We start from the raw sequence: 115,343 nt of genomic DNA, 5'->3' as shown, positions 1-115,343 counted from the left end.
CAAGTCGTTCAGATGAAATTAAATGGCGAGAAGAATGCTGTTGCAATCCATTCTGCTATTGATCCAAATGAACGGTCAGACATATTTAGAAATTTATCGAACTATCAATTTATATTTTGTAGCCCGGAATTCATATATGAAGAACATAATTTTAAACGCTTTAAATCTATTGGTTTTAAATATATTGTCTTAGATGAAGCACATTGTTTAAGTGAATGGGGCTTTGATTTTAGACCGCATTATGCACTGATTTCAAAAGTCACACAATACTTTAATCAAGCACAAGTTATTGCACTATCAGCTACTCTGACAAATAAAATGATGCAAGATATAGAAGTGATTACAAAGCGCCGATTTAAAATACATAAAGAAGGTCTCAATCGTTCAAATATTATGTATCATCATGTTAATTTTGATAGCGAAGAAGAAAAAGATCATTACCTATTAGACACCATAAAAGACTCAGGACCAACCATTATTTATGTGTCATCTAAGAAGAAATGTCATGAATTAGCTGAAACGATTTATAAAGAAGGCTTTTTAACAGGGATTTATCATGGAGATTTAAATTATCAAGAAAGAACAACTGTACAAACTCAGTTTATCAATAACGATATTAAAATCATTGTTGCCACAAGTGCATTTGGTATGGGGATTAATAAACAAGATGTAAGAACCGTTATTCATTATCATTTACCTACGTCACCTTCTAAATATGTTCAAGAAGTGGGACGTGCAGGACGTGATGGCGAACCATCCCAAGCAATTAGTTTATTTACAGCAAGTGATATTCATATTTTAAGCCATTTAGCTAATGAGCATGGAATTGATATAGATATGCTTAATTTATTTGAACAAGGGTATCAACTAAATGAGGAGATATCTAAAAATATCCTATATCTTCTTGAATTATATCCACTTAATCAATTAAAAGAGAAAATTCAAGCTGAGCAGAATCAAAAACAATATGCATTTAGTTTTATGAGAAATTATATTCAAATCGATACATGTAGACGTACGTATTTAATGAACTATTTTAATGAACATGTTACACAAGATAATCATTGTTGTGACAATTGTAAGAATGCAAATTTATTAAAATTACCAAATATAAAAGAAGTCAAATTCAAAACTTCTTATAAAAATAGATTAAATGCAATATTTTAATAGGATTGCTTTACTTGATAAGTTCAACAAGGATATAATAAAGTATAATTCAATATATACAAAAAGATAATGATGAGGTGAGTTTATTGTCTAAAGATAATTTTAAAGACGAATTCGAAAAAAGTCGTCAAAAGATAGAACGACCTGAAGACAAGACACAAGAAGTAGAAAACAACAACGAAGAGGTAAACGATAAAAGTCAGCCAAATCGAAAAGAAACAAACGACAAAAAAGAAGAAAAACAACAAAGTAAACAAGAACAACAATATCCACCAAGAGGCGCATTAAGAAGACAACGTAGAAAAGAAGAAGCTAACAAACAGAAAGCAAAAGAAGAACAACCTAAACAAGAAACACCTAAAGCTTCAGAAACACCAAATAACGAAGATAAGTCGTCTAAAAAGGCTGGAGCAATTGGTGCTGCAGGTGCAGTTGGTGCTGGAGCAGCAGGCGCAAGTGCTGCTAATGCCAATAAAAACACTCAAAATAATAAACCAAAACAAAAAAGATCTTTAACAGACAAACCTGAAACTAAGGATCAGCAACCTAAAGATCAAAATGATTATAAAAAAGCTGCAGGTGCTGCCGCTGCTACTGGTGCAGGCGCTAGTGCCGCAAATAATTCTGCAAATCAGAATAATGCTAAAGATCAAAACAAAAATGAGTCTCAAAAAGACAAGTCAAAAGGTAAAAAAGGTGCAGCAGCCGCTGCCGGAGCTGGCGCAGTTGGTGCTGGTGTAGCAGCATCTGCCGCATCAAATAAAAACAACAAGCAAGAATCTAACAGCAAAGATAACAAAGAAAAGCAATCTAAAAACAAAAAAGGTGCAGCCGCAGCAGCGGGTGCCGGAGCTGTTGGCGCTGGTGCAGCAGGAGCTGCAGGAGGCGGTTCAGACGGTGGAGGTACACCACCAAGTAATGGTAGTGGTGGACAAAACGGCGATGATGGCAACTCAAATAAATTCAAGAAAGCACTTGTTCCTATAATAGCTGCAATTCTTATACTTGGCGCACTTGCCTTATTCTTAGGTATGTACTTAAATGGTGCAAATAAAGATAACGGTAAAGAAATTGCTGAAAAAACAGAGCAAACAAATAGTGACGCTAAGAAAAAAGCTGATGAACAAGCTGAAAAAGATAGAGCTAAAAAAGAAGACGAAGATAAAGCAAATGACAAAGCTAAAGAATCAAATGAAGACTCTGACAAAAACAGTGATTCAAGCGACTCAAATAATTCTTCTGAAAATAGCTCAGACGAAAGTAATTCAGATTCAGACTCAAATGCAAATAGCAATGAAGATAGCCAAAGCAACCAAGATCAAAACAGTGACGATAGCGTAAATCAATATAGTGATAGCGCAAGTAATGAAGATGTACAAAATGCAGCTGATGATGCAGCTAACAACCAAACAAATCAAAATACACAAAGTAATCAAAACCAAAATCAGTCTCAAGAATCACATACTGTAACTGGTAAAGAAAACTTATACCGTATTGCGATTCAATATTATGGTAGTGGATCACCAGAAAATGTAGAAAAAATTAGACAAGCAAATGGTATTTCTGGCAATGAAATATCTCAAGGTCAGAATTTAGTAATACCATAGACATAAACAAAAGGGGATGGCTTTATGTATTTAACGAACATTATGATACCAAAGGAAAAATGTTATATCGCGAATCCGAAAGATACGATTCACTCAGCACTTGATAAATTAGAACATCATGGTATTGATGGGTTACCAGTTGTTGCTGATGGAAAGTATATTGGCATGATCACAAGATATAGTATTTTTAGACATTACTTCTTCAAAAAAGAAAATGTCTCAAGGGATGAATTTATTGAAAGTACTAAAATTGAAGAAATCTTAACGTTAGATTTACATTCATTAAATGCAAACCATGTAGTAGAAGAATCACTACTTAACTTGCAAGACTTTCCAATATTAGCAGTTGTAAATGACGATAAAGATTTTCTTGGTATCGTAACAAGATATGATGTAATGGAACAATTTAAATCAGCATTCGGTATGAAACAAAAAGGAATCCGTATTGCGATTACTTCTGTAGAAGCTGAAGGCAGAATTAAACGATTATCAAGTATCATTGCGAAATTCAAACTCAACACAATATCATTTGTAACATTTGATGAAACAGATAAAATGTATCGCAGAATGATCATCAAAGTTGAGAAAACAAACAACTTAGAAAAATTCATTAAGTATTTAGGAAAAAATGGATTCAAAGTACTTGATGTATCAGAAGAATAAATTAAGAAAGAACCTGAACACGAAATGTGTTCAGGTTCTTTTCATTTTAAGGGTGTTGAATATGGTGTTGTGGCAGCTGTTTTGAACACTTTCGGCCAAACTTGTTCATAACGTGGTTGTTAGTTACAAAACTACTGAGAATTGTAATTACTGGTCTCCTTATTTGCACTTCTCACCAAAACTGCTAATAACACCTAGCCACGCTACAATCCCAATCTTTTCATATATTCAGTTTCATTTTATTTTACTAATCTCGCATTATTGATATAATGATTGAGGATATTATAAGGAGTGAAAGTACATGCAAGAATATGAAAGCTTAATAATCGGTGGTGGCCCTTGTGGATTGAGTGCAGCAATCGAACAGAAGAGAAAAGGTATTAATGCTGTCGTGATTGAAAAAGGTAATGTTGTAGATGCTATTTATCATTATCCTACTCATCAAACATTCTTTTCTTCTAGTGATAAACTTGGTATTGGTGATGTACCATTTATCGTTGAAGATTTAAAACCTAAAAGAAATCAAGCACTCGTTTATTATAGAGAAGTCGTGAAACATCACCAACTTGATGTAAGAACTTTTGAAGAAGTGTTAGCTGTTAAAAAGGTTGATAATAGATTTTTAGTATCAACAACTAAACAAACGTATAAAGTGAGATTCTTAACAATTGCTACTGGTTACTACGGTCAACCAAACGAATTAGAAGTACAAGGTCAAGAGTTAAGTAAAGTGATGCATTATTTCAAAGAAGCACATCCATATTTTAATCAAGATGTTGTGATTATTGGCGGCAAAAATTCAGCTGTCGATGCAGCAATTGAATTAGAAAAAGCTGGCGCAAATGTAACAGTCTTATACCGTGGATCAGAATACTCTAAAAGTATTAAACCATGGATATTGCCTAACTTTGAATCATTAGCAAAACACGAAAAAATCACGATGCATTTTAACAGTGAAGTAGAACGTATCGATGAAGACACTCTTACATTTAATAAAGAAGGTAAGTCATATACAATTAAAAATGACTTTGTCTTTGCAATGATCGGTTATCACCCTGATTACAAATTCCTAGAATCTTGTGGTGTAGAAACAATTACAAATGAATTTGGAACTGCACCTTCATATAATAGAGATACAATGGAATCAAATGTTGAGAATTTATATATCGCTGGTGTTATAGCTGCTGGTAACGATGCTAACACGATATTTATCGAAAATGGTAAATTCCACGGCGGTACAATTGCACAAGATATTGAAAGAAAAAAGCAAACACCTTTAGAATCATAAAAACAACCATGTTATTGGACAATTAGCCAGTAACATGGTTATTTTTTATGCGAAATATTCAACTAAATCTTCTTTAGATAAATGATTACTTAAACCAACAAGTAGTTTAAGACGTGCTTTTTGTCCATTTAATCCGTTTGATAAAATAATGCCCATTTGTTGAAGTTGGTATCCGCCACCTTCATATGCGTAAATACCGCCTACAATGCCATTGAATGAACGCGAAACCATTACAACTGGAATATCAGCATCGAGCAAGTTCTGAATACCTTGTAATGCAGTAGGTGGCATGTTGCCTTGACCAAGGGCTTCTATAATTAGACCATCATATTGTTTTTCTACAAAGAAATCTAATAAATCACTTGATAGGTCCATGTGAGCTTTTACAATACCTATTTTGATATTTGGATTGATGTTTGGATATTTTTTATATGGAAAAGGTTGATGATGGAATATAACATGCGTCTTTGTAACACTGCCAATTGGTCCATAGTTTGGACTTTGGAAAGTACTCGTGTTTGACGTATGTGTTTTTGTTACATTTTTAGCTGTATGAATTTCATCATTGAATACAACCATTACCCCTTTATTTTGCGCATCATCTGTTGATGCTACTTTTAAAGCTGAAACATAATTGTATAAGCCATCCGAACCTATTTCATTTGAAGATCTCATGGCACCTGTTAAAATAATAGGTAACTTCGTATCTATTGTTAAATCTAATAAATACGCCGTTTCTTCTAAAGTATCTGTTCCATGAGTAATCACAAACGCATCATATTCATCTTTATCAATTGATTCTGTAATAATATCTTTCAATTGATTAATATATTGATTATTCATATGTGGGGAAGGTACTTGGAATGGATTTATTTCTGTAATATCACCTAGAGATTGTATAAATGCTTGATGTCTATGCATCGGATGTTCAGCATTTGTTTCTACTTTACCTGTATCTTTATCTTCAGACATACTAATTGTTCCACCAGTATGTATAACTAATATTCTCTTCATTTCTTTCCTCCTATTCATATGATTATAATTTATGATAAAATATATAAGATTAAAGAACAAGAGAGGGTATACAAATGAAAAAAATAAATATAGCAATAGATGGTCCAGCAGCAGCTGGTAAAAGTACAATCGCTAAACTTGTAGCGCAACATTTTAATATGATTTATGTGGATACAGGCGCTATGTATAGAGCGATTACACTTTATTATATTGAGCAAGGCTCAGAAAACTTTGACCATCTTGTTAAAGAAATTGACTTAAAAATCGTATTAGATAACGGGCAACGTGTTATTTTAAACGGTAAAGATGTTTCAGAAAGAATCAGAGAAAATGATGTAACCGAAAAAGTTTCATATGTGGCCTCTAAAGAACCTGTTAGAACATTTTTAGTAGAAGAACAACAAAGATTAGCAGATGAGAAAAATGTCGTAATGGATGGTAGAGATGTCGGTACAACAGTGTTACCGGATGCAGAATTAAAAGTATACATGATAGCATCAGTTGAAGAACGTGCTATTAGAAGATTTAAAGATAATGAATTACGTGGCATCGAATCTGATATCGAATCATTAAAGATTGATATTGAACGTCGTGACCAATATGATATGAATCGTGAAATCTCACCTTTAGTGAAAGCAGAAGATGCTATTAGTATCGATACGACTGGATTGTCAATTGAAGAAGTGACAAATAAGATAGTCGAACTTGCAAAAAGTAAAATGGTCTAAATAGTTCGAATTTCTTGACAATTTAGCCGCTTTATAAGAAGTTATTATTATGATATTTATTTAAAGGAGGCAATTTTGATGACGGAAGAATTCAACGAATCCATGATAAATGAAGTGCAAGAAGGTGACAAAGTTAAGGGTACTGTACAACAAGTAGAAGATAAACACGTAGTTGTGCATATAGTGGGTGGTAAATTTGATGGCATCATTCCAATTAGCCAACTGTCAACTCAACACATCGAAACAGCTAACGAAGTCGTCAATATTGGTGATGAAATCGAAGCATTCGTAACTAAAATCGAACAAAATGATGAAAGCGGACATTATATATTATCGAAACGTAAATTAGATGAAAATCTTTCATACGAAAAGTTACAAAAGATTTTAGAAGATGACGCAACAATCGAAGCTGAAGTAACTGAAGTAGTGAAAGGCGGTTTAGTTGTTGATGCTGGTATTAGAGGCTTTATTCCAGCTTCATTAATCTCTGTAAACTATATTGATGATTTCTCTGACTATTTAGGTAAAGTATTAACACTTAAAGTTGAAGAATTAGATCAAACAAATAACAGAGTCATTTTAAGTCACAAGAAAGTTGAACAAGAAGCATTAAGTTCTAAAAAAGAAGACTTACTCAATAATATTTCACAAGGTGATGTATTAGAAGGTACTGTCGCTAGAATTGCGAACTTTGGTGCATTCATTGACTTAGGTGGCGTAGATGGACTTGTACATGTATCTGAGTTATCTCATGATCATGTTAAATCACCTGACGAAGTTGTAAAAGTTGGCGATACGGTTAAAGTTAAAGTACGTGCTGTTGATAGAGAAGCAGAAAGAATTTCTTTATCAATTAAAGATACGTTACCAAGCCCATTTGAACAAATCGAGTCACAATTCACTGTTGGTGATATCGTACCAGGTAAAGTCGTGCGTTTAGCTCAATTCGGAGCATTTGTAGAAATCGCACCTGGCTTACAAGGTTTAGTTCATATTTCTCAAATCAGCCACGAACACATCGGTAATCCTGAAGAAGTATTAGAAAAAGGACAAGATGTACAAGTGAAAATTCTTGCTGTCGATAAAGATGAAGAAAGAATTTCTTTATCTATTAAAGATACAATTGAACAAGAAACTGATTTTGATGAATCATATTTAAACCAACAAGATACAGATGATGACAATCCTACTTTAGGAGATGTCTTCGGAGATAAATTAAAAGATTTTAAATTATAATATGTGTATATATAAGAGACTGGAACATAATGAAATGTTTCAGTCTTTTTTAGTTTTTTAATTCGATAGGCTAAATAGTCATCATATGTTAAAATAGAAAGGATTATGAAAGAGAGGAAGTAGGTTTATGACGAAACCCATTATAGCAATTGTAGGTAAACCAAATGTAGGGAAATCTACAATTTTTAATAGAATTATAGGCGAGAGGGTATCTATCGTTGAAGATACACCTGGTATAACAAGAGATAGAATATATTCAAGTGGAGAATGGTTAACACATGACTTCAACTTAATAGATACAGGCGGAATAGATTTAGGTGATGAACCTTTCCAACAACAAATAAGAGCACAAGCAGAAGTTGCAATTGATGAAGCGGATGTTATCATCTTTATGGTTAATGGACGTGAAGGTGTAACACAAGCTGATGAAATGGTCGCTAAAATATTATACAAATCAAATAAACCTGTCGTATTAGCAGTTAATAAAATTGATAATCCAGAAATGCGTAGTGAAATTTATGACTTTTATTCATTAGGATTTGGTGAGCCATTCCCAATCTCAGGTTCACATGGTCTAGGTTTAGGTGACTTATTAGATGAAGCGGCTAAACATTTCCCTGAAGATGACGAACCAGATTATGATGATGAAACAATTAGACTATCACTGATTGGTAGACCAAACGTGGGTAAATCAAGTTTAATCAACGCCATTCTTGGAGAAGAACGTGTTATCGTTTCACCAATTGCTGGTACAACAAGAGATGCGATTGATACAATATACACATATGATGATCAAGAATATGTATTAATTGATACTGCAGGTATGAGAAAGAAAGGTAAAGTATACGAAAGTACTGAAAAATATTCAGTATTACGTGCTTTAAAAGCCATCGAACGTTCTAATGTCGTACTTGTTGTGATTGATGCTGAAGAAGGCATTATTGAACAAGACAAAAAAGTTGCTGGATATGCGCATGAAGCCGGTAAAGCAATTGTTATTGTTGTTAACAAGTGGGATACCGTTGAAAAAGATTCGAAAACAATGAAGAAGTTTGAAGAAAAAGTTAGAGATAACTTCCAATTCTTAGACTATGCGCCAATTGCGTTCGTATCAGCATTAGAAAAATCACGCTTAAAAACATTATTCCCATTAATTACGATGGCAGATGAAAACCACCGTAAACGTGTACAAAGTTCTACACTTAATGAAGTTATTACAGATGCTGTAGCGATGAATCCAACGCCTACTGATAATGGTAGAAGATTAAACATTTTCTATGCAACACAAGTAGCGATTCAACCGCCAACATTCGTAATATTTGTTAATGATGTTGAATTAATGCATTTCTCTTACAAACGTTTCTTAGAAAATCGTATAAGAGATGCGTTCGGTTATGAAGGTACACCAGTTCATTTAATCTCAAGAAAAAGAAACTAATATTAAAGGATTGATAACTATGACAAATATAACTGTATTTGGTACAGGTAGTTGGGGAACTGCTTTAGCAAACGTATTAGCAGACAACCAACATAATGTATTAATGTGGGGTAAAACTGAAACAACTATTAACGAAATCAACAAAGAACATAAGAATACAAAATATTTAAAAGAAAATATTTTAAATGAAAATATTAAAGCAACAACTGATTTAAAGGATGCTGTTCATCATGCGTCTATCTTTATTATTGCTGTTCCGACAAAAGCCATTCGCGAAGTATGTGAAAATATTAATGAAATCGCTTATGGTAAAAAAGTATTCATCCATGTGTCTAAAGGTATCGAACCTGGCACTTTCAAACGTATTTCTGAAATGATTGATGAATCAATCGATAGCAAAATCAATGGCGGTATCGCTGTATTATCAGGACCAAGTCATGCAGAAGAAGTTGCGATAAAACATCCAACAACAGTTTCAGTATCATCTGAAAACGAAGAAGTTGCTCGTTTAGCTCAAGATTTATTTATGACGGATTATTTCCGTGTATATACGAACAATGATCTTGTCGGTATTGAAATAGGTGGCGCGTTAAAAAATATCATTGCACTTGCTGCAGGTATTACTGACGGAATTGGATATGGTGACAATGCGAAAGCAGCACTTATGACGAGAGGTTTAGCTGAAATTACACGTTTAGGTGTTAAAATGGGTGCTGATCCTATGACATTCCTAGGTCTTGGTGGTATCGGTGACTTAATCGTTACTTGTACATCTGTACATTCACGAAACTGGAAATGCGGAAATATGCTTGGTAAAGGGGCTACATTAGACGAAGCATTAGAAGAAATGAATATGGTCGTTGAAGGCGTAAGAACAACAGAAGCTGCTTACAACTTAGCAAAAGAATATGATGTTGAAATGCCAATAACTTCAGGTTTGTATAAAGTGTTATTCGAAGATTATCCAGTTTCTGAAGGTGTTAAAGATCTTATGGAACGTGACAAAAAGTCAGAGAATATTTAAGCAAGAGGGGTATTTAAATGTTTGATATATCAAGAATGGATTTAATGTGGGTGTCATTTTATTCTATTGGTTTTATGATTTTGGCAATTATACTCGTATATTTATCAAGATTTAAATTAAAAAATAAAATCATCAGTAGTATAACAATGTTTTTAGCAGTCATTTCTCTTATTATTGCTGGTATCTTTATGATTGTTGTATTAGGTGGATCGAGCCATGCATAATTACAAAAAAATATCGATCTTATTAATATTGAGTACTTTAATTTTGTCAGCATGCGCTTTTCCTAATAAAGAGAAAACAGAAAACCAAGTGCCAGCGAAAGACCAATTAAGTATGGTTCAAACAGCGGTAGATGAATACAAAAAGGCAAGTGGTGGATTATTACCTATCAAAGATAGAGATGATAGTTATTCATTTTACTTAAAACACCCAGTTGACTTTAATAAATTAAAACCAAAGTTCTTATCACAATTACCAGGTAATTCATTTGAGAACGGCGGTATTTATCAATATGTAATCATGGATGTCGACAAAGACCCTAAAGTGCATTTAATCGATTTAAGAACGTCAGAAGTCTTAAAAGATATTCGAATTCGAATAGATGCATCAGGTAAACCATTACAATTAGGTAAAAAAGTTGCACCTAATGTATATGAAATTGAATACAAAAAATATGGTTTCAAGAAACAACCAACTGTACCAAGTCCATATAGTAATGAGCGATTACCTGTTTATATGAACGGCGGAAATGATTTTGTTATTGATTATAGATTAGATTTAGCAAAAGCAATTAAAAAAGAAAAATCACTTCCTAAACCAGGTGAAGATATTCGATATTTATTATACAAAGATTCGCCGATATTACCGGCTTATTCGCCTGAATTTACAATAAATAGTAAAAATGAGCCTGTTTTTAAATCAAAAGTGAAAAAATATTAATAAAAATATTGAAATTATGCATTTATAGCTTGTAAATCGTTGCAGTGGCACAGGTTGTTGTGTTAAAGTCTTATCATAATGGTATTTATACATATCATTAGATAACCTTTTGGGAGGTGAAATTGAAATGAACAAAACAGAATTAATCAACTCAGTAAGTGAAAAAGCTAATTTAACTAAAAAAGAAGCTGGTCTTGCTGTAGATGCAGTGTTCGAATCAATTCAAAAATCTTTATCTGACGGTGAAAAAGTACAATTAATTGGTTTCGGTAACTTTGAAGTACGCGAAAGAGCTGCTCGTAAAGGACGTAACCCACAAACTGGTAAAGAAATTGATATCCCTGCAAGCAAAGTTCCAGCTTTTAAAGCAGGTAAAGCATTAAAAGATGCAGTTAAATAATTGATTGTATCAAAGCCCTTTTTAAGGGCTTTTTTTATTTGTCTTATTTCTTTATATGAAATGAATATATGCATTTTCAATTCATTTAACTTAGTGTTAAGATATATAGGTGATATTGTTGAGGTGATAAGATGGATAAAATTGAAAAAATTTATAAAAAAGATATTTCTAATTTGTTAAAAGGTGTAGAGAATAGTAATGTACCTGTAGTTAATCCAATCATAGCTGACGTACTAGATGAAATGAACATCGATACTAATGCTAAGTTAGCTACATTATCTATTGATGCCTCAATGCGCTTTTTAAATAGAATAGGCGAGCCAAATGTTTCTAATCAAGATATCTTAATAGGTGATCTTGTTAGTGCATATTTTTATAAATGTGCTACATTAAATAAAGACCTCGTATTTTTAGATATTATGACTCAAGCAATTAGTAAACAAAATGAATTAAAACAAACGTTGGCTCATGATAAAATAAATCAAGATACAGCTATTATAAAAGAAATAGAATCAATCTTTATTACAACAGTGATTGATTACTACAAAATTAATATGGATAAAGAAACTTTGAAAGATCAAATTTATGCATATTATTATTAATGAATAACTACATTTTTAAACTTAAAGGAATGAATAACTAGTGGATAATAAATCGAAATCAGAACACGTACATGAAGTTTTCCAAAATATATCAGGTAAATATGATACATTAAATAATATCATCAGCTTCGAGCAACATAAAAGATGGCGTAAATATACAATGAAACAAATGGATGTTAAACCAGGTTCAAAAGCTTTAGATGTTTGCTGCGGAACTGCAGATTGGACAATTCAATTAAGTCACGCTGTGGGACCATATGGTGAAGTAGTTGGTATCGACTTTAGTGAGAATATGTTAGAAGTCGGTAAGAAAAAAACAGATAACATGGCAAATATACATTTAATTCATGGTGATGCTATGAACTTACCATTCGAAGATAATGAATTTGATTATGTAACAATCGGATTCGGCTTACGAAACGTACCCGATTATAAACATGTCTTAAGCGAACTTAAAAGAGTCGTTAAACCAGGCGGCATGGTTGTATGTCTAGAAACAAGTCAGCCAACAATGCCAGTATTCAAACAATTATATAGATTTTATTTCAAAAATATCATGCCACTATTCGGTAAAATTTTTGCGAAATCTTTAAAAGAATACAACTGGTTACAAGAATCTGCTGGAAACTTCCCTGGCAAAAAAGAATTAGCAGAAATGTTTGCTGATGTAGGATACGAAAGAATTAAAGTGAAAAGCTTCACTGGCGGCGTTTCAGCAATGCATTTAGCTTACAAACCTAAATAACAAGGTGATTACATGTATGACAAAACTAAAATTCATATAAATAAAGAAGTAAAAGAAATAGAAAAACAATTGAATAGTTATATAAATAGTGACCAAAACACTATAAACGAAGCTTGCCAATATTTATTAACTTCTGGTGGTAAACGTATACGACCATTATTCACTTTAATTGCAAGTCAATTTGGCGAGCATTATTCAAGAGATGTAATCACTGTAGCAACTACATTAGAACTTATACATATGGCCAGTTTAGTTCATGATGATGTCATTGATAAAAGTGACAAAAGAAGAGGTAAACCAACTATAGCAAAGAAGTGGGATGTGCAAACTGCAGTTATTACGGGTAACTATTTATTATCTCAATCTTTAAATGCAGTTAGCCAAATAGAACATCCAAAGCTTCATGAACAATTAGCAAATGGTATTATCGAAGTATGTCGTGGAGAACTATTCCAATTCGAAGATCAATTCGTATCAAATCAATCGATAACAAATTATCTACGTAGAATTAAACGTAAGACCGCATTGCTTATTTCACTATCTACAGAATTAGGTGCGTACGCGGCACGTGCAGATGATGAAACTGTGAAGAAGTTAACTAAAATTGGATATTACATTGGTATGAGTTATCAAATAGTAGATGACATTTTAGATTTCACAAGTACTGAAAAGAAACTCGGTAAACCAGTTGGATCTGATTTAAGAAACGGACATTTAACTTTACCAGTCTTATTAAGAATGAAAAATTCTAAAGATTTTAAAGCAAGCATCAATGAACTACAACCAGATAGTCCTTCAGAAGTATTTGACGGATTAGTTCAAGAAATTATTACATCACCAGAATTACAAAAATCTAAAGAAGTAAGCAATCATTATTTACAAAAAGCAGAAAATTTAATTGATACATTAAATAATGAATCAGGTAAAAAAATGCTCTTGGAAATAATTGTGAAAATAAGGGATAGAAACCACTAGAAAGCGCTTGCAAGTATGCGTAGTCAATGATAAACTTATCTTGGATTTACATAAAACAAAGGTAGGGATTACGCAATGGAAAGAACTTTTTTAATGATTAAACCTGATGCAGTACAAAGAAACTTAATCGGTGAAGTTGTTTCACGATTAGAAAGAAAAGGCTTAAAATTAGTTGCAGCTAAATTATTCCAAGCTAATGAAGAATTAGCTAAAGAACATTATGCTGAACATGTTGAGAAACCTTTCTTCAACGATTTAGTAAGCTTTATTACATCAGAACCAGTATTTGCAATGGTAGTAGAAGGTAAGAATGTAGTAGAAGTAACAAGAACACTTGTTGGTGAAACAAACCCTACTAAAGCAGCGCCAGGTACGATAAGAGGGGATTATGGTATCGATTTAGGCAGAAACATTATTCATGGATCAGATTCAAACGAATCAGCAGAACGTGAAATTGGTCTCTGGTTTGATCAATCAGAACTAAATGATTATAAATTAAACAATGAAAATTGGGTTTACGAAAAATAAATACAATAGAGAAGTAGTTCAACGATAATTTGTTGAACTACTTTTTTGTTAAGAGGCGGAAGTGGGTATTTTCGGGGGGTTACACGAGTATTCGGGGGTATTCTCAGGTCGTTACGAACACTTTCGCCCAAACTTGTTCGTAACGAGGGTCTTGTGAACACTTCTGGTCAAACTTGTTCATAACGGGGGGCTTGTAAACACTTCTGGCCAAACTTGTTCGTAATGAGGGCGTTAATTACAAAACTCGGCTGAAGTGTTACTATGGACCGCCTTAGTTACAAAACTCGGCCGAAGTGTTACTATGGACTGCCTTAATTACAAAAGTCAGCGAAATTGTTACTATGGATAGCTTTAGTTACAATACTACCGAGAATTGTAATTACTGGTCTCCTTATTTGCACTTCTTGCCAAACTTGCTAATAACGACCCCAGTATTTGCACTTCTTGCCAAACTTGCAAATAACGACCTCAGTATTTGCACTTCTCACCAAAACTGCTAATAACAACCCCAGTATTTGCACTTCTTGCCAAACTTGCTAATAACGGAACCCAATATTTCCACCGAACAACCAACACGCTAATAAAAACACCCTTATTTCCTCTTCACAACCAACACGGCTAATAACAACATATAATTCACACTTATTTAAAATCAAAAAAATCTAAAACTTTGTTAAACTATTCGTCTGTTTTTGTTAATTTAACGCGCTAAATATGATATGATTAATTTTATATTTAATTAACAGTAGGGAGAGATAATATGCGTTACTTAACATCTGGTGAATCACATGGACCACAACTAACTGTCATTATAGAAGGTGTACCAGCAAACTTGAAAATTGACGTAAACGAGATTAATGAAGAAATGTTTAAACGTCAAGGTGGATATGGACGCGGTCGTCGTATGCAAATTGAAAAAGATTCTGTAGAAATCGTTTCAGGTGTGAGACATGGTTATACATTAGGTAGCCCTATTACACTCATCGTTAAGAATGATGATTTTAAACATTGGAGAAAAATTATGGGTGCAGACCCATTAACTGAAGAAGAATTAGAAAATATGAAACGAGTTATCACTAAACCTAGACCTGGCCATGCCGATCTTGTTGGTGGTATGAAATATAATCATAGAGATTTAAGAAATGTACTTGAACGTTCGTCTGCTCGTGAAACAGCTGCAAGAGTTGCTGTTGGTGCAGTTTCTAAAATTTTATTAAAAGCTTTAGACATTGAAATTTATTCAAGAGTTATTGAAATCGGTGGCGTTAAAGACGATTATGAATACACGCTTGAAGAAGTCAAACAAAATATTGACCATAATGACGTACGTTGTATAAATGATGACGTTGCTGAAAAAATGAGAAATCGTATTGATGAAGCTAAAAAAGATGGTGATTCAATCGGTGGTATCGTTGAAGTAGTCGTTGAAAATATGCCTGCTGGAATTGGAAGTTATGTTCATTATGACCGTAAACTTGATGGTCGTTTAGCACAAGCAGTCGTAAGTATTAACGCATTTAAAGGTGTTAGTTTCGGTGAAGGCTTTAAAGCTGCTGAAAAACCAGGTAGTGAAATACAAGACGAGATTGCTTACGATAGCGAAATCGGCTACCATCGTTTATCAAATCACTTAGGTGGTCTTGAAGGCGGTATGTCAAATGGAATGCCAATCGTCATCAATGGTGTTATGAAACCAATACCAACATTATATAAACCATTAAACTCTGTAGATATCGATTCTAAAGATAGCTTTAAAGCGACAATTGAAAGATCAGATAGTTGTGCTGTTCCTGCTGCAAGTGTTGTTTGTGAAAATGTTATCGCATTTGAAGTTGCAAAAGCTTTAACTGAAGAATACCAATCTAATCACATTGACCAATTACAAGAAGCTATTAAGAATCATCGTAATTGGAACTTAAACTTCTAGGTGATGAAATGATTTTTGAAACAGCATATACTAACAACAACTATCCGATAATATTAAAGCAGAACGCACTAGCTGAACTTAATCAATATCTTAAAGCAGATGAACAAAATATTGTGTTAATTGACCAAGATGTTTATAGATTTCATAAAGACTATATTAAGTCACATCTTCAAGACCAAGATATTAAATTTTTAACGGTTATGAGTGGTGAAGCTTGTAAGCAAATGTCATATTTTGAATCACTCAGCGAAAAGCTCTTATCAATGAATATCACAAGACAATCTCAACTCATCGCTATCGGTGGTGGCGCAACTGGAGACTTTGTTGGTTTTCTAGCTGCAACTTTGTTACGTGGCATTGATTTTATACAAGTTCCTACAACACTTTTGGCACACGATTCAGCAATCGGTGGAAAAGTGGGCATTAATGCATCGGTCGGTAAAAATTTAATCGGTGCATTTCATAGACCACGCGCTGTTATATATGATATAAATTTCCTAGAAACATTGCCACATATTGAAATACGTAGTGGTTATGGTGAAATATTTAAACATGCCATTTTAAATAGTGAAGCCGACACACTTCATTTAATGGATGTTTATCCTTCAATTAAAGAATTAGCGCAATTGAAAAATATAGAAGATTATTTAAAAATGGGCATTGAAACTAAATTGAAAATTGTGATTGAAGATGAATTTGAAGGTGGCGTACGTAAACATTTAAATTTAGGACACACTTTTGGACACGGACTTGAATACTTAACAAAAATTGCTCACGGTGAAGCTGTGATGATCGGTATTCTTTTCCAGAAAGTGATAAATAAAAATAGAAATATGTACGATAGCACTTCAAGTGTGCATCTGTTCATTAATTATTTAAAAGAATTAGGTTACCCTTTAAATGTCTTAAATCATGCTGATATTGAACAAATTTTTGAATATATGAAAAAAGACAAAAAGAATATTGGACAAACGATTCAAATGGTTTTACAAAATGGTGAAGCTTCATTTACAATTGAATCCGTTTCTAAAGAAGAAGTATTAGATGCATTTAAAGAACTTAAATCTCTAATAAATGAATAGAAGGAGTCCTTTAACATGGAAGATGTATATAAAGTAATTGACGATATTCACATGAAGAATATCGAACATTTAGATGAGAAAGTAAACAGAGTTCTACAATCTGACGATCACGACGCTTTATTTATGTTAGGCGAAACATTATATAAATACGGTATTGTCGATCAAGGCGTTAAAATATTCGAAGAACTTTATTTACTTTATCCTGATGAAAATGAATTGCTTGTTTATTATATAGAAGGGCTAATTGACCAAAACGACTTAGATAAAGCGCATGAAGTATTGTATAACAGCCCACATTCTACAGAGAAATTAATGCTTGAGGCTGATTTATACCAACAACAAGGCTTATTCGAAGTTGGAATAGAGAAATTAATTGAAGCAAAAGAAATGGAACCAGATGATATTGTGATTACATTCGCTTTAGCTGAAATGTACTATTACGATGGTCAATATTTAAAAGCGATTTCTAACTATGAAACAATCACGCAAACTGGTGAAGATATTATTAATGGTATTTCGATTTATGCACGAATGGCAGACGCAAGTTTACAAAGTGGTGCATACGAAGAAGCAATCAAATATTATGAAAATGTATCAGAAATGGATATGACAGCTGAAGATTATTTCAAACAAGCAATTAGTTACCAAAAAAATGACTTAACAAGAGAAGCAATTAAGCAACTTGAAAAGTTATTACAAAAAGACCCAGACTTTATGCAAGCTTACCATTACTTATTGCAAATTTATGAATCAGAAAAAGATTATGAAAAAGCAATAGAAATCGGTAAAGAAGGGCTACGCTTAAACGCATATTATAAAGAACTTATGACAGATACTGCTAGACTAATGTTAACAACTAACGATGAGCATGGTGCAATTCTGTTACAAGATGCATTAACAGTTGATCCTTCTTATACTGAAGCTGCCATTATACTTGCTGATTATTATCGAGAAAAAGATAACATAACAGGTCTTATTAATTTATTAACGTATGTTGATCATGAAGATATAGACCCAGTAGTAGCTTGGCACGTTGCATATGCATTCGGTGAAGAAGAAAGAGATAAAGAAGCTCAACACTTCTATGAATTAGCATATCCAGATTTAACACAAAATATTGATTTCTTAAACGACTATTACCATTACTTAATTGAAATCGGTCATGTCGATAATGCTAAAAATATATTAGAATCTGTTCGCAAACTTGATCCTGAAAATCCATATTGGGACCAAGAATACGAAAGATTATTATAAGTAGGGTTAATTATGAATCATACATGGTTAAACTATGAAAAACAGCGATTTATTGAATATATTCTATATCAATACGATTTTAAAATTGCTGAAAGTGTATGGATATTAAATTTATTAAAAAGCAGCCCTAAATATTTATCTAACATTTCATTCGTCAATGAATTTTCAGATGAACGCATATTGTCCATAAGTACCGAGCAATCTAAACAACTGCCTTTACTTTATTGTAAAGATCGCTTCTGTATAGAAGATGGTCGACAAATCTTCCACGATATTCGACTAGATAATACACATTTAAATGTACTTTTATATTTGAACAAAAATGATGATCGACTAAATAAGTTACTGTTGTTGCAAATGCTTGTTGATTATTATGGAGATGATAAAGATATTCGTGCTTTAAATAATAACAATACACATGGACTAGGACATTGGCGTAAACTCATCAGTAATGAAATAGATAAATCTTTAGATAATAACGATCAAGACATGTTTATAGAAATGTCTAAAATATTACAATTCATTAATGAGTTGGAGGAACATCGATAATGTTATTTAATCATGTTGACTTAAAAGAATTAAAAAACAACTTAGAATATATCGATACAGCCATCATACCTGTATCTAATATTGATATGAATCATCAATTATTAACATCATGCGATCAAAATGAAACAGTTCAACTTGTTGGCATGTTAGCAGAAAAACAATTTAAAGGTAGATTACTACTTACACCAACATTTTTCACAAGTGGTAATCAATACGATCACGTCGTATCTTTTATACAAAGTTTAAAAGAGTATGGCTTGAACAATATAATTATTTTAAGCAGTGATCAAGTAGAACTGAACGTTGATCACGAATTGTATAAAGTAAACACGATTCCAATGGGTGACTTAGACGATGATATGAAACGCACACTCATCGAAGACGAAGTCAAACAATTTATGAAGTTTATCATAAGAACATGGAATAAATAGTAGGTAGATGCACGATAGATTATAGTGTATTATCCCTATAGAGTAAGTATTTAAAAACTAAAACTCTATAGGGATATTTTTATACATAAAGCTAGACTACCTGTCGAACTTAAACAAGGCAAATTCAATAACTTTAAAAAACTTATTCAGATATAGTGTCTTAATATATTATTTTACATCATGCTACTTTAAAAAATTGGGTGGTAAAGTATACTGAAGGAAAGTAAAATAAATCTTATTTTCCATATCTAGAGGTAGACACTATGAATACTAGAAAAACAACATTTGAAGAGAGAATTGAAATAGCTAAATATTGTATTGAAAATAATAGAGACTTTAATAAGACAGCTGAAAAGTACCAAGTTAACTATTCACAAGTCTATAATTGGATAAAAAAATATGAAAAACATGGTGATATTGGTTTAGTAGATGGTAGAGGTAAAGGAAAACCAGTTGAAGCTTTAACTAGAGAAGAAGAACTTGAATTAAAAATAAAAGCACTTGAACAAAGAAATAAATTTCTCCAAATGGAGAATGAGGTATTAAAAAAGCAGGAAGAAATAGAGAGGCAGTTGATGAATCGAAAGTAAGACAAATAGTAGAATATCAGACAATTGAATCATTAAAAGATAAATATTCAACGAATCAAATGTGTACCATTCTTGGAATATCAAGGGCAAGTTATTATAAATGGAAAAACAGAGAAGAATCACAATCCGAGAGATTCAATAATGAATTAAAAGATGAGATATTCAGAATTTACCATGAACATGATGGCAAATATGGATCTAGAAGAATACATAAGTATTTGAGGGCACATACTAATTTCCAGGTTAATCATAAGCGTGTCTATAGAATCATGAAAAAATATGGATTAATTGCCTCAAACAATTTATGAAGTTTATCATTAGAACATGGAATAAATAGTTGGTAGATGCACGATATCTTTGAGTCTTCGTGCGAAATGGCCAGTTTTAGTACCCTTGCGCACAATATCTCAGAGTCTTCGTGCGATAATAACCAACTTCTAGATAACTTCACATCATAATATCCGTAACAAATCTTAACTAAATAAGATTTGCTGCGTTTTTTTTATTTCCAAAATACAATTGTCCTTTCTATGTGGAAAATAGGCTTATTTTCACAGTTTTTCATCAATATTTTCGCCTTTATAATAAAGCCTTTTCATTTTTTTAAAAATTCCTAGATAAAAGGTTAATAAATAAACATTTAAATTGTGACAAAGCGTTGACCGTCTTGAAATAATAGGCTAAAATTAAGTTGTCCTAGTTATAAAAGAACGATTAATAGAGGGGGGAATCTAAATGAGCCAACGTGTCACACGACGCCAATTTTTAAACTATTCATTGATGGGTGTTGGGTCATTTATGGCTGCTGGTATGATTTTACCTATGGGTAGATTTGCGCTTGATCCTGTATTCAAAGCTGATGCACAAGGCGATATGATTGCTACAGGCGTAAAGGAGTCAGAACTTGGTAAAGAGCCTATTAAAGTGGACTTTAAATTCGAGCAAGAAGATGCTTGGTACACAAGTGAAGTTACAGAATTTGCTTGGGTGTACAAAGATGGAAATGAAATCGTAGCATTATCACCGGTCTGTAAACATTTAGGATGTACAGTACAGTGGAATGGCGATAAATCAAATCCAAATCAATTCTTTTGTCCATGTCATAACGGTCGTTATGAAAAGAACGGTAAGAATATTCCAGGTACGCCGCCATTAGCACCACTTGATCAATACGAAGTAAAAGTTAAAGGTGGCATTATTCAAATCGGTAAAAAGCACGAGAACGAATTAGCTAAATAAGGAGGGATTAACAATGATAGATAAAATCTATGATTGGGTCGATGACAGACTTGATATTACACCAATTTGGCGAGATATTGCTGATCATGAGGTGCCAGAGCATGTTAACCCTGCTTATCACTTTTCAGCTTTCGTTTATTGTTTTGGTGGTCTAACGTTTTTCATTACAGTAATACAAGTTTTATCAGGTATGTTTTTAACGATGTACTATGTTCCAGATATCGTTAATGCATGGAAATCAGTTTACTATCTACAACACGATGTAGCTGCTGGTGTTATCGTACGTGGTATGCACCATTGGGGAGCAAGTTTAGTAGTAGTAATGATGTTTTTACATACACTTCGTGTATTCTTTACAGGATCTTATAAACAACCTAGAGAATTAAACTGGGTTGTCGGTGTATTAATATTCTTCGTAATGCTTGGATTAAGTTTTACTGGTTATTTATTACCATGGGATATGAAAGCACTATTCGCAACAAAAGTAGGTTTACAAATTGCAGAATCTGTTCCTATCATTGGGCCGTGGGTTAAGACATTACTAGCAGGGGATGCAGAGATAGTTGGTGCACAAACTCTAACTCGTTTCTTTGCGATACATGTATTCTTCCTACCAGCTGCACTATTCGCGTTATTAGCAGCACACTTTATAATGATCAGAAAACAAGGTATTTCAGGTCCACTATAAAATTAACGTGAATAAATGAAAAAGGAGGTCATGCGACATGCATCGCGGTAAAGGGATGAAGTTTGTTGGTGATTCAAGAATAAAGTCATACGACAAACCGAAATTAAATCGAGATTATTCAGAATTTCCAGGTCGTACAGAAAGTTTCTGGCCTGACTTTCTACTAAAAGAATGGATGACTGGTGCGGTATTCTTAATCGCGTACTTATGTTTAACAGTCGCTCATCCATCGCCACTTGAACGTGTGGCAGATCCATCTGATACTGGTTATACACCATTACCAGACTGGTATTTCTTATTCTTATATCAAATACTTAAATATTCATTCGCATCTGGTCCTTATAACACATTCGGAGCAATTATCTTACCAGGTATCGCATTCGGTGCTTTATTATTAGCACCTTGGTTAGATAGAGGCCCTGAACGTAAATGGACAAAGAGACCATTTGCTTCTGGATTTATGTTAATCGCAATTGCAATCTTATTCTATACAACATGGGAATCAAGTTATTACCATGATTGGAAGCAACAAGCTAAACAAGGTGAAATCGTCTTCTCTAACTTAGACAAGTCAGACCCAGTTTATACTGACATCATCAAGTCAAACTGTACAAGTTGTCACGGTGGTGAGTTAACAGGTGGACAAGGTCCAAACTTAGTTGAATCGAAACTACCTAAAGATGGCGTTAAAGGATTCGTAGAAAATGGTGCAGGTAAAATGCCTAGCTTCAAAGACACACTTTCTAAAGATGAAATTGACAAAGTTGCTAAATACGTTGCAGATTTACATGAAACAGATGCAAACGGTAAAGAATTGAAAAAATAATTAAATTTGAGCCTGGGGCATATGCGTGCCCTGGGCTCTTTTCAAAGGAGTAATAAAATGGAATTTTGGAGATATGTAATGGGGCAGAAATCTATTCTCATTACGCTATTTATTGCAAATCTTCTCGGCACCATTTATGGATACATATGGTATGGTAGTCAATTACTTGATAGCAAATGGTACTTTTGGCCATTTATACCCGACAGTCCAACAGCAACATTATTCTTAGTGATTGCGATAGCTGCAATCATTTTCAATAAGCATTTAGGTTTGTTTGAATGTTTAGCATTTATTACATTAATTAAATATGGTGTATGGGCGGTTGTTATGAATATATTTGTAATGATTCATTATGATCAACTTGTTCCAATGGCAATTATGCTGATGACTTCACACGGCATTATGGCTATTCAAGCATTGATGTTTTATCCTTTATTCAATATTAAAAAGTGGCACATTGTCGTAACTATGATTTGGGTATTTCACAATGATGTTATTGATTATGTGTATCATCAATATCCTGTTTATAGTATGTTAAGTCAGTATGAGTCACATATAGGATACTTTGCTTTTTGGCTAAGTGTTATCGCTTTTCTGTTATTACTATATTTCCAAAAAAACATCGAATTACGTTCAAAATATTTGACGTAAGAGCCGTCACTCCGTAATATAATAAATAACAGGGATAAAAAGGAGGAAGTTATTTGTTTTCATATATCATATATTTTATTATCATTATGATTGTCCCTATGTACTTCCAATTTAGAGTAAAATCAACATACAATAAATACTCAAGAGTACGTTCAACAAGTGGGAAGACGGGTAAACAAGTTGCAGAAGAAATTTTAGCTGCAAATGGAATTCATGATGTAGAAGTGTTACAAGGTGAAGGATTCTTATCAGATCATTTTGATCCAACTAAGAAACGTGTTGTATTATCACCGGCAAACTATCAACAACCAAGTGTTGCGGGTACAGCAATTGCAGCACATGAAGTAGGACATGCTATTCAACATGCTCAAGGATATGGATTCCTTAAATTTAGATCAGCGCTTTTACCGCTTGCTAATTTAGGAAGTTCGTTATCATACATTATCATTTTAGCTGGTATCGTATTAACAGCAATGAGTAGTACATTCGGTACAACATTATTATGGGTTGGTATCGTATTTATGTCATTCGCTGTATTATTCTCAATCATCACATTACCAGTTGAATTCGATGCAAGTAAACGGGCAATGCGACAAATTGAAAAATTAAATATCGTTAACCAACAAGAATATAGACATGCTAAAAAAGTATTATCTGCAGCTGCTATGACATACGTTGCAGCAACAGCTGTAGCGGTAGCTGAATTAGCAAGATTTATTCTAATGGCACGTAATAATTAATGAAATCATTTTAATACCAATAAAGTCTTTTGACTTTGTTGGTATTTTTTATTTTTAAATATTTATGAGGTTTGTAGATATAAGCTTATTACGTTGTCATTATGCATGATTATCATATATAATTTTATTATGTGAGTTCTTTTATATAGAGATATAAAAGATATGTAGGGAGGAAATTTTATGGACATGAAAGAGATGCAACATGAAGTTGATCAATATATTTCTCAGTTTAAAGCAGGTTATTTTTCGCCCTTAGCAAATTTAGCGAGATTAACAGAAGAAGTTGGAGAACTAGCTAGAGAAATTAATCATAGTCATGGTGAAAAGAAAAAGAAACCAACAGAAGAAGACAATACAATTGAAGCTGAATTAGGCGATAATTTATTCGTCTTAATTTGTTTAGCAAATTCTTTAGACATAGATTTAAATAAAAGTTTCCAAGATACAATGAATAAATTCAATGTAAGAGATAAAGATAGATTTGAACGTAAATAAGTCATAATGGAGGATTAATATGAAAATCGGTATAACTTGTTATCCATCAATGGGGGGCTCAGGTATCGTTGCAACTGAGCTTGGTTTGGAGATGGCGAAAAGAGGGCATGAAATTCACTTTATAACTTCTAATATGCCTTTTAGAATGAGAGAGCCTGTTCCAAACGTAACATTTCATCAAGTTGACGTAAATCAATATTCTGTATTCCAATATCCACCATATGATATTACATTAAGTGCTAAAATTGCAGACGTCATTAACGATTACGACTTGGATATATTACATATGCACTACGCGGTACCGCATGCAATTTGTGGTATTTTAGCGCGTCAAATATCCGGAAAAGATGTCAAAATCATGACGACTTTGCATGGAACAGATATTACAGTATTAGGTTATGATACATCATTACAAAGTGCCATTCGATTCGGAATTGAAAAGAGTGACGTTGTAACAAGTGTCAGTGATAGTCTAAAACAAGAAACATATGACATTATAGAACCTGATAAAGAAATCAAAACTATATACAATTTTGTACAAGAAGAAAGTTTCCCACAAATTTATAATACAGATTTAAGAAGCCGTTATGGCATAGAAGAAGATGAAAAAGTCATCACGTTTGTATCAAATTTTAGAAAAGTTAAGCGCGTGCCTGATGTCGTAGATACGTTTCACAAAATTAACAAACAAATTAAATCTAAACTATTACTGATCGGTGATGGTCCAGAGTTACAAGTGGCCAGAGAACAAATTAAACAGCTTAATATAGAAGACCAAGTTCTATTTTTAGGTAAACAAGATGAAGTGAATATCTTCTATCAAATGTCTGATTTAACGTTGTTATTAAGTGAAAAAGAAAGCTTTGGACTTGTATTACTTGAAGCTATGCTTACAGGTGTTGTGCCGATTGGTACAAATGCAGGTGGCATTAAAGAAGTCATCAAAAACGGTGAAACGGGTTATACGGTTGATGTCGGTGATACAGATAAAGCGAGTGAATATGCGGTCAAATTATTAACAGATTCAGAACTTTATCGCAAAATGCAAAACGCTATGATTCAAGATGTACGTGAAAGATTCTCATCTAAAGTGATTGCTGATCAGTACGAATCTTGCTACAACGATATGTTAGGAGAATAATATGCGTGAATATCAAGTATTTGAAGATGCGAAATGGATAATTGAAACACTTGAACGTAATGGGCATCAAGCATATTTTGTTGGTGGTTCAGTAAGAGACTATTTAATGGAGAAAGAAATTTCAGACGTTGATATTACAACAAGTGCTTTACCTGATGAAGTTGAACAATTATTTGATAAGACTTTACCAATAGGCAAAGAGCACGGCACGATGATTGTGATGGGTGAAAATCAACAGTATGAAGTGACAACATTTAGAAAAGATGGGGATTATGTTGATCATAGAAGACCTACATCTGTTCAGTTTGTAACGGATTTATATGAAGATGTAGCAAGAAGAGATTTCACAATGAATGCTATCGCTATGGATAAGTCGTATCAACTCCATGATTATTTCAACGGGTTAAACGATATACAATCCAAAATTATAAAAGCTGTCGGAACACCTATTGATCGCATGGAAGAAGACGCATTACGTATTATGAGAGGTGTAAGATTCCAAGCTCAGACAGGCTTTGCACTTGATCACGATACTAAAGACGCCATGCATCAAACAGCACATTCTTTAAGTGCCATTGCAATTGAAAGAATTGTTGTTGAACTTAAAAAAATGATTCAAGGTCAATATATTCATGATACAAAAAAGACTGCTCATGAACTAGAAATATTTAAATATATTCCATTTTTCAAAGAAATTAATCAAACTAGTATCTTCATGCCGGAACATGCCCATTTCGATTTATGGGTGGCTGCATTATGTTATTTATACGAATTAGATTTAACAAGCTTGAACAGTTTGAAAATCAGTAATCAAGAAAAGCGTGATATCTCATCTTACGTTCAATCATTGATAACACTTTCTGAAAATAATATTTCAAAGCAAGATATGATTCATCTCGTATATACGTATCATCGTGATAAAATGAAAGAAATCATTCACTTTATTTCTGAGCATAATGCACAACTGAATATCTCTATCCATCCTACAATTATGAATGACCGTGTAATTGATGAAATATATGATAAACTACCTATATATGATAAATCAGAATTACAAATTAACGGTCAAATATTGATGGCTACATTTAATAAAAAAGGTGGACCATGGATCAAAGATATTTTAAATAAAGTTGAACAAGCTGTTATTAACCTTAAAGTGGATAATACAGAAAATGATTTAATAGAATGGGTGCGAGAGAATGTCAAAATATAAACGTGAAATTATTAAATATTTATATCAAAATAATGAATATTTGTCAGGACAACATATAGCTGAAACGTTAAATTGTTCACGTGTAACAGTTAAAAAAGTCATCGATCAATTGAGAAAAGAAGGCTTTGAAATTGAGTCTATTTCAAATAAGGGATATAAAATCTCAGAAATCCCCACAACTTGGCAAGAAGGCATTGTGAATATTACACTTCAAGATCAAAGTATATTGAATCACGCAATTGTTCAAACACAAGTAGATTCAACACAATTGTTAGCCAAGTCTCGTGTTAATGACATTGATCATGACTTTATTGTTTTGAGTGATGAACAAACAAATGGGAGAGGGCGTTTCCAAAGAGAATGGTCATCTCTTAAAAGTAAAGGGCTTTGGATGTCAGTTGTATTACGCCCAGATATTCCAATTCAAAGAATGTCGACATTTAATCTATTTATAAGCCTTGCTATTCAAGAAGTGATTGAACAGCATTATGGCATTCAAAGTAGAATTAAATGGCCTAATGATATTTATATAGGCGATAAAAAAGTTTGTGGCTTTTTAACAGAAATGATTGCAGATACAGATGGCGTTAATGCGATTATTTGTGGCATTGGTATAAATTTAAACCAAACACAAGAAGATTTCGATCGAGCTGGTCAATCACGTGCGACAAGTTTAAAAATAGAGAATGAACAATCTATAGAACCTTATCAATTTTTGAAATTATTAATAGAGGCTATTGAACTGAGATATGATCAATTTTTAGAATTACCATTCAGTGACATTAAAGAGTTATATAAAAGTAAAAGTATGATTTGGGACAAAAAACTAACTTATACAGAGGGTAAAAAGCAAGTATTTGGTCGAGCAATTGATATACAAGATAATGGGTTCTTAACCGTGATATCTGATGATGGTCAATTACACCAATTTATGAGTGCAGATATCGAAATATAGGAGAGATAATATGGCGCAAAGATACGCTGTTGTAGATTTAGAAACAACCGGAAACCAAATTCAATATGATGAAATCATTCAAATTGGGATAACATTTATAGAAAATAACCAAATTACCGATACATATCATTCATATGTCAAAACGGATTTGGAAATTCCATCTTTCATTCAAGCATTAACCAATATCAATGAATTAGACTTAGAAGAAGCTCCATACTTCGAAGAGATCAGTCAATCATTGTTTAACTTGTTGAAAGATTGTGTATTTGTCGCGCATAATGTTCTATTTGATTTAAACTTTCTCAAATCCCATTTCGAAAAGCATCAAATACAATTCGAACCTAAATTAACAATTGATACGATGGAATTGTTTAAAATCGCATTTCCAAACGAAGAAAGTTATCAGTTAAGTGAATTGAGTCAATCGTTAAAAGTTGATTTAAACCAAGCGCATAGTGCTTATGAGGATGCTAAAGCAACTGCATTATTATTTATCAAAGCCATTCAAAAAATAAATGGTCTTCCGATTGATACCATTAAACAACTTTATTATTTATCTAAATCTTTAAAGCATGATTTAAAGGACGTTCTATTTGAAATTGTAAGAACACATCAAGGTGCCGAAACGCATAATCGCAATATTAAAAAGTACCAGAACATCCATTATTTAAAGCAAATGCCAATACGACATTCTAGTGATCGTACATCAATTACACTCGATGAAGCTTATGATAGAATACTTAAAACGTTTAATTTCGATTATCGTAAAGAACAATATCAACTCGTTCAACAATTGTTCGATTCATTAATGCACAATGAGAATGCTTTAATTGAAGCACCGCTTGGTAGTGGGAAATCGATGAGCTTTGTGCTCGCTGCATTGTTGTATTATTTAGAAACTGGTGAACATATTCTCGTTTCAACACATACGAAGTTACTTCAAAATCAACTGCTAGAACAAGAATTTAATAAAGTCTTAAATGCATTAGATTTAGATTTAAAAGCGATGATTATTAAAAGTAAAGATCATTATATTTCGCTTGGTTTAATCTTAAATATATTACAAGATGATACAGACAACTATGAAGCGACTATTTTAAAAATGCAGTTGCTTGTATGGATTCTTGAAACGGAAACAGGTGACATTGAAGAGCTTCATCTTAAAGGTGGTCAAAAAGTCTTCTTTGAACAAAAACGCACGACTTATGTACCGTTTAAAAATGATATACATTACTATCAATTTATTAAAGAGAGTGCGCAGCATGTAGAGATCGGTATAACAAACCACGCGCATTTGTTACAACATAGTACAGAAGATACCGTATATCAATTGTTCAAACATATCATTGTTGATGAAGCACATCGTATTCAAGATTACGCACTTAATCAAGTAACAGATGATTTAAGTTACCAACATATTAAATATCATCTCGGTTTATTAGGTAAAAATGAGCAAGAAAAATTATTTAAGCGATTAGATAAATTAGAAAATAGAAGAGTCATTGAACAATATCCTATTGAACCAATCGATATTTATCAACTGAAACGTGATATTGATTTACTGCACGAACAAAACGAACAATTATTTGATGATTTAATGGCTCAAATTTCAGATAAGCATCATGAATCACATGAAGATGATAAACAAATTCATTACTTCTATGATATTGATGTCGCGAATATATCTGAAATATTTAAACGACAAATTAGTACAATCAATCAAATATTATCTAGATTTAAATCTTACTCACACGCACATGTTAAAGCGTTCAAGAAAGAGTTAATTTATATTTATCATCAATATACTAAAATTTATAACATGATTAAGTCTGGTCAAGTGCCATTCGTATCCATTAAGAAAATATCTCAGAAATCTACACTTTCACTATTTGTTAAAAAAGCAGAAGTTAAAGATTTACTGAATGAAGTGTTTATAGAGCAATTCAATAGCAATATTTTCATTTCTGGGACATTAACCGTTAATCATTCATTTACATCATTTAAATCTATGTTTCCTGAAGACATTCAATTTAACACTTATTATTTAAATGATATTTACGACTTGAAAAATCAAGCAACATGTTTTGTACCGGAAAATATGCCGACTTATCAATATCATCAACAAGATGACTATATAGAAACGATTGTTAGTTATTTATCTACATTTGTAAGTGAAACAAATCAAAAATGTTTAGTACTGTTTACGAACTATGCGATGTTGTATCAAGCATATCGATACATGGAAGAACTTGAAATCTTTGATGATTATGTCGTATTAATGCAGCAACAACATTCACACGTATACAAACTCGTACAACAGTTTAATCAATTTGATAAGACGATTTTACTAGGTACTTTATCATTCTTTGAAGGATTTGATTATCAATCTTCAGGTATTAAATGTGTCATGATGACGAAGTTACCGTTTATACATCAAGATGATCCACGATACCATTTAATGAAAGATGAATTTGACAATCCATTTAAAGACTTTGTCTTGCCAGACGCTGTAACTAAATTTAGACAAGGCATCGGTCGATTAATTCGAAACAAACATGACCAAGGTTTATTAATTTGCTTTGATAGACGAATATTAGATAGTAATTACAGTAAATACTTTATTAATGCATTAGGTGAAATACCTGTTATCGAAGGCGATTTAAATAAATTCCAAGATAAACTAAGAAAATATCCAAACAGATAGCAGTTGTATGCATAATTTGATAAAATAACTATAGGTAATTTATTTGAATAGGAGAAATAATAATGAATATTACGATTAAACAAGCTAAAGATTATGTCAATCAAGAAGTGACAATCGGTGCTTGGATTGCAAACAAGCGATCAAGTGGGAAAATAGCATTTTTACAATTAAGAGATGGAACAGGATTTATGCAAGGTGTCGTTGTAAAAGCTGAAGTATCAGAAGACATCTTCCAATTAGCTAAATCATTAACACAAGAAACATCTGTTTATGTTACGGGTACAATTACAGAAGATGACCGTTCTAAATTTGGCTATGAAATGCAAGTAAGTGGTGTAGAAGTCATTTCAGAATCACATGATTATCCAATCACACCGAAAAATCATGGTACAGAATTCTTAATGGATCACAGACATTTATGGTTACGTTCTAAACGTCAACATGCCGTTATGAAAATTAGAAACGAAATTATTCGTGCGACATATGAATTCTTTAACGAAAGTGGATTCACTAAAATTGATCCACCAATTTTAACAGGTAGTGCACCTGAAGGTACAAGTGAATTGTTCCATACGAAATATTTCGATGAAGATGCATTCTTATCTCAAAGTGGTCAATTATACTTAGAAGCTGCAGCTATGGCGCATAATAGAGTATTTAGTTTCGGTCCAACTTTCAGAGCTGAAAAATCAAAAACAAGAAGACATTTAATTGAATTCTGGATGATCGAAGGCGAAATGGCATTTATGAAACATGACCAAAGCTTAGAAGTTCAAGAAAATTACGTACACCACATCGTTAAAGCTGTGTTGGCAAATTGTAAATTAGAATTAGAACTTCTTGAAAGAGATACTTCTAAGTTAGAACAAGTTTCAACACCATTCCCAAGAATCACTTATGATGATGCCATTAAATTCTTACATCAAGAAGGATTCGATGATATTGAATGGGGCGACGATTTCGGTTCTCCTCATGAAACTGCAATTGCAAACCATTATGATAAACCAGTATTTATCATTAATTATCCAACAAAAATTAAACCATTCTATATGGAACCAAACCCTGAAAATCCAGACACTGTATTATGTGCAGATTTAATCGCACCAGAAGGTTACGGAGAGATCATTGGTGGTTCTGAAAGAATTAGTGATTTAGATTTAATTAATCAAAGAATTAATGAACATGGTTTAGATCCTGAAGCATATAGTTATTACACTGACTTAAGAAAATACGGAAGTGTACCACATAGTGGATTTGGCTTAGGACTTGAAAGAACAGTAGCATGGTTAAGTGGCGTAGAACACGTTAGAGAAACTGCACCATTCCCACGTTTATTAAATCGATTATATCCATAATAATATGCGAGTCTGGGAGCTGAATAGTGATCCCAGACTCTATATTTTTATAATGAAGTAGGTGAAAAAATGTATACAAGTGCTATGTTAAAAGAAAAGCCAGTCGTTGTTCAAAGAGCTTTGTTTGATCATTATGCCAATTTAGGATTAAATGAAAAACAATTCGTTATCCTTATTAAATTGTTGGATCAAGAGAATGATCGTAACTTACAACCTCCATTAGAAGATATCCAACGTGGCACGACATTATCTATACAAGAAGTAAGTCATATCATTAATCAACTTTCTCAATTAAAAATTATAGACATTAAAATTGAAAAAGATGACCAACATAAATATAATGAATTCATATCATTTGATCCTATGTATGAACAACTCGCATTAATCAAAAACGAAGTAATGCAACAAGGTACAGTAGAAGATCAAAACTTACAATTCAAGAAACTATTCCAAGAATTCGAATCCACTTTCGGTCGACCATTAACACCATTAGAAGTGCAAACATTAAACCACTGGATTGATACTGATAAACATTCAAACGAACTCATTATGAGCGCACTTAACGAAGCGCATAGTTTAGATAAACTCAGCATCAAATATATCGACCGTATCTTATTGAACTGGAAGAAGAAGAACATCACGACTGTTGAATCTTCCAAAGAAGAAAGTGAAAAGTTTAATCAAACTAAAAAAGTAAAGCAAAATGTTAATTTAATCCCGACTTTTGATTGGGTAAATGGGGAGAATCCTTATGATAAGTAAAAAGAAAGCATTAGAAATGATGGATGTTATTGATGAAATGTTTCCAGATGCTGAATGTGAACTCGTTCATGATAATCCATTTGAACTAACAATCGCAGTATTACTTTCTGCACAGTGTACAGACGTACTCGTCAACAAAGTGACGAAATCGCTTTTTGAAAAGTATAAAACTCCTGAAGACTATTTAAATGTAAGTTTAGAAGAACTTCAAAATGACATTCGCTCAATCGGTTTATACCGCAATAAAGCTAAAAATATTCAAAAACTTTGTCAGTCATTGTTAGATAATTTTAATGGTGTCGTACCAAGTACACATCAAGAATTAGAATCATTAGCTGGTGTAGGGCGTAAAACAGCGAATGTTGTGATGAGTGTAGCATTCGGGGAACCATCATTAGCAGTAGACACACATGTAGAACGCGTATCTAAACGTCTTGCAATATGTAGAATTAAAGACAATGTGCGCCAAGTTGAAGATCGTTTATGTAGCATCATTCCAAGAGAAAGATGGACAAAAAGTCACCATCAGCTTATATTCTTTGGACGCTATCACTGTGTAGCACGTAAACCGAAATGTGAAGTATGTCCATTATTTGCAGATTGTAGAGAAGGGCAAAAACGATTAAAAGCTGGGTTAGTAAAGGTTGAAGGCGCATGATACAAAAAAATGATTTCATAGAACTTGAACAACAAATAGAACCACTTGTTAAAAATAAAAAGCTTAAAACAAATGAAGCACATCAATTGTTAGATCAATATTATCATTTGATCATTGCTTATATAGAACAAATCAATCAAATAGAAACGTTTGATATAGCGCATATCGAAGAATATCCAGTTATACCAATGAATTTTGAAGAACGCTACCACTATATAAACGAGAGAATATATCACTTTATGGGATATAGACAAATGGTAACATTGAAAGAAGAATTAATTAGAATGAACGCGAGATATCAGATTCAACTTAAAAGAGCCGCACAACGTGAAAGCGGAGAATAGAAAATATTATAATCAAAAAAGCATCACATCCTTTGCGGGATGTGATGCTTTTTCTATATCTTAGTCATCTTTCTCTTCTTTCGCAGCTTGTTTTGCTGCATCTGAGGTTGAACTACTATTGTCAGAGTCTGAATCTGAATCTTCGGATGTTGGTGTTTCTGTCGTTTGTTCTTCAGTTGTTACGTTCTGATTAGTAGATGACTGTTGTTGTGTATTATTTTGTTGTGTTGTAGATGAATTTGAATTCGTCTGTGGTTCATTTGTTGTTACATTATTATTATTATTTGAGAAGTTATAGTTATTTTGCTGATTACTACTATTACCAGAGCTAGGTGCTGAGCTTGATGTTGTATTATTGTCTTCATTACCTGCAACACTTAAGCTTTTACCGCTTCCTGTTACTGAATCTGGTTTTTCGAAGTCTGCACCGTCATAATTAGAGATTTCTGACATAACTTCATTGAATAATATTTGTGGTTTAATTTGTTCATCATGTCCTAAGAATGAGTTCTCACCGTATTCTTTAACTTTGTTGAAGCCCATCCATACTGACATAGTGTATTGTGGTGTATAACCTGTAATCCAAACGTCTTTCGCTGCATTTTCAGGTAATTGATATTCAGTATATACTTCATCACCATAAGTACCAGTACCTGTTTTAGCTGCTACGTTCACACCGTTAATGCCATATCCATAAGCTGAACCGTATGCTTGGAATGTTCCTTTCAGCATTTCAGTTAACATGTATGCTGTGTAATCTTCCATAGCTTTATGGCTTTCGCTTGAGAATTTGATTGTTTCATCATCTTGAGTGACAACTTTTCTAATTGATTTTGCTTCGTTATAAGTACCACCATTACCCATAGTCGCAAATGCTGACGCTAATTGAGTAGGGGAGAATTCTGATTGTGACCCACCCAGTACTTCTGAAGGTCCAATTTCATCTTTATAATTTAAATTCACTTTAGAAGCAAAGTCTTTAACTGCTTTTTCACCAGCGTTTTGGTTTGTTTCTTGCCAAGATTTCAATGCTGGAATGTTATATGATCTTGCTAATGCATCAGCCATTGTAACTGAGCCGTGACCTTGACCATCATAGTTCTTGAAGATACTACCATTGATATTATACTCGCTTTCATCTTGGAACTTATGGTTTGTCGCATATTGCATATTCTCAATTGCTGGACCATAGGCTAATATCGGTTTAAGTGATGAACCTGTAGGATGAACGTCTGTTGCTTGGTTTCTATCAACTACATCTTTGTAATCTTTACCACCACTGATACCGACTAATTTACCAGTCTTCGTATCTACTATAGATGAACCAGTAATTTGGTCTTTATTCTTGTAGAATGTACCGTTATCAACTGACTCTTGTAATGTTTTTTGAACATCTTTATCCATGTTTGTGTAGATTTTAAGACCGCTTGTCATAATATCATTTAATGATTGACCTTTGAACGCTTTGTTCTGAGTAATTTCTTGTTTAACGTAGTTAATATAAGAAGCGTACTCATTGTCAGGCGTATCAGTCATTGCATCGTTTCTTTCTTCAACTGTACGTTTAACTAAGTTCTTATCGATAGGTGTATCTTGTGCTTCTTTCATTTCTTTCTTAGTAATTCTACCGTGTCTTTCCATTAAATAAAGAACAGTGTCTTTACGTTTTTCAGCCGCTTCAGGATTATCATAAATGTTATATTGGTTTGGCACTTGTGGTAAACCTGCTAAGTAAGCTGTTTCAGCTAAGTTTAAATCTTTTAATTTCTTATTGAAGTAATATTTAGCTGCTGTTTGAGAACCGTAAATACCATCTGAGTAATAGATTTTGTTTAAGTACATTTCAAAGATTTCATCTTTTGAATATTCTTGTTCTAATCTATAAGAAAGGTAAGCTTCTTGAGCTTTTCTTTCGATGGATTTCTTATCTGTTAAGAATGAACGTTTTACAACTTGTTGTGTTAATGTAGATGCACCTTGTGAACCAAAGCCACCTGTAAAGTTCTTCATAACTGCTCCAGATAAACGTTTGTAGTCTAATGCACCATGATCGTAGAAGCGATTATCTTCAGTTGCGAGTACAGCATCTTTCATTTGGTCTGGAACATCGTCAAATTTAACATGTTCTCTCTTTTGTCCCATATAGAGGGTCGTGACAAGTTTATTATTTTTGTCATAAATTTTAGTTGGTAATTGGTCTTTAAGCGCACTTTCATTGAAAGCAGGAGCTTTCCAAGCATAATATGCAAATACGAGAACACCTATGATTACCATTGCTAAGAATGCTAGCACGAGAATACCGAACACCTTAATTATCGTCCTTTTGATATTCCTCTTCTTCTTAGGTTGTTCTTTACCATTTTTACTATTAGAAGCTTTTGATTGACTCATTTGAGCGCCTCACTTTCTGTTTTTATCAATTGATCAACTATTGTTATGTAGTTAATTCTTGGTTTAAATTGGATTGGTATTAAGTAACCATCAGTTTCAATCTCTTTAAGCGTGATGGACTTCTTGCCTCCAGATTTATATCTGTCCCAATATACCATAAACTTCCTAAAAGGCAATAAAAATACGCTATCATGATAGCTAAATTTTATCAACAAAAAACATATACCTTTTTGGTTTAATACTTGTTCCATATGTGATACTTGGTGATCGTGGATATTATTTAAAGGGAAACTTGTTTTATTTTTCGTTTCCTTAGCTTCAAAATCAATATAGTATCCATTATAAACACCGTTATAATCTGTTGTTGAAGGCTTTCTAAAATAAGCTTCTTTAATGACAGCTTTTTGTCTTTTAGGGTAGTCAACATCAACAATTTGAATAGGTGTCGGTTTCTTATGAATAACTGCTATATTTTCTAATCTGAAGTATTCATTGGATTTATCAATTTCCTCCTCTAATCTCATACCCCGTTTACCATATTGTATTCTACTATATTTAGGGTCATCTTGGATTGAGACTTTAGAAGTATTTTTTGTTACTTTTTTTCCGTTTGGATAATTCAAATTCATCACCTAGCTTCATATCATAAAACTCTAAATATTATACCTTATTTCATTATAAGTTACAAAAGTTTTTTATGATACATAAATATTCTAGAACTTTTCTAGTTATGTTATCATTTTATCGTGAGCACATTTAAAATACAAACTTCATTAATAGTAGGTGTAGCGATGATACAAGAACTTTTAAATAAATTAAATGACATGCTAGATATTTTCCAACATGCGAAGGACGATCATGAATACGACTTTTATAAAGATGTCGTACCATTTGTAGAACAAGTCGATGTTCTGCTAGACAAACTTGCTGTACATCAAGATGCCGTATTGAAATTACAATATATGAATGAACAGAAATTCCAACTCTTAATTAGTAACTACAAAGAATTGTCTGTAGAATGCCATTATAAACGTACAAGTAAGAAACTCTTCTTTGAAAAGCATAAAGCCGTACAACATGATTTAAATTATATTTATACCCATATAGGTGATTTATCATGACGTCTGTATATTTTACAGGATACAAACCGTTCGAACTGAATATTTTCAAAAATGATCAGGCTGAAGTAAAAGTCATCAAAGCATATCTTAAAGAAATCATTGAGCAAGAAATAGAAGAAGGTATGGAGTGGGTCATCATTTCAGGTCAATTAGGATTTGAGCTTTGGGCAGCAGAAGTGACAATTGAAATGAAAAATAAATTCCCTCAATTGAAACTTGCGATATTGACACCATTTTTAAACCATTATAATAAATGGAACGAAACAAACCAACAAGCTTACCAAAATATTGTTACACATGCAGACTATGTCAATGCGATTCATCAAAGTGAGTATCAAGGTGGGTTCCAATTTCAACAAGCCAATGAATTTATACTCGATAATACGGATAAGACGATATTATTTTATGATGATGAACAAGAAGCATCACCTAAATACTTCAAAAGTAAGTTAGTTGATTTTGCTGAAAAGACAAACTATACTTATAATGTTATTACATTCATGGATTTACAAGACTTTATGGAATTTAATTATAATAATGACAACGAATCATATTAAATGAGGTGTAAAAATGGCTGATGTAACATTAAAGCTATCTGCAAAAGATATTTATGAAAAGGAATTTGAAAGAGGTTTAAGAGGTTTCAAAACTGAAGAAGTAGATGCTTTTTTAGATGACATTATTTCAGACTATCAAAAAATGGCTGAATTAAATAACGAAGTCATCAAATTAACAGAAGAAAATTCTAAACTTAAAAAAGAAATCGAACAGTTAAGAATCCGTGTCGCGTCAGGCAGACCACAAGGTTCTCAACAATACAATTCTAATAATGTAGATATCTTGAAACGAATTTCTAATCTTGAAAAAGCAGTATTTGGCGAATAAATGATAGTTATTTAACGCTGTTTATGCTATAATTCTTTGTTGAGTGGTATTTCGGATAATCGCTACGTTAAGTAGAGGAAAGTCCATGCTCACACATTCTGAGATGAATGTAGTGTTCGTGCTTGGCGAAACAATAAGCCAGGGCAATTAATTGACGGCAACGAAATAACCTAAGTTAGTAATAATATGGTTAAAGTAGTTTGAAAGTGCCACAGTGACGTAGCTTTTACAGAAATGTAAAAGGTGGAACGCGGTAAACCCCTCGAGTGAGCAATCCAAAATTGGTAGGAGCACTTCTTTGACGGAAATGAACGGAATAAGAAGGTATGTAATCATACAGACAGATGATTATCACTGGCGTACGAGTGTAACTAGTACACGTTAGCAGTACTAAAGGACAAAACATGGCTTACAGATTTATCACTTACTAGTGTCGCTCTCCCAAGTAGGAGAGCTTTTTATTTGTAAATAATTATAATTTAAATATAAAGGAGTATATGCATGTATCAATTACTCGCTACTAGTCCAATGGGATTAGAATCAATTGTTGCTAGAGAAGTTCAAGAATTAGGATATGAAACAAAAGTAGAAAACGGTCGCGTACTTTTTGAAGGTGATGAAACAGCAATCGTTAAATCAAATTTATGGTTAAGAACTGCTGACAGAGTCAAAATCGTAGTAGGACGTTTCCATGCAACAACTTTTGACGAATTATTCGAAAAGACGAAATCATTACCATGGGAAGATGTAATTGGCGCTCAAGGTATGTTCCCAGTTCAAGGTAAAAGTGTTAAATCTAAATTATTCAGCGTATCCGACTGTCAAGCAATCGTTAAAAAAGCGATAGTTGAGAGATTGAAACATGCGTATCAAATTAAAGGTTGGATCGATGAAACAGGTAGTAAATACCAAGTTGAAGTATCATTGCTGAAAGACGAAGCTTTATTAACAATCGACACTTCAGGTTCAGGACTTCATAAAAGAGGTTACCGTTTAGCACAAGGTGACGCACCAATGAAAGAAACATTAGCTGCAGCACTTGTAAGATTAACAAACTGGAGCGGTGAAACACCATTTATCGATCCATTCTGTGGTTCAGGTACACTTGCAATAGAAGCAGCACTCATCGCTCAAAATATTGCACCAGGATTTAACCGTGATTTTGCGAGTGAAGATTGGGATATCATACCAGAAGGATTATATGACCAATTAAGACAAGAAGCAGATGATGCGGCATTATATGATAAAGAAATTAATATCATAGCAAGTGATATCGATCCTAAAATGGTTGAAATTGCGAAAGACAACGCAACAGAAGTTGGGTTAGGGGACATCATTCAATTTAAAGTCCAAGATGTTCATAACCTAGAAGTACCAGAAGGACCCGTTTCAATAATCGGGAACCCACCATATGGCGAACGTATCGGTGAACGAAGTGAAGTAGAAGCAATGTACAAACACTTAGGCGAAATCATGAAACAAAACGACCAAGCATCATTATATATGCTTACAAGCTATAAAGAATTTGAACCATTAGTAGGTAAGAAAGCCACAAAAAGAAGAAAACTCTTTAACGGCTATATCGAATGTACGTACTATCAATATTGGGGCAAACGAAATAAATAGATAGTAGGAAAGAGGAAACCACCTGCAGAGCAGGTGGTTTTTTGGTTTGGAGAAAGGTGGGGGATGTATGGTTTGGACTAGATCTAATATCTCTTGGCTTAAGTAGGGAGTTAAGCTATGACTTGGACAATCTCTTGGCTTAATTATGGCGTTAAGCCAAGACTCAGCTAACCTCCATACTTATCCAACATATTAGCCAAGAGATATTCATTACAAACACCACCCCCAAACCCCACAAAAAAAGACTGGCAACGCATCTTCTAAAGATTTGTTGCCAGTCTTCCTATTATTCATCATTGTATGAAGGTTCTAAGTTAAATATATTAATTTAGTTTTACCAAAGCTTGCCTTCTCCTATTCCTTTGGCTCCTGGTGCTGGATCTGTGAACATTTGTCCGATAGGGACTGTATATGCGATTAAGATAAGCAATACTGTCACGATGATTAAGAATCTCCAGTTCTCAACAAATTTAATGACTGGTTGTTCTTCGTCCAATGCTTCTGATACTGGATATTCTTCTTCGCCTTTAGGTGATAAGAAGGCTAAGTGTATAAACACCATTACGACTAATATTATAGAAATAAATAAAATTGTTCCCCCAACTGCTTGTAGTACTTGATATGGTATCCATTCAGCAGCTTGTTTAGCACCGCCATATTCTGAATATGTTGATCTTCTTGGTGCACCTTTTACTAATCCAACATAGTGCATCGCGCCACTCATAATTGTCATACCGATTGCCCAAGTATAACCTTGCATAAGTGCTAATTTATTTGTGAATTTAGTTAGTTTTCTACCTGTACAATGAGGTATTAACCAGTACATAATTCCGAAGAATGTCATGATGACTGCTGAAGCGATTGTTAAATGGAAGTGTCCAGTTACCCAAATTGTATTATGAATTAATCCGTTCATTTGTGCAGATGCGTTTACTAAACCACCTGCGCCACCTGGGATAAAGGCTAACATACCTAAGAATGGTAATACGAATCTTGCGTCATTCCATGGTAAAGATTTAAACCATGTGAATAATCCTTTATAGCCTTTAGAACGTCCGTAATTTTCAAATGTTGCAAACAGACTAAATGCTGTCATCATTGAAGGTATGACAACCATAAATGTTAATACAACTTGTAAGTATTTCCATGTATCATCAATACCTGGTTCAACTAATTGGTGGTGTATCCCAACTGGAATACTGAAGAATAAGAATAGCATAAATGACATTCTTGCTAAGTTGTCAGAGAATGCTTTTGCACCGATAATCTTTGGCACAATTGCATACCAACACATGTAAGCTGGTAACAACCAGAAATAAACAAGTGCATGACCAAAATACCAAAATAATGTTCTACTTAATGTTACGTCTACTCTTTCAACTAAACCTAATGACCAAGGAATTAATTGAAGAAGTACTGTCGCAGCAACACCTAATGAACATACAATCCACATTACCCCGTTAATAGCTACCATGTAGCTTAGTAGGGGAGATTTCTTACCTGGATTCTTCTTCTTAAATTCTACATATTTTAAAATTTGTCCAACTGTAGAAATCCAGCTACCTACAACAACAAGCGCCATACCAATATAGAAAATAGCATGTGCTTTTAATGGTGCATAAAAAGTATATAAAACAGTGGCTTTGTTTAATAGAACCATTGTTGCTGCCATGAGCGTTCCAATAATCATTACCCAAAATCCAACCCAACCGAACTTTCTTTGTACAGACGTTAAATGTCCAGATGTCTTAGCTACTGCAGAAAATTGAAAGCCTAAGATAAAGAAAGTTGTCAGTACTAATGCTAATACGATACCGTGCACTGTTAAGATTTGATAATAAGAAATTTGTTTAGGTAATTGTAAATATCCTGATCTTACTAATGTTTGTAACAAACCTGCTAATCCACCAAGGACTAAACAACCAATAGCTACATACATATGCGCCATCACAAGTCTGCTATCATTCTTATTTAATCGTGTTATCATTTTTTATCCACAACCTTTATCATCGACTTCATATCTGCATGTCCGATACCACAATATTCATTACAGATGATTAAATATTCGCGTTTCTCATTGAATGTCTTGTAATATTCACTAATATGTCCAGGTTCTAACATCATGTTGACGTTTGTGCCTGGTAAACTAAATCCATGCAAAGTATCTTTACTTGTCGCAATGATTTTTACTTTTGAACCTTTAGGAATTTCGACTTTACCCGGCTGATAATTGAAAGCTGAAGCAAGAATAACTAATTCATAGTCGTAATCTTTGCCGCTAACTTTGTGTAAACCTGGTTTGTTGAAAGGTTCGATTTGATCGACTTTATCAGGATTAACATAGTCTCTACCAGAAGCGGCTGGCGTGTGTCCATTATGCAAACCTGTAATCATCAAAATTGTTAAGAAAATGACTAATGAGCTAATGCCGACTTTTAGCCATACTTTTTCGTATTTATGCACAGATTTCACCCCTTAAATTCTTACTAAAAATAAAATAAAACAAATTACCCATAATACTGCAAAGATGCCTCCCAATGTGAAAACTGAATACAGTGTGCCTCTTAAATCCAGATCATCATGAGAGTGGTCATCAGTCTTCTTGTTTAGGTCATTATTTTGGACTGTCATTTTATTCATCCTTTCTTATATTCTCTTCATTATTTATAATAGAATAGAGATTAAATAATTAATGTGATGTAAATCACACTATTTAAATTATTTGTGTAAAAATAAAGGGGAATTAAAATGGATCGTAATCAAGCATCATTAGATTTACTTTATAAATTAAAAAAAGAAATTGAAAAGTCATCTAACCAACCATTAATTAAACAAATCAATGAAATGATTAAAAAAATATATAACGAACAATATACAGTGAGTTTTGTCGGACATTTTTCAGCAGGGAAATCTACATTAATTAATAAAGTTATCGGACAAAATATATTACCAAGTTCTCCTGTCCCTACGACAAGCAACACAGCACAACTGATTTCTTCAGATAAAAACAGCATTTCCGTTAATTTAAACAACAATCAATATACAGTTGTAGATAATCAAGAAGATGTTAAAAGGCTTAACACTGAAGATAGAGAAGTGGAATCTATCGAAATTGAATTTACATCAGATAAATTCAATAAAGGCTTTACTTTTCAAGATACACCTGGTGTCGATTCAATGAGTGACAATCATAGAGAAAGTGCTTTTCAATATTTGCTGACATCTAATTATGTATTTTATACAGTCGACTATAATCATGTGCAGTCGGATATGAATTTTAATTTTATTAAATCGTTAAACAAGCTGGATATTCCGGTTATATTGGTCGTCAACCAAGTCGATAAACATGACGAAGATGAAATCTCATTTGATACATATAAAAATCGCGTTAACAAAGCCGTTACAGATTGGAAACTGAATTTAGAGAAGATATTTTATGTTTCTAAATATGATACGCCGAACAATGAGAAGCAGTTATTTAATCAATATATCCATCAGCTTGATCAACAACGTACGGAACACCAAGTATTTATTGACCGTGTGACGAATTACATTAAACAAGAACAGCTGAAATATATTAATCAACATATGGAAACGATTCTTTCTGATATTGATTCTACTGAAGAAACATTTGATGACGATTATCAAGCATACAAAGAGAAATTCAACGTCCAAAGTGAACAATCATTAATTCAAGATAAAGATCAGTTCACTTCAAATTTAAAAGAAAAGCGCAAAGAAATTTTAGATAACGCTTATTTGATGCCATATGAAATGCGAGAAACGATTCGTCAATATTTAGAAACAACGGCTAAGGACTATAAAGTTAAAGGATTATTTAATAAAGATAAGAAGAAAGCGATGATTCAAGATGAAACGCTTGAACAAGTGAAAGAAGCTTTAGACATCAAAATTCACGATGAAATTACGAAAGTATGGATTAAATCATTAGAGAACTTGAACAAATACATTCAAGATGCGGACTTATTCGAGAAAATCATCAACCAGCAATATACGATTAGTAAAGAAGAATTAAGTGATCATGTACAAGAGCAAACATCGATTACAAATGATTACGTGTTAATTTATTCTAAAGGCATTACAGAAATGATTAATCGAAAAATACGCAATGAAACAAATCAATTAATAGAAGAAATCGTTAATTCGAGTGAAGTGCATAACGAGTCTAATGAAGAAACGAATCAATTGAATGAATATGAAACATATGTTGAATTTAAGAATTTAAAAACATCACTTATCACAAACAATTATCAACATTATTATATTCATCTTGATGAATCTATCGATAAATTAATAGATAGACATTTCATTAATATAAATGAGCTTGACCTAGAAGATAAGAAAGAAGCGAAACAACAATACAAAGAAGTTCAAACGGAACATCAAGAAAATAACTTGCAACAACTTAAAGATCAAATCAATCATTTAAAGAAACTGCCTTTATTTGAAGGTGAAGTGCATAACATTGAAAGCCAAGTTGAAAGAATAGAGAATAACATCACAAAGATTGCTGTATTTGGAACATTTAGTGCAGGTAAGAGTAGTTTAATTAATGCTATTTTACAAAAGCCAGTGCTACTAAGTTCACCGAATCCAACGACAGCAAGTATTACTGAAATTAGCTACGGTACTGAACAAGAAGTGACATTTAAGACTTATGAGCAATTATTAGAAGAGATTAATCATATAACAGAGTTCGCCAATAAACAGTACTCAACAATTGAATCATTCATTGACGATAAAGATATTAAACAACATGCATCATTATCTAGTAATCATTTAGCATTCTTTGAAGCAATCGAGACGAACTTTAATCATTACAAAGATATCTTAAAAGAAGGCAAATCTGTCGCATTCGATATAGAAGAATTAGAAAAGTTAACAGCTGATGATACACATGCTGCATTTGTACACAAAATTAATTTAAGACTTGAAGAAGAATGGTTAAAAGACAAGATTATAATCGATTCACCAGGTCTTAATTCTAATAACCAAAGACATACGAGAGAGACTGAACAAATTATTGCATCAAGTGACTTAATTATTTATGTGAGTTATTATAATCATGCCTTTACTGATAAAGACGGTGAGTTCTTAACTTATATGCGTGATATGAATAATTTACAACAATCACAAGGTTTGAAATTTGTTATTAACGCCATTGATTTAGCAGAATCTGAAGAAGATAAACAAGCTGTTATATCTTACGTAGAATCATCATTAGATGCATTGAACATCAAACCAGAATGTTATCCAGTTTCAAGTAAACAAGCACTGAAATCACATGATGACGAGTTCAAACGACTTATGAACGCGTTAGATCACTTTGTTAAAGTTGAAAGTAAGCAAGTTCTAAAGTCACAAGTAGAATCTAGAATTAAACAACTGACGAATGAATTAGAACAAATGGTGCATACGTATAGACAAGATAAAGTACAACTTGAAAAGAGAAAATCAACTTTACTCAGTTATAAAGATAAACAGAACTTCACAAATCAAATTGTGATTAAATCACATCATCAACTGGAAAAAGAAATTCACGATCAACTGTATTACTTGAAAGACAGATTGAATATACAATTAAATGATATCGTCAAAAAACATTTCAATACATCGACCGTTACGGATCAATTTAAACAATCTCTTCAAATGAGTACGAAATATTATGTAGATGATTTAAATCAGAAATTAAGTTTGGAAAGCTCGCTTATCGTAGAAAGATTAAAGAATTTTTATGCGAGAACATTTGATGATTTATTAACACCAACAATTGTTGAATTAAATGATGCTTCTATTTTAATCTCTAAGTTTAAACATGAGTTTGAAAATGAAATTAATCCAGAACCGATTAGCATTCACGTTCAAGATATTGCGAAACAAACAATCAGTTCGGTGAGTAAGAAAGATTTAATTAAGACATCTAAAGTAAAAGAAACGCAAAATGCAATTTTAAATGATACAATGAAGCTTATCGACCATCCAATCGTGACGTTTAATGAAGCGTTAACTAATAATTTGGCACATTATGATACAATAGGTGAGTCGTACATCGATCAATATAATCAAGAGACGATTCATCTTATTGAAGATTACTTGTCTGTAAATATTGATAATGATGTCATAGAAAAAATCGAAAACGTCTTAAAAGAGATATAAAGGAGCATAATATGAGTAACAAAATATTATTAATAGATGGTATGGCTTTATTATTTAGACATTTTTATGCAACAAGCATTCATAAACAGTTTATGAGAGATTCTAAAGGAATTCCTACGAATGCTGTACAAGGATTTATTAGACATTCTTATACAGTAATCAATGATATTAAACCGACACATGTTGCCGTATGTTGGGATATGGGATCTAAGACTTTCAGAAATGATATGTTTGAAGCATATAAATCAAATAGAGTTGCACCACCTGAAGAAATGATTCCACAATTTGACCGAGCGAAAGAAATCGCTGAGAAATTAGGACTACTCAATTTAGGTATTACGAATTATGAAGCGGATGATGTCATTGGGACAATTAGTAAACGCGCTCAAGAAAAAGGGCATGAAACATATGTCGTGAGTGGTGACCGAGACTTATTACAATGTATAAATACAGATGTTGATATATGGCTGACGAAAAAAGGATTCAATATTTACAATAAATATGATATTCATAAGTTTAGAGAAGAATATGGTTTAGAGCCACATCAATTAGTAGATGTTAAAGCATTTATGGGTGACACAGCTGATGGTTATCCAGGTGTTAAAGGTATCGGTGAGAAAACAGCGATTAAATTGATACAACAATATCAATCTGTTGAAAATGTTCTTGAAAACATTAACGAATTAACAGCAGGACAACAAAAGAAAATCATCACGTATCGAGATGACTTAGCAATGTCGAAACAACTTGCTCAAATTCATACAGATGTACCATTAGAAACAGAAGATTTACTGAATCAAATGACATATCATCATGAAATCGAACAATCTATCGAAATCTGTAATGAACATGAATTATTCGTATCAAGTAAATATTTAACTACGAACTTCTTATAATTAAACGCAAAAAGCATATCACGCGCCGTCGTGATATGCTTTTTATTTATGCTTTAATTGTTTTCTTAAGGCAGTTTGTGCCAATTGATTGGCTTCTTTATTTTGAGCTCGTGGAATCCACTTTACAAATATTAAATCAAATTGACGTTCTAATTCTTTAAATAGCTCGAAATAGGGTTTGAACGTAGGATTTTTGACAAAATCTTTATCAATACTATCTGCAATTAATTTCGAATCTGTATAAATCAACGCATTACCAACTTCTAATTCAATCGCATGTTGTATAGAGAAGATTAACGCTTCCCATTCAGCACGATGATTATCCATTTCACCTATATATGAAGTAAAATGATGTCTCGCATCATCCGTAATAATGACGCATGCACAACAACTCTCTCCAGGATTGCCTTTAGAAGAGGCGTCAAAATATATTTGCGGCATTTCAATCAACTCTTTCAAATTATTTACCTTCTCATCTAATTTACACGAACGATAAACAGACTTCAATAAATGGTCATAATATCTTTAATTCAGACTTAATAATTCTTCATCAAAATTGTACATAATATTACAAGTTGTAAAAATAGTATATATAAATTATAAAGTTATGGATAAATAGTATTTGAAATTGACATTAAAAGTGATATACTAATTCAGAACGAAATATAATTTTGTTCATATCTTATGTGTGGATAATCTTAACGGAAGGAGAGTTAGTTTCGCACGACCATTCACATATTAATAGTGTGCACTTCACTCATATATCTGAGATTCATTAATAGAATATATACTGAACACATTACTAATGAGATAGAGACAAAATAGTAACGGGGGAAACTCAGCCATAAGTAAAGTTGCCTTTTATGAAATTTTATAGTAAAGGGGCTTGCTAATGGATAAGCAACGGAAATTACAGAAGTTTAGTATCCGTAAGTACACGGTAGGAACGTGTTCGATACTAATCGGTACGCTTATATTCTTAGGCTTACCAACTCACGATGCATTTGCATCTGAAAATGTAATTCAAAAACATGCACAAGAAGAAAAAGCAGAAGGCAAATCAACAGATCCAGTTGAAGAAGCATCTGCAATCGAAGAATCATCAAATGTAGAAGAAACTAAAGAAATCGGTACAGCGGAAACACCAGCAGAACAACCACAAGAAGAAGCAACTACCGAAGCACCTGCAGTTGATGAAACAACACAAGATACAACAACTAACGAAGAATCAACTACAGAAGATAAATCAACTACAGAAGAAGCATCAACAGAAGAAGCAACAAAAGTTGATACAGTAGCACCAGAAGCTGCTAAAGTTGAAACTGCTGAAAAAGCAGAACAACCAAAAGCTGAATCAACAGAAGTAGCTAAAGAAGAAACTACTACTGAAGCAGCAACAGAAACTGCAGAACCAGCAGTTAATACTGTAGATGCAGTACAACCAGCAAGTGTTGAAGAAACACCTGCAGTAGATACACCGACAGTAGAAGCAACAGTTACAAATACAATTTCTGATGTAGATACAAGCAGCGTGTCATCTAAATCACTTGAAGACATTGTTAATGATCAAAACAAAGACAAAGTCGAAGCAACAACATTAGAACAACCTTCAAGACAAGCACCAAGATCAGGTGAAAGTTATGGAAGTGTGTTTAGAGCAGCAGAGCTTCAAACACGTAATGTAAGTAACTGGGTTGAGTACTTTAGAGCACTTGAAGACAAAAATGTTGGAACAATCAATTTCACTCAAGATATCTCAATGCCTGCTTCTACAAGAGGACCAGCAGGTGCAAAATATAATCACATTACATTAAGTAACAATCCAAGAGCGATAACTGTTAACTTAAATGGTCACGTATTCGATGCTAAAGATAACTTCATTGAAGTACCTGCAAATGGTAATAACCAACCAGCTTGGAATTTCACATTTAATAATGGTGAAATCAGAACAGCTAGTAGAACAAACAATGCAGCTGGCGGGAAAACAATGGTATTTTCGAGTTCAAAAATGGTTCACACGATCATGTGCTTAATTTAAGAAACATTACACATACTGGTGGAACATTAATTAATGACGATAAATTAGAAGTTAACTTACTAGAATCATTCACAAGTCATAACAATGGTGAAAGTGGTAAAGACAAAAACATTACTATCGGTGCAAATGTTATTAGATCATCTGAAAATAGTACTATCAACATGGATATGAGTACTAAAGGTAAAATCTTTAAAGTTTACGGAAGTAACAATAACCCAACTAATGCAAGAAAATACATCAACGGTAACCTTTCATTTGGTCATCATTCAACAGTTACTTTAAATACTTCATCAGAAAATCCATTTGATGAATATAATGCACATACAATCTTCTCAACTGAAGGAGATGGGGTCCGTATTGTTTTAGGTAACGATAGTACGATTAATTTAACTGGACAAGATATTTTTAGTTATGGTGTTGGCCAAGGATTAGGTAGTGACGGAGAATATGGTATGTTAAATACCGGACAAAGAACTACTATCAATATCAAGCAAAAAGGTAATGGTAACATTATAAACATGCACGGTGGTTCAGTTGTCAATATAGAAAGAGATGCCGTGTTCAATGCTGTATCTGAAAATAAACTAAATGGAGATGCTAGAAAAAATAACCTTATTGGTTTGAACTCTAACTCTACATTTAATGTACATGAAAATGCTGTATTTAAAGTTGATGCTAGAAACCATCAGATTGATGATAAAGGTAAAAAAGGTGGTAACAACCCTGTTATGACTTTACCTGTATCTGGTGCAACAAAATCAGCAGTAATTCTTAAAGAGAATTCAACTTTTGATATTAAATCAGATAATCCAGATTATCATTCTGAATTAATTGGATTTGGTAATGTTGGTGGCGGAAATGGTGAAAGAGGTATCTTCATTGAAGGTACAGTGAAATACTTCAACTTGCAACGTACTGGCATTGTTTCAGGTGGTGACGCAGGAACATACTTCCAACCTACTGGTAATGTGACACTTATATATGGAGATCTTACTAAAGACAATGTGCTTAAATGGTCTGGTAATCATGAGGTAAGAACTTGGGATGCTCGCCAGTTTAGTGGAAAAGGTATGTACGATTCAGATATTGATAGTAATGTTTCGCATATTTGGGAAAACATCTCAAATTTCTCATCAGTTGTAGCTGGTAAACACACAAAATCAGGTTCTACTACTGTAAACGAAGGAAAATCAACGCTTGAAAGTAATAACGGTTTATCAATTAAAGATCTTGATCTCGGTAGTAACCAACGTTTCTTATTGATTGGTAACACGGATGCCAAAGCAAATGATCCGAATTACGGAGAAGAATATAAAGAAACAAGTCCAGGTACTGCTACTGAATTACCTATTACTACACCTGAAAATAAACCATTACCAACTAACACGACATTCAAAATTCCGAAAGATGCTACACTTCCGACTGGATGGAAAATTTCAGTTGATAACGATGGTAAAGTAACTGCTACACCTCCGGTTGATGCTCAAAAAGGTGATACAGTTGATATTCCGGTTGAAATTACTTACCCGGATGGTTCTAAAGATACTGCTACTGCCAAAGTTAAAGTAGTTAAGAAAGATGCTCATGAGTATAATCCAAATTATGATTTTAATCCAAAAGAAACGAAACCTGGTATAGCTGTTAATATTCCGCTTACTACACCTGAAAACAAACCATTACCAGATAATACGACATTCAAAATTCCAAAAAATGTTATTATTCCGGATGGTTGGACATTTTCATTTGATGATAAGGGTAATATAACTATTACACCTTCGGCTGATGCGAAAACTAATCATACTTATGATTTTCCGGTTGAAATTACTTACCCAGACGGTTCTACTGAAATCGTTCCTGTTAAAGTTGTAGTCGAAAAACCTGCTGACAAACCAGCTGGTAAGACTCAAGCTGATGACAATACACCTGGATATGGTTCTAAAGATCAAGGTCCAACTCCAGTTAAACCTGGTACATCAACTCATATCCCACAAACTGGTGATAAAGAGTTACCACCTGGTACGAAGTTTGAAGTACCTTCAGACAAAGTTCCAATTGGATGGACTGTAACTGTAGATCCTAACACTGGTGACATTACAGTTGTTCCACCTAAGAATGTAACACCTGGTACTAAAGTTGATATTCCAGTAACTGTTACTTACCCTGATGGTTCTAAACAAACTGTAACTGTTGGTGTTGTAGTTGAAAAAGCTTCTGATAACACAGATGCTGGTTCTAGCAATATGAATGGTATGGATAGCAAAGCTGCTGATCATGCTGGACATATGGCACAAACTGAACAACAACAAAGCACTAATGGTATGGAAAGTTCTAAAGATAACATGATGAATAAAGATAGCAAAGAACAAGCAAAAGTATTACCAGACACTGGTGAAACACCTGCTGAAAATGCTACTTTATTCGGAAGCTTATTCGCAGGACTTGGCTCATTATTCTTATTCGGTCGTCGTAAAAAAGAAGAAGAAGAACAATAAAATATAATGAGTAATAAGAGTCTGGAACATTAATGTTCCAGACTCTTCATTTTTAATTTTATTTAAAATAAAATGATTATTTTCATTTTTGTCTATACATATTTGAATTCAGATTAAAAAAGATTTATATACATATATTGAAATTGAAAGGAATGAAAGAACGTGAATGCTAAACAGCAAATTAAACAAATTATAAATGACCATTCTGATTGTGAAAGGTTATTTATAAGTATAGGCCATCCTAAAGTTAAAGCCGTTGTTAAAAGCTTTAAATTATCGAACAGTAATCAAATGATTAAATTTATCGAAACATATCATAAGAAGAGTGGTAAAGCGGCTAAATGGATTAAAATTGATATTGTAACATCTGTTGAAGACATCCCATTTGAAGATTTAAAAGAAAACTTAGTTCATACAACTAGAAATCATGTTGAGTATGGTTTTGCATTAGATTCCAATTGGCATCTAGCATTTTTACCAGAAGAAATAAACAGCAATGCTTTTATTAGACCTACAAACGAGAAAGGGATATTCATACTTTCTGAGAAAAATATCAATCATTATTTAAGAAAGTATAAGAAGAATTATAATTTGTATTTACACAAAGATTATGATGGCAAAGTAGTTCAGAGATTCTATACAAAGAGTTTCTTTATTGAAGAAGAACAGGTTATAAATATAGAACAAGAAGGTTACAAGAAAGGGTTAAGACCAATAGATAATCTTCCAGTTGAAATTAATCGTATGATTCATACGAATACAGATTATTTGATGAATCTTATACAAGATAATGGTAAGTATCATTATGGCTATTTTCCACACTTTGATATCAATATCAATACTTATAACAATTTATGTCATAGTTCGACAACATATGCATTTATTAAATCATTATCTTATTTGAAGAAGAATGTAAGTATAGCTAAGAAACCGATAGATTACATTATCAATCATTATTTATATAAACATGACGGTGCAACTTATGTATTTGATGACACACACTATATTAATGAGATTAAATTAGGTCAGAACGCTGCATTTATACTAGCTGTATGTGGTTATATACAATACGGTCGCTCTAATAAGAAGTATTTAAAAGTAGCTCAAAATGTTGCGAAAGGCTTATTAAATATGATTGATGAGAACGGAGAAACAACTCATGTGTTGAATTATCCAGATTTATCAGTTAAAGATTCATTTAGAGTCATTTATTATGAAGGTCAAGCAGCTTTAGCGTTATTAAAATTATATCAACTGGATCAAAATGAAGAATGGTTGAATACTGCCAAATTACTTTATGAAAAATTTATTCAAAAATCATATTGGAAACACCATGACTACTGGTTAAGTTATAGTACAGAAGTATTGATTCAAATAGAACCAGAAGAAAAATATTATCAATTTGCTTTTCAAAATTTAGGAGAACATTTGAAGAATGTACAAAATCGTCAATCTACAGATCCATTATTACTAGGCATGTTAATGGCTACATATAATATAGTAGAAAGTGCGAAACAACATGACCAATCTGAGTTGATTAAACAATATATTGACGTTGATTTATTGGTTGATACGATTCATAGAAGAGCAGATTATATGAGAACAGGTTATTTTTATCCTGAAGTTGCAATGTATTTCCAAAATCCAGAGCGCATATTAGAGGCATTCTATATTAAACATGAAGGTTATCGTGTAGAGATAGATGATATCGAACATTATTTAACAAGTTATGTAGAGTATTTGAAGGTATTCCATCAATAAGAAAATCCTACCTTTTCCATTGAAATGGAGTAGGTAGGATTTTTATTGGATTTGTATGAAATTATTCGCTAATTTTACCATTTCTGTACATTGATTTAGCAATGTAACCAAACGGTACGTTAGATAAAGTTGTGATGAGTTTTAAGAAGTATGTCGTAAAGAATATTTCAAATACAACATTGTTCGGTAAGTTACCATAGAACGCAATCAATACAAAGATCGCTGTATCGACTATTGAACTGACAACTGTACTTCCGTAAGCTCTTATATAGAATGTTCTATCTGAAGAGAATTTCTTCTTAATTAATGTAAATAGTAATACATCTAAATGTTGACCAATGATATATGCAATGATGGATCCAAGTGCAATTCTTGGTACAATATTAAAGATTGTTTCTAGCGCTTCTTGAGAGATATCTTCCTGTGCAGGAATAAACGCTAATGAGCACTGTAATAATATAACCATGACGATTACTGAAGAAAATCCAAGCCAAACTGCTTTTCGTGCTTGTTTTCTACCATAGATATCGTTTAATATATCTGTTGCAAGATATATTGATGCGAACATAACATTTCCAAGTGTTGCACTAACTGAAAAGAGTTCTACTGTTTTAATAACCTGTATATTTGCTATAATAGTACCTATAGCAACCCAAACGAACAGGCCAGTTTTCCCAAAAAATCGGTATAGAACGAGCATCAATATAAACGTAACGAAGAAAGTTCCAATACCTATTAATTCATTATACATAACTTTGTTCCTCCTAAATTTTGATATAGCGGGTGTTTAGAAACCGCGATAATCGAACTTATCTATTATACGGCTCAAAGTTATAAAAATCAATAAGCTTTATCGTAAACAATTTGTATGATGAATGTTATAATAACGGTCTAGTAAGGGAGTGACACTCATTTTAGCTCAAGAAGAGAAACAAGCAATTAAACAAATAGATCAATTGATGGAAACATACTGTAAAGGGTGTTTATTAAAGACACATTATAGGGAAACTAAAGGTAAACACCAAGCACATCAGTATTGTATATCGGAATGTTCTATCGGTATACGCATTAAACAATTAGGTAACAAGTTGCAATAAGGAGGATATTATGGAAATTGTTAGAGTTGAACCGACACCAAGCCCAAATACGATGAAAATCGTTTTATCATTTAAGAAAGAAGATAGGTCTTCAAATACTTATACTGAAGTGAATGATCATAATCCAGAATTCATTAACCGTATTCTTCAATTAGATGGTATTAAATCTGTATTCCATGTTATGGACTTTATCGCTGTAGATAAGCGTCCAAAAGAAAACTGGGATACTTTACTTAAAGACGTTACAGCAGCCATCTCTGGTTCAGATCAAGAAGGGGACTTTGCTGAAAAAAAAGTAAACGAACATTTCGGTGAAGTAAAAGCTGAAGTCTTAAAATTTAAAGGTATACCTTATCAAATTAAATTAACAACTCAAGAAGAAGAAAAACGAAAACAACTTCCTGAAATTTATATTGATAGTATGCTAAAAGCGACAAAAGACTCAGATAATGTTGTCTTTTTAAGAAAATGGGAAGATTTAGGTGTACGTTACGGCGAAGTAGAGGAAGTATTAGCAACCGTTCAAGAAGAAATATTAGCTTTGTACCCTAAAGAGAAATTAGAGGCTTTAGTTGAAGAAGCTTTAACAAGTGACATTACCATTCCTGAAAAGCAATTTGTACATGTTGATAAAGAAACGTTTGAACAAGAAGAGGATTGGAAAGTAAAATTAAGAATGTTAAATGACTTTCCAACACCAACAGAAGACGATTATCCATTATTAGATGTCGCGTTAAATGATGAAAAGCCTCAAGTACGCAGAATGGCAATCGTACTATTAGGTATGATTGAATCAAAAGAAACATTACCTTATTTATACAAAGGTATGAAAGATAAAGTTGTTTCTGTTAGAAGAACAGCTGGTGACTGTTTAAGTGATTTAGGATTTAAAGAAGCATTACCAGTAATGATAGAAGCATTAGAAGACCCTCAGAAAATTGTAAGATGGCGTGCAGCTATGTTTATATTTGATGAAGGTGATGAAACTGCTTTAGAAGCATTGAAGAAAAGACAAGACGATCCAGCGTTCGATGTTAAATTGCAAGTACAAATGGCAATTGAAAGAATCGAAAATGGTGAAGAAGCATTAGGTTCTGTTTGGAAACAAATGGCTAATAGAAAGAAAGAGGGATAAAATATGAATGCATATGAACAATACATGAAAGAACTCGCTCAACCAATGAGAAGTGAATTAACTGGACAAGGCTTTGAAAGTTTAGAATCAGCAGAATCAGTTAAAGAATATATGGAGAACGCACAACCGAATGAAACAACATTTATCGTTGTAAACTCTGTATGTGGATGTGCAGCTGGTTTAGCACGTCCTGCAGCTGTTACAGTAGCTCAACAAAATGATAAAAAACCTTCTAGAATCGCTACAGTATTTGCTGGACAAGATAAAGAAGCAACTGAAACAATGAGAGAATATATCGCACAAGTACCATCAAGCCCATCAATGGCATTATTTAAAGGTAACGAGCTTAAGTACTTTATGCCACGTGAACATATTGAAGGAAGAGATATCCAAGAAATCTGTTTGGATATTAAAGACGCTTTTGATGAATACTGTGACTAATATTCGTATCACAACTGCCGTTAAGACAAATGCATCTCTCTACAAACAAGTAGAGGATGCATTTTCTGTGTTATCTAAATTAGCATCCATTCAGAATGTTCAAATCATTAAACGAAGAAAATTAACGATTAATCAATTATTTCAACGAGAAACGACACCATTAATTGTATTTGAAAGTAGTGGACCTAAACTCTATTTCACACCAGATACACCGATATATTTTCACTTAGATACTGTCAAAGTTAAATTGCATATAATGAAACAACATAAGATGCCAGTACTAATTGAAATGTTAGATGAAATAACATCAGACTTTACAACATTTAATTTCATAGATGGCACAATGGGATTTGGACGAGATACGTATTTAATATTAAAGCATTATCAGCAAGCAAATATATATGCAATAGAACAAAATCCACTTATCCATTATGTCATTTCTGAAGGCATGAAACGCTATTTAACGGAAGACGAATTAAGACGAATCCATTATATAAATGATGATTATCACAATTGGGTCGAACAACATTCAGAATTGGTAGATATCTTATATTTAGATCATATGTTTGAACAAACACTTGATGAAGACGATAGAATGGGGGAACTTTCACGAAATATTGAAATACCTTCAGAAATCAAAAGTCTATCGGGGTTCAAATATTTAATCGTAAAAGCACATTATAAAAGCGAGATTTTCAAAAAGTTTAATACAATACAATGTATAAGGAAAAGCACTAAAACACATTATGGACTGAGAATAAATCGAGGTTATAAATTTGAGTGATGGACGTAATCATTTAAAAATACAAAAACTGGGACAAAAGATTGTCCCAGTTTTTGTATATTACCCCTTATTGATACTATTCTGTAATGCACATACTAATCATATAGCATAATAATAAGAAGAACCCTAAAGTAGCAAAAATTTCATTCATTGAAATAGCCTCCTTCGTTTTGTTAGCACTTTATTAATTTATATCCATTATACCTAATAATCGTGAAATTTTCTATATTATATCAGTAGTAAATTACCGTTATTTTCGTTAATATAGTAACAGGAGAATATGAAAAAGAGGTGCTCAAATGAATAACTTTGATAAAGCGTATCACGATTTATGTAAAAGGGTATTAGAAGAAGGCGAGAATAAGGACGATAGAACGGGTACGGGTACGATTTCTATATTTGGTCACCAAATGAGATTTGATTTATCTGAAGGTTTTCCGTTATTAACAACTAAAAAGGTTTCTTTTAAATTAATTGCAACTGAGCTTTTATGGTTTATTAAAGGCGATACAAATATAAGATATTTATTACAATATAAGAATAACATTTGGAACGAGTGGGCTTTCAAGAAATGGGTTGAAAGTAATGACTATGATGGTCCTGATATGACGGACTTTGGTCGCCGTTCTTTAGTAGATGATGAATTTAATGAACAATATAAAGCGCAACTTGCGATATTCAAAGATAAGATTCTGAATGATGATGATTTTATGATAAAATACGGTGACTTAGGCAATGTTTATGGTAAACAATGGAGAGATTGGAAAGATCAAGATGGTAAACGATTTGACCAACTTAAGACTTTAATTGAAAACATTAAACAAAATCCTAATTCAAGACGCCATATTATTTCTGCTTGGAACCCAACTGAAATAGATACGATGGCATTACCACCATGTCATACATTATTCCAATTTTATGTGAAAGACGGAAAATTAAGCTGTCAATTATATCAACGAAGTGCAGATATTTTCTTAGGTGTACCTTTTAATATTGCGAGTTATAGCTTATTAACTCATTTAATTGCGAAAGAATGTGGTTTAGAAGTAGGCGAGTTTGTCCATACGTTTGGTGACGCGCATATTTATAAAAACCATATAGACGCAATAAATGAACAACTTTCAAGAGATTCTTACGATGCACCTAAACTTAATATCAACACAGATAAATCATTGTTTGATATTGAATACGAAGATTTAGAAATTGACGGTTATGAATCACATCCAAGTATTAAAGCACCTATTGCAGTTTAAAAAGGAGTAATTTAAATGAAATCAATTATAGTTTGTCATGATCAAAATCGCGTAATTGGCTTAGACAACAAAATGCCATGGCATTTACCAAATGACTTAAAAAGAGTTAAAGCATTGACGACTGGAAATACGATCGTGATGGGAAGAAAAACATTTGATTCTTTAGGTAAGCCATTACCGAATAGACGTAATGTTGTATTAACGACAAATCCATCTTTTGAACACGAAGGTGTCGATGTGATTCATTCTTTAGATGAAATCGATCAACTTGATGGACATATCTTTATCTTTGGTGGTCAAGGACTTTATGAACAAATGATGGACCGCGTTGACGATATGTATGTAACAGTAATAGAAGATAAGTTTCAAGGTGATGCCTTTTTCCCTCCATACGACTTCAAAGATTGGACGGTTCTTTCATCTGAATCTGGCGAACTCGATGAAAAAAACACTTTACCACACACTTATATGCATTTGGAAAGGAAAAAATAGTATGTTAAGAACGACGAAAACAATCGGTTATATTATAGGTTATGCAGCACTTGTGTCTTCACAATTAAACAAAGTTAAACATAAGAAGTCATTGATTAATGATGTCCGCAAACAAGATGAAATGATCTTTTTATATGCAAAAAGATGGGCTTCACGCATTCTAGATTCAGCTGGTGTTACAACACACTTGTCTGGCAATACAGAACCATTTGATGAGCCTGTATTATACATTTCAAATCATGAAGGTAATTTTGATATTCCTGTATTAATTACTCATTTACCACAACCATTTGGATTTATTTCAAAGACAGAAGTTCAAAAAATTCCGTTTTTAAGTCCATGGATGGAAGAAATGAATTGTATATATTTAGATCGTTCAAATAGACGCGCAAGTTTACAAATGATAAAAGATGGTATTAACAAATTAAAAGAACAACATTCTTTATTAATTTTTCCTGAAGGTAGTAGAAGTAAAGGCGGAGAAATGCAAGAATTTAAAGCAGGTTCTTTTAAATTAGCTAAATCAGCTAAAGTTAAAATTGTACCTATTGCGATTTATGGGACATCTAAAATCATGGAAGCTCAAGATTCTAAAAAAATGGTCCCTGGTGATGTTTATGTACACATTCTAGACCCAATTGAGCCTTCTATTTTTGAAGATAAGACCATGCAAGAAGTAAGTCAATTTGTACAAGGAAAAATTAGTAATACTGTTCAATCATTAAAGGAGAATCATTATGTCAAAAATTAAAATAGTTGTTGATTCGACGACAGATTTATCAGCAGACTTTTTAGAAGAAAATAACATTACTGTCGTACCCCTAAATATACTAATCGATGGTGTTACGTACGTAGACCAAGAGGATATTAGCTCAACTGAATTTCTAGAAAAAATGAAAGATGCTAAAGAACTACCTAAAACAAGTCAGCCACCAATTGGTAAAATTGTTGAAACATATGACTCATTAGGAGCAGATGGTTCTGAAATTATTAGTATTCACATGACTTCTGAGTTATCAGGTACATTTAGTGCAGCTCAACAGGCAGCACAAATGACAGAAAGTAAAGTTACTGTTGTGGATAGTCAATTCATTTCATTAGCATATGGATTCCAAATTGAAGAAGTCGTGAAGATGATTAACGCTGGTAAAACTGTTGAAGAAATCGTCGAAGAAATTGAAGTGATTAAAAATAATTTAAGACTATTTGTGGTCATTGGTAATATCGACAACTTAATTAAAGGTGGTAGAATCGGTAAAGCGAAAGGCTTACTCGGTTCATTGATGAATATTAAACCAATTGGCGAATTGATTAACGGAAAAATCGAAATGATGCATAACGCAAGAACACAAAATGCAATTGTTAAATATTTAATGAAAGAATTAGATGTCTTCTTAGAGAATAAAGAACTTATTAAAATTGGTATTGCAGATGCGAATGCAGAACAATTGATGACGAAATTGATGAATACAATTAAAGAAAAGAAAAATTTCCACTTGTTTGATACTGCAGTGACGACACCAGTCGTTTCAACACATACTGGTGAAGGTGCTATTGGCGTGTTCTTCTATGGAAAATAAACATTGGATGAATCATAGAGCTTGGTTTTACGCTTTTATTATATTAATTATTCTAATACTTGGTGCTCTAGCTTATGTATGGTCTCAAATTTCAGACGATACAAACCATCCAACCATAAACACAGAACAAACTAAGAAAGATTTCACCATTTCTTTTGATAATGCACAATTAGAATCGTTAATGAATGCTTCTATGAAAGATTATGATATTCAATCACGCATCACTAAGAAATCATTGTCATTTGATACGCGTACTAAAATTTTAGGTAAAGATATTGATATTACACTTCAAACGAAACCTAAAAAATTAAATAACGATACAATCTATTTCAAAATTCAATCGATAGATATTGGTAAATTAAATATTTCAAATCCATTTATTTTATCTCAAATCAAAAAATATAGTGAACTTCCACCATATATTCATGTAAATCCTAAAGATGAATCATTCAATTTATCTTTAGATCAGTTGGATATTGATAATGTTGAGTCTATACAAATTCAAACATTAGATATTTTAGACAAAAAATGGTACTTTGATATTAAGTTAAAGTAACTTAACATCATTAAAGGAGGTACAACTATGGCATATGCAACGTTAGCTGGGGGATGTTTTTGGTGTTTAGTTAAACCTTTCAATGAATTCCCTGGTATTATTGAAGTGACTTCCGGATATAGTGGTGGTCATGTTGAAAATCCAACTTATGAGGAAGTTTGTACAAATCAAACTGGTCATGTTGAAGCAGTTCAAATTGAATACAATGAAGATGAAACAGACTTTGAAGCTATTTTAGATATATACTTTAAGACTTTTGATCCAACAGATAACAAAGGTCAGTTCTTTGATAGAGGCGAAAGTTATGAACCTGTTATTTTCTATCACGACAAAGAACAAGAAGAAATAGCACATAACAAAATCAATCAATTAAATGAACAAAATATTTTTGATAAACCAGTCATTACGCCAGTTAAACCGTACAAGAACTTTTACCCTGCGGAAGAATACCATCAAGATTATTACTTGAAGAATCCTGCACATTATCAAGGGTATCAACAAGGTTCTGGACGTAAAGCATTTATAGAAAAGTATTGGGGGCGTTAAAATGCTTAAAAAAAGTAAAGATGAATTAAATGAAATGGAATATCTCGTAACACAACAAAATGGTACAGAACCACCTTTTCAAAATGAATATTGGAATCACTTTGAAAAAGGTATTTATGTAGATAAATTATCTGGTAAGCCATTATTCACTTCAGAAGAAAAATTTGAATCTGATTGTGGTTGGCCAAGTTTTTCAAAAGCGTTAGATGATGAAGAAATTATCGAACTTGTTGATAAAACACATGGTATGATCAGAACTGAAGTACGCTCTGAAGATTCAGATAGTCATTTAGGTCATGTCTTTAATGACGGTCCTAAAGAATCTGGTGGCTTAAGATATTGTATTAATTCAGCTGCTGTACAATTTATTCCATATGATAAATTAGAAGATTTAGGGTATGGAGAATTAGTAAATCATTTTAAAAATTAGAGGAGTCGATTGTAATGTTTAAAAAATTATTTGGCGGTAACAAATCAAAAGATACAAATGTTGAAGTATTTGCACCAATTTCAGGTGAATATGTAGCAATTGAAGATATTCCAGATCCAGTATTTGCTCAAAAGATGATGGGTGAAGGATTCGGCATTAAACCAACAGAAGGTGTAGTAGTAGCACCATTTGATGGAGAAGTTGTGAATGTATTCAAACCTTCAAATCACGCTGTAGGTATTAAAGCAGCTAACGGATTAGAAGTATTGGTACACGTAGGTTTAGAAACTGTTCAATTAGGTGGAGAAGGCTTTGAAGCACTTGTTAATACTGGTGATACAGTTAAACAAGGCGATGAGTTATTAAAATTCGACATTGAAACAATCGAATCAAAAGTAAAATCAGTAATCAGTCCTGTTATTATTACAAACACAGATGACGCTGAAGAAATTAATATCGAAAAATTAGAAAGTCTAGTTAAAGGTGAAACTAAGGCTATTGATGTGAAAATGAAATAAATGAAACAATATTCTTTCTATCAATACGCACTAACAAAGCGAAGTGAAAAAAGCGAAGTAGGTAAGTTGGCAGATTTAATCTTCCAAGACTTATCATTTCCTAAATTCACAAACGATTACCACACACTTTCAGATTACTTAGAAACAGAAGCCATGTTCACACAACCAATGAGCGTCTTCGATGATTTATTCGAATCATACGAAGAGTGGTTGAAATTCTAAGGTAAAATAAAACACCTCATTTTCAAGTGGAAATGAGGTGTTTTTTCGATTGTAGATTTGGATGATGGGGTGCTAATTATCACAATTCAGAATTGTGGTAGTTAGAACGCTGTAACTTCCATTATTCCGAATTCTGGTAATTAGAAAGGCTCTCACTTACGGACATTTCTCGGAATTCTGTCCCTAACAACATCTCTTATGGACATTTCTCAGAATTCTGTCCCTAACAACACCTCTTACTGACATTTCTCAGGATTCTGTCCCTAACAACACCTCTTACTGACATTTCTCAGGATTCTGTCCCTAACAACGCCTCTTACGGACACTTCTCGGAATTTTGTCCCTAACAGCACCCGTTATACTCACGATATGAACATTTTTCCTTATTAATTCGTTCACTTTGCTGTTTCCCACACCAAAGTGTTTTTATTTATATGATTTAACTGTTAAAATAAATTATATTTGACAAGAAAGTTGTGAGTAAATGAAACCTTTTAAAAAGAAACAAAGTCGGCAAATAACGCTTCCTTTATATAAGTTATTCATTCTATTATTTGTTACGGTCTTATTAACGGCTGTTGTGACGTTTGCTTCGTATAAATTCGGTTTATACTTTGGCAATGATCAACAAAAAGAACTTAACAAAATTGAAGAGGCTTATAAACAAATTAATAATGACTATTACAAAGATGTTGATGACGACAAATTAACACAAGGCGCTATTGATGGTATGATCAAATCTTTAGATGATCCTTACAGTGAATACATATCCGCTAAAGATACAACAAGCTATAACGAAGAAATTTCTGGTGATTTTGTTGGAATTGGTGCAGAGATGGAAATGCACGATGGCTACGTTAGAATTACGAGTCCTATGAAAGATTCTCCTGCTGAAAAAGCTGGCGTAAAATCTTTAGACGTCATTACGAAAGTTGACAATGAATCGATTAAAAATAAATCTTTAAATGAAATTGTTAAAAAAGTAAGAGGTAAAAAGGGTACTACTGTTACGTTAACAATTAAACGAGAAGGTAAAGAACCTTTCGATGTGAAGATTAAGCGTGACAAAATTCATCTTACAAGTGTCGATTATACGAAAAAGAAAGACACTGGCGTCATTGCAATTTCTAAGTTCCAAAATAAAACAACGAAAGAATTACAATCTGCATTGAAACAAGCGAAAAAAGACAAAGTGAAACATGTCGTTTTAGATTTAAGAAACAATCCAGGTGGTCTATTAGATGAAGTTGTGACGAGTGTTAACTTGTTTGTTGATAAAAACAAACCTGTTATATATTTAGAAACGAAAGGTGATAAACCACAAGCAGTTGAAACTGAAAACGACAAAATGTCTGGCATAGATGATATGGATTATACTGTACTGGTTAATAAAGGATCTGCAAGTGCTGCAGAAATATTCGCAGGTGCTTTACAAGATTATAAAATTGCAGATGTCCTAGGTACAACGACTTTTGGTAAAGGAATCGGACAAGTTCATAAAGAATTTAGCGATTCTAGCATTTTGAAATATACAAACATGAGATGGTTAACACCTAACAAATCTTATATTCATAAAAAAGGGATTCAACCAGATAAAACCATTAAAGCACCTAAATATGAAGAAATAGAAATAATCGATCCAAGTAAGACTTACCAAGAAGACGATCAATCTAAAGAAATTAAATCAATTAAGATTGGTTTGAACGCTTTAGGGTATAATATTAACAGTGAAAATGACCAATTTGATGCCCATCTGACATCACAAGTTAAATCATTCCAAAGTGATCATGATTTAACAGCAAATGGTATTTTCACAGATGATACAACTAAGAAATTTATTGAACTTTTACGCAAGAAAATCCGTAGTGAAGATAAACAACTTGATGAAGCAATTCAATATATGCATAAGTAAATGGGGGAAACTAGTTTGAGAAAAGCAACAAGATCAGATATTCAACATATTAATCAACTAACAGAAATGGCTAAATCTATTATGGAGCACGATCAGAACCCTCAATGGGATCATCGTTATCCATTAGAGAAGCATTTCTACGAAGATATAGATAACGGAGACTTATATCTATATGAAGAAAACAATGATATTGCAGGCTATATATGTGTCAATCAAGTACAAGCTGAATGGTATAAACAATTTGACTGGCCAGCTAATACTGACGACGCATATGTCATTCATAGAATGGCTACAAATCCTGAATATAAAGGTGTCGCAATGAAGATGATGCAATTTGCTATTGATATTGCTACTGAAGCAGGAACGCCTATTATCATAACGGATACATTTTCACTTAATAAACGTGCACAAAGACTGTTTGAAAAATTTGATTTTATTAAAATGGGTGAATATGAAACAGATGAATTTCCATTTGATAAGAACGCACCATTTTATGCATATTATAAATTGATAGAGAACGAGGAGAAATAAACATGAAGAAGATAGCATTTACCGGTGGCGGTACGATAGGACATGTTGCAGTAAATTTAGCACTCATTCCTGAAGCACAAAAGCGTGATATAGAAACAATATATATTGGATCTAAAAATGGTATTGAGAAAGAAATGATTACTGACTCTGCCAAAGATACGAAATATATTCCGATATCAAGCGGGAAGTTACGTCGATATTTATCTTTTGAGAATTTAAAAGACGTCTTTAAAGTTTTAAAAGGTATATTAGACGCTAGAAAAGTATTAAAAAAAGAAAAACCAGATTTAGTCTTTTCTAAAGGTGGTTTCGTCAGTGTTCCAGTTATTATCGCTGCCAAATCATTAAAAATTCCTTCAATTGTGCATGAATCAGATGTTACACCTGGTTTAGCAAACAAATTATCAATGAAATTTGCTAATAAAATGTATACAACTTTTGAAGAAACTTTAAAATATGTACCTAAAGAAAAATCAGATTATATTGGTGCGATTATTAGAGAAGATTTAAGAGATGGCTCTAAAGAAGAAGGTTATCAATTAACGGGCTTTAATGATCAATTACCTGTATTACTCGTAATGGGTGGTAGTTTAGGTTCTAAAGCATTAAATAAAGCGATTCGAGATAATCTAGACTTTTTAACAAAGAAATATCAAATTATTCATTTAACTGGTAAAGGTCACATAGATCATAATATTAAAAACGACAATTATGTCCAATATGAATTTGTTTCAAATGAATTAATGCACTTCTATGCGATTACGAACACTGTTATTAGTAGAGCAGGCGCTAATGCTATATACGAATTTGCGACATTGAAGTTACCAATGTTATTAATCCCACTTGGTTTAGATCAATCAAGAGGAGACCAAATTGATAACGCTAAAATTTTCGAGAAAAATGGATATGCTAAAGTATTACAAGAAAAAGATGTGGACCAAGCTAATCTGATCAATCAACTGGATAAATTAGAAAACGAACGAGAAGCTATTATTGACAAAATGTCACATTTCAAAGAAAGTTATACTAAAGAAACACTATTCAACAAAATCGAATCAGACATAAAGTAAAGGGGGCAATCGAATGAGCCAAGCAAACCGTACTTTACTCATACTAATATTTAGTTTGATATTTGGAGTCATTGCATTTTTCCATGAATCAAGACTCGGTAAATGGATTGATAATGAAGTTTATAACTTTATATATTCAACTGAAAGCTTTATAACGACTTCTATAATGCTTGGTTTCACAAAACTAGGAGAAGTTTGGGCAATGATTGCCTTATCACTCATTGTGATTTGTTACTTAAAACTTAAAAAATATAACATTGAAACATTATTTTTTGCAGTTACGATGATTTTATCAGGTACATTAAATCCACTTCTTAAAAATATATTCGACAGAGAAAGACCAACTTTACTTAGACTGATAGATATTTCTGGATTTAGTTTTCCGAGTGGACATGCAATGGGATCCACCGCATTTTTCGGATCACTTATATTCATTATATTTAGAGTAGCGAACAAATCTATACGACCGTATTTGATGGGCTTATGTGTCATTTGTATCGCAATGATATCATCATCACGCGTGTATTTAGGCGTACATTATCCAACTGATATTATCGCTGGTATAATCGGCGGCGTTATTTGCATTATGCTAACACAAAGTATGTTACGAAAGAAATTATAGATGAGTATGGAACAGATGAGCTGTTCCATTCTTTTTTTTGGATTTAGCTGCCGTTATAAACAAGTTTGGCTAGAAGTGTTCACAAGGCACCCGTTACGAACAAGTTTGGTCAGAAGTGTTTATAAGGCACTCGCTATGAACAAGTTTGGCTAGAAGTGTTCATAAAACACTCGTTATTTGCAGTTCTCGCCAAAGATGCTAATACTGATACAGTTATTTACAGTTCTCGCCAGAACTGCTCATAACGCTTATATCCTCAATAAATCCAAACAAAAAAAACAGCCACAGTGATTTGGACAGAATCACTGCGGCTATTTTACTTTTATGGGCATAAAAGGGGGTTATAGAAAATGTTCAATCTATACTTAGAGGGGGAACTCTTTTATTTGATTGATAATCATTTTCAATTACTATTATAACCAATTGATAATGAATGTCAATTAGTTATTTAAAATTTTTACTATTTTAAATGATAAAATAGTAATGCTCATATATAATGAACATGTTAAACTCGAAAATGTTATCTTTTACTAGAGGGGGAACTCTTTCATTGATAATCATTTTCAATTACTATTATAACTAACTGAGAATCATTGTCAATTAAAAATTGAAAACTTTTATAATTTTATTACGAGGTGGCACTATGAAAAAGATACTCATCATAGAAGATGAACAAAATTTAGCGAGATTTATAGAATTAGAACTTAAGCATGAGGACTATGAAGTGGAAATATGTAATGATGGTGAGAGTGGATTAAACCAAGCTTTAGCAGAAGATTACAATTGTATATTATTAGATCTCATGTTACCAAAAATGAATGGTCTTGAAGTATGTAGACGAGTTCGTCGCGAGAAAGATACGCCGATTATTATGATAACGGCTAAGGGCGATACATATGATAAAGTTATTGGTCTTGATTATGGCGCAGATGACTATATTGTTAAACCATTTGATATTGAAGAATTATTAGCGAGAATTCGCGTTATTATTAGAAGAAATGTAACAGTTGAACCAGTAAGTCATACAATTACTGTTAATGATTTAACAATTGATAAAAATGCTTTTTCTGTATCTATCCATGGTGAATCTGTTGATTTAACGAAGACTGAATATGAATTATTATTATTACTAGCTGAAAATCAAAATTTCGTCTTACAAAGAGAGCAGATTTTAAATCATGTATGGGGTTATGAGTCAGAAGTTGAGACAAATGTTGTGGACGTATATATTCGTTATTTACGTAACAAACTTAAACCATTCAAGAAAGAGAATATTATCGAAACTGTTAGAGGAGTGGGATACGTGATTAGATCATGAAACAACAATCATTAAAGACTAAATGGATGATGCTCACCACGACGATTACGTTTATTATATTTGCTTTATTCAGTATGTTTATCATTTATTTCATTAGTTTATATTTGAAAGACCAAGAAACAAGCACAGCAACTAGAAGTACGTATGACACAATTAATTTATTGAAGACGAAGACACTTGGTCAAATTACTTCAACTGATATTAATGCGACAATAACTGATAATCAAAAGCTTGTGCTATATGATAGATTTGGCAAACCTATTTTTGAAGAAACGCATAATAATGATTTAGATTATACGCCTAAATTTGAACGAGTGAATCAACTTAAAATTTATGAAACGAAACAAGATAATAAATCATATATTGTCGTTTATACACCTGTAAATACAAGTTATTTCAGTGGTTATGAAGCTGTCGTCCATCCGCTAGCAAATTATGATGCCATTATTAAATTTATGATTATATTAGCAACTGTATTTGGATTAACGGCATTGTTCTTAATTGCATTAATCAGTTATGTATTTTCATCACAAATCACTAAACCTATTACGATATTATCCGATAAAATGAAACAAATTCGTAGAGACGGTTTCCAAGAAAAACTTGAAGTACCCACAAACTATGAAGAAACAGACGATATGATCCAAACCTTTAATAGAATGATGGAACAATTGGAAAGTTCTTTTGATCAACAGAAACAATTCGTCGAAGATGCTTCACATGAATTGAGAACGCCGCTGCAAATTATACAAGGGCACTTAAACCTCATTCAAAGATGGGGTAAAAACAATCCAGAAGTATTAGAAGAATCTTTAGATATTTCGATTGAAGAAATGACACGTATTACGAAACTCGTCGAAGAACTTCTTTTATTATCAAAAGATGCTAGATCGAGTACAGGTGATGAGATTGATATTGTCGATATCAACTATGAAATAAATTCTAGAATTAAATCATTAAAGAAATTACATCCAGATTATACATTCAATTTCGAATCAAATTACAACGCAATTAGAATGAATATCAATCGATTTCATTTTGAACAAATGTTATTAATCTTTATTGATAACGCTATGAAATATGATAAGAAAAATAAAAATATTGAAATTGTGACGAATTTAAAAAACAGAAATATTACAATTGATATTATTGACCATGGTGTGGGCATACCTCAAAAGGACTTAGAATTCATATTTGACCGCTTTTATAGAGTTGATAAATCACGTTCTAGAAAAGAAGGCGGCAATGGACTCGGCCTTTCAATTGCTAAGAAATTAGTCAATTCTTATGATGGAATTGTGAAAGTTGAAAGTGTTGTGAATGAGTACACAAAAATATCAGTTGTATTCAAAGAATCTTTTATAAACAAATAAGTTCAATATTGTCAAATTAGCCTTTAACTCAATACTGTTAAGTGCTAAAATGGAAATGTAAACGGTTTATAATTTTCTTGGAGGGTGGAACATGAAGAATGATAATCATGTCGAAGCACCTGTAAGATTTGGAACTAACTTAGGGTTAATGTTAGAAATGTATGATAATTACGTTAATGATCCAGAGTCAGTACCGGAAGACTTGCAAGTGTTATTCGATGAATTAACAAGTAACAACACAGGCGCTGGCCTACAATCAAGTACTGGGGTGGACAACTCAAGTGTAAAACGTGTAATGCGTTTAATTGATAATATCAGACAGTATGGACATTTAACTGCAGATATTTATCCAGTGTACCGTCCAGAAAGAAAAAACGTACCAAAATTAACACATCAAGACTTTGGACTTTCAAAAGAAACTTTGGAAAAACTTCCAGCAGTTATCGTATCAGATCACTTTGATGGAGAATTTAACAATGCATATGAAGCAATAGAATATATGACTTCTTGTTACCAAGGTCCTATCGCTTTTGAGTACACGCATATTAATAATAATGAAGAACGCGTATGGTTGAAGAGATATATCGAATCAACACATACAATTGAAATTACTAAAGAAGAAAAAATCGAACTATTAAAAAGTTTAGCTGAAGTAGAAGGCTTTGAAAAATATATCCATAAGAATTTCGTAGGTGCTAAACGCTTCTCAATCGAGGGTGTAGATAGTTTAGTACCAATGTTACAAAGAGTATTAAAACGTACGAATGCTGCAAATATACCAAACATCCAAATTGGTATGGCGCATAGGGGTAGATTAAACGTTTTAACTCACGTATTAGAAAAGCCATATGAAATGATGATTTCTGAATTTATGCATAAGAATCCACTTATTTTCTTACCGAAAGATGGTTCTTTAGAAATTACAGCTGGTTGGACAGGCGATGTTAAATATCACTTAGGTGGTACGAAGACAACAAGTAAATACGGTATCGAACAATCGATTACTTTAGCCAACAACCCAAGTCACCTAGAAATCGTTTCTCCAGTCGTACTTGGTAAAGCGAGAGCAAACCAAGATACAACAGCAGATGCAGGAAGACCAAGTCAAGATGTTAATAAATCACTTGCAGTCTTAATTCATGGTGATGCTGCATTCCCTGGACAAGGTATTAACTTTGAATCTATGAACTTAAGTAATTTAGATGGTTACACAACTGGTGGTTCATTACACATTATTACAAATAACAGAATTGGTTTCACTACTGAAGCTGAAGATGGACGCTCAACAACATACTCAACAGATGTTGCAAAAGGCTATGACTTACCAATTATCCATGTAAATGCAGATGATGTTGAAGCTACTGTTAAAGCTATTGAAATGGCAATGGACTTCAGAGAGAAATTCAATAAAGATTTCGTCATCGATTTAGTTGGTTATAGACGTTATGGACATAACGAAATGGACGAACCATCTATTACAAATCCGATGATGTATAAAGCGATTAAAGAACATCCATCTATTGAACATATTTATGGTAAAAAGCTTGTCGAAGAAGGCATTATTACAGAAGCTGAAATGAATGAAATTTTTGAAGATGTAACGAAACGCTTAAGAGCTGCTCATGACAAGATTGATAAAGATGCTGAGATGGATAATCCAGAAATGACTTTACCTGATAACATCAGTGAAGGACAAGATTATGAGTTAGCAAACGCTACTTATGAAGAATTAAAAGCGATTAATGATGCAATGTTTGATTATCCAGAAGATTTCACAGTCTTCAAGAAGTTAAACAAAGTATTAGATAGACGTCGTGAACCATTTGAAAAAGACGGTCTTGTAGACTGGGCACATGCTGAACAACTTGCATTTGCGACAATTTTACAAAATGGTACACCAATTCGATTAACTGGACAAGATTCAGAACGTGGAACATTCGCACATAGACATGCTGTGTTACATGATGAGAAAGATGGTAAGTTATTCATTCCATTACATCATGTACCGAATGGTAAAGCATCATTCGATATTCATAACTCACCATTATCTGAAGCTGCAGTAGTTGGTTTTGAATATGGTTATAATGTTGATCATCCACAATCATTTAATATTTGGGAAGCACAATATGGTGACTTTGCAAATATGGCACAAATGATATTCGATAACTTCTTATCTAACAGTAATGCTAAATGGGGAGAAAAGAGTGGTTTAGCTTTATTCTTACCACATAGTAATGAAGGACAAGGTCCTGAACATTCATCAGCAAGATTGGAAAGATTTTTACAATTAGCTGGAGAAAACAACATGACAATCGCAAACTTAACAAGTGCTTCTAACTATTATCACTTATTAAGAAGACATGCAAAATATCTTAACACAGATAAAATGAGACCATTAGTCTTAATGTCACCAAAAAGCTTATTAAGAAATAAAATTGTTTCACGTCCAATTGAAGAATTCACTAAAGGACAATTTGAACCAATTTTAGTTGAACCATATAAGAAGACTAAAGTTAAGAAAGTTATTATTTCATCAGGAAAAATGTTTATTGACTTAAAAACTGAATTACAAAAAAATCCTAACGATGAACTTTGTCTAATTGCACTTGAACAACTTTATCCATTCCCTAAAGAAGAGATAAAGAACGTTCTTTCTGAATTCAGAAATCTAGAAACAGTTCGCTGGGTTCAAGAAGAAGCGAAAAACCAAGGTGCTTGGTCATTCGTTAGCTTAAAACTTCAAGACATTCTAGAAGATCGCAAAGTAGAGCTTGAATATCACGGTCGTAAAGTACGTTCTTCAACTGCAGAAGGCGACGGCGAAATATACAAACTTATACAAAGTAAAGTAATCCAAGAAGCTTTAAAACATAATTAGGGGGAAAAGAATCATGTCAGAGGTAAAAGTACCAGAATTAGCAGAATCAATTACAGAAGGAACAATTTCAGAATGGCTCAAATCAGTTGGTGACCAAGTTGAAAAAGGCGAAAATATCGTCGAACTTGAAACTGATAAAGTAAATGTTGAAGTCATTTCAGAAGTTGCAGGTGTTCTAACTGAAATCAAAGCTGAAGAAGGCGATACTGTTGAAGTAGGTTCAGTCATTGCAGTCGTTTCAGACGGAGAAGCACAACCAGCTTCAAACGATGCTAAACCTGAAAAGCAAGAAGAACCATCTAAAGAAGATGCAGGTAAACCAGAAGCTACAGAAGCTAAAGAAGAAACAGCATCTTCAAATGAAAGAATTCAAGCAACACCATCAGCACGTCGTTTAGCACGTGAAAAAGGTATCGACTTAAGCAAGGTTAAGACTCAGGCAGGAGACGTTATTCGTCCAGAAGACGTTGAAAGTGCAGCTAAACCTCAACCACAAGCTAAACCAGCTGAGAAAAGCCAACCAGCACAAGCTAAATCTAATGACAATCCTTCTAAACCTGTTGTTCGTGAGAAATTATCACGTAGACGTCAAACAATAGCTAAGAAATTATTAGAAGTATCTAATAATACAGCTATGTTAACAACATTTAATGAAGTTGATATGACTAACGTAATGGAATTACGTAAACGTAAGAAAGAAAAATTCCAAGAAGACCATAACGGTACTCGTTTAGGATTCATGTCATTCTTCACTAAAGCAGCAGTTGCAGCATTGAAGAAATATCCTGATGTAAATGCTGAAATTGATGGTACTGATTTAGTACTTAAACAATTCTATGATATCGGTATTGCCGTTTCTACAGAAGAAGGTTTAGTAGTACCAATCGTTAAAGATTGTGACAAGAAAAACTTCGCTGAAATCGAACAAGATATCGTAGACTTAGCTGTTAAAGCTAAAGATAAAAAATTAGGCTTAGATGACATGATGGGTGGATCATTCACTATAACTAATGGTGGTGTATTTGGTTCATTAATGTCTACACCAATTATCAATGGTACACAAGCTGCTATTTTAGGTATGCACTCAATTGTTACAAGACCAATTGCAATTGATAAAGATCGTATGGAAAATAGACCGATGATGTACATCGCGTTAAGCTATGACCACAGAATTATTGATGGAAAACAAGCAGTAGGATTCTTAAAAACAATTAAAGACTTAATTGAAAATCCAGAAGATTTATTATTAGAATCTTAATATAGGATTAAGGGAAAATACAACGACATTTATTGTCGTTGTATTTTTTCATTTTATGAATCATCTCAATTCTGAGTTGGGGTTTTATTTTTAGTTGAAAATGGCTTACTATAAAGAAAGTATTTAATTAAAACAATAATTTTAAATGGGGGATAATATGGGGAAATCGATACATGAACGTTGGAAAGAAGACGCGTATTACTATGAAAAACGTGCGGCAGAAGATGAGAACTACGAAGAAACGAAAGCACGAGTCGAAAAGAAAAAGGCTCAAATTAAAGAATCATTGAAACACAATAAGGATAAAAACAAACAAATGGAAGAACGTTTGAGTAAGAAAAATAGATAATGGGTTAACAATACAATTGATTAACAATGTTGAATTTTAAATTAAGCACACCTCTATCAATATTTAATTAAATACCTAGTGCTATTAATATATTAAAGTGGTAAAATTATTTAAAAATACTATTAAACAAAATATAAAAAAGAGGTGGGCAAAATGACAGTTGATTGGTCAATATTGTCAAATCCTATTGTTGCATCTATAGTAGGGGGCTCCGTAGGTTGGTCACTATCACAATTTACAAATAGGAAAAGAATGAAACACGAAAAAGAAATAAATGACATGAAGTTAAAAGCAGATGTCGTAGTAAAATCAAGAATGGAATGGATTAAAGAAGTAAGGGAATTAAGTAGTGATTTAGTAGCTGAACACACTAATCAACTACTAAATATTAAAAAATTAATAAGTCTTTCAAATGAGTTTAATAGATATCAATCATTAATGTTTCAAGAGATTAATGAAGAAAAACCTAGTATTGAAAGTATTAATAGATATAACTCAGAGTCGATTAAAATAGTTGAAGAAATTACAGAAATAGACAAACTATTTGCAGAAAAAACTCAAACGTTCAATAAAATTCAATTTAAATTTATAAGTTACTTTCCTAACGAAACCATAAATAATGAAACAAATAAAGAAAATGAAATTTTAATAAAAAATGGAAGATGTTATTATCACTGTTGAAGAATTAAGAAAAACATGGCAAGAGAATATCAATAAGGAATATTTGAACAAATCTCCACAAGATTATTTATTACAAATTAATGAAATCGGAGAAGAATTCAATGATGATATAAAAGAAACATCAAATGAACTTGATGAATTTATAAAGATAATCACATTTTATTTGAAACAGGAATGGGAAAAGGTTAAACGGATTGAATAATTTACCGAAATCCCCCAAAGTATTAAATGATAATAGATATTTATATAAAACAGATTACTTATAAACCACTTCACTAAAACATTTTAACAAATATAAATGAAATATATATACTACCTAAATCCAGAAGATTTATTATTAAAATCTTAATTTAGGATTATGGGAAAATACAACGGCGGAAATCGTCGTTGTATTTTTTTCGTTTTATGTACTTTTATATTAAGTGCTTATCTTGCATATTAATGGTAGAATTACCAAGATATATTTTATCAGCTGGACATTCTTTATATAAATCGGAGGTTAGAATATTATGCATTCTAATGAGCTTAAAGGAATTTTTAATGCAACTGGAGCTAATATTTATTATGAATCAAAAGGTAATGGCGAAAATTTATTATTAATTCACGCCGGAATTGTAGATTCAAGAATGTGGGATAACGAATTCAACTTACTGTCTGAAAAATATCGAGTAGTCAGGTTTGATCTTCCTGGCTTTGGGTTAAGTGATTTTACTGAAGGAAGTTACAATTATAATCTAATTATAAATGAACTACTTATACATTTAGACATTCATCATACACATATTTTAGCAGCTTCATTTGGTGGAAAAATAGCTCTTGATTTTTATTTAGAAAACCCTGCAAAGTGTCTGAGTTTAGCGCTTTTGTCTCCAGCTATAAGTGGTTGGAATGCATCTACTTTCTTACAAAATTATGAAGAAAAAGAAGAAAGATTAATAGATGAAGGGAAAATAGAAGAAACTGCACAGTATAATTATGCGACTTGGATACAAAGAAATCGATCACCAGAAATCATTAATCCAGATGTGAAGCAATTGATTATGGATATGCAGCGAAAAATTTTAACTAAAGGTGAACCTAATGTTTCTTCTGAAGAAATAGAAGTTGAAGATAATATCTCACAATTAAATAATATTGAGATACCTGTATTGATTGTTAATGGTCAATGTGATGTACCAGATTTTCTAGAAATCGCTGAGGTTATGATTAAAGAAATCCCAAATATAAAAAATATTATAATACCTAATACTGCACATTTAGCTAACCTTGAATCACCGGAGCTCTTTTTAAAAATAATTTCGGAATTCTTTGCCGAGAATACTAATAAAAGTTAAGATAGATCGATAGTATTTGCACTTTGAACCAGAACTGCTAATAACGGTATCAGTATTTGCACCTTTGGCCAGAACTGCTAATAACGGGGTTCTTATTTACAAAACTCAAAAGAAGTGTAAATACTGCGACTCTTATGAACACTTTCAACTAAACTTGTTCGTAACGGCGCCCATACAACCCAAAAATATATTTTTCATTATTCTCAATTTGATTGATTTGTCATACTTTGAATTTATTTGATATAATTTATAGGAATTCATATATAGGAGAGATATTCATGAATGGACTACGAAGTGTTACATTATGGACTTTTGATATTAAAGAAACAGAGTCATTTTATAAAGATATTTTAGGGCTTAATACCTTGATGAACCATGAAAAGAATATCTTACATATCGGCGATGCAAATCTTGCACCTGGTACGAGACTGATTTTCAAGCAATATTCTGGTGATTCAGATCAATTAGATACGCATTTTCACGGGATTGCTTTACGTGTACCGACTGATTACGCATTATATGAATATAAACAACAATTTGATGATCATAAAGTTAAATATGAGTCTGTGCAACAATTAAATGGTAAGCACCTATTTAAATTTTATGATAATAATGGACATGCGTTACATCTTATTTCTGATGAACAAAATTCCGGTGTACCTCTTGGAACTGCTTATGATGGTGGTCCAATTAGTCCCATTCATCAAATTCAAGGAATTGGACCGGTCATGGTTAAATCACCTGAGACTCAAGCAACTGGCTCATTATTAAATAATATTTTTGAGTTGCAATTGTTTGCTGAATACAAGACAATAGATGATGAGTCAGCTATCGTATTTAAAGTCGGTGCTGGTGGAAATGGCGGAGAGTTACATTTGATTGATTATCCAGATGCAATTGAGTCATTAAATCCACCTATCGAAAGAGTAGCAATCTCCATTGATGATATCGATCATTTTGAAAAAATAGTTAATCACGTTAAAGAAATTGAAATGGAACATCATATTATTCAACATGAAGCCGGCTTAATTTCGTTATATGTGCGTGATTTAACTGGCATCATCATTACAATTACATATGACACAGTGAATTAAAGGAGCGGTTTATTTATGTTACATGAAACTTGGAAAGAAAATCACGTTATTAAACAAGTAGAAGTTACAAATACAGATGCACAAAAATTTAAAGTATCTGATATGTTAACAGTAGGTAAAACATATGATGTCGTTAATGAAACAGAAGAATATTATCAAATCATTGATAATTCTGGACATGTTGGCGGCTACTACAAAATATACTTTAAAGAAGTATAAATATACGATAAGAGTCTGATACATCTATATGTTCCGGACTCTTTTTTAAGTTTATAAAATGTAATAAAGGAGAACACAATGGCTAATTTTAATAAATATTTAAACAACGACGAAACTATATATGATGACGCTTTGTCTATGATAAAGCTTAATAAGAATATACTTTTAAAAGGACCGACTGGTTCAGGGAAAACGAAACTTGTTGAAACACTTGCGAGAGATTTAAATAAACCGATGCATTCTGTAAACTGTTCTGTAGATTTAGATGCAGAAAGTTTATTAGGTTTCAAAACAATTGAAACAAATGAACAAGGTCATCAACAAATTGTATTTATCGATGGACCTGTTATTAAAGCTATGAAGAATGGTGACATTTTATATATCGATGAAATCAATATGGCGAAACCAGAAACGTTACCTATTTTAAATGGTGTATTAGACTTTAGAAGATCGTTAACAAATCCATTTACTGGTGAAGTCGTACAAGCTAAAGAAGGTTTTTCAGTCGTTGCCGCAATCAACGTAGGCTATATCGGAACATTACCAATGAACGAAGCATTAAAAAACAGATTCGTTGTCTTAGATATTGATTATATAGATGGCGAAACATTAAAAATGATTATTAAAGAACAAAGTGCATTACAAGATGATGAAATCATCGATTCAATTGTTCAATTTAATAAGGATTTACGCATTATGTCGAGCCAAGGTCAAATTTCAGAAGAATCAGCGAGTATAAGAGCATTGATTGACTTAGCTGATTTAGCAACTGTTATTCCAGTTAGACGTGCGATTAAACGTGCCATTATAGACAAAATAGACGACGAAAGAGAACAACAAGCTATACAAAATGCAATTGAATTAATTTTCGAGTAAGGAGAATATCATGAGTGATCGTTTTATATTATTTAATGACGAACAAATCGATGCACAACAAATAATGATGTTAACTGATTTAGCAAAATTATTACTTGAAGATCCAAACGTTAAAGTTTCTTTCCAAAAATTCCAACACTATGATCCTATCAACAATACATGTAATGTTAGTTTCACATGGTTACATCGACCTGAACACATTATAAATGCAGGGCTAAAATCCGACATAATGTTAGATACTTTAGGATTTAAACATACAGACCCAGCTATATATAAAGAAGTATTAGATGAGTCATTTGATCATATGAGCTTTTTCAAACAATTATTTATGCTTATTGAAGAATACCGTCTATCAAATTTGATTATGTCTAAACGTCCAGTCACTAAAAAGTTGTTTAAGCATAGATTGAACGTCAAAATCAAACAAAATAATAGTCAAATTCATGTTTATCAAACGAAGACAACTTATACAGACTTATTATTTTTAGCAATAGAACATGCTATTTTAAACGAAAATTTCATCAACAATATTTCAATAAATGATGATTTTGATGATGCACTCGTACAAGTGTTTAATCGATTAACGCAAATATTCAACTTGCAATCATCTGAAGATAGTTATGATTTAGCTGTAAGTATCATGATTTTAGTGGATTATTTATTAAAAGAAGATATGCTCAACCAGTATTATCATATCCCAGAGCGTATTTATCGTTCTTATGAAAAAGAATGGACTTTAGAAGATTTAAAACGTCAAGATGCAGCTAACACTGATCAAAGTCATGAACAAGAACATGATCCAGACGATATTGAAACTGCAGATGCTGAAACAAAGACGAACGACAGTCAAACTGACAGTAAATCCTATTTAGAAATGGAACTTCACGAAGGCGAAAATAGCGACATTCTGACAGATAACGATAGAGAAGGTGACGCTGGCGATGATATGACGGATATGATGGAGAAAAAAGGTAAGGGCTCTAACAATACTTTAGATGATGAAGAGGGCGGTGCCCGAGGTCTTAACCAACAATATCAACTTAAAGGTATTAATCAAAATGTTTCTCTTACTTTCAATCGACCAGATATTTTACCAGCTCATATGGAAGCATATAAAGAAGCTGTCGATAGTGTTCAATTTGAAATAAAAGACTTAACGAGCATTATTCAAAAATCAATGAATCATCAATATAGTGATATAAGAGAGAACTTAACTAAAGGTCGATTACAAAAAAATCTTCTAAATTGGTTTATCGATGATCAATATAAACTATTCTTCAAAAAAGATGCATTTAGCAGAAAACTAGATGCAACATTCACATTATTAGTTGATGCATCAGCAAGTATGCATGACAAAATGGAAGAAACTAAAAAAGGTGTCGTCTTATTCCATGAAACACTGAAAAATTTAGATATTAAACATGAAATTCTTGGTTTTAGTGAGGATGCTTTTGAAGCTGATAAATTAAATCAACCTAACACTATTGAAGAACTTATCTTATATAATGAATCAACACTTAAACAGAATGATGCAAGAATTATGACGTTGGAACCTCAAGATGATAATAGAGACGGTGTCGCATTAAGAGTTGCAACTCAACATTTACTTCAAAGATCTGAGTCTCAAAAATTCTTAATTGTATTTTCTGACGGGGAACCTTCAGCTTTTGATTATGCAGAAGACGGCATTATAGATACACATGAAGCTGTGATAGAAGCAGATAAACAAGGGATTTATGTCTTTAATGTATTCCTTAATCAAGACCTAATTGATGAAGCCACGAAAAAGACTGTTCATAACATCTATGGTAAACAAAGTTTATTTGTTGAAGGTGTTGAAAATTTACCATACCAATTGGCTCCGTTATTGAAAAAATTACTGTTGCAATCTATATAATTAACAAACCTAAATAATAACATTCTTTTTTAAATTTTCAGAAATTTCATATAGACGAAAACAAACTCCAATGATAAAATATAAATTATTGTTAGACGCAAAAGGAGTAAAATATATGAACAAGAATATTTTTGTAGTAGGGTTTATGTTATTCGCGATATTCTTTGGTGCCGGGAACCTAATATTCCCACCAGCATTAGGATTATCGAGCGGTCATTTCTTCTGGCCAGCTATATTTGGTTTTGTAATTACGGGAATCGGTTTGCCACTTATTGGTGTAATCGCAGGTTCAATTGAGGACAAGGGATACAGAGTTTCATTAAGCAAAATTCATCCAGTCTTTGCAATTGTATTATTAGTTGCAATTTCTTTAACAATAGGACCATTATTCGCAATACCACGTACAGCAGCAACATCTTTCGAGATGGGTATTACACCAATTTTTGATACAAATAGTTCAATGGCTTTATTTATTTTCTCACTGATTTACTTTGTCATTGTCTTTTACTTAAGTTTCAACTCAAGTAAAATGGTTGATAAAGTCGGTGCGATTTTAACACCATTACTATTAATTTCGATTACAGCATTAATTATTAAAGCATTCTTCTCATTAGGTGGAGAAGCATCTGTTGCAGGTGATACTGCTGTATATAGTAGTGCTGGAACAAGCTTTGGTAAAGGTTTCGTTGAAGGTTACTTAACAATGGATGCTATCGCAGCTATTGCTTTCTCACTAATTGTTATTACAGCAATTAAGAGTAAAGGTGTAACGAGAGAAACAGGATTATTCAAACAAACAATTTATTCAGGTGTTATTGCAGCAATTGCACTTGGATTTATTTACATCTCATTAGGTTGGATCGGTAATCACATGAACGTTTCAGCTGAGACACTTAAAGAATTAAACGATAACGGTCAAAATATCGGTACATATCTCTTAACAACAGCCGCACAATTAGCATTCGGTGAATTTGGTAAATATTTAATCGGTATTATCGTTGCATTAGCTTGTTTAACAACAGCTACAGGTTTAATCGTATCAGTGAGTGAATTCTTCCACGAAATTATACCTAAAATTTCTTACAAATGGTTTGTAACAATCTTTACATTAATTAGTTTCATCCTTTCAAATCAAGGTTTAACTACAGTAATTAAAGGTTCACTACCAGTATTATTAGTGTTATATCCAATCGCAATTACAGCTGTATTATTAATTGTTCTTGCTAAATACGTTGGTACACCACCAATCGCACAGCAATTATCAGTAGCACTTGTAACAATTATTTCATTAATATCAGTTGTAAACCAAATGGGTTGGGCTAAAATTGGATTTATTCAACAATTACCATTATCAACTTACCAAATGGAATGGATTCCGTTTGCAATCGTTGGATTCATTATTGGATTTATAATTGGTAAAGTTAAGAATCAAGCTCCAATCACATATTCGTAAGTTGTATAAGAATCTTCAAATTAATTTTGAAGATTCTTATTTTTTATGTCATCATATTGATAACAATATAAAAAGGGGTTGGTTTTCATGATATTAAATGCATTTATAAACAAAGATGAAACATGGTTATTGTGGGCAATTCTAGTAGGTATTGCAGCGCTTAGTATCTTTTTAGAACAAAGGTATCAATTTGCAGCAAAACTAACAGGCGCTATCATTGCATTAGTTGGTGCGATGATATTATCCAATCTCAATATCATTCCAATTGAATCGCCAGTTTATGATCAAGTATGGGAATATGTTATTCCATTAGCAATTCCTTTACTTTTATTTAGATCAAACATATTTAAAATATGGAAAGAAAGTAGAAGACTTTTATTTATATTTCTTATCAGTTCAGTAGGTACTGTAGTAGGTGTTGCAGCAGGATTTTTATTACTTCATCAATTCATACCTGAACTAGATAAAATTGGTGCTATGATGACTGGTAGTTACATAGGTGGTGGTGTGAATTTTGCAGCACTGAGCACGAAATTCCAAACACCTGGAGAATTAGTTTCCGCAACAGTTGTAGCCGATAATAGCGTAATGGCGTTCTACTTCATTGTACTCATTACGCTACCGAATATGAAATTTGTTAAAAAATATTTTAAAAGACTTTATACGTCAAATGATGATGGAAACAGTAATCAAGCAGAAGCATATTGGAAACGAAATGAAATAAGTCTAAAAGATATTGCTTATTCGATTTCTATAGCATTTGCGTTAGTTGCGATAAGTTTTAAAATTTCAGAACTCGTTAATGAATACATGCCTAAAAACAATCACTTTATGGAAATATTAGTGAGTATTATAGGTGACCAATTTTTATTATTAACAACATTAACACTTGTTACAGTAGCTATGTTTAGTAAATTCTTTGAGAATTTAAACGCTTCTGATGAACTCGGTACATTTTTAATATATATTTTCTTTGTCGTAATAGGTGTACCAGCATCTATACCAATCATTATCAAAACAGCACCATTATTATTTATTTTCGTTGCCGTTATTTTGATTTTCAATTTATCTATAACACTGTTCTTCGGAAAATTGTTCAAATTCAATATAGAGGAAATGTTACTAGCTAGTAACGCTAATGCCGGAGGACCAACAACAGCAGCTGCATTAGCAATATCTAAAGGTTGGCAAGGATTAGTCGGACCTATTTTAATCATCGGTACTTTAGGTTATGTAATCGGAAATTACGTCGGAACATTAATGGGGTATTTCTTAGGCCAATTTATGTAAGAAGGTGTATGGATGAGTAGGGGGATGTAGGAGATGTGAGTTTGTTGGGGGATAACTCAGATGTTTTGTGATCTCGTGCGTTTATTTCATCTTTTATTCACATCTAAAACCAAGTCTTAGCCTAACTAAGTAATTAAGCCATGACTTAGATAATCTCTTGGCTTTATTCATTACTTAAGCCATGACTTGGACAATCTCTTGGCTTTACTCGGTACTTAAGCTAAGACTTTGGCTATCTCTTGGCTTTATGTAAATGTCAACGTAAAAATGTACAAAATTGATGTTATGTCTTGTCACTTTCTCTCGGTATGTGGTTTTTTAATCGGTATGATTTACCTGTAATTTTAACGACATTTGAGTGATGTAAAATCCTATCTAAAATAGCGTTTGCTATTTTAGGATCCTCAAAAACTTCGTTCCATAAATTAAAATTGATGTTAGTTGTAAATATCGTGCTCTTCTTTTCATATCTTAAATCTATTAGTTGGAAGAATAATTTGGCATCTTCATTATCAATTGGTAAGTAGCCAATTTCATCAATAATTAACAGTTTGTATTTACCATAATGTTTGATTCTACTTTCTAACCTGTTCTCTATCTGTGCTCTTTTTAAATTCTGAATGAGATCGTGACACTTTATAAAATAGGTACTGACTCTTTTTTTAGCTGCTGCCATGCCTATGGCTGTGGCTAAATGTGTCTTACCGACACCACTAGAGCCTAAAAATACAATGTTTTGATAGTTTTCTATAAAGCGTAAATTCGAAAAATCTAATAGTTCTTGTTTGTTAATCGATGGTTGAAAGGAAAAATCAAAATCTGATAGTTCTTTTTTGAATGGGAAAGCTGCCACTTTAACCATTGACTCAATCATATTTTTCTCTTTAACTGCGATTTCATAATCACTCAATTTTACTAATGTATCAATAAATGACATTTCATTTTTAATGCTGAAGTCTATAACATCATCTAAGTGATTGATCATTTGATTCATTTTTAGATATTCTAAATTTTCTTTTAATCGCCTATAATTTGTTGAATTACTCATCATAAAGCTCTCCTATCGTTTTTAAATTATCTAATGCAATTTGATTAATATCATCATGATTTCCACAGGAAATCGCTAAAGTTTCTAGATAATGCTGCTTTTCATAATTTAATTTACGGCGTGTGATAGGGTGTTCAACGATTAATTTGGTGTTATAATATACATGTAATATTTGATCATAAATTTGAACTTCAACTGTTTTTCCGCAATATTTAGCTGGTACTGAATATTGATTAGTCTGATATGTAATCATATTAGAGCGGTTGACTTTCAAGTATTTATGTTTCACTTTATATGAGTTTCTTACATGTACATGTGGTAGTGTCTGTAGGGGACTCTTTTCTTTTTCCAATTCAATTATCGGTATTTTACCAGTACCTACATGTACAGAATAATTTAATCGGTCATTTAAATTTGAAATAAAAGATGGAATCTCATTTAAATAAAGCTCTCCTTGATATGCATGTATCTCATCCAATATCTTCATAATAGACTCGACTTTCCCTTTTGTTCTTGGTCTACCAGCGACACATGGTCGTACCTTAAATCCAAAATCATCAGCGAATTGTTTAAATCTACGATTGATTTGTCCACTTGAATACTCTGTTCTTGGCTGAGTCATTACGGTCTTCATATTGTCAGTTATAAATTCTTTAGGTACACCTTCAATCGTTTCAAACGCATTGACTAATAAATTATGTAATACTTCGCTTGATTTACTCATCGTAACTTGCATAATTTTAAATCTGGAATATGATAACAGTAATACTCCTATATTCAATGATACTTCTTGATTATCTTTAGTACTAAATCTTATATCTTCTTTCCAGTCAAATTGCGCTTGATGACCAGGACTTGTTTCATATCTAGTTGTGCCACTTGGCGACAACTTGTGCTTTCCTCTTTTAAAATATGCATTTAATTCTTCATGTCTTGTGATATAAGCCCTAAAAGTAGAATATGCACATTCAAGTCCATGATTATCTTTTAAGTATTGCCATAATATTCGTTTATAGTAGAACTTTTGTTCACATTCATCAGACAATAACCTTTTAATTTCCTCATAATAATTATCTATTAGAGAAAATCTATTTCTTTTTTTGCTTGGCAGGTAACCATTTAGGTACTTATCAACCGTTCTTCGGTCTACACCCATCTGCCTTGCGACTTCACTCTTGTTTATTTTCATTTTTAAGCTCTCCATTATTATTTTAAAATCTGCTAAGTCTTCCAGACTTTTAACTTTAAAATCCTTTTTTATATTTAACGATAATTTCATTAATAATCACCTCAATAAAATTATCGCTAATTTATAAGTGTTGTACATACTTAAACAAGCAAAAGTGTACATTCTTAAACTATCATTTCCAGCTTTATTCTGCACTTAAGCCATAACATAGGCAATCTCTTGGCTTTATTCAACACTTAAGCCATGACTTGGTCCATCTCTTGGCTTTATTCAACACTTATGCCATAACTTGGGCAATCTCTTGGCTTTATTCTGCACTTGAGCCATGACTCAGAAGGTCTATTCACTTAACTAAGCCTTCACAACGCACACCTCGAATACTCTCATAACTCAAATCCTCACAACAAAAATCCCACCAACAAATGCAAAGTTTGTTGGTGGGGTCTATTATTTATGATTTAAATGTGTTTCTTAATTGCTGCTGTTCGTCTTTGAGTTGTAATAATTTTGTTTTTAAGTCTTGTTCTAAGCTTTGCAATTCTTGTTCTGCTTGCTGACGTTTACGTGTGCCGTCTTCTTGTATGCGTAATGTTTCTTGAATTGTATCTACTATATTAGTTTGAGTCGTCTTCAATGTTTCGATATCAACGATGCCTCGTTCATTTTCTTCAGCTGTTCTAATCGCATTCTGTTTCAACATTTCAGAGTTCTTCAATAATAATTCATTTGTTGTATCTGTTACTTTTTTCTGAGCTTCTGAAGCGCCTTGCTGTCTTAAAAGTGTTAACGCGATTGCCATTTGGTTCTTCCATAATGGGATACTCGTTAAAATTGAACTTTGAATTTTTTCTGCTAGAGTTTGGTTAATATTTTGTATCATTCTAATTTGTGGGGCAGATTGTAATGTAATTTGTCTAGAAAGTTGTAAGTCATAAATTCTTTTTTCTAGTCTGTTAATATATTGTTGTAAATCTGCCAGTTCTTGTACATCCATTTGGTTATTAGATGCTTTAACTTTTTGTTCTAAATCAACAAGATTATGTTGTTTCAACTCGTCGCGTTTCTTTTCTGCTGCGGCGATATAAATATTTAATGCATCAAAGTAAGCTTTATTTTCTTCATATAATTGATCTAATAAACCAACATCTTTCATCAGCATATTTTGTGATTTCTGCAATTCTACAGATATACGATCGACTTGTGCACCAACAGATTGATATTTACTAAACATTTCATTTACAGAACGTTCAGCTCTTCTAAAAATACGTTTCAATCTAGATTGATTTTGTTTTTGTAATTCATCTGGATTGACTTCTTTTAATTTATTCATTAAGTTTCTTAATGAATTACCAATAGGGCCTACATCTTTAGATTGTACTTGTGTCAGCATTTGATGTGAGAACTGTGATAATTTATTTTGAGCTTGTTGACCATAGAGTAGAAGACCATCATTATCTAATGGTTTAATCTGCTTAGCAATTTCATCAATTCTTCGTTGATCTTCATCAGAGAATGTCTTTTCGTAAGTTGATGTGACATCAGAAGGGGTTTGCTGTTCTGTAATTTCTGAAGTTTGTGGTGTTAACGCTTCTGATGAATCTTTAAATGGGTCATCAATAAGGTCGTCAAATAAGTTCTTATTCGTTTCAGTCATTGTTACGCTCCATTTCATATTCATATTTTTTATGAGTTTTTGTTAAATTTACTTTTTCTTTCGTTGATTCTGGAATGCCTTTTCTATAGCTATTTCTTTGTTTAGCAATATCAGCAAGTTCCATTTCAATATCTAATTGATGATAACTCGATTCATTTAACTCTTTTAAATCGGCAACGAGTGTTCGTTTGATTTCATCAATCGTGAGCTTTGTTTGTTTAAGTTTAGCTTTTTCTTCTTTAGATTTATTTGGCATACGTTGTAAAATTGTGTAATTATCAATTAAATTCACAGTATTGTCTAAGTGAGAGTAGAAGAAGCTTTCTACTTTATAAAATTTCTCAGGTGACTGTTTAACCGTGTTATAAATTGTACGTGCCAATTTAGCGACTTCGTTTAAGTTCTTGAATTCTTTATACGATCTAATACGCATATAGTTTTTATAAAGTCTTTTCAATTTAGGCTGCGCTTCGTTTAATTGTTTTCTAATAAAATGGAATTCTCGACGCGTTAAACCCATTTCTTTTAAATACCGTCGTGAACTATACCATTGTATGGGTAAAAAGCTAATAACGTAAGTGCCTGCAAATACAGCCATATCTATAAGAAAATTTAAATCTAATTGAAAAACACTAAATAAAAAAGCAATAAATGATATAGGCACTGCTAATAATGCACCTAATACATATGATAAATTATATTTCATTGTCATCTTCCTAATTTATAACGTTTTGAAATGCTTTGTTTTTTCGTCTAAAGTGGTATCTTCGATTGTATAATTTTCTACAACTGAAGCTGGCGCTACTCCCTGGATAACACCATTAATAAATTGTTCTAATTGATCTTCGTCACCACTTGCGTATATTTCTACATAATCGCTGACATTTTCAACGGTACCAACTATTTTATGTTTCTTAGCGAGTTGAGCAGTGAAAAATCTAAACCCAACACCTTGTACACGTCCAAAAACTTTAATATGTTTTCCGTTCATATTTATCACCTCATATCTTTATTATAAAGGGTTCAGTGTAAAAAAACTAATAATTAGAAACAAATCCACAAGCTATTTTCTTGATTTAATATTCAATAAGATTTAAATTAACTCTAGGGCAATTTTCTAAATAGGGGAGATTTTAAGATGTATAAAATCGTAACAATCCGAACAGATTATGAGGGATGGTGGCTGTTTGACGATTGGAAAGACTATATCATTAAAGAAATTGAATGTCAGGACTATGATGAAATGGTCAGCCAATATCAGAATTTACTTAATCAGTATCAAACGAAGTTTACGAATGAACTTGTAGGTAAACATAATATACATGCTTTCTATAATAATTGTGATCTTTCGTATTGCGAAGACTGCGAAGAAGATATGCAAATATTTTATAGTATTCTTATATTAAATGACAATTCAATTTATACGCCATTACCAAAATAATAAATTCTGAAAATATCTTAAATGGTATTGCATTTGAATATTCTGTGACGTATAATAAGAAATAGCAATATCGTTATTCCATATTGCAAATAACATTATTAATTAATTGTGTTTTTTGTAATATGCGAATATCGCATATTGAATTTTAGTCTTGGAGGTTTCACAATTATGAAACAAGGTACAGTTAAATGGTTTAACGCAGAAAAAGGATTTGGCTTCATCGAAATTGAAGGAGAAAATGACGTATTCGTACATTTCTCAGCAATTAACCAAGAAGGTTACAAATCTTTAGAAGAAGGTCAAGCAGTAGAATTCGAAGTAGTTGAAGGCGACCGTGGCCCACAAGCTGCAAACGTTGTAAAACTATAATATATATGAATTTGAACGACTAAAAAGAAACCCTAACATTGTTAGGGTTTCTTTTTGCGTTATCATATTGTTATTATTTAATAATAAATTTTAAGATTTCAGCTTATTATTTTACGTCGTTCATAATCAATTGTTTTAATGTTTGTCTTTTAATAACTTCTCTCGCTTTTCCATCTTTAACAAATAGAACTGAAGGTTTAAGCATTTGATTATAATTTGAACTCATAGAGTAGTGGTAAGCACCTGTAGATAATACAGCAATATAATCACCGATTTTCGTAGATTTAGGAAGTTTCATATCTCTACCGATTAAGTCACCTGATTCACATAACTTACCAGCGATTGTGACTTCATGTGTATCTACATCATTTCTATTCACTAACAACGCTTCATATTGTGCATCATAAAGTGCCGTTCTAATATGATCACTCATACCGCCATCAATCGATACATACGTATTAACATTAGGAATCTCTTTGATTGTTCCTACTTGATACAACGTAACACCCGCTTCACCAACAATTGAACGTCCTGGCTCTATAGAAATCTCTGGAATAACCATATCATATTTTTGACTATTTTCTTTAATGGCATCTGTAATCAATTTAATACCATCTTCAATAGGGTAACTTTTATCCGCTTCAGTATATTTAATGCTAAAACCGCCACCTAAATTTAATATATCAATCTCAATATCATGTTCTTTTAACCATTCAAATACAATTTGGATGGTGTTGATTGTACCATCAGCTTCAAAAATTTGTGATCCAATATGGAAGTGAATACCTTTAAAGTCTATTTTATCTGATGCTTGTAAAGCACGAACACCTTCAAGTGCCGTACCGTGTTTAATAGACAAGCCAAATTTACTATCTTCTTGACCAGTTTGTATAAATTCATGTGTATGTGCTTCAACGCCAGGATTAACTCTTAATACAGCTTTAATAGGCTTAGAAGCTAATCGATTAATACGTGTAATTTCATCTAATGAATCAATAACGAAATATTCAACGCCACTTTCAATCGCATATTCAATTTCTTCATTCGTCTTATTGTTACCATGAAAATGAATTTTACTTGGGTCAAATCCACTTGCTAAAGCTGTATATAATTCACCTTCAGATACGACATCTAGACCCATTTCTTCTTCTGCCATCAATTTAAACAATTGAATACTACTAAATGCTTTAGAAGCATAAGAGATATTATATGATAAGCCACTTTCTTTAAATGCTTCATGGAATCTTCTACATTGTGTTCTAATTTGTTCCTCATCATATACGATAGTAGGGGTACCAAAACTTGCAGCTATCGTTTGTAATGATACATTGCCCATTGTAAGAACACCTTGGTCATTATATTTAACTGTCATTATCTAATCTCCTTTATTAATGAATGATGGTTTAATGCACTGATTTGCTCAGAATTTGCACCAACACCTTTAAATGTAAATTCATCAATCCTTATATCGTTACTATACATAACGACTTCATCACCACTTTGGATTGTATCATCTACTTCAACGAACATGTGACTCATCATCAACCCTCTAATTGGATAGCGTTGTTGATTAATAAGTGCATCATGTTTCGCTCTTGTCTTAAGTATACCGTCTCCATAGCCAATATCAACTACAGCAATGTTACAATCTTTATCAGCTGTATATTGGAAACTGTATCCACAAGTTTCTCCTTTTTTAATAGGGCGAACTTGGATTACATTAGCTGTGACAGTAAAGTTCTGATCTGTAAGTGTAGTAGGGAGGGTACTATAAGGTCTTGACCCATAAAGTATAATACCAAGACGCGCATGCGTATGTTGATTGAACAATCCGTCTTCTCTTACATAACTTGCACTATTTTGTGCGTGAATAAATTTGAAGGCATAACCTTGGTCTAATATAAATGATAAGCAATCAATCCAAGCTTGTCTTTCTGTTTCATATTCATCGCCACCAAATTCATCTGCATATCCGAAATGTGTCCAAATACCTTCGATAATCGCTTGCTCTGCAATAGGTAAGTTTTCATTATGTTTGAGCACTTGCAACATTTCATCTTGATCTTTCAAACCAGAACGGTGCAGTAGATTTTCAAGTTCTAAATGTAATTTAACGCCTGCTAAATCTTCTACATGTTCATGATAGAACGTCAATGAAGGTAACGTCATCGCGATGTTATGTGCCTTTAATGTTTCAAATTCGATAGATGGATTCATCAAAAAGATATTCACTTGTTTATCTATTTCACGAATTCTTACCGCTTCATGAAGTGATGTCGTACTGAATGTTTGAATACCTGCCTGAATAAAGGATTTTACTGCGAATTCTAGTCCAAAATGATAAGCATCGTTTTTCACGACAGCCATAACTTTGTTATCTTTAATAACATTTTTAGCATTTTTTATAAAATTTTGTTCATCAATCGTAATACGTGCTACCATTATTTGTCCGCTCCTTGATTTAATAGTGCTGTATAGTAATCAGCGACACTGATCAATACTTCTTCATCGAAATTGAGTCTATTTGTATGTAGACCATAAATATAATCTTTTTCAAGATTACGCGTTCCAAAAAAGACAAAATAACTTGGTGCTAATTGACGATAGAAACTAAAGTCTTCGCCAAATAAATAAGGCTTTTCAAGTTCAAGTAATGTTAAGTCGAGGCTCGTTAAAGCTTTTTTAACGCCATCATATAATTGTGCATCATTGGTAGTAGGTGGATATCCTTCAGCAAAATCAACTGTACATGTAACACCAAATAACAATTCAACACTTTCAGCGATTTTTTGCATTTGATTTTTAACAATTTCAAGATCATTCGTATCATATGTACGAATCGTACCTTCTAAGTATCCATTCTCTGGAACGGTATTTATGGCTTCACCAACATTGAATTGTCCAACATGTACAATATTGCGATTTAAACCATTTAAATGAAATTGCTGAATTTGTGTAACTTGAGATAGTACATGCATCATCGCTTCTGATGCTGCTTTACCATCTTCTTTGCTGGCAACATGACTTGAGCTTCCTTTTAAATAAAATCGATATTCTGTTGCACTAGCTGTAATTTCATCGTTTTTAAAAGCTACTGTGCCAACATCTTCAAATGGCATAATGTGTACGCCATAAATTTTCTCTATTTTATATTTATCAAACACGTTTGATTGGATTAATTGATTTGCACCCGCTTCAGTTTCTTCGGAAGGTTGGAATATAAATACGACATTATGTGGCAATTCACCTTTATCGTATAAAGCTTTACAACGTTGTGTAAAAAGCATTAACGCTGTCGTATGACCATCATGACCACATGCATGCATAACTTGATCAACCGTACTTTTATAAGGTACATCGTTTACTTCTTGAATAGGTAAGGCATCGATATCCGCTCGATACGCAATTGTATGATTCGAATTGCCTTCTAAATAACCAATGACACCCGTTTGAATAGGGCGTTCGTAAGGAATATTTAATTGTTTTAAGAAGTCTTCAATATACGCAGTTGTCTCATATTCTTGCATACTTAACTCTGGGTGTTGATGTAAGTATCTTCTTGTATTTTTCACAAATTCTAATTCAGACATTTAACTCAGTCCTTTGTATTATGTATAGAAAGAGGGAGCGGGATAGAAATTTCATTTAAGGAAAATGATATCGCAGTCCCGCCCCGACTAAAATGATATTATTGATTTAAATTACGTAATGCAGATACAATTTCTTTTTTACCATCTTGAACATCTGCTGATTGTTTAATAACTTTAGCAGGTGTACCAGCTACTACTGCGCCAGCCGGAACATCTTTAGTTACGATAGCGCCAGCTGCAACGATTGCACCTTTGCCGACTCTAACGCCTTCAAGGATAACAGCATTTGCACCGATTAATACGTCATCTTCAATCACAACAGGTGATGCACTTGGTGGTTCGATAACACCCGCTAATACTGATCCAGCACCAACGTGTACATTTTTACCAGTTGTTGCACGTCCACCTAAAGTAGCGTTCATATCTACCATTGTACCTTCACCAACAACAGCACCGATATTGATTGTAGCACCCATCATCACAACAGCACCGTCTTCAATAACTGCATGTTCTCTAATGAAAGCACCTGGTTCGATTCTTGCATTTGTATTTGTTAAGTCTTTTAATGGAATTGCTGAATTGCGACGATCATGTTCAATTTCTACATCTGTAATAGCTGACTGATTTGCTTCATAAAAGCTCTTCCAATCTTTAGCATCACAGAAAATTGTTTTAGATGTTTCAGAACCAAATACTTTAAATGACTCTGGGAATTCAACATTTTCAAATGTGCCGTTTACATAAACCTTTAAAGGCGTTACTTTCTCTGCCTCACTAATATATTGTATAATTTCTTCTGCCGTAAAATCTTTAACCATGTTAAATTCTCTCCTCATTTAAATTATTGTATGTGTAATATCCGTTTTCTTTATTGACTAGAACATCTGCTACATTAATTGCGCCATTAGCGAAGATATCTTTAGACTGCGCACGATGTGTAATTTCAATCGTTTCGTCATGGCCAGCAAATAATACTTGATGTTCTCCAACAATTGTACCACCACGTTGTGAACTAATGCCAATTTCTGCAGGTTCACGTTTAGTAGATGATTCATGTCTGTCATAAACTGGTACAGATTGTGCTCTTTTTTCTTTAATCGCATCATATAATTGAACGAGTGTACCACTTGGTGCATCGACTTTCTTATTATGATGCTTTTCTAACATTTCAATATCAAAGTCTTCTAATAATGGTACTGCATATTGAATAATTTCTTTGAGTATATGCACACCATAGCTCATATTTGCGCTGAAAAATACAGGCATGTTCTGAGATTTTTCTTTTAACTTTTCTATGATTTGTTCTTTTTCACCAGTTGTTGCGATAACTAAAGGTAATGTAAAGTCTTCTTCTAATAATGGCAATAATAATTCAGGATTTGAAAAGTCTATCGCCACATCCGCTTCTGGTGCTTCTGAAATAGATTCAAAAGCAGGGTAGGGATATGATTTCGTTGAATCCTTCACGACAACACCAACAATTTCGTTATCTCTTTCTTCTGCTAATCTTGCGACGCGGTCATTCATTGCGCCATATCCGATTAATAATATCTTCATTGTTTTACACCATCTTTAAACTTAGTAAATGCTTCACTTAAAACGTTTCTTTCTTGTTCTTCCAATGTAACAAGCGGTAATCTTACTTCATAACGACCGAAACCTAATTCAGACGTTAATAACTTAATCGGCACTGGATTAACATCTACACTTAAGTGATCAAGTAATTCGGTAATATCACGATTTAAAGTGTTTGCTTGTTCTAATTGATCATTAACGACATAATCATATAATTGTTGTGTTTCTTGTGGTATAGCATTTGCTACAACTGAAATTAATCCCGCTCCACCTAATTGATAGTAATCCAACATATTGTCATCATTACCACTATATAATGCAAAGTCACTTGGTAATTGTTGTTTTAAAGTTTTTGCATATTCTAAATCACCAGTCGCATCTTTTAAAGCTACGATGTATGGATTTTCACTTAGTTTAAGCACCGTTTCAATATCTATCGTCATATTTGTTCTTGATGGGACATTATAAAGTACAACAGGTAATGCAACTTCATCCGCAATTTTTGTAAAATGCGCGATTAATCCACGTTGACTCGTCTTGTTGTAATAAGGTGTGATTAACATAATTGCATCAGCACCTAATTCTTTAGCTTTTATGGAAGCATCGATAGCAGCTTGCGTATTGTTTGTACCTGTACCTGCTATAACTGGAACACGACCATTTACTTTTTTAATCCCACATTCTAATAATGTATTTCTTTCTTCTGTTGTAAGGGTAGGATTTTCTGCTGTTGTTCCGTTAATAATAATACTTTTAACACCATTTTCTATTAAAAAATCTATATGATTTTCAAAGGCTTCGTAGTCTACATCCTCATTTGTGAATGGTGTCGTAAGGGCAACGCCCACACCGTTAAAAATATGTGACATACTGAACACTCCTCGTTATTTTTTATTTAATTCTAATACTTGTTCTAACACTTGAACGGCATTTAAACTTGCACCTTTTAATAAATTATCTGAAGTACACCAGATGTGGAATGTATTGTCTAAAGAATCATCTTTACGAATTCTTCCAACGAATACTTCATCTTTACCAGTAGAATGAATCGCTAATGGATATTCATTATTTTCTACGTTATCTACTAAGACAACACGGTCATCTTCATTAAATAAGTTACGAATATCTTCAACAGTCGCTTCTTTATCTAAAGTTACGTTTATATGCACACTGTGGCTATCTTGGACAGGTACACGTACACAAGTTGCTGTTACATTTAAAGAAGGTTGATCTAAGATTTTTCTAGTTTCATCGATCATTTTTTGTTCTTCTTTTGTATAACCATCTTCTAAAAATACATCTATATGTGGTAACACATTATTATAAATTGGGTGAGGGTAGTTCTTTGGTGCTTCTCCTTTTTCACCATTAGCTAAATCTTCACGACCAGCTAAACCAGATCCTGATACAGCTTGATATGTTGTATAAGCAACACGTTTCAATCCAAATTGATCTAATAAAGGTTTTAAAGGTACAACTGATTGAATTGTTGAACAGTTAGGGTTTGCAATAATTTTACGATTTAATTTAGGTACATTCACTTCTGGAACGATTAAATCAATATCTTCATGCATACGCCATTGACTTGAATTATCGATTACAATTGCACCATGTTTTTCAAATAGTGGGGCGAATTTCTCGCTTGTACCGCCACCAGCACTCATAATAACGTAATCGAAATTGCCATCTGTTTTCTCTTCTGTCAATGCTTCAACAGTATAAGTTTTCCCTTGGAATTCGATTTGTTTACCTGCTGATCTAGGTGATGAAAATAATACTAGTTCATCAAATGGTACATTTTTTCGATCTAATACTTCTAATACTTTTTCTCCTACTAAACCTGTTGCGCCTACAACTGCTAATTTTGTCATTTTGTTCACTCCATCATTTATTATATATTAAATGCTTCACTTAAAGTTCGAACGGCAGTTTCTCCTAATTCACGATCAACAACATAAGAAATACTAATCTCAGAAGTTGTTGTTTGATAGAAGTTGATGTCATGACTAATTAAAGTACGGAATGCTTTAGAAGCTATTCCTGACATATCTCTCATGCCAGTTCCGATCACTGAAAGTTTAGCGTAGTTATCTCTCATTTTGTAACGTAAGTGAGGGTATTCCTCAGTAAGTTGTTCAATGATTTGTTCGATTTGATATACGTCTGAATCTTTAATCGTAAACGAAAGCTGTAATCCTTGTTGATTTTCAATTTGAGATATCATATCAACATTCATTGATTGTTCTTCTAATGAATCAAATAATTTCTGTAATAATGCAAAATTTTGCATCGGATAAGTTAAAGTAACATGAATCATATGTGTATCTAGTGCGACTCCTGTAACTGCTTTTTTCTCTAATATCTCTGTTTGTGGCATAATCCATGTTCCTTTCACGTTTGATAATGTTCTACCAAGATATAATGGTATGTTATAATTTTTTGCAATTTCGACACTTCTAGATTCTAATACGCCAGCACCTAAAGCACTCATTTCCATCATTTCTTCATATGAAACTTCATTGAGTAACTTTGCTTCTTTATAAATTCTAGGGTCTGTTCCATATACACCGTCAACATCTGTATATATTTCACAAGATGTATCTATACTTGATGCAATGGCTACTGCAGTTGTATCAGAACCGCCGCGTCCTAAAGTTGTAATTTCTAGATGATCATTTACACCTTGAAATCCTGCAACGACAAGAATGTCATTTGTTTCAAAAGCTTCTTCAAAACGTAGTGCATCAATTTCTGCAATTTTACTTTTCAAATGATGACCAACTGTCTTGATACCAGCTTGATATCCTGTCATTGCTTTCGTTTGAACACCAATATCATTCAATACCATTGATAAGTATGAAATGGTTTGTTGTTCACCCGTCGTTAAAAGCATCGCTAAATGCTCATCTTTAGGTTGCGTCGTAAGTGAGCTAATATTTTCAAGTAAAGAATCTGTCGTCTTACCCATAGCACTTACAACCACTACTAATTGTTCTCCATTATCAACACGTGATTTCAACATATGTGCGATATTTTTAATTTTGTCAAAATCACCAACGGACGTACCGCCAAATTTCAAAACACTCTGACTCAAAATAATTCCTCCTATAAATCGGAGACGAACGCTGTAATATAAATAAAAAAACAAGTTCGGCATTCGAACTTGTTTTAATTTATATATACAAGTGATGCACTCCATTATTCTTAAGATAATGACAGACAACTAGCTCTTAACCTAAATGTCCAACACCATATTTCTGCAAAAATATAATGTTTCGGCATCGCACCCTTTCACTCCTTTAAGATTGCAGTCCAATAGGGGGAGTTACTAATGATTGATGCGCCTCATCAAAAACATATTCAATTGGTATGCATTCATTATACATACAAAGAATATTGATGTAAAGAGAGAAAACTGATAATTTCAAAAAGTTCTTACTATTTAGACGAAAAGCCCTAGAAATCAATATTCATTCATATTCATTTTAGATGAGTGTGGAGGAGATGGAGGGAGTTTTAGGAATGTGCGGGAGGTTGGTAAGAAAAGTGTAGTGTATTTATAAAAAATGGAGATGAATTTATCTTGTTTGGTTAGTCTTGATAAATAGAGGGGCTGTATTTATCTTGTTTGCTCTGTCTTGCAACATTGAACGCCTGAACATTGCTAGTCGGCCCTCACTTGCAACATTGAACACCAAAAACAACTCATCATCACCTCATTTTCCCCAAAATAAAAAAACTGAGACATGTCCTCATGTCTCAGTTATATATATGCTAATTAGTTATATACACCTTGATCTCTCAAGTATTCTTCATAACTGATTTCTTTAGAAATTGCGCCGTCTTCTTTGATTTCAATTACACGGTTAGCGATTGTATTGATAAATTCAAAGTCATATGAAGTAAAGATTAATGATCCTTTGAAGTTCTTCAATCCATCATTGACTGCAGTGATACTTTCTAAGTCTAAGTGGTTTGTTGGTTCATCGAGTAATAATACGTTAGAGTTTGATAACATCATTTTACTTAACATACATCTTACTTTTTCTCCACCTGAAAGGACACTTGCTTTTTTCTTAACTTCTTCACCACTAAATAACATGCGTCCAAGGAATCCTCTTAAGAATGTTTCTGTTTGTTCTTCTGGTGGTGCATACTGTCTTAACCAGTCAACTAAGTTCATTTCTATTCCTTCGAAATAATCTGAGTTATCTTTTGGTAAATATGATTGTGTAGTTGTAACGCCCCATTTAACTGTTCCTTCATCTGGTTCAATTTCACCAGCTAAAATACGAAGTAGGGTAGTTTTAGCAATCTCACTTTCTCCGATTAATACAGCTTTATCATTTGGATTCATTGTAAATGAAACGTTATTTAATACTTTTTGACCGTCAATTGTTTTTGAAAGACCTTGAACTTGTAATAAGTCGTTACCGATTTCTCGTTCAATTGTGAAATTAACGAATGGATAACGTCTTGATGATGGTTGAATGTCATCGAGTTCAATTTTTTCAAGCATTTTCTTACGGCTTGTTGCTTGCTTAGATTTAGAAGCGTTCGCACTAAATCTTGCGATAAAGTCTTGTAATTCTTTAATACGTTCTTCTTTTTTCTTGTTTTGGTCTTGAGCCATTTGAGTAGCAAGTTGACTTGATTGATACCAGAAGTCATAGTTTCCGACAAATAGTTTAATTTTGCCGTAGTCTAAGTCAGCTATATGTGTACATACATTGTTTAAGAAATGTCTATCATGTGATACGACGATAACTGTATTCTCAAAATTAATTAAGAAATCTTCTAACCAAGCAATCGCTTTAATATCTAAACCGTTTGTAGGCTCATCGAGTAATAGAACATCTGGCTCACCGAATAAACTTTGAGCAAGAAGTACTTTTACTTTTTGGTTGTTTTCTAATTCAGACATCATTTTGTCATGTAATTCGTCTTTAATACCTAAACCTGAAAGTAATACAGATGCATCCGCTTCTGCATTCCATCCGTTCATTTCAGCAAACTCACCTTCAAGTTCTGCTGCACGCATACCATCTTCATCTGAGAAATCTGGTTTCATATAAATTTCGTTTTTCTCAGTCATAACTTGCCATAATTTTTCATGACCTTTTAATACAACATCAATCACTTTTTCATCTTCGTGCGCAAAGTGATCCTGTTTTAATACTGCTAAACGTTCATCTTTACCAAGTGAAACATGACCTGATTGAGAATCTAATTCGCCTGATAATACTTTTAAGAACGTTGATTTCCCAGCTCCATTAGCACCGATAAGTCCGTAACAGTTACCTGGTGTGAACTTAATATTTACATCTTCAAAAAGCTTACGATCACCGAAACGTAAACTTACATTCGTAACTTGTAACATTAAATGACTCCTTTTCATTAATACTTCTACCGATGAATTATATCATAAATGAAACAAAAATGGGCAAGAGTTTGAACAGTCGTTACACGAAGCAAAATGCATGTTATAATGAATAAACGAAAAACATATGAATGGAGAATGACATGGCAAACGAAAAAGATACGCTTGTAGGTCGCATAGACTTTTTAAAAGTGGATAGATTGGAAGGTTCAACTTATCATTTACTTGGACCAAATAGCGAACCTATTAAAATGAATGCTTCAGAAGTCGAAGATGACGATCAATTAGAAATCGGTGAAGATTATAGTTTCTTTGTATATCCAAGCCGATCTGGAGAATTATTTGCTACACAAAACATGCCAACTATTACAAAAGACCGTTATGATTGGGTAAAAGTATTGAGAGTAGACCGTGATGGTGCTGCAGTAGATGTAGGATTACCTAGAGAAGTACTCATTCCATGGGAAGATCTACCTAAAGTTAAAGAACTATGGCCACAAAACGGTGACATGATATTCTGTACACTTAGAATAGATAGTAATAGTCAAATGTTTGCGAGATTAGCAACAGAAACAATCGTCGATACGATGTACAAAACGGCTGAAGAATCTATGTTACATCAACATGTAACAGCAAGACCATATCGTTTATTAAGAGTAGGTACTTTCCTATTATCTGAAGATGGTTATAAAATTTTTGTGCATGAATCAGAACGTAAGCATGAACCAAGACTAGGCGAAGAAATGGATGTCAGAATCATCGGGGTAAAAGAAAACGGTGAATTAAATGGTTCATTCTTACCATTGGCACATGAAAGACTAGATGAAGATGGCCAAGTGATATTTGATTTGCTTGTAGAATATGACGGAGAATTACCATTCTGGGATAAATCAAACCCAGAAGCAATTAAAGAAGTCTTTAATATGAGTAAAGCAAGTTTCAAACGTGCTATCGGTAGATTATATAAACAAAAATTGATCACAATCGAGACTGGTAAAATTACCATCACTAAAAAAGGTTGGGCTCAAGTTAAAAAAGAAGACTAATCATAAAACCAAACTGACACTTCTAAATGAAGTTAAGTTTGGTTTTTTATTGCGATTATATTCCATTTAATTACAATATTGACATAATTTAAAAAGCGTTGTAAATTATAAATGTAACAATATCGAACATTAATAAACAATTAAATATTTGGATCGTGACTATTCAATTAGGCGAAAACCACAATTCTTGAGGTGCATCAATCACCTCTACGTCTTGTGGTATTTTTTATTTCAAATGATTGGAGGTATTGCTGCCTATGATAATCAAACAAGTCCTTAACAATAATGTTGCTATTGCCATCACTGAAAATGGTGAAGAAGTAATCGCTATGGGGAAAGGGATCGTGTTCTCAAAAAAGAAAGGTGATTTCTTATCTCATCAAACACCCGAGAAAATCTTTAGACTCGATAATCAAGAAGTGAGATTTCATTTACAGTCATTAGTTAATGATGTACCCGTACCTATTATTACGACATGTTGTGAAATCATAAATGATGTTCAACATAAATTTGATTTTACGTTTCAAGATTATATTTATGTCACGTTAACACACCATTTACATCACGCTGTCAATATTCATCAAAACAACCAAAAGATACAGACATTTTCTATTGATGTTAAAAGCATTCATCCTCGTGCATTTGAATCTAGTTTATACGCATTGACGATTATTAAACGAAATTTAAATATTTCTTTTCCAGCATATGAAGCAAATAATCTAGCATTACATTTTATCAATGCTGAGCAGCCTGAGGGTATCGAAAATCAAACCGCTTATAAAAATAAAAATATTCAACTGAACGATTTAATCAATTGCTTAAATCAAATAGGTATCACACGGAATAGGTCCAATGAATATTATTATGATAGATTCATTCAGCACTTAAAGTATTTAACGGAACACATTCTTGATTATTCTGAAGACTTATCTCAACAAGTTGATATATCATTCCAACAGCATTTAAAAACACACTATCCAAATTCTTATTTGTATGCAAAAGACTTATATAACGCCATATCAAGAAAGTTCAATATTGTTATTAATCAACATCACTTGTTCTATTTTCAGTTGCATATAGAACGCATAATATCATCACAAAAAGGAGGCACAACAAAAGATGAGTAGAGAAGAGAATATGATGGTAGGTTTCACTATTGTTGCGATAGCTGGGGATGCAAGAAGAGAAGTTATGGCTGCTATGGAAAAAGCTAAAAACGGACTATTTGATGAAGCGCGTAGTCATATGTTGCGTCATATGACACGATTTCTAAGAAAAATGGTATATCCAACGCTACACACTCAGCACCAACTCTTTCTACAAATGCTTCTTTTTGTGCGTTGATTTCTTGTGATTCATCAATATCAAAATATACGAGTAATTTAATGGCATCTGCACCTTGTTCTTTAAGTGCATGTACAGACCATGTATTTAATAAATCAGGTAAGCGACCTGGTGTTGCTTTATCATAGCCTGTCTTTTCGTAAGCTAAGATTAAACCGCAGTTAGGATGTCTTTCTTTTGAAGCGGGTAATCCATACTCAGGATCTAATAATATACTAGAAGAAAATTCCGTTAATGTCTTAGATATTTGTACTTTAAAATCTTCTATCGTTTCTGATGCTACATTTTCACAAAACATTTTCTTTAATGCACCGCGTTGATCAATGGCAAGTGCAGCAATTTGGCCTAAATCGTTTGTGAGTTTTGATAAATTTTTAACCATTTAAAAACACTCCAATTGTTCAATTTTTATTTTTGCTAAATAATACTCAAAATTCTCTTTCGTTAAGAATCCAGTTTTCTGTTCTAAAGCATTCGCAATTCCAGCAGCCATGGCTGATTTAACAACATAGTGAACATCATGTTTATGTATGAGTCCATAACTAAATCCTGCAATAGAACTATCACCAGAACCAACTGCATTAACAGCTTTAATTTTAGGAATATTTACTTTGTAAATTTGATGCTGATATTTATAAAGTGCACCATTAGAACCAAGTGAAATCATCACGCATGGAATTTGGCTTAAAAGAGGGGATCTCAATGCTTCGATAATCTCTTGGTGATTATCATAATCTTTCACATTAAATAGCTGATTTAGTTCCTCGATATTAGGTTTTATTAAATAAGGTAAGCTTTGACCTTCATGATTTAATAAATCTTTTAAAGTATGACCATTTACATCTAACAATACTTTCTTACCGTGACTAACAGCGAAATCGATATGTGCCTGATAAGTTTCAACATTCATGCCTGGTAGAGCACTACCTGATATCGCAATAATGTCATGCGCTTGAATAAGTTCATTCACATGCTTCATAAATGACTGAATATCTTCTTGCGTAATTGAATACCCTGGTTCAAGTAATTCTGTTTGATGCGCTCCATTTAAAATCGCAATACATTGTCTCGATTCAATATTTGTTTCATAAAAATCATGTTTAATATGATCTTGTTCTAAATCACGCTTAATAAATTCACCAGTAGTACCTCCGATAACGCCAGTTGCCAAATGATCAATGCCTAAAATGTTTGCTACTCTCGTAACATTCAATCCTTTGCCACCAGCTGTTTTAATAACATTTTTAACGCGATTCGTTTGGTTCAATTCAAAATGATCTAGTTGATAGGCGATATCCACTGAAGTATTTAATGTAATTGTTAATAATTTCAATGTTTCACCTCATCCACATATTCTCCTTTATTCCATTTATCAATATATTTGTTAAACTGATTGGAATCATATTGAACTTGGTCGTCTGTTAACAATTGATTCATGCGTTCAATTAATTGATCTGATTCCGTTGTTTGGATATACTCAGCATTTATAAAGGTTTCAACGATATCAGTTATTAAATCAATGCCTGAAATCGTTCCACCGACACCAATAATATTGCAATTATATTTTTCTTTCGCTATACGAGCGCTTGTAATGTCTCGCACGAGCGCAACTCTCGCATTAGGTACTTTATTTGCTGAAACACTAATACCTACACCTGTACCACAAAGTACAACACCTAAGTCAGCTTTTCCTTCTGTAACAGCTTTTGCGACATTTACACCATAAATAGGGTAGTGTGTTCTTTGATGATCATAAGTTCCAACATCTATCACTTCATGACCAATACTTTTAATAAAATCTGATACTTTGATTTTTTCATCCGTAACGATATGATCGCATCCAATAGCTATCTTCATTTAACTTCCTCCTTAACACAAACTATTTAACATATCTATTCTGATTTGATGGCGGCCAGCATCATAAGATGATTCTCCAAATGCTTTAGCACAATTAACCGCTAGAGTAGGGCCAACAATTTCAGAAGCTAGAATCATAATTTTTGTATTGTTGTGACGTGCTGTCATATAAGCAGAACGGTCATCTGAAACTGAAGCAGCGATTATATTTTTATGTTTGTTCGCGATAATGAATGGTGCAATTCCATAATCATCAATGATTAAAGCCTTAGTATCTTCATTATTTTTAACTGCTTCTATAGTATTTACAGTTACAGCAAACACATCGTCTTCAAGTGTCTCATCATACAAATCAATCCATTCAATGTTAGAATGAGATAGTTCCTGAATAATCTTGTCTTTTAAAGGGCTAGATTTACGAATACAATTAATAAAAACTTGCATATACTTCCTCATATGTTTGTAATTGTTCGTTTTGTTAATTATAATATAAAATCAAACATGTTTTCTGTCAATAAAAAACGCAATATAAAATAGCGATATGCTATTCTATATTGCGTTTCTTTTAATATTCATTTTGATAACTATTTAATCTTGTTTGGATATGTGTTTAATATTTCTTCACTTACATCATCATCTGATATAACAGCATCGACATCGTTAATATTATAGAAGTTATATAATGCTTGAACACCGAATTTTGTGCTGTCTGCTGTGATATATTTAAGCTTTGCATTTTCCAAGATAATATGAATACCTTTGCCTTCTTCTTCATTAGCAGTTGTTAATTTCTGACCATATATACCGTTAACTCCGACAAATGCTTTTGCTACATGAAAATCTTCCATCATTTTGTTCGCAAAGTGTCCGATAAATGTACCCGTTTTAGATCTGAAACGACCACCTACGAGTAATACATCAATGTTCGATAAATCTTTATATTGTAAGAATATATCAAGCGAATTTGTAAATATGCTTAAGTTCTTGTCTTTAATAAAATCAAATATGAGTTCATTTGTAGAACCTGAACCGATAAATATAATATCTTCATTATGAATGAGTTCGCCACACTTTTGAGCGATTTTCATTTTATTAGAAACATTGATGGTTTGCTTTTCTTTATGTGACTTTTCATTATATAAGTTATCTTCAATTAATTTAGCGCCACCATGAATTCTATTTAATAAACCATTGTTTTCTAGTTCTTGTAAATCTCTTCTTATTGTCATTTCAGCAACGTTCATCTTCTCTGAAAGGGAAGATACTTTCACAGACATATTATTTTTAAGTTCATCCATTATAAAACGGTGCCTATCAACTTTTAATTTCACTTGTGATCCTCCTATATATTAACTTTTTAATAAGTTCGAATTTGTTTGATTATATTGTAACACAAATAATATTAAAATTAGAATAATATATATAATACAGTTATTTAATAAGGATGTTTATATTGAATAAGAAAATGTAGAGACTGAAACAATAAAGTGTACCAGTCTCTACATTAATAATAGAAAAGATATTATTCAATTTCGTTTGTGAGTGATTCTAGCTCGTCGATTAAATGACCGATATACGCGATTGTTTCTTTAAGTGGTTTATCTGTCGTAATATCAATACCTGCCATTTGAGCAAGTTCAACAGGAGATTTAGAACCACCAGCTTTTAAGACATTTAACCAATCTTCAACAGCAGGTTGTCCTTCTTTTTCAATTCTTTGACTCATAGCAGTTCCGATTGTTAAACCTGCTGAATACGTATAAGGATATAAGCCCATATAATAATGTGGTTGGCGCATCCAAGTTAATTCTGCACCTTCTGTTATTTCAACTTCGTCTCCCCAGAAATCTGAAATAACTTGTTTCTTAATACTATTTAAAAGTGGGGCAGTGAGTGCTTCACCTTTATCAACATGTCTATATACTTCTCTTTGATATTTAGCTTCTAATAAATGGGTTACCATATTATGATAGTACGTTCTTGAAATAATTGAACTAATAACCCAACGTTTAAATTTCGGATCATCTGATTTCTTCAATAAACTATTAGCCATTAACATTTCATTCATTGTTGATGGTGCTTCTACAAAGTACATTGAACAATCAGCTTGGTATACATTTTGATGTGCATTTGCTAAATTAAAGTGTCCTGCATGACCTAGTTCATGTGCTAATACAAATACTTCAGTCATCTTACTTGTCCATGAAATAAATATGAATGGGTTAACACCGTATGGACTTGCACAATAAGCACCTGTTTGTTTCCCTTTGTTTTGAGGGAAGTCAATCCAACGTTTATCATAACTATCATTGACCATTTGCATATAATCTTCACCAAGTACACTTAACGCTTCTTTAATATATTCTTTAGAGCCTTCAATTGATACATCCGGTTCATAAGTAGGGTCTAATGATATACGTAAATCTTCAAATTTCAATTTATCTAGATTATTTGTACGTTTAAGTAATTGCGCATATCTTCTCATATGTGGTGCTAATTCTTCTGAAATAACATCAATTTGACGATCATACATTTCTCTTGTTACATCTTGTGATTCTAATAAGAAATCAATAACTGAGTCGTAACCACGTAATTCAGATTCAATTTTTTCTTTTTGAACGTGAGCGTTGTATGTTGCTGCAGTTGTATTTTCATAACGACGTAATGCATCACTAAATTTCTTGAATGCATTTCGTCTAACTTCTGTATTAGAGTCAACTTCGTAATCACCTTCAAATGATACATAATCTAAAGGTATTTCTTCTCCATTCGCTTCAAAAGTACCAAACTCAATATCTAACATTTTCGTAATACCATATAATTCATATGGCGCACCAAAAGTAGGTGAGAAGGTTGCTAACGCTTTTTCTACTTCAGGATGTAGAGTATGTTCTTTTTGACGTTTTAACAACGTTAAATATTTAGGATACTCAGATTGTTTAATTAAAGCATTGAATGCTTCATCATCTAATTGCAAAATTTCTGACTCTACAAATGATAATAAACCAGCTACTTTTCCATATGTAGTAGAAAATTGTGCAGCTACTTTTTGACTTTGTTCATCTGTTGTATCAGTCGAATAAAGTAATTCTGCATATGTACTTAAGTGAATAATACTTACAATAAGATCAGCTTGTTCACGTAAAGCAGATTCAATCGTTGATATTTCATTTAACTGATTCACGTATTTTTCATTAAATGCAGTAACGTTCTCAACTAAATCTTTTAATGCACTGTAAAATGCATCATTGTCTTGATACAAACTTGAAAGATCCCATGTTTCTTGAACAGGAACTTCGCTTCTTAATAATTGTCCCATCAAATCACCCTTTTTTAAAAATTTACTTATTTATGTACTTATGTACATATTATACATATAAACATCTTCTACGTCATATGATACAACGCACTATTCGAACAATTTATCTTAGACATTCTGGTCACATTTGTGCGCTAATGTCCGTAAAATTTAAACAAAATTGCAAATGTACAATTAAATTTATATAAATAAATCAAATTTCTATCTATATCGTAATTAAACATAAATAAAAGGGGTATAGACCAGTACAACTAGATAAAGGAGGCGTGCATCTTGAATATATTTGATTTCCCAAACTACTTATGGATTTCATTTGTCGTCGTTATTGTTTTTTCTGTATTATCATCATTAATACTTAAAAAACACGTCATCAGTGCAATTTTGACATTTGTCGTATTAGGTATGATCGCATTTATATTACCTAATTTTTATGATATTACATACGAACCATTATTAGGCTATGCCGCATTTATGGCAATCGTAAGTTTATTTGTATGCTTATTAACATGGTACTTAATGAGAAAGAATCAAAAAAGATTAGCTGAAAAACATAGTCAAGATGAAACAATAGAAGATGGACGTCAATTTAATGAATTAAAAAGACGTAATAAATAGGGAAACGACTAAGATATAGAACTATCTTAGTCGTTTTTTGATTGATTAGTCGGGCGTTATGAGCACTTTTGCCTAAACTTGTTCGTAACGGCGGTCTTATGAACACTTCTCGCCAAACTTGTTCGTAACGAGGGCGTTAGTTACAAAACTTGGCCGAAGTGTTACTATGGACTGCTTTAATTACAAAACTCGGCCGAACTGTTACTAACACACTCGTTATTTGCACCTTCACCCAAACTTGCAAATAACGACTGAGATATTTCTATATATCCCAGTCGCTTTTTCTTTCTTTATTTAAAATATACAGGTGTCGTGATTGCATAGAGTGCTTCGTTAATAATACTTTGTTGGTCTGCGCTTAAATCTGAGTTCTTTAATGTTCCTTCTCGTTGATATCCACATCTTTCAATGGTGTTAATACTTCTTGTATTTTTAACATCTATGTATGCTTCTATTCTTACAAAGCCATGGTTTTCTATAACATGTTGTGTAATATATTGAATAGCTTCTGTTATATAACCTTTGCCTAAACCTGAATTGACTGCCCAATAGCCAATTTCACATGATGGTAATCTTAAATCGATATCTTGAAGGACAACTGATCCTACAAATTGCATCGTATCTTTTTCAAAGATAAAATATCTAAAATATTCTTTGTTATACTGTGGGTCAGTTGATTTATTAAGAAAATCAGTCACTTTATATTCATCGAATTGATAATTGAAGAATGCTACCCAATCTTTTAACGTATCTACTGAGTTCAGCATTTCGTCCTTTATTGTCTCTTTGTATGAAAAAACTTGTTCTCCAGCTAGTAGTATTAAACGAGATGTTTCTAATTTTAATTCAAGTTGTATCTCTTTATTCATTATAAAACTCCTGACATACGTGATATTCTAAATGTATTATAACATGTACGAAATTGACTTTATTTATTTTTTTGATTATATGGTTGACTCTAACGTAACGTAAGACTTTATAGTAGGGTTATGAGGAGGTTAAGTAAATGGAAATGACTGTTAAAGAAATTGCTCAATTAGTCGGTATAAGTGTGCGCACGCTTCACCATTATGATGAAATTAATTTACTGAATCCGTCTAATGTATCATCATCTGGTTATAGATTGTATTCAGACGAGAATGTAGACAGATTACAGCAAATTTTATTTTTTAAAGAGCTTGATTTTCCTCTAAAAAAGATAAAAGAAATTCTTGATGATCCTTCGTTTGATAAAGAAGAAGCATTAAATATGCATAAAAAGATGCTCATCAATAAAAGAACAAGAATTGATCAAATGATTCAAACGATAGATCAAACGACGAAACATATGAAAGGAGAAATTAATATGACGAATGAAGATAAATTTATAGGTTTTGAGTTTAATCAGAATGAATATGAAGCTGAAGCTCGTGAAAAGTGGGGGAATAAAACTGTAGATAAAGCGAACAATCGCTTTAATAGTTGGTCTAAAGAAGAAAAAGTTTCAAAAGAAGAAGAAATGAATGACATCTTTAGAGCATTTGCAGCAAACAGAAATGAATCTCCAGACTCAGAAATCGCTCAATCAATCGTACAAAGATGGTACACATATTTAATTTCTAATATTGATTGCGAGTATAGTTTAGAAGCGTTTGGTAGTATCGGTGATATGTATGTAAGTGATGAAAGATTCACTAAAAATATTAATAAATTTGGTGACGGTACTGCACAATTTGCTAGTAAAGCAATTGCAAGTTATGTCAAAATGAATCAATAGCATAAACTACTATAAATCGTATTTATTTCGATTTATAGTAGTTTTTATTTATCATGATGTATGATATGCTTTCTTAAAATCAATTTGGAGTGATTGAATGATTTATGTATTAAGACATTGCAAAGCTACTGGACAAGAATTTGATGCTGCTTTAACGACAGATGGCATTAAGTCAGCACAACAATTAGTACCTGTATTAGCTAAACTCAATATTGACCATATATATGTCAGTGAAATGAATCGTACTTATGAATCAATTAAACCATATTTAACAAATTACAAAACACCGTTAACTTATGATAGCCGTTTAAATGAGCGCATTTTAAGTGACTTACCAATAGATAATTGGCTAACTGAGCTTAAAATGACTTTCAGTGACTTTCATTATCGTATACATAATGGCGAAACAAGTTTAGAAGCTCAACAGCGAATTTTAGAAGTATTTAAGTCGATACCAGTAAATGAACATGCATTAATCGTGACACATGGAAACATCATGTCATTATTACTAAATCATTTCGACAAACAATTTGGCTTTGATGAATGGAAAGCTTTAAAGAATCCAGATCTATATGCAATTGATGAAGCGTTACAAGTTAAACATATAACAATATAAATTAGTTAGGTATATATATGTAGAATAGGCGTCCCCTAAGACAATATACTTAACTTCCTATAATATATATTATGTAAACTAATTGATAGAAGAAATATGATATGTGCCGCTAACCCCATATTTAACACAAAAAAAGCTGAAATATGAATTTCAGCCTTTTTTTGATTACTTTTTAATTTTAGATCGTACTTTTTGGATTACATTGTGTAAGAAATATTTTTTCTTATTGATTGGTTTATAGAAATCTCCGATTAATTCTTCGATTTGAACGTTAAATCCTCGTTTAAATCGGTATACACCGTAATCTTCGCTATCTTCAGTGAAATCTCCTGATAATCCGTAGAAATTGTATCTATCGAATCCATTTTCGAAACAATAATTAATCATATGCCAATGCATCATATATGGTCCCATAAAGTGATTGTATTTTTCACTTGAGCCACCTGAGAAATAATTGATTTCATATGCATTTTCAAAGAATACACCTGAAGCTAAGTTTAAGATTTCGCCATCTGTTTTAATAAGTTCGCTTGTTTCTAATAATTCTTTCTGTGCATGGTCGATTAAACGATCTGTTTCAGCAATTTTCTTTAATTGTTTTTCAGATTTGTTTTCTTTCGCCATCATTTGATCGCGTTTTGTTTCTAATTCATTTAAATTCTCTTGAGTTGATTGAATATATTCGTTTAAATCGATATATGCTAATGGTACTAATGCTTTAGAACCATATGTATCGATAAAGTTTAAGAAATATTCATCTGTCTTAGAAATAAAGCCAGCTCTTTCTTCTGTTTCTCTATATAATTTAAAGAATATATCTAATTCATCGCGTTCTAAGAAACGTACTTTAACACCGTAATTATGCGCTTTATTGACGTTACGTTTTCTTTGGCTGTCGAATCCTTTTTTAACTTCTGCTAATGTTTTATCTTTTAAGTTCAAGACACCCATCCATCTTACTTGGCTTGATGGATCATATTTAGTCGTAAAGCCGTGATGATCATAGCCTAGTGATTTAATCAGATCAACGATTTGGTCATTAGCGCCATCTTCTTTAATTTGTTTAATATCTTTATCGTATATATTGTAAATCCAGTATGGATCGACTTTAACATATAGACATTGATGCTGTTTTAAGTACTTTTCAAGTGCTTTGAAGTAATATGTCACTAAATCTAGATTGCTATAATCCATTACCGGACCACGATTTGAATAATACACATAACTACCTAATGTTGGTATTTTAGAGAATAAACTTGCTGCAACGACTTGATTATTCTCATCTTTAACACCTAATAATACAACTTGAAAACCATCATTTTCTCTCGTCTTGATGTTTTCTTTTACTTGAAAGTAGTGACTTTCGTATCGACTATCAGATACGAACTCATCATATTCAGTAACCGTTAATTCTGTAAATTTCATATTATCTAAATTCCTCTCTTACTGAAAATCATTTATTTTTTTAATACTTTTTTTAGTGTTGTATACGCTTTGTACGCTGGTTTATTAATTGGTTTAACGAAATCACCAATATATTCATAAACATCTGCATTGTAACCTTTTTTAAATTTAATAACGCCAACATCAGGTGCATCTTCTGAGAAGTCTCCGCTAATACCATAGAAGTTATAACGGTCAATATTGTGATCTAAAGCGTATTTAATCATTTCCCACTGAATTGCATAACTACCTGCAAAGTGACGATATTCATTTGATGAACCACCTGCATAGTATACAACTTCAAATGGATTAATAATGAAGAAACCTGCTGCTATTGGTAATGTATCTCCATGTTCTTGTTGTAATTGACGTGCTTCTTCTAATTTAGCTTCATTTGCTTCTCTTTGCTGTTTTAAATTGTCTATTTTATTAATTGTCTTTTGATTATCTGGTTTCTTTTCTAAATCTTTTTCAGCTTTCGCAATATCTTTGTTGTATTGTTCATGGTCTTTTTCTAATTGTGGAATGTAAGTTTCAAAGTCTATATAAGCTAAAGGAATCTTTACATTTTCAAAGTATTTTAATCTGTTGTAATAGAAGTCATCGCCACGATCGTTGAAATCTTTCTTCTCTGTTGTATCTTCCATAAATTGACGGAATATCGGCATTTCATCTTTAGATAAGTAACGTACTTTAACACCATTTTTTTGAACTTTTTTAGTATTTCTTTTTCTCAAACTATCCATGTTCTTGATGAGCGTCTTTTCGTCCATACCTTCTAAATCAAGTACAGAATGCCATCTAATTTGATGTATTGGGTGGAAACCAGTTGTGAAGCCTTGATGTTCATAGCCTAATGATTCAAATTGTTTAATTAAACCATCACGGTTGAATGATTTTTTAATATTGCCATCATGATCTCTTAATTGATATGGCAAGTAAGGATCGATTCTAAAGAATAATCCCTTATAACTTTTTAAATAGCTCACGATTTCTTTAAAGAAAAAGTCAACAAGTTCTTTGTTGTCATAATCCATTACTGGTCCTCTATTTGAGTAAAAGTAATTAAACATCTTCATAACTGGTACACTTGTTAACAGACACGCAGCTAATACTTCACCTTGATTATCTTTGACCCCTACTAAATGTGTTGAAGTGCCTTCAGATGTTTTTAATTCATAATTACCTACTGCTTGTGTAAAATGCGCGTACGGCATTTTATTTGTAAAAGCTTCAAATTCACCAGTTGTTAAATTTGTAAATTTCATTTATACAATACTCCCAATCTCATTTTTATGTATTTGTTACAATTATACAATATTTTGTCTTTATTCTAAAATAATACTCATTACTATACCATTATTTCATAAATAAAAACCTACCAAATGGCAGGTTTTTATTTATATTGCTTAACTATTTTAATACATTTACAAATTTTTCGGCAACCTCTTCACTAGAATTCGGATTTTGTCCTGTGACAAATTTACCGTCTGCAACTGTATGCGATTCAAAGTCAGCACCTTTAACGAATCGAGCACCTTGCTTTTCAAGTTGTGTTTGTAGCAAGAATGGTACATCATTTTCTAAATTCATTGCTTTTTCTTCACTATCAGTAAAAGCAGTTAATTTAACACCATCCACTAAATAGTTCCCATTTGGAAGCTTAGCGCCAACAAATGCACTTGGACCGTGGCAAACTGCACCAATCACCTTATCGTTATTTCTATAATATGCTAGCATATCTTCCAAGTCTTCATTATTTGGGAAGTCAAATACTGTTCCATGACCACCAGGTAAGAATATGCCATCATAACTCTCAAACACGATGTCTCTAATACTATATGTTTGTTGTAACTTTTCTAATACGTCATGATATTCTTTCGCTTCGTCATTTTGAGTTGAATTTGGATCTATCGGAACACTGCCACCTTTTACAGATGCAATATCCACTTCTAATCCATTTTTAATAAATACTTTATAAGGAATTGCTGCTTCTTCTAGCCATAACCCAGTTGGTTTTCCATCTTTAAATTGAGATGCATTTGTAACAACTATGAGAACTTTTTTGCTCATTAGAAACACTCCTTTTCATTTGTTAATGTCGATTATACATGAAGTGTGTTTCTTTTTCTTCTATTAAGGGTTATGCTTTTTTAATCTTCATCTAAAGCTTTTCTAATACTTTGTAAATATGCTTGAGTTTGTTCTATTGAATCATTCTTTAATCTTTTAACAATTTCACTACCAATCACAATGCCGTCACTAAATGACTTTATTTCTTTAGCATGTTCTTCAGTTCTAATACCAAATCCACAAACAACTGGTACATTAGCATGTTGTTGTATAAATTTAATTTTATCTTTTAAAGATTCGTGGAAACCTCTGCCATCACCAGTCGTCGCATTCATTGTAACTGTGTAAATAAATCCTTCTGCATGCTCAGCTATTTGCTTAATTCGTTCATCACTAGAAGTCATCGCAATTAAAGAAATTAATTTAATGTTTTTAGGCTGTAAATGCTTTTTAAATCTTTGTCCAAGTTCAAATGGTAAATCTGGAATGATTAAACCGTAAACATTTGCTTCAGCAATTCGTTCTATAAAAGAGTCGACACCATAAGCATCAATTAAATTATAATAAGTCATAAATAAGTATGGCGTATTGATTTCATCTTTATGTTCAATCAGTTGATCAATAATTTTATTAACAGACATACCTTGTTTAATGGCTTCTTGTCCAGCTGCCATAATTGTTGGACCATCAGCTACAGGATCTGAGAAAGGTAAACCAATTTCTATATAATCTGCGCCATTTTCGTCCATAAGTTTGACTGAATCTATAAAACCTTTGTTCCCCATGACATATGGTATAAATAATTTATGCATGATGATCCCCCTTCTCTTGCATATACTTTCTAATTGTTTCCATGTCTTTATCTCCTCTACCAGAAACCGTCACAACAATAATTTCATCTTTATCCATTGTTGGCGCTAATTTCTCTACGTAACTCAATGCATGCGCACTTTCAATAGCTGGAATAATACCTTCTAATTGTGTAAATTTAATTAGCGCATCCATCGCTTCAGTATCACTTGCATTCGGATATTGAACACGACCAATATTGTTATAATAACTATGTTCTGGACCTACGCCTGGATAATCTAATCCTGCTGAAATTGAATGCGCAAGTTCGACTTGTCCATTTTCATCTTGAATTAAATACATTCTAGAACCATGTAACACGCCTGGTTTCCCTTTTTCAATAGCTAAAGCGTGTTTAGTAGTATCTACACCTTCACCAGCAGCTTCAACGCCGTATAATTTAACAGACTCATCATTTACAAATGGATAGAATGTACCAATTGCATTTGAACCGCCACCAATACATGCAACGACTGCATCTGGTAATCGAGATTCTTTCTCTAATATTTGTTTCTTAATTTCTTTACCAATCACACTTTGTAAATCTCTTACAATTGTTGGGAATGGATGTGGTCCTAGCGCTGATCCAAGTAAATAATGTGTATCTTCAACATGTGAAACCCAATATTGTAATGCTTTATTTACTGCATCTGATAGCGTACCTTGTCCGTCTGTGACAGGTACAACTTTAGCGCCTAACAATTCCATTCTGAACACATTTAATGCTTGTCTTTCAATATCTTCTTCACCCATAAATACGATAAGTTCCATATCAAACAGTGCTGCAATTGTTGCACTTGCCACACCATGTTGACCGGCTCCAGTTTCAGCAACGAGCTTTCTTTTACCCATTTTTTTTGCGATAAGTGCTTGTCCTAATGCGTTATTAATTTTGTGAGCACCAGTATGATTTAAATCTTCTCTTTTTAAGTATATTTTTGCGCCGCCAAGTGCTTCTGTATAACGCTCAGCATATGTTAAAGGTGTTTCTCTACCTACATAATCTTTTAAATAAGCATTTAATGTTTTATGAAATTCCGGATCGTTTTTTAATTGTTGATACGTATCGTTTAATTCTTGTATAGCTGGCATTAATGTTTCTGGTACATATTGGCCACCAAATTCACCGAAAAATCCTAATTCATCTGCATCTAATTGTATATTTTTATTCAATTCAATCATTCCTTTACATATGTTAGTAATGCTTTAATTTTCTCTTTATCTTTGTGTCCGTTCGTTTCAATTCCACTTGATATGTCATAACCATTATGATTAAAGTTTAATGATTCGATTTGTTTAATTTTATCTATATTAATACCACCAGCAATTAAATACGGAATATTGTTTAATGCATTTAATATGGACCAGTCATAAGATACCCCAGTACCACCATAATCTTTTGAAGGCGTGTCAATTAAAAATAAATCTACTTCATTTTTAAAAGCTTCTATATTAGTAAGTAATTGATCATTAGCTGGTAAAGCTTTATAAATTTTAATATGTGGATACTTTTCTTTAACCTCTTGTATAAATGATACAGATTCATCACCATGAAATTGAAGTGTATTAATAGAAGTTTCTCGATTAAGTTCATCAATTTCTACCATCGTTAAATTCACAAC

Annotated in this window: 117 protein-coding genes, 1 other RNA gene, 1 pseudogene and 1 riboswitch (2 of these 120 cut by a window edge); of the genes and pseudogenes, 85 read left to right on the top strand and 34 right to left on the bottom strand. The window is 32.6% G+C overall.

Annotation, left to right across the window (positions count from 1 at the left end; all coding sequences use genetic code 11):
• The 4 genes from LQ611_RS00845 to LQ611_RS00830 all read left to right on the top strand — a co-directional run.
• On the top strand, positions 1 to 1,167 hold the 3' portion of the coding sequence (locus tag LQ611_RS00845; protein WP_025907072.1) for a RecQ family ATP-dependent DNA helicase. The gene continues 207 nt to the left of window position 1, outside the view; 1,167 of the gene's 1,374 nt are visible here — the last part of the coding sequence; its start codon lies beyond the left edge, outside the window; the stop codon is at positions 1,165 to 1,167.
• An 86-nt stretch (positions 1,168 to 1,253) separates the two neighbouring features.
• On the top strand, positions 1,254 to 2,774 hold the full coding sequence (locus tag LQ611_RS00840) for a LysM peptidoglycan-binding domain-containing protein (protein ID WP_158258819.1): 1,521 nt from the start codon (positions 1,254 to 1,256) through the stop codon (positions 2,772 to 2,774).
• 24 nt (positions 2,775 to 2,798) lie between these two features.
• The gene (locus LQ611_RS00835) at positions 2,799 to 3,437 is read left to right on the top strand and encodes a CBS domain-containing protein (protein ID WP_103361594.1); all 639 of its coding nucleotides are present in this window, start codon (positions 2,799 to 2,801) and stop codon (positions 3,435 to 3,437) included.
• Between the two features lie 301 nt (positions 3,438 to 3,738).
• Entirely contained in the window at positions 3,739 to 4,725 is a 987-nt protein-coding gene (locus LQ611_RS00830) for a YpdA family putative bacillithiol disulfide reductase (protein ID WP_025907077.1), read from the top strand.
• A gap of 45 nt (positions 4,726 to 4,770) precedes the next feature.
• Here LQ611_RS00830 and LQ611_RS00825 read toward each other — a convergent pair whose 3' ends face one another.
• Entirely contained in the window at positions 4,771 to 5,739 is a 969-nt protein-coding gene (locus tag LQ611_RS00825; RefSeq protein ID WP_025907079.1) for an asparaginase, read from the bottom strand.
• A gap of 74 nt (positions 5,740 to 5,813) precedes the next feature.
• Here LQ611_RS00825 and cmk point away from each other — a divergent pair, with 74 nt between their 5' ends.
• The 32 genes from cmk to LQ611_RS00670 all read left to right on the top strand — a co-directional run bounded on the left by cmk (position 5,814) and on the right by LQ611_RS00670 (position 33,961).
• A complete protein-coding gene (cmk, locus tag LQ611_RS00820; protein WP_107634242.1) occupies positions 5,814 to 6,467 on the top strand; it encodes a (d)CMP kinase in 654 nt (217 codons plus the stop codon).
• A 78-nt stretch (positions 6,468 to 6,545) separates the two neighbouring features.
• Complete coding sequence (gene rpsA, locus LQ611_RS00815; protein WP_107565211.1) at positions 6,546 to 7,703, top strand: 30S ribosomal protein S1; 1,158 nt, start codon at positions 6,546 to 6,548, stop codon at positions 7,701 to 7,703.
• 127 nt (positions 7,704 to 7,830) lie between these two features.
• Positions 7,831 to 9,141 (top strand): ribosome biogenesis GTPase Der, encoded by a 1,311-nt coding sequence (der, locus tag LQ611_RS00810; RefSeq protein WP_025907085.1) that lies wholly within the window; start codon positions 7,831 to 7,833, stop codon positions 9,139 to 9,141.
• Positions 9,142 to 9,160: 19 nt separating this feature from the next.
• On the top strand, positions 9,161 to 10,165 hold the full coding sequence (locus LQ611_RS00805) for an NAD(P)H-dependent glycerol-3-phosphate dehydrogenase (protein ID WP_107565212.1): 1,005 nt from the start codon (positions 9,161 to 9,163) through the stop codon (positions 10,163 to 10,165).
• A 17-nt stretch (positions 10,166 to 10,182) separates the two neighbouring features.
• Positions 10,183 to 10,389 carry a DUF2768 domain-containing protein gene (locus LQ611_RS00800; protein ID WP_025907089.1) on the top strand — a complete coding sequence of 69 codons (207 nt, stop codon included), beginning with the start codon at positions 10,183 to 10,185 and terminating at the stop codon, positions 10,387 to 10,389.
• Complete coding sequence (locus LQ611_RS00795; RefSeq protein ID WP_239709279.1) at positions 10,382 to 11,107, top strand: hypothetical protein; 726 nt, start codon at positions 10,382 to 10,384, stop codon at positions 11,105 to 11,107. Before LQ611_RS00800 ends, LQ611_RS00795 begins: the two co-directional genes overlap by 8 nt.
• A 127-nt stretch (positions 11,108 to 11,234) precedes the next feature.
• Positions 11,235 to 11,507, top strand: a complete 273-nt coding sequence (locus LQ611_RS00790) for an HU family DNA-binding protein (RefSeq protein WP_016912122.1) — start codon at positions 11,235 to 11,237, stop codon at positions 11,505 to 11,507.
• Positions 11,508 to 11,638: 131 nt separating this feature from the next.
• A complete protein-coding gene (locus LQ611_RS00785) occupies positions 11,639 to 12,109 on the top strand; it encodes a hypothetical protein (protein WP_025907097.1) in 471 nt (156 codons plus the stop codon).
• 40 nt (positions 12,110 to 12,149) lie between these two features.
• The gene (locus LQ611_RS00780; RefSeq protein WP_025907099.1) at positions 12,150 to 12,854 is read left to right on the top strand and encodes a demethylmenaquinone methyltransferase; all 705 of its coding nucleotides are present in this window, start codon (positions 12,150 to 12,152) and stop codon (positions 12,852 to 12,854) included.
• A 12-nt stretch (positions 12,855 to 12,866) separates the two neighbouring features.
• Complete coding sequence (locus LQ611_RS00775; protein WP_025907101.1) at positions 12,867 to 13,829, top strand: polyprenyl synthetase family protein; 963 nt, start codon at positions 12,867 to 12,869, stop codon at positions 13,827 to 13,829.
• Positions 13,830 to 13,904: 75 nt separating this feature from the next.
• Positions 13,905 to 14,357 carry a nucleoside-diphosphate kinase gene (ndk, locus tag LQ611_RS00770; protein WP_239709277.1) on the top strand — a complete coding sequence of 151 codons (453 nt, stop codon included), beginning with the start codon at positions 13,905 to 13,907 and terminating at the stop codon, positions 14,355 to 14,357.
• A gap of 760 nt (positions 14,358 to 15,117) precedes the next feature.
• Positions 15,118 to 16,284, top strand: coding sequence for a chorismate synthase (gene aroC / locus LQ611_RS00765; protein WP_037588158.1), 1,167 nt, complete (start codon positions 15,118 to 15,120; stop codon positions 16,282 to 16,284).
• 8 nt (positions 16,285 to 16,292) lie between these two features.
• Entirely contained in the window at positions 16,293 to 17,366 is a 1,074-nt protein-coding gene (gene aroB / locus LQ611_RS00760) for a 3-dehydroquinate synthase (RefSeq protein ID WP_025905473.1), read from the top strand.
• Positions 17,367 to 17,381: 15 nt separating this feature from the next.
• Entirely contained in the window at positions 17,382 to 18,620 is a 1,239-nt protein-coding gene (locus tag LQ611_RS00755; protein ID WP_025905474.1) for a tetratricopeptide repeat protein, read from the top strand.
• Positions 18,621 to 18,632: 12 nt separating this feature from the next.
• On the top strand, positions 18,633 to 19,169 hold the full coding sequence (locus LQ611_RS00750; protein ID WP_103361590.1) for a YpiB family protein: 537 nt from the start codon (positions 18,633 to 18,635) through the stop codon (positions 19,167 to 19,169).
• Positions 19,169 to 19,600 (top strand): DUF2487 family protein, encoded by a 432-nt coding sequence (locus LQ611_RS00745; protein WP_025905476.1) that lies wholly within the window; start codon positions 19,169 to 19,171, stop codon positions 19,598 to 19,600. Before LQ611_RS00750 ends, LQ611_RS00745 begins: the two co-directional genes overlap by 1 nt.
• A gap of 263 nt (positions 19,601 to 19,863) precedes the next feature.
• A complete protein-coding gene (locus tag LQ611_RS00740) occupies positions 19,864 to 20,190 on the top strand; it encodes a helix-turn-helix domain-containing protein (RefSeq protein WP_107565214.1) in 327 nt (108 codons plus the stop codon).
• A 59-nt stretch (positions 20,191 to 20,249) separates the two neighbouring features.
• Positions 20,250 to 20,498, top strand: coding sequence for an IS3 family transposase (locus LQ611_RS14245; protein ID WP_107634189.1), 249 nt, complete (start codon positions 20,250 to 20,252; stop codon positions 20,496 to 20,498).
• 427 nt (positions 20,499 to 20,925) lie between these two features.
• Positions 20,926 to 21,429, top strand: a complete 504-nt coding sequence (locus LQ611_RS00735) for a Rieske (2Fe-2S) protein (RefSeq protein WP_025905478.1) — start codon at positions 20,926 to 20,928, stop codon at positions 21,427 to 21,429.
• A gap of 13 nt (positions 21,430 to 21,442) precedes the next feature.
• Positions 21,443 to 22,117 carry a menaquinol-cytochrome c reductase cytochrome b subunit gene (gene qcrB / locus LQ611_RS00730; protein ID WP_016912349.1) on the top strand — a complete coding sequence of 225 codons (675 nt, stop codon included), beginning with the start codon at positions 21,443 to 21,445 and terminating at the stop codon, positions 22,115 to 22,117.
• A gap of 37 nt (positions 22,118 to 22,154) precedes the next feature.
• A complete protein-coding gene (locus LQ611_RS00725) occupies positions 22,155 to 22,943 on the top strand; it encodes a menaquinol-cytochrome c reductase cytochrome b/c subunit (protein ID WP_107565215.1) in 789 nt (262 codons plus the stop codon).
• A gap of 57 nt (positions 22,944 to 23,000) precedes the next feature.
• The gene (locus tag LQ611_RS00720) at positions 23,001 to 23,594 is read left to right on the top strand and encodes a DUF1405 domain-containing protein (RefSeq protein ID WP_025905480.1); all 594 of its coding nucleotides are present in this window, start codon (positions 23,001 to 23,003) and stop codon (positions 23,592 to 23,594) included.
• A gap of 53 nt (positions 23,595 to 23,647) precedes the next feature.
• Positions 23,648 to 24,334 carry a zinc metallopeptidase gene (locus LQ611_RS00715; RefSeq protein ID WP_037588148.1) on the top strand — a complete coding sequence of 229 codons (687 nt, stop codon included), beginning with the start codon at positions 23,648 to 23,650 and terminating at the stop codon, positions 24,332 to 24,334.
• Positions 24,335 to 24,514: 180 nt separating this feature from the next.
• Positions 24,515 to 24,829: a nucleotide pyrophosphohydrolase gene (locus tag LQ611_RS00710; protein WP_025905482.1), complete on the top strand. Its 315-nt coding sequence runs from the start codon at positions 24,515 to 24,517 to the stop codon at positions 24,827 to 24,829.
• Positions 24,830 to 24,848: 19 nt separating this feature from the next.
• The gene (gene bshA / locus LQ611_RS00705) at positions 24,849 to 25,970 is read left to right on the top strand and encodes an N-acetyl-alpha-D-glucosaminyl L-malate synthase BshA (RefSeq protein WP_239709275.1); all 1,122 of its coding nucleotides are present in this window, start codon (positions 24,849 to 24,851) and stop codon (positions 25,968 to 25,970) included.
• A 1-nt stretch (position 25,971) separates the two neighbouring features.
• Positions 25,972 to 27,183 (top strand): CCA tRNA nucleotidyltransferase, encoded by a 1,212-nt coding sequence (locus LQ611_RS00700; RefSeq protein ID WP_107565216.1) that lies wholly within the window; start codon positions 25,972 to 25,974, stop codon positions 27,181 to 27,183.
• Entirely contained in the window at positions 27,170 to 28,138 is a 969-nt protein-coding gene (locus LQ611_RS00695) for a biotin--[acetyl-CoA-carboxylase] ligase (RefSeq protein WP_103361638.1), read from the top strand. Before LQ611_RS00700 ends, LQ611_RS00695 begins: the two co-directional genes overlap by 14 nt.
• 10 nt (positions 28,139 to 28,148) lie before the next feature.
• Positions 28,149 to 30,842 carry a helicase C-terminal domain-containing protein gene (locus LQ611_RS00690; RefSeq protein ID WP_107596783.1) on the top strand — a complete coding sequence of 898 codons (2,694 nt, stop codon included), beginning with the start codon at positions 28,149 to 28,151 and terminating at the stop codon, positions 30,840 to 30,842.
• 62 nt (positions 30,843 to 30,904) lie between these two features.
• Entirely contained in the window at positions 30,905 to 32,197 is a 1,293-nt protein-coding gene (asnS, locus tag LQ611_RS00685) for an asparagine--tRNA ligase (protein ID WP_025905487.1), read from the top strand.
• Between the two features lie 69 nt (positions 32,198 to 32,266).
• Complete coding sequence (locus LQ611_RS00680) at positions 32,267 to 32,959, top strand: DnaD domain-containing protein (protein WP_103361640.1); 693 nt, start codon at positions 32,267 to 32,269, stop codon at positions 32,957 to 32,959.
• Positions 32,949 to 33,617 (top strand): endonuclease III, encoded by a 669-nt coding sequence (gene nth, locus LQ611_RS00675; RefSeq protein ID WP_025905489.1) that lies wholly within the window; start codon positions 32,949 to 32,951, stop codon positions 33,615 to 33,617. Before LQ611_RS00680 ends, nth begins: the two co-directional genes overlap by 11 nt.
• On the top strand, positions 33,614 to 33,961 hold the full coding sequence (locus tag LQ611_RS00670; protein ID WP_107591060.1) for a YpoC family protein: 348 nt from the start codon (positions 33,614 to 33,616) through the stop codon (positions 33,959 to 33,961). The genes nth and LQ611_RS00670 overlap by 4 nt, the downstream gene beginning before the upstream one ends.
• A gap of 60 nt (positions 33,962 to 34,021) precedes the next feature.
• On the opposite strand, the gene LQ611_RS00665 is transcribed toward LQ611_RS00670, so the two are convergent.
• Positions 34,022 to 36,352, bottom strand: a complete 2,331-nt coding sequence (locus LQ611_RS00665) for a transglycosylase domain-containing protein (RefSeq protein WP_107566020.1) — start codon at positions 36,350 to 36,352, stop codon at positions 34,022 to 34,024.
• Positions 36,349 to 36,975, bottom strand: coding sequence for a Holliday junction resolvase RecU (gene recU / locus LQ611_RS00660; RefSeq protein ID WP_037588134.1), 627 nt, complete (start codon positions 36,973 to 36,975; stop codon positions 36,349 to 36,351). Before recU ends, LQ611_RS00665 begins: the two co-directional genes overlap by 4 nt.
• Before the next feature lie 168 nt (positions 36,976 to 37,143).
• On the opposite strand from recU, the gene LQ611_RS00655 reads away from it, so the two are divergent.
• The 5 genes from LQ611_RS00655 to LQ611_RS00635 all read left to right on the top strand — a co-directional run bounded on the left by LQ611_RS00655 (position 37,144) and on the right by LQ611_RS00635 (position 39,984).
• Complete coding sequence (locus LQ611_RS00655; protein WP_107566021.1) at positions 37,144 to 37,473, top strand: DUF1798 family protein; 330 nt, start codon at positions 37,144 to 37,146, stop codon at positions 37,471 to 37,473.
• Positions 37,467 to 38,030, top strand: coding sequence for an SLOG family protein (locus LQ611_RS00650; RefSeq protein WP_182461918.1), 564 nt, complete (start codon positions 37,467 to 37,469; stop codon positions 38,028 to 38,030). Before LQ611_RS00655 ends, LQ611_RS00650 begins: the two co-directional genes overlap by 7 nt.
• A 13-nt stretch (positions 38,031 to 38,043) precedes the next feature.
• Positions 38,044 to 38,358 (top strand): cell division regulator GpsB, encoded by a 315-nt coding sequence (gene gpsB, locus LQ611_RS00645; RefSeq protein ID WP_025905495.1) that lies wholly within the window; start codon positions 38,044 to 38,046, stop codon positions 38,356 to 38,358.
• Between the two features lie 47 nt (positions 38,359 to 38,405).
• An RNA gene (gene rnpB / locus LQ611_RS00640) (RNase P RNA component class B) lies at positions 38,406 to 38,775 on the top strand.
• 84 nt (positions 38,776 to 38,859) lie between these two features.
• Positions 38,860 to 39,984 carry a THUMP domain-containing class I SAM-dependent RNA methyltransferase gene (locus LQ611_RS00635; RefSeq protein WP_025905496.1) on the top strand — a complete coding sequence of 375 codons (1,125 nt, stop codon included), beginning with the start codon at positions 38,860 to 38,862 and terminating at the stop codon, positions 39,982 to 39,984.
• Positions 39,985 to 40,318: 334 nt separating this feature from the next.
• On the opposite strand, the gene LQ611_RS00630 is transcribed toward LQ611_RS00635, so the two are convergent.
• Positions 40,319 to 41,971 (bottom strand): b(o/a)3-type cytochrome-c oxidase subunit 1, encoded by a 1,653-nt coding sequence (locus LQ611_RS00630; RefSeq protein ID WP_119489233.1) that lies wholly within the window; start codon positions 41,969 to 41,971, stop codon positions 40,319 to 40,321.
• A complete protein-coding gene (locus LQ611_RS00625; protein ID WP_103361643.1) occupies positions 41,968 to 42,447 on the bottom strand; it encodes a cupredoxin domain-containing protein in 480 nt (159 codons plus the stop codon). Before LQ611_RS00625 ends, LQ611_RS00630 begins: the two co-directional genes overlap by 4 nt.
• Positions 42,448 to 42,732: 285 nt before the next feature.
• Here LQ611_RS00625 and LQ611_RS00620 point away from each other — a divergent pair, with 285 nt between their 5' ends.
• Together LQ611_RS00620 and LQ611_RS00615 are read left to right on the top strand one after the other, a co-directional pair.
• The gene (locus LQ611_RS00620; RefSeq protein WP_119489230.1) at positions 42,733 to 46,161 is read left to right on the top strand and encodes a dynamin family protein; all 3,429 of its coding nucleotides are present in this window, start codon (positions 42,733 to 42,735) and stop codon (positions 46,159 to 46,161) included.
• A gap of 11 nt (positions 46,162 to 46,172) precedes the next feature.
• Entirely contained in the window at positions 46,173 to 47,057 is an 885-nt protein-coding gene (locus tag LQ611_RS00615; protein ID WP_103361645.1) for a 5'-3' exonuclease, read from the top strand.
• A 42-nt stretch (positions 47,058 to 47,099) separates the two neighbouring features.
• Here LQ611_RS00615 and LQ611_RS00610 read toward each other — a convergent pair whose 3' ends face one another.
• Positions 47,100 to 47,498 carry a ribonuclease HI family protein gene (locus LQ611_RS00610; RefSeq protein ID WP_107572883.1) on the bottom strand — a complete coding sequence of 133 codons (399 nt, stop codon included), beginning with the start codon at positions 47,496 to 47,498 and terminating at the stop codon, positions 47,100 to 47,102.
• A 451-nt stretch (positions 47,499 to 47,949) separates the two neighbouring features.
• Between LQ611_RS00610 and LQ611_RS00605 the strand changes: the two genes are divergently transcribed.
• From LQ611_RS00605 to LQ611_RS00590, 3 genes are all read left to right on the top strand, one after another.
• A complete protein-coding gene (locus LQ611_RS00605) occupies positions 47,950 to 49,095 on the top strand; it encodes a pectate lyase-like adhesive domain-containing protein (RefSeq protein ID WP_107572878.1) in 1,146 nt (381 codons plus the stop codon).
• The gene (locus tag LQ611_RS14185; RefSeq protein WP_158259022.1) at positions 49,083 to 51,587 is read left to right on the top strand and encodes a YPDG domain-containing protein; all 2,505 of its coding nucleotides are present in this window, start codon (positions 49,083 to 49,085) and stop codon (positions 51,585 to 51,587) included. Before LQ611_RS00605 ends, LQ611_RS14185 begins: the two co-directional genes overlap by 13 nt.
• Before the next feature lie 162 nt (positions 51,588 to 51,749).
• Entirely contained in the window at positions 51,750 to 53,348 is a 1,599-nt protein-coding gene (locus tag LQ611_RS00590; RefSeq protein WP_239709273.1) for a poly(glycerol-phosphate) alpha-glucosyltransferase, read from the top strand.
• Between the two features lie 61 nt (positions 53,349 to 53,409).
• Here the strand turns inward: LQ611_RS00590 and LQ611_RS00585 are convergent, their stop codons facing one another.
• Positions 53,410 to 54,099, bottom strand: coding sequence for a queuosine precursor transporter (locus LQ611_RS00585; protein ID WP_103361151.1), 690 nt, complete (start codon positions 54,097 to 54,099; stop codon positions 53,410 to 53,412).
• A gap of 151 nt (positions 54,100 to 54,250) precedes the next feature.
• Here LQ611_RS00585 and LQ611_RS00580 point away from each other — a divergent pair, with 151 nt between their 5' ends.
• The 31 genes from LQ611_RS00580 to LQ611_RS00430 all read left to right on the top strand — a co-directional run bounded on the left by LQ611_RS00580 (position 54,251) and on the right by LQ611_RS00430 (position 82,557).
• On the top strand, positions 54,251 to 54,445 hold the full coding sequence (locus tag LQ611_RS00580) for a zinc-finger domain-containing protein (RefSeq protein WP_049318859.1): 195 nt from the start codon (positions 54,251 to 54,253) through the stop codon (positions 54,443 to 54,445).
• Positions 54,446 to 54,455: 10 nt separating this feature from the next.
• Positions 54,456 to 55,580, top strand: coding sequence for a virulence factor (locus LQ611_RS00575; protein ID WP_107565641.1), 1,125 nt, complete (start codon positions 54,456 to 54,458; stop codon positions 55,578 to 55,580).
• Between the two features lie 3 nt (positions 55,581 to 55,583).
• Positions 55,584 to 56,021: a BrxA/BrxB family bacilliredoxin gene (locus tag LQ611_RS00570; RefSeq protein ID WP_025906276.1), complete on the top strand. Its 438-nt coding sequence runs from the start codon at positions 55,584 to 55,586 to the stop codon at positions 56,019 to 56,021.
• The gene (locus LQ611_RS00565) at positions 56,005 to 56,805 is read left to right on the top strand and encodes a class I SAM-dependent methyltransferase (protein WP_239709272.1); all 801 of its coding nucleotides are present in this window, start codon (positions 56,005 to 56,007) and stop codon (positions 56,803 to 56,805) included. Before LQ611_RS00570 ends, LQ611_RS00565 begins: the two co-directional genes overlap by 17 nt.
• A 299-nt stretch (positions 56,806 to 57,104) precedes the next feature.
• Entirely contained in the window at positions 57,105 to 58,058 is a 954-nt protein-coding gene (locus LQ611_RS00560) for a thymidylate synthase (protein ID WP_025906279.1), read from the top strand.
• 15 nt (positions 58,059 to 58,073) lie between these two features.
• Positions 58,074 to 58,550 (top strand): dihydrofolate reductase, encoded by a 477-nt coding sequence (locus tag LQ611_RS00555; protein ID WP_037590516.1) that lies wholly within the window; start codon positions 58,074 to 58,076, stop codon positions 58,548 to 58,550.
• Position 58,551: 1 nt separating this feature from the next.
• Positions 58,552 to 59,301 carry a lysophospholipid acyltransferase family protein gene (locus LQ611_RS00550; RefSeq protein WP_107565643.1) on the top strand — a complete coding sequence of 250 codons (750 nt, stop codon included), beginning with the start codon at positions 58,552 to 58,554 and terminating at the stop codon, positions 59,299 to 59,301.
• The gene (locus LQ611_RS00545) at positions 59,288 to 60,130 is read left to right on the top strand and encodes a DegV family protein (protein WP_107565644.1); all 843 of its coding nucleotides are present in this window, start codon (positions 59,288 to 59,290) and stop codon (positions 60,128 to 60,130) included. Before LQ611_RS00550 ends, LQ611_RS00545 begins: the two co-directional genes overlap by 14 nt.
• Positions 60,120 to 60,686, top strand: coding sequence for a DUF2140 family protein (locus tag LQ611_RS00540; RefSeq protein WP_107565645.1), 567 nt, complete (start codon positions 60,120 to 60,122; stop codon positions 60,684 to 60,686). The genes LQ611_RS00545 and LQ611_RS00540 overlap by 11 nt, the downstream gene beginning before the upstream one ends.
• A 27-nt stretch (positions 60,687 to 60,713) precedes the next feature.
• The gene (gene msrA / locus LQ611_RS00535) at positions 60,714 to 61,232 is read left to right on the top strand and encodes a peptide-methionine (S)-S-oxide reductase MsrA (RefSeq protein WP_037560246.1); all 519 of its coding nucleotides are present in this window, start codon (positions 60,714 to 60,716) and stop codon (positions 61,230 to 61,232) included.
• A gap of 1 nt (position 61,233) precedes the next feature.
• Positions 61,234 to 61,662, top strand: coding sequence for a peptide-methionine (R)-S-oxide reductase MsrB (msrB, locus tag LQ611_RS00530; RefSeq protein ID WP_025906285.1), 429 nt, complete (start codon positions 61,234 to 61,236; stop codon positions 61,660 to 61,662).
• A gap of 14 nt (positions 61,663 to 61,676) precedes the next feature.
• A complete protein-coding gene (locus LQ611_RS00525; RefSeq protein WP_025906286.1) occupies positions 61,677 to 62,180 on the top strand; it encodes a PTS sugar transporter subunit IIA in 504 nt (167 codons plus the stop codon).
• Entirely contained in the window at positions 62,181 to 62,402 is a 222-nt protein-coding gene (locus LQ611_RS00520) for a YozE family protein (RefSeq protein WP_025906287.1), read from the top strand. It abuts the gene before it with no gap.
• Between the two features lie 484 nt (positions 62,403 to 62,886).
• Positions 62,887 to 64,314, top strand: coding sequence for a S41 family peptidase (locus LQ611_RS00515; RefSeq protein WP_239709271.1), 1,428 nt, complete (start codon positions 62,887 to 62,889; stop codon positions 64,312 to 64,314).
• Positions 64,315 to 64,380: 66 nt separating this feature from the next.
• Positions 64,381 to 64,845 (top strand): GNAT family N-acetyltransferase, encoded by a 465-nt coding sequence (locus LQ611_RS00510; RefSeq protein WP_374229755.1) that lies wholly within the window; start codon positions 64,381 to 64,383, stop codon positions 64,843 to 64,845.
• A gap of 2 nt (positions 64,846 to 64,847) precedes the next feature.
• Positions 64,848 to 65,915, top strand: a complete 1,068-nt coding sequence (locus LQ611_RS00505; protein ID WP_107618153.1) for an undecaprenyldiphospho-muramoylpentapeptide beta-N-acetylglucosaminyltransferase — start codon at positions 64,848 to 64,850, stop codon at positions 65,913 to 65,915.
• A 13-nt stretch (positions 65,916 to 65,928) separates the two neighbouring features.
• Entirely contained in the window at positions 65,929 to 66,537 is a 609-nt protein-coding gene (locus tag LQ611_RS00500) for a phosphatase PAP2 family protein (RefSeq protein WP_037590506.1), read from the top strand.
• Positions 66,538 to 67,180: 643 nt separating this feature from the next.
• Complete coding sequence (locus LQ611_RS00495) at positions 67,181 to 67,855, top strand: response regulator transcription factor (RefSeq protein WP_037590505.1); 675 nt, start codon at positions 67,181 to 67,183, stop codon at positions 67,853 to 67,855.
• Entirely contained in the window at positions 67,852 to 69,228 is a 1,377-nt protein-coding gene (locus LQ611_RS00490) for a HAMP domain-containing sensor histidine kinase (protein WP_025905221.1), read from the top strand. Before LQ611_RS00495 ends, LQ611_RS00490 begins: the two co-directional genes overlap by 4 nt.
• 91 nt (positions 69,229 to 69,319) lie before the next feature.
• The gene (locus LQ611_RS00485) at positions 69,320 to 72,106 is read left to right on the top strand and encodes a 2-oxoglutarate dehydrogenase E1 component (protein ID WP_107565649.1); all 2,787 of its coding nucleotides are present in this window, start codon (positions 69,320 to 69,322) and stop codon (positions 72,104 to 72,106) included.
• A gap of 13 nt (positions 72,107 to 72,119) precedes the next feature.
• Positions 72,120 to 73,364 (top strand): 2-oxoglutarate dehydrogenase complex dihydrolipoyllysine-residue succinyltransferase, encoded by a 1,245-nt coding sequence (odhB, locus tag LQ611_RS00480; protein ID WP_025905223.1) that lies wholly within the window; start codon positions 72,120 to 72,122, stop codon positions 73,362 to 73,364.
• Between the two features lie 157 nt (positions 73,365 to 73,521).
• Positions 73,522 to 73,713: a hypothetical protein gene (locus tag LQ611_RS00475; RefSeq protein WP_103362023.1), complete on the top strand. Its 192-nt coding sequence runs from the start codon at positions 73,522 to 73,524 to the stop codon at positions 73,711 to 73,713.
• Positions 73,714 to 73,866: 153 nt separating this feature from the next.
• Positions 73,867 to 74,394 (top strand): hypothetical protein, encoded by a 528-nt coding sequence (locus tag LQ611_RS00470; protein ID WP_204175684.1) that lies wholly within the window; start codon positions 73,867 to 73,869, stop codon positions 74,392 to 74,394.
• Positions 74,369 to 74,596, top strand: coding sequence for a hypothetical protein (locus tag LQ611_RS00465; RefSeq protein ID WP_103362020.1), 228 nt, complete (start codon positions 74,369 to 74,371; stop codon positions 74,594 to 74,596). Before LQ611_RS00470 ends, LQ611_RS00465 begins: the two co-directional genes overlap by 26 nt.
• A 307-nt stretch (positions 74,597 to 74,903) precedes the next feature.
• Entirely contained in the window at positions 74,904 to 75,728 is an 825-nt protein-coding gene (locus LQ611_RS00460) for an alpha/beta fold hydrolase (RefSeq protein WP_107618391.1), read from the top strand.
• Positions 75,729 to 76,006: 278 nt separating this feature from the next.
• A complete protein-coding gene (locus tag LQ611_RS00455; protein WP_025905041.1) occupies positions 76,007 to 76,822 on the top strand; it encodes a VOC family protein in 816 nt (271 codons plus the stop codon).
• A 15-nt stretch (positions 76,823 to 76,837) separates the two neighbouring features.
• Complete coding sequence (locus LQ611_RS00450) at positions 76,838 to 77,041, top strand: DUF6501 family protein (RefSeq protein WP_107566076.1); 204 nt, start codon at positions 76,838 to 76,840, stop codon at positions 77,039 to 77,041.
• Positions 77,042 to 77,119: 78 nt separating this feature from the next.
• Entirely contained in the window at positions 77,120 to 77,917 is a 798-nt protein-coding gene (locus LQ611_RS00445; protein WP_239709270.1) for an ATP-binding protein, read from the top strand.
• A 10-nt stretch (positions 77,918 to 77,927) separates the two neighbouring features.
• A complete protein-coding gene (locus LQ611_RS00440; RefSeq protein ID WP_107590714.1) occupies positions 77,928 to 79,814 on the top strand; it encodes a vWA domain-containing protein in 1,887 nt (628 codons plus the stop codon).
• Between the two features lie 115 nt (positions 79,815 to 79,929).
• Positions 79,930 to 81,267 (top strand): branched-chain amino acid transport system II carrier protein, encoded by a 1,338-nt coding sequence (gene brnQ / locus LQ611_RS00435; RefSeq protein ID WP_107590713.1) that lies wholly within the window; start codon positions 79,930 to 79,932, stop codon positions 81,265 to 81,267.
• 87 nt (positions 81,268 to 81,354) lie between these two features.
• Positions 81,355 to 82,557 (top strand): DUF819 family protein, encoded by a 1,203-nt coding sequence (locus LQ611_RS00430; RefSeq protein WP_107566079.1) that lies wholly within the window; start codon positions 81,355 to 81,357, stop codon positions 82,555 to 82,557.
• A 283-nt stretch (positions 82,558 to 82,840) separates the two neighbouring features.
• Here the strand turns inward: LQ611_RS00430 and istB are convergent, their stop codons facing one another.
• The 5 genes from istB to LQ611_RS00405 all read right to left on the bottom strand — a co-directional run bounded on the left by istB (position 82,841) and on the right by LQ611_RS00405 (position 87,439).
• Positions 82,841 to 83,605 (bottom strand): IS21-like element helper ATPase IstB, encoded by a 765-nt coding sequence (gene istB, locus LQ611_RS00425; RefSeq protein WP_191836705.1) that lies wholly within the window; start codon positions 83,603 to 83,605, stop codon positions 82,841 to 82,843.
• Positions 83,598 to 84,884 carry an IS21 family transposase gene (gene istA, locus LQ611_RS00420; protein ID WP_239709269.1) on the bottom strand — a complete coding sequence of 429 codons (1,287 nt, stop codon included), beginning with the start codon at positions 84,882 to 84,884 and terminating at the stop codon, positions 83,598 to 83,600. The genes istB and istA overlap by 8 nt, the downstream gene beginning before the upstream one ends.
• 361 nt (positions 84,885 to 85,245) lie before the next feature.
• Positions 85,246 to 86,448, bottom strand: coding sequence for a toxic anion resistance protein (locus tag LQ611_RS00415; protein WP_025906027.1), 1,203 nt, complete (start codon positions 86,446 to 86,448; stop codon positions 85,246 to 85,248).
• Positions 86,441 to 87,154 (bottom strand): 5-bromo-4-chloroindolyl phosphate hydrolysis family protein, encoded by a 714-nt coding sequence (locus LQ611_RS00410; protein WP_107565492.1) that lies wholly within the window; start codon positions 87,152 to 87,154, stop codon positions 86,441 to 86,443. Before LQ611_RS00410 ends, LQ611_RS00415 begins: the two co-directional genes overlap by 8 nt.
• 15 nt (positions 87,155 to 87,169) lie before the next feature.
• Complete coding sequence (locus LQ611_RS00405) at positions 87,170 to 87,439, bottom strand: acylphosphatase (protein ID WP_025906029.1); 270 nt, start codon at positions 87,437 to 87,439, stop codon at positions 87,170 to 87,172.
• Between the two features lie 147 nt (positions 87,440 to 87,586).
• On the opposite strand from LQ611_RS00405, the gene LQ611_RS00400 reads away from it, so the two are divergent.
• Positions 87,587 to 87,889, top strand: coding sequence for a DUF1033 family protein (locus LQ611_RS00400; protein WP_025906030.1), 303 nt, complete (start codon positions 87,587 to 87,589; stop codon positions 87,887 to 87,889).
• A 168-nt stretch (positions 87,890 to 88,057) separates the two neighbouring features.
• Positions 88,058 to 88,258: a cold shock protein CspA gene (cspA, locus tag LQ611_RS00395; RefSeq protein ID WP_016912585.1), complete on the top strand. Its 201-nt coding sequence runs from the start codon at positions 88,058 to 88,060 to the stop codon at positions 88,256 to 88,258.
• Between the two features lie 106 nt (positions 88,259 to 88,364).
• On the opposite strand, the gene lysA is transcribed toward cspA, so the two are convergent.
• The 9 genes from lysA to LQ611_RS00350 form a co-directional block, all read right to left on the bottom strand.
• A complete protein-coding gene (gene lysA, locus LQ611_RS00390; protein ID WP_107565493.1) occupies positions 88,365 to 89,630 on the bottom strand; it encodes a diaminopimelate decarboxylase in 1,266 nt (421 codons plus the stop codon).
• On the bottom strand, positions 89,630 to 90,700 hold the full coding sequence (gene alr, locus LQ611_RS00385) for an alanine racemase (protein WP_107565494.1): 1,071 nt from the start codon (positions 90,698 to 90,700) through the stop codon (positions 89,630 to 89,632). Before alr ends, lysA begins: the two co-directional genes overlap by 1 nt.
• Positions 90,700 to 91,848, bottom strand: a complete 1,149-nt coding sequence (locus tag LQ611_RS00380; protein WP_239709268.1) for a M20 metallopeptidase family protein — start codon at positions 91,846 to 91,848, stop codon at positions 90,700 to 90,702. Before LQ611_RS00380 ends, alr begins: the two co-directional genes overlap by 1 nt.
• A 98-nt stretch (positions 91,849 to 91,946) precedes the next feature.
• Positions 91,947 to 92,666 carry a 2,3,4,5-tetrahydropyridine-2,6-dicarboxylate N-acetyltransferase gene (gene dapD / locus LQ611_RS00375; protein WP_107590728.1) on the bottom strand — a complete coding sequence of 240 codons (720 nt, stop codon included), beginning with the start codon at positions 92,664 to 92,666 and terminating at the stop codon, positions 91,947 to 91,949.
• A gap of 1 nt (position 92,667) precedes the next feature.
• Positions 92,668 to 93,405, bottom strand: coding sequence for a 4-hydroxy-tetrahydrodipicolinate reductase (dapB, locus tag LQ611_RS00370; RefSeq protein WP_107618102.1), 738 nt, complete (start codon positions 93,403 to 93,405; stop codon positions 92,668 to 92,670).
• Positions 93,402 to 94,292 (bottom strand): 4-hydroxy-tetrahydrodipicolinate synthase, encoded by an 891-nt coding sequence (gene dapA, locus LQ611_RS00365; RefSeq protein ID WP_239709267.1) that lies wholly within the window; start codon positions 94,290 to 94,292, stop codon positions 93,402 to 93,404. Before dapA ends, dapB begins: the two co-directional genes overlap by 4 nt.
• A 15-nt stretch (positions 94,293 to 94,307) precedes the next feature.
• Positions 94,308 to 95,294 carry an aspartate-semialdehyde dehydrogenase gene (locus LQ611_RS00360; protein WP_025906037.1) on the bottom strand — a complete coding sequence of 329 codons (987 nt, stop codon included), beginning with the start codon at positions 95,292 to 95,294 and terminating at the stop codon, positions 94,308 to 94,310.
• 20 nt (positions 95,295 to 95,314) lie between these two features.
• On the bottom strand, positions 95,315 to 96,517 hold the full coding sequence (locus LQ611_RS00355) for an aspartate kinase (RefSeq protein ID WP_239709266.1): 1,203 nt from the start codon (positions 96,515 to 96,517) through the stop codon (positions 95,315 to 95,317).
• An 86-nt stretch (positions 96,518 to 96,603) separates the two neighbouring features.
• Positions 96,604 to 96,780: riboswitch (Lysine riboswitch) on the bottom strand.
• Positions 96,781 to 97,201: 421 nt separating this feature from the next.
• Positions 97,202 to 98,803 (bottom strand): ABC-F family ATP-binding cassette domain-containing protein, encoded by a 1,602-nt coding sequence (locus LQ611_RS00350; RefSeq protein WP_025906039.1) that lies wholly within the window; start codon positions 98,801 to 98,803, stop codon positions 97,202 to 97,204.
• Between the two features lie 143 nt (positions 98,804 to 98,946).
• On the opposite strand from LQ611_RS00350, the gene LQ611_RS00345 reads away from it, so the two are divergent.
• The 3 genes from LQ611_RS00345 (at position 98,947) to LQ611_RS14240 (ending at position 101,193) form a co-directional block, all read left to right on the top strand.
• Complete coding sequence (locus LQ611_RS00345; RefSeq protein ID WP_025906040.1) at positions 98,947 to 99,849, top strand: CvfB family protein; 903 nt, start codon at positions 98,947 to 98,949, stop codon at positions 99,847 to 99,849.
• A 257-nt stretch (positions 99,850 to 100,106) separates the two neighbouring features.
• Positions 100,107 to 100,976 (top strand): CAT RNA binding domain-containing protein, encoded by an 870-nt coding sequence (locus LQ611_RS00340; protein WP_103361017.1) that lies wholly within the window; start codon positions 100,107 to 100,109, stop codon positions 100,974 to 100,976.
• Positions 100,969 to 101,193, top strand: a complete 225-nt coding sequence (locus LQ611_RS14240) for a PTS lactose/cellobiose transporter subunit IIA (RefSeq protein WP_369333038.1) — start codon at positions 100,969 to 100,971, stop codon at positions 101,191 to 101,193. The genes LQ611_RS00340 and LQ611_RS14240 overlap by 8 nt, the downstream gene beginning before the upstream one ends.
• On the opposite strand, the pseudogene LQ611_RS00335 reads toward LQ611_RS14240, so the two are convergent.
• From LQ611_RS00335 to pepF, 6 genes and pseudogenes are all read right to left on the bottom strand, one after another.
• A pseudogene (locus LQ611_RS00335) lies at positions 101,102 to 101,575 on the bottom strand (tagatose 1,6-diphosphate aldolase); the annotation flags it as partial. The gene LQ611_RS14240 and the pseudogene LQ611_RS00335 overlap by 92 nt on opposite strands.
• Positions 101,576 to 102,526, bottom strand: coding sequence for a 1-phosphofructokinase family hexose kinase (locus LQ611_RS00330; RefSeq protein WP_103361015.1), 951 nt, complete (start codon positions 102,524 to 102,526; stop codon positions 101,576 to 101,578).
• Entirely contained in the window at positions 102,523 to 103,050 is a 528-nt protein-coding gene (gene lacB, locus LQ611_RS00325) for a galactose-6-phosphate isomerase subunit LacB (protein ID WP_103361014.1), read from the bottom strand. Before lacB ends, LQ611_RS00330 begins: the two co-directional genes overlap by 4 nt.
• A 12-nt stretch (positions 103,051 to 103,062) precedes the next feature.
• Entirely contained in the window at positions 103,063 to 103,494 is a 432-nt protein-coding gene (locus tag LQ611_RS00320) for an RpiB/LacA/LacB family sugar-phosphate isomerase (RefSeq protein ID WP_107618101.1), read from the bottom strand.
• Between the two features lie 140 nt (positions 103,495 to 103,634).
• Complete coding sequence (locus tag LQ611_RS00315) at positions 103,635 to 104,381, bottom strand: DeoR/GlpR family DNA-binding transcription regulator (RefSeq protein ID WP_172965063.1); 747 nt, start codon at positions 104,379 to 104,381, stop codon at positions 103,635 to 103,637.
• Between the two features lie 191 nt (positions 104,382 to 104,572).
• Positions 104,573 to 106,369, bottom strand: a complete 1,797-nt coding sequence (pepF, locus tag LQ611_RS00310; protein WP_103361013.1) for an oligoendopeptidase F — start codon at positions 106,367 to 106,369, stop codon at positions 104,573 to 104,575.
• A 273-nt stretch (positions 106,370 to 106,642) separates the two neighbouring features.
• On the opposite strand from pepF, the gene LQ611_RS00305 reads away from it, so the two are divergent.
• Positions 106,643 to 106,984, top strand: coding sequence for a hypothetical protein (locus tag LQ611_RS00305; RefSeq protein WP_025906054.1), 342 nt, complete (start codon positions 106,643 to 106,645; stop codon positions 106,982 to 106,984).
• Positions 106,985 to 107,274: 290 nt separating this feature from the next.
• Here LQ611_RS00305 and LQ611_RS00300 read toward each other — a convergent pair whose 3' ends face one another.
• Positions 107,275 to 107,853, bottom strand: coding sequence for a GNAT family N-acetyltransferase (locus LQ611_RS00300; protein ID WP_239709265.1), 579 nt, complete (start codon positions 107,851 to 107,853; stop codon positions 107,275 to 107,277).
• Between the two features lie 137 nt (positions 107,854 to 107,990).
• On the opposite strand from LQ611_RS00300, the gene LQ611_RS00295 reads away from it, so the two are divergent.
• Both LQ611_RS00295 and LQ611_RS00290 read left to right on the top strand, forming a co-directional pair.
• The gene (locus tag LQ611_RS00295) at positions 107,991 to 108,740 is read left to right on the top strand and encodes a MerR family transcriptional regulator (protein ID WP_239709264.1); all 750 of its coding nucleotides are present in this window, start codon (positions 107,991 to 107,993) and stop codon (positions 108,738 to 108,740) included.
• Between the two features lie 97 nt (positions 108,741 to 108,837).
• Positions 108,838 to 109,356: a histidine phosphatase family protein gene (locus LQ611_RS00290; RefSeq protein ID WP_107590736.1), complete on the top strand. Its 519-nt coding sequence runs from the start codon at positions 108,838 to 108,840 to the stop codon at positions 109,354 to 109,356.
• Positions 109,357 to 109,521: 165 nt separating this feature from the next.
• Here the strand turns inward: LQ611_RS00290 and LQ611_RS00285 are convergent, their stop codons facing one another.
• The 6 genes from LQ611_RS00285 to LQ611_RS00260 form a co-directional block, all read right to left on the bottom strand.
• Positions 109,522 to 110,781, bottom strand: a complete 1,260-nt coding sequence (locus LQ611_RS00285; protein WP_049318918.1) for an aminoacyltransferase — start codon at positions 110,779 to 110,781, stop codon at positions 109,522 to 109,524.
• 32 nt (positions 110,782 to 110,813) lie between these two features.
• Positions 110,814 to 112,067 (bottom strand): aminoacyltransferase, encoded by a 1,254-nt coding sequence (locus LQ611_RS00280; protein WP_103361009.1) that lies wholly within the window; start codon positions 112,065 to 112,067, stop codon positions 110,814 to 110,816.
• A 145-nt stretch (positions 112,068 to 112,212) separates the two neighbouring features.
• Positions 112,213 to 112,872, bottom strand: coding sequence for a type 1 glutamine amidotransferase domain-containing protein (locus LQ611_RS00275; protein ID WP_037587994.1), 660 nt, complete (start codon positions 112,870 to 112,872; stop codon positions 112,213 to 112,215).
• An 80-nt stretch (positions 112,873 to 112,952) separates the two neighbouring features.
• Positions 112,953 to 113,684 carry a tryptophan synthase subunit alpha gene (trpA, locus tag LQ611_RS00270; RefSeq protein ID WP_103361008.1) on the bottom strand — a complete coding sequence of 244 codons (732 nt, stop codon included), beginning with the start codon at positions 113,682 to 113,684 and terminating at the stop codon, positions 112,953 to 112,955.
• Positions 113,677 to 114,894 (bottom strand): tryptophan synthase subunit beta, encoded by a 1,218-nt coding sequence (gene trpB / locus LQ611_RS00265; protein WP_239709262.1) that lies wholly within the window; start codon positions 114,892 to 114,894, stop codon positions 113,677 to 113,679. The genes trpA and trpB overlap by 8 nt, the downstream gene beginning before the upstream one ends.
• 5 nt (positions 114,895 to 114,899) lie before the next feature.
• Positions 114,900 to 115,343, bottom strand: partial view of a phosphoribosylanthranilate isomerase gene (locus LQ611_RS00260; protein WP_103361007.1) — the 3' portion only. Its footprint extends 174 nt past the window's final position; only the last 444 of its 618 coding nucleotides appear in the window; the start codon falls outside the window, past its right edge; its stop codon occupies positions 114,900 to 114,902.

This window comes from Mammaliicoccus sp. L-M44, from assembly GCF_022386355.1.
Lineage (GTDB): Bacteria > Bacillota > Bacilli > Staphylococcales > Staphylococcaceae > Mammaliicoccus > Mammaliicoccus sciuri_A.
The sequence above is the reverse complement of the archived record's forward strand: the minus strand, read 5'-3'. Positions and strand labels throughout refer to the sequence as shown.

Coding starts and splice junctions, on each gene's coding strand:
- LQ611_RS14240 (WP_369333038.1), top strand. CDS start 100,969: ATGAGTAGAGAAGAGAATATGATGGTAGGTTTCACTATTGTTGCGATA.
- LQ611_RS00585 (WP_103361151.1), bottom strand. CDS start 54,099: ATGTATAATGAATTAATAGGTATTGGAACTTTCTTCGTTACGTTTATA.
- LQ611_RS00550 (WP_107565643.1), top strand. CDS start 58,552: ATGTTAAGAACGACGAAAACAATCGGTTATATTATAGGTTATGCAGCA.
- cspA (WP_016912585.1), top strand. CDS start 88,058: ATGAAACAAGGTACAGTTAAATGGTTTAACGCAGAAAAAGGATTTGGC.
- LQ611_RS00735 (WP_025905478.1), top strand. CDS start 20,926: ATGAGCCAACGTGTCACACGACGCCAATTTTTAAACTATTCATTGATG.
- lacB (WP_103361014.1), bottom strand. CDS start 103,050: ATGAAGATAGCTATTGGATGCGATCATATCGTTACGGATGAAAAAATC.
- LQ611_RS00415 (WP_025906027.1), bottom strand. CDS start 86,448: ATGACTGAAACGAATAAGAACTTATTTGACGACCTTATTGATGACCCA.
- rpsA (WP_107565211.1), top strand. CDS start 6,546: ATGACGGAAGAATTCAACGAATCCATGATAAATGAAGTGCAAGAAGGT.
- LQ611_RS00350 (WP_025906039.1), bottom strand. CDS start 98,803: ATGTTACAAGTTACGAATGTAAGTTTACGTTTCGGTGATCGTAAGCTT.
- LQ611_RS00475 (WP_103362023.1), top strand. CDS start 73,522: ATGGGGAAATCGATACATGAACGTTGGAAAGAAGACGCGTATTACTAT.
- LQ611_RS00830 (WP_025907077.1), top strand. CDS start 3,739: ATGCAAGAATATGAAAGCTTAATAATCGGTGGTGGCCCTTGTGGATTG.
- LQ611_RS00655 (WP_107566021.1), top strand. CDS start 37,144: ATGATACAAGAACTTTTAAATAAATTAAATGACATGCTAGATATTTTC.
- dapA (WP_239709267.1), bottom strand. CDS start 94,292: ATGTCACATATTTTTAACGGTGTGGGCGTTGCCCTTACGACACCATTC.
- msrB (WP_025906285.1), top strand. CDS start 61,234: ATGCTTAAAAAAAGTAAAGATGAATTAAATGAAATGGAATATCTCGTA.
- LQ611_RS00755 (WP_025905474.1), top strand. CDS start 17,382: ATGGAAGATGTATATAAAGTAATTGACGATATTCACATGAAGAATATC.
- LQ611_RS00785 (WP_025907097.1), top strand. CDS start 11,639: ATGGATAAAATTGAAAAAATTTATAAAAAAGATATTTCTAATTTGTTA.
- LQ611_RS00680 (WP_103361640.1), top strand. CDS start 32,267: ATGTATACAAGTGCTATGTTAAAAGAAAAGCCAGTCGTTGTTCAAAGA.
- LQ611_RS00635 (WP_025905496.1), top strand. CDS start 38,860: ATGTATCAATTACTCGCTACTAGTCCAATGGGATTAGAATCAATTGTT.
- LQ611_RS00290 (WP_107590736.1), top strand. CDS start 108,838: ATGATTTATGTATTAAGACATTGCAAAGCTACTGGACAAGAATTTGAT.
- LQ611_RS00285 (WP_049318918.1), bottom strand. CDS start 110,781: ATGAAATTTACAGAATTAACGGTTACTGAATATGATGAGTTCGTATCT.
- aroB (WP_025905473.1), top strand. CDS start 16,293: ATGATTTTTGAAACAGCATATACTAACAACAACTATCCGATAATATTA.
- LQ611_RS00345 (WP_025906040.1), top strand. CDS start 98,947: ATGGCAAACGAAAAAGATACGCTTGTAGGTCGCATAGACTTTTTAAAA.
- LQ611_RS00340 (WP_103361017.1), top strand. CDS start 100,107: ATGATAATCAAACAAGTCCTTAACAATAATGTTGCTATTGCCATCACT.
- LQ611_RS00720 (WP_025905480.1), top strand. CDS start 23,001: ATGGAATTTTGGAGATATGTAATGGGGCAGAAATCTATTCTCATTACG.
- LQ611_RS00490 (WP_025905221.1), top strand. CDS start 67,852: ATGAAACAACAATCATTAAAGACTAAATGGATGATGCTCACCACGACG.
- LQ611_RS00515 (WP_239709271.1), top strand. CDS start 62,887: ATGAAACCTTTTAAAAAGAAACAAAGTCGGCAAATAACGCTTCCTTTA.
- dapB (WP_107618102.1), bottom strand. CDS start 93,405: ATGAAGATATTATTAATCGGATATGGCGCAATGAATGACCGCGTCGCA.
- LQ611_RS00665 (WP_107566020.1), bottom strand. CDS start 36,352: ATGAGTCAATCAAAAGCTTCTAATAGTAAAAATGGTAAAGAACAACCT.
- LQ611_RS00295 (WP_239709264.1), top strand. CDS start 107,991: ATGGAAATGACTGTTAAAGAAATTGCTCAATTAGTCGGTATAAGTGTG.
- LQ611_RS00695 (WP_103361638.1), top strand. CDS start 27,170: ATGTCAAAATATAAACGTGAAATTATTAAATATTTATATCAAAATAAT.
- LQ611_RS00510 (WP_374229755.1), top strand. CDS start 64,381: ATGGCTAAATCTATTATGGAGCACGATCAGAACCCTCAATGGGATCAT.
- LQ611_RS00605 (WP_107572878.1), top strand. CDS start 47,950: ATGGATAAGCAACGGAAATTACAGAAGTTTAGTATCCGTAAGTACACG.
- LQ611_RS00825 (WP_025907079.1), bottom strand. CDS start 5,739: ATGAAGAGAATATTAGTTATACATACTGGTGGAACAATTAGTATGTCT.
- LQ611_RS00495 (WP_037590505.1), top strand. CDS start 67,181: ATGAAAAAGATACTCATCATAGAAGATGAACAAAATTTAGCGAGATTT.
- LQ611_RS00485 (WP_107565649.1), top strand. CDS start 69,320: ATGAAGAATGATAATCATGTCGAAGCACCTGTAAGATTTGGAACTAAC.
- LQ611_RS00560 (WP_025906279.1), top strand. CDS start 57,105: ATGAATAACTTTGATAAAGCGTATCACGATTTATGTAAAAGGGTATTA.
- LQ611_RS00450 (WP_107566076.1), top strand. CDS start 76,838: ATGTTACATGAAACTTGGAAAGAAAATCACGTTATTAAACAAGTAGAA.
- LQ611_RS00795 (WP_239709279.1), top strand. CDS start 10,382: ATGCATAATTACAAAAAAATATCGATCTTATTAATATTGAGTACTTTA.
- LQ611_RS00670 (WP_107591060.1), top strand. CDS start 33,614: ATGATACAAAAAAATGATTTCATAGAACTTGAACAACAAATAGAACCA.
- LQ611_RS00400 (WP_025906030.1), top strand. CDS start 87,587: ATGTATAAAATCGTAACAATCCGAACAGATTATGAGGGATGGTGGCTG.
- LQ611_RS00800 (WP_025907089.1), top strand. CDS start 10,183: ATGTTTGATATATCAAGAATGGATTTAATGTGGGTGTCATTTTATTCT.
- LQ611_RS00540 (WP_107565645.1), top strand. CDS start 60,120: ATGGAAAATAAACATTGGATGAATCATAGAGCTTGGTTTTACGCTTTT.
- LQ611_RS00445 (WP_239709270.1), top strand. CDS start 77,120: ATGGCTAATTTTAATAAATATTTAAACAACGACGAAACTATATATGAT.
- LQ611_RS00520 (WP_025906287.1), top strand. CDS start 62,181: ATGAAACAATATTCTTTCTATCAATACGCACTAACAAAGCGAAGTGAA.
- LQ611_RS00380 (WP_239709268.1), bottom strand. CDS start 91,848: ATGTCTGAATTAGAATTTGTGAAAAATACAAGAAGATACTTACATCAA.
- LQ611_RS00320 (WP_107618101.1), bottom strand. CDS start 103,494: ATGCAAGTTTTTATTAATTGTATTCGTAAATCTAGCCCTTTAAAAGAC.
- aroC (WP_037588158.1), top strand. CDS start 15,118: ATGCGTTACTTAACATCTGGTGAATCACATGGACCACAACTAACTGTC.
- LQ611_RS00725 (WP_107565215.1), top strand. CDS start 22,155: ATGCATCGCGGTAAAGGGATGAAGTTTGTTGGTGATTCAAGAATAAAG.
- cmk (WP_107634242.1), top strand. CDS start 5,814: ATGAAAAAAATAAATATAGCAATAGATGGTCCAGCAGCAGCTGGTAAA.
- LQ611_RS00790 (WP_016912122.1), top strand. CDS start 11,235: ATGAACAAAACAGAATTAATCAACTCAGTAAGTGAAAAAGCTAATTTA.
- odhB (WP_025905223.1), top strand. CDS start 72,120: ATGTCAGAGGTAAAAGTACCAGAATTAGCAGAATCAATTACAGAAGGA.
- LQ611_RS00500 (WP_037590506.1), top strand. CDS start 65,929: ATGAGCCAAGCAAACCGTACTTTACTCATACTAATATTTAGTTTGATA.
- asnS (WP_025905487.1), top strand. CDS start 30,905: ATGAATATTACGATTAAACAAGCTAAAGATTATGTCAATCAAGAAGTG.
- LQ611_RS00440 (WP_107590714.1), top strand. CDS start 77,928: ATGAGTGATCGTTTTATATTATTTAATGACGAACAAATCGATGCACAA.
- LQ611_RS00565 (WP_239709272.1), top strand. CDS start 56,005: ATGAATACTGTGACTAATATTCGTATCACAACTGCCGTTAAGACAAAT.
- LQ611_RS00620 (WP_119489230.1), top strand. CDS start 42,733: ATGGATCGTAATCAAGCATCATTAGATTTACTTTATAAATTAAAAAAA.
- LQ611_RS00300 (WP_239709265.1), bottom strand. CDS start 107,853: ATGAATAAAGAGATACAACTTGAATTAAAATTAGAAACATCTCGTTTA.
- LQ611_RS00525 (WP_025906286.1), top strand. CDS start 61,677: ATGTTTAAAAAATTATTTGGCGGTAACAAATCAAAAGATACAAATGTT.
- LQ611_RS14245 (WP_107634189.1), top strand. CDS start 20,250: ATGTGTACCATTCTTGGAATATCAAGGGCAAGTTATTATAAATGGAAA.
- istB (WP_191836705.1), bottom strand. CDS start 83,605: ATGAGTAATTCAACAAATTATAGGCGATTAAAAGAAAATTTAGAATAT.
- LQ611_RS00410 (WP_107565492.1), bottom strand. CDS start 87,154: ATGAAATATAATTTATCATATGTATTAGGTGCATTATTAGCAGTGCCT.
- lysA (WP_107565493.1), bottom strand. CDS start 89,630: ATGACAGTTAAATATAATGACCAAGGTGTTCTTACAATGGGCAATGTA.
- LQ611_RS00610 (WP_107572883.1), bottom strand. CDS start 47,498: ATGCCGCAAATATATTTTGACGCCTCTTCTAAAGGCAATCCTGGAGAG.
- brnQ (WP_107590713.1), top strand. CDS start 79,930: ATGAACAAGAATATTTTTGTAGTAGGGTTTATGTTATTCGCGATATTC.
- trpA (WP_103361008.1), bottom strand. CDS start 113,684: ATGCATAAATTATTTATACCATATGTCATGGGGAACAAAGGTTTTATA.
- LQ611_RS00360 (WP_025906037.1), bottom strand. CDS start 95,294: ATGACAAAATTAGCAGTTGTAGGCGCAACAGGTTTAGTAGGAGAAAAA.
- istA (WP_239709269.1), bottom strand. CDS start 84,884: ATGAAATTATCGTTAAATATAAAAAAGGATTTTAAAGTTAAAAGTCTG.
- ndk (WP_239709277.1), top strand. CDS start 13,905: ATGGAAAGAACTTTTTTAATGATTAAACCTGATGCAGTACAAAGAAAC.
- der (WP_025907085.1), top strand. CDS start 7,831: ATGACGAAACCCATTATAGCAATTGTAGGTAAACCAAATGTAGGGAAA.
- LQ611_RS00465 (WP_103362020.1), top strand. CDS start 74,369: ATGGAAGATGTTATTATCACTGTTGAAGAATTAAGAAAAACATGGCAA.
- pepF (WP_103361013.1), bottom strand. CDS start 106,369: ATGGGACAATTATTAAGAAGCGAAGTTCCTGTTCAAGAAACATGGGAT.
- bshA (WP_239709275.1), top strand. CDS start 24,849: ATGAAAATCGGTATAACTTGTTATCCATCAATGGGGGGCTCAGGTATC.
- LQ611_RS00430 (WP_107566079.1), top strand. CDS start 81,355: ATGATATTAAATGCATTTATAAACAAAGATGAAACATGGTTATTGTGG.
- LQ611_RS00545 (WP_107565644.1), top strand. CDS start 59,288: ATGTCAAAAATTAAAATAGTTGTTGATTCGACGACAGATTTATCAGCA.
- alr (WP_107565494.1), bottom strand. CDS start 90,700: ATGGTAGCACGTATTACGATTGATGAACAAAATTTTATAAAAAATGCT.
- LQ611_RS00615 (WP_103361645.1), top strand. CDS start 46,173: ATGAGTAACAAAATATTATTAATAGATGGTATGGCTTTATTATTTAGA.
- LQ611_RS00805 (WP_107565212.1), top strand. CDS start 9,161: ATGACAAATATAACTGTATTTGGTACAGGTAGTTGGGGAACTGCTTTA.
- LQ611_RS00455 (WP_025905041.1), top strand. CDS start 76,007: ATGAATGGACTACGAAGTGTTACATTATGGACTTTTGATATTAAAGAA.
- gpsB (WP_025905495.1), top strand. CDS start 38,044: ATGGCTGATGTAACATTAAAGCTATCTGCAAAAGATATTTATGAAAAG.
- LQ611_RS00575 (WP_107565641.1), top strand. CDS start 54,456: ATGGAAATTGTTAGAGTTGAACCGACACCAAGCCCAAATACGATGAAA.
- qcrB (WP_016912349.1), top strand. CDS start 21,443: ATGATAGATAAAATCTATGATTGGGTCGATGACAGACTTGATATTACA.
- LQ611_RS00505 (WP_107618153.1), top strand. CDS start 64,848: ATGAAGAAGATAGCATTTACCGGTGGCGGTACGATAGGACATGTTGCA.
- LQ611_RS00460 (WP_107618391.1), top strand. CDS start 74,904: ATGCATTCTAATGAGCTTAAAGGAATTTTTAATGCAACTGGAGCTAAT.
- LQ611_RS00745 (WP_025905476.1), top strand. CDS start 19,169: ATGTTATTTAATCATGTTGACTTAAAAGAATTAAAAAACAACTTAGAA.
- dapD (WP_107590728.1), bottom strand. CDS start 92,666: ATGGTTAAAGATTTTACGGCAGAAGAAATTATACAATATATTAGTGAG.
- LQ611_RS00405 (WP_025906029.1), bottom strand. CDS start 87,439: ATGAACGGAAAACATATTAAAGTTTTTGGACGTGTACAAGGTGTTGGG.
- LQ611_RS00710 (WP_025905482.1), top strand. CDS start 24,515: ATGGACATGAAAGAGATGCAACATGAAGTTGATCAATATATTTCTCAG.
- LQ611_RS00775 (WP_025907101.1), top strand. CDS start 12,867: ATGTATGACAAAACTAAAATTCATATAAATAAAGAAGTAAAAGAAATA.
- msrA (WP_037560246.1), top strand. CDS start 60,714: ATGGCATATGCAACGTTAGCTGGGGGATGTTTTTGGTGTTTAGTTAAA.
- LQ611_RS00835 (WP_103361594.1), top strand. CDS start 2,799: ATGTATTTAACGAACATTATGATACCAAAGGAAAAATGTTATATCGCG.
- LQ611_RS00555 (WP_037590516.1), top strand. CDS start 58,074: ATGAAATCAATTATAGTTTGTCATGATCAAAATCGCGTAATTGGCTTA.
- LQ611_RS00280 (WP_103361009.1), bottom strand. CDS start 112,067: ATGAAATTTACAAATTTAACAACTGGTGAATTTGAAGCTTTTACAAAT.
- LQ611_RS00740 (WP_107565214.1), top strand. CDS start 19,864: ATGAATACTAGAAAAACAACATTTGAAGAGAGAATTGAAATAGCTAAA.
- LQ611_RS00700 (WP_107565216.1), top strand. CDS start 25,972: ATGCGTGAATATCAAGTATTTGAAGATGCGAAATGGATAATTGAAACA.
- LQ611_RS00630 (WP_119489233.1), bottom strand. CDS start 41,971: ATGATAACACGATTAAATAAGAATGATAGCAGACTTGTGATGGCGCAT.
- LQ611_RS00275 (WP_037587994.1), bottom strand. CDS start 112,872: ATGAGCAAAAAAGTTCTCATAGTTGTTACAAATGCATCTCAATTTAAA.
- LQ611_RS00470 (WP_204175684.1), top strand. CDS start 73,867: ATGACAGTTGATTGGTCAATATTGTCAAATCCTATTGTTGCATCTATA.
- nth (WP_025905489.1), top strand. CDS start 32,949: ATGATAAGTAAAAAGAAAGCATTAGAAATGATGGATGTTATTGATGAA.
- LQ611_RS00690 (WP_107596783.1), top strand. CDS start 28,149: ATGGCGCAAAGATACGCTGTTGTAGATTTAGAAACAACCGGAAACCAA.
- LQ611_RS00750 (WP_103361590.1), top strand. CDS start 18,633: ATGAATCATACATGGTTAAACTATGAAAAACAGCGATTTATTGAATAT.
- LQ611_RS00570 (WP_025906276.1), top strand. CDS start 55,584: ATGAATGCATATGAACAATACATGAAAGAACTCGCTCAACCAATGAGA.